We start from the raw sequence: 104306 nt of genomic DNA on the forward strand, positions 1-104306 counted from the left end.
GATATTATTTGTTTATGTTTAATTTTTAATTTTCGTGTACTCCCTATCCCGATGGAACCACATGTTTATAGCAAGAAATCCGTCTAGGCTAGGGTACGACCCCGACTGGGCCCGCCTGCCGGCAAAAGGCAGGGTCGAATGAGGTTAGGTGCGATGATATCAGCTATAAACATGTGACCTCTTCGAGGTCGGGTTTGTGTAATATTATTCGTTTATGTTTAATTTTTAATTTTCGTGTATTCCCGATCCCAACGGGATCATATGTTTATAGTAGGAAATACGTTTAGGGTAGGGTACGACCCCGGAGGGCCCGCCTGCCGGCAAAAGGCAGGGTCGAATTCCTCTATTTATACTAATTTTTTCTATAAACAAGTGACCTCTCCAAGGTCAACAAGTCCACTAATCATCAATCCATTCAAATAAATACTTTTCATCATATTCAATTTGAAATTTTTTTAAAAATCCGATGTACTCTTGTTTAAAGCTTTTTTTCTTATGATGCTCTTTCTGATTAAAAATAAAAAACCCTTGGCTTTACAACCAAGGGCTCAATTCAACTTAAGTACTTAATTCAGTATCAGATTAAAGCAATTCCCCTTTAATCCGTTCTTTTAAAGATTCTGTGGCTCGTACAAGGGGTAGTCTCACCTGATCACTACAAAGCCCCATAATGGACATCAGCGCTTTTACACCAACGGGATTTGCTTCCTCATACATCAAAGGGTTGATGTCTAGCATTTGAAAGGCTGCCTCATTGGCTTCTTCCAAGCTTCCATGAGCAATGGTTTTGAAGAGGGCAGGGTAGGCGTTGGCCAATACGGAGATGACTCCGGCTCCGCCCATCAATCGCATGGATGGTGTCAAAATATCGTCACCGGAGATTAACAAGAAATCCTTCGGCATCTTGGAAGCGATGCGCATGCATTGAGACAGGTCGCTGCTCGCTTCTTTCATGCCTATAATATTCGGATGAGAGGCCAATTTTACTGTGGTGCTCCAAGACAAGTTTGACATGGTTCTGCCAGGTACATTGTACAGAATAACTGGAACAGGGCTAGCATCTGCAATAGCCGTATAATGAGCAATAATCCCCACTTGCGTGGGCTTATTGTAGTAAGGGCTTACGGAAAGAATAGCAGCAATGCCTTCAAAATCAATGCTCTTGAGATCTTCCAATACGGCCTGGGTGTTATTGCCGCCACAACCATAGACAAGGGGAACTCTTCCTGCATTGCTCACTTTAACAGCCTTCAAAACCGCTTGTTTTTCTTCTTTGGTTAAGGTTGCGCTTTCACCGGTGGTGCCTAATACCACCAGATAGTCTACTCCACCTTCAATCACATGATTGACCACTTTGTCCAATCCCGTGAAATCTATGCTATAATCCTCGTTGAAAGGGGTGATAAGGGCTACTCCTGTGCCTCTTAGTGTTAACATGCTTGCTTTATTTTTAATAAATACTGAATGACTAAATTCAAATTCTCTGACAAACTTCTATTTGGATCGAAAGCTACCATCAAATCCAAATACGGTTTATTTACTTCGGAAAAGAAACCCACTTTGAATGAGGCTTGTTTTGACAACAGCAAATAACGCATATATGGATTGAGCTTTGAAGCAGAAACCAAGATAAAATCCAAGGGCTCATCCAAAAACTCATTGAAATATGCCGATGCTTGTCCAGACCAGGTGAAATGTGTATGGTTGATTCCTTCATTTACTTCTGCCTTTTTTGGTGTGTAGAAGTAAGCAATGATGCGGACTTTCAGCCCCCACTGTGACCGTATAGAAGCTTTTGCTGCTTCATATTCCTCCGCTGAAGTTGCCAAAATCCCAATAGTTTTAATGCTATCTGGTATATTCACTTCGTGCGATTCCTTGGAAACCTTTTTCAGTAGTTTCCGAAGTTGCCAATCTACCAATTGATCTTTGATCCATTTCATAGGCTTAGTCTTTACTAACAAATTGTAAAAACTCTTCCTCTGAAATCAGTTTGACCCCTAATTTTTCAGCTTTTTCCTTTTTACTAGGGCCCATATCTTCTCCTTCGATGATGAAATCCAATGCTTTGGATACCGACTTTACATAAGTTCCACCATTGGCTTCTACAAAATCTATAATTTCATCCCGCTTAAAATGATTCAGTTTTCCAGAAGCCAAGATTTTCATTCCTTCCAATACATTGCTAGTCAAAACCCGTTCTTCCTCCTGTAGCTCGAAATTTAATCCATGGGCTCGTAAGCGCTCGATGATGGTCAGGTTTTCCTGATCTTCAAAAAACTCCCGAATACTATGAACCAATGTTTCTCCTACACCATTCACGGCTAGTAACTGCTCTGTTGAGGCATTTTTTAACGCATCTATGGTTTTAAATTCTTTGGCAAGGATTTGCGCAGTATTTTCTCCGATGTTGCGTATGCCCAGTGCAAACAACACTTTGGGAAAGGCTTGCTGCTTGGATTTTTCAATCCCCTCCATCATATTGGAAATCACTCCTTCTTGGAAAGTGTTGGCCTTCAATTTTTTGATGCGGTCCTCTACTTCTGATGGAAGGTCTAGGTTTAACTCCAAGAGAATGGAGTGAACGGTAGGAGATAGTTTGCTGACTCTAATTAATTCTTCCAAACTTACCCGTGACCCCAGTAATACCTTCAGGACCGCACTTACCGGTACAAATTCTTCTAAACTTGGAAGTCCAGCATACTGAATCTGATCCTTAAGCAACAAAAGATTTCCAATGTTTTGAGCGACTTTTTTATTGCTTTTACGAATGAAAAGCTCAAATGCCTGTAAGGTCTCTTGCAGACTTTTTTCTGATGATTCGGCTAAAAACTTTTGAATAGCAGAAAGGGATAGCTGCTCTGTAAGGGCAAAAAATGCCTTGGTCAAGGAGATGTATAAGTGTCCTTCTTCTGTTTTCTGATACTGATCTTGAGACATTTCGAGTCCAAGGAGGCGGTCTTTTTGTCCTTCAAGTTCGTACAGATCTGCATAGTTTTGGATATATCCTTGTTCAATCAAGGTCTTGATTCGCTCGGTTCCCAAAGAATCTATATCCATGGCACGCTTGTGAAGGAAGTGTTCAATTCTACCCAAAATCTGTGGAGGGCACCCCATATGATTGGGGCAATAATGCTTGGCTTCTCCTTCTTTACGGGTGAGTTCAGTATGACATTCGGGGCAGTGTTGAATGTATGCAATAGGCTTACTACCTGATTTTCTTTTTTCAGGAATGACCGCAGTGATTTTGGGGATGATTTCTCCACCTTTTTCTATGGCTACCCAATCCCCCTCATGAAGACCTAAGCGCTCAATTTCATTGGCATTGTGCAAAGAGGCGCGCTTCACTGTAGTTCCCGCCAAATGTACCGGTGCTAAATTAGCTACAGGGGTAATGGCTCCAGTTCTTCCAACTTGGTAAGTGATCGAGAGTAATTGGCTGATGGCTGACTCAGCTTGATATTTGTAGGCAATGGCCCAACGTGGAATTTTGGCTGTGAAGCCTAATTCTTCCCGCTGATCGTAACTATTGACTTTCAATACTACCCCATCGGTATCCAATGGGAGCTCAAATCGCTTGTCCTGCCATTCATTGATATAAGTTAATACCTCCTGAACGGTCGTGCATTTGGCATAAGTAGGGGAGACATTGAATCCCCATTGTTCTAACAAGTGAATAGCTTTATCATGTTCTTCCACCCCAATTTCTTCACCCAACAGTTGATAAAAATAGCAGTTGAGTCTTCGCTTGGCGACGATGCTGCTGTCCTGCATTTTGACAGTTCCGGAAGCTGCATTTCTTGGATTTGCTAGAAGGGCATCCCCATTAGCTTCTCGCTCTGCATTGATTTTGTCAAATTCTTTCCGTGGTAAAAATATTTCGCCTCGTACTTCAAATTTATCTGGAACATTTGCTCCTTTGACATACAAAGGAATATTTCGGATGGTTTTGATATTTTCAGTGACCACATCACCTTTGGTTCCATCCCCTCTGGTGACCGCCCGCACCAATTTCCCATTTTCGTATACCAAACTGATAGCAACTCCATCAAATTTCAATTCACAGAAATACTCATAGTTTCTATGCCCCAAACCTTTGGCTATCCGCTCATCAAATGCTAGTAATTCTTCTGGAGAGTAGGTATTACCTAAGGAAAGCATGCGATACTCATGTTCCACAGTTTCAAATTCCTTGGTAATCGTACCACCTACCCGTTGGGAAGGACTGTCAGCATCCAAAAATTCAGGGAACTGCTTTTCCAAATCAATCAATTCCTGCAACAACTGATCAAATTCGAAATCAGAGATTTCAGTACGGTCCTCGTTGTAATAGAGCTGATTATGATAGTTGATCTGCTTGCTGAGTTCTGCGATCCTATGCTGCGCCTCTTGTGGGGTCATATATGGGGTGTGTTTGTATTAACGGTAAACTCCAAAATTAGCGGGTTGGATTACAATGGCAAAAGATTTCTTATGGATGATCAAATAATTTGATACCACAGAAATCAAGCTCATTTGCTATATTTGCCCACTTCCCAGATACCATGAGTAAAAAGACGGACATAGAATCCAAAATATTAGATGTTGCCTACAAGCTTTTTTTGAAGCAGGGGTATAAAAATACTACGATGGATGACATTGCTCAGGAACTTTCTATGAGCAAGAAAACTCTCTATAAGTATTTCCCTGGAAAGCTAGAGTTGCTGGCAGCCTCATTTGAAATTCTTAAAAACAGACTCTCTTTAAAGGTGGAAACCTTATTGGAAAATAAGTACATTCCCTTTACTGCGAAGCTGAAGTCTTTATTGACCATTGTGGCAGCAGATTTGGCACCTATCAATCCGGAGTTGTTGGATGATCTACGGGAACATGCTACAGAAATCTGGGCAGAATTGCAGACATATATCCGAGAATCCGCTTTTCTTCGCTTTCAAAAATTAATTGAAGAAGGGGTAAGGCATGGCTATATTTTGCCTAACATCAATATCAGTTTGGTGGTTTGTCTGTATGCAGCAGCTATTCAGAGTTTGATTGATACGCATTTCCTGGAACAATTTCCTGCAGAAATGCAGAAATCCATGAAAATGAGCACCGCAGATAAATACGATCAGGCTATACATATTATTTTCCAAGGGATTCTTACCGATGAGGCTCGTAAGGAGTTTCAATCGACTGAGTAAGATTTTCCAATCGAAATAACCATTCATTGAATCATGAAAACATTTAAACGATATACGATTACTTCTGCTTTACCGTATGCCAATGGACCTTTACACATTGGTCACTTAGCAGGTTGTTATATTCCATCCGATATTTATGCACGCTACTTGAGATTGAGAGAGCGGGATGTGGCTTATATCTGCGGCTCCGATGAACATGGAGTAGCCATTACCATCAAAGCAAAAAAAGAAGGTATTAGCCCTCAGGACGTAGTGGATCGCTACCATGAAATGATGAAAAAGAGCTTCCAAGAGTTTGGAATCAGCTTTGATCATTATTCAAGAACATCTGCCCCTATACATCATGAAACGGCCTCTGAATTTTTTAAGGATTTGTATGAAAAAGGAGAGTTTTTGGAGCAAATCACACAGCAGTACTACGATGAGGAGGCCGGACAATTTTTGGCTGACCGCTACATCGAAGGGACATGTCCTAAGTGTGGCTATGAGCATGCCTATGGAGATCAATGTGAGAAGTGTGGTTCCTCTTTGAGTCCTACTGAATTGCTGAATCCAAAATCCAAGCTTTCTGGAAGCAGTCCTGTATTGAAGGATACGAAACATTGGTTCTTGGACTTGGCACGCTACACGGAGTTTTTGAAACACTGGATATTAGAGGAACATCAATCAGACTGGAAAAATAATGTCTTGGGTCAGTGTAGATCTTGGTTGGAGGCTGGAGAGGGGTTGCAAGCCCGCTCCATGACACGTGACATGGAATGGGGAATTCCTGTTCCTGTAGAAGGTGCAGAGGGGAAAGTACTGTATGTATGGTTTGATGCCCCGATCGGATACATTTCTTCAACAAAAGAATGGGCAGCCGAACAAGGAAAAGACTGGGAGCCTTATTGGAAAGATCAGGATACCAAGTTGGTGCACTTTATTGGAAAAGATAACATCGTATTCCATTGCATTATTTTCCCGGCAATTTTAAAAACTCATGGTGGCTATGTGTTGCCTGATAATGTGCCTGCCAATGAATTTCTGAATTTGGAAGGGGATAAGATTTCCACCTCTCGAAACTGGGCGGTATGGTTGCATGAGTACTTGGAAGAATTTGCAGGAAAGCAGGATGTATTGCGGTATGTCTTGACTGCTAATGCCCCGGAAACCAAGGACAATGATTTTACTTGGAAGGATTTTCAGGGAAGGAATAATTCTGAATTGGTAGCCATTTTTGGGAACTTTGTCAACCGAGCAGTAGTGCTTACGCATAAGTTTTTTGATGGAAAAGTCCCTGCTTTGGGCAATTTGGAAGCGGTGGATCGGGAAGTGTTGGCTGATATGGCAGCATTTCCAGAGAAAATTGCTGATTCCATCGAGCGCTATCGCTTCCGTGAAGCCTTGTCTTTAGTGATGGATTTTGCTCGAATGGGAAATAAGTACTTGGCAGAAACTGAACCTTGGAAAGCCATCAAAACCGATCCGGAGAGAACAGCCACAGTATTGAATATTGCGTTGAATATTGCAGCGAATTTGGCTGTGGTAGCAGAACCTTTCTTGCCGTTTACTGCACAAAAGATTTATGGTATGTTTGAGTTGAACGGACTGACTTGGAAAGATGCAGGAAAGTCTGATTTGTTATTGGAAGGAAATGTGTTGAATCAAGCTGCTTTGTTGTTTGAGAAAATCGAAGATCAAACTGTAGAAAAACAGGTAAATAAATTATTAGATACGAAGAAGAAGAATGCGATGGAAACAGCACCTGCTGCACCGATGAAGGAATTGATTACCTATGATGATTTTGTGAAATTGGATATGCGAGTAGTGAAGGTGTTGACAGCTGAGCCTATGCCAAAATCGAAGAAGTTGTTAAAGTTGACAGTAGATACGGGTTTGGGTCAGCGCACGGTGTTGAGTGGTGTTGCCGAGCATTTCAAGCCGGAGGACTTGGTTGGTAAACAAGTGGTGATGTTGATCAATCTAGCTCCAAGGAAGATGATGGGGATAGATTCCGAGGGGATGATTTTGATGGCGGAGGATAAAGACGGAAGCTTGAAGTTGTTGCAGCCACATGAAGGTGTAGCGCCGGGGTCCACGATATCGTAAGAAGGATGAGGGAGGAAGGATGAAATCTGGCCTCCCTCTTTTTTTTGGTCCACGAATCGCACTAATTTCACGAAGGTTTTTTGGGAGTATAGTCATTAAAAGCCAGTTCTCAATTTTTAAAAAATTACCTATGCCTGTGATTTTTAGCTCGCTAGCTCGCAATTCCTCTAATTGTCTTCCAGCATTTTTCTGTGTTTTTTGTGCTTTCTGCGAGAGAAAATCTAAAAAAGTCCACAGATTTCTCAGATTTGCACAGATGAGGTGACTAGAGTTCTTTTTGGATAGTAATTGCTCTTTGAAAGGGTCTGATTTTTAATTTACTCGCAGAGCTCTGGGATTAAAGGAATCCAAATCTAAAATCTACCTTCTGAAATCTTATTTCTAAAATCGTGAGTGCTTGCATCAGATATGCTTGCGTTTTAAAAGTTCTCGCAATGGGCGCTACGATTTTTGCAGCGGACGCAACGTTAGACATTATAAAAGGAAGCTTTGTACTCTCTGCCTGAACCTTGGCTTTCTTTGCGGTTAGAGGTAAATTTCTTTTCCTTTCATCAAAAAAAAGTGTCTCTACTACTGTCTTTTCACTAGTTTTCGGATGTGCAACTAGTAAATCTCAATTTGGAAAACCAATACCCATGATACACCCAGTTAACTTTCGGCAAACTTTCTTATTTCTTTTATTCGGTTGTTTTTCACTGATCGTATTTGACAGTGTGGCCCAATTGTCGGATTTGCAGCGTTGGCAGCAACATGCTTCGCAGGTGGAGATTTTTAGAGATGGTTTTGGGGTGCCGCATATTTATGGAAAAACAGATGCCGATGCAGTTTTTGGGATGATTTATGCGCAGTGCGAGGATGATTTCAATCGGGTGGAGATGAATTACATCACCGCCATGGGCCGAATGGCAGAAGTAGAAGGGGTAAAAGAATTGTATGCAGACTTTCGGATGAAGTTGTACATCGATGAAGCAGTGGTCAAAAAAGAGTATCAGCAAGCACCCGAGTGGCTACGAAAACTCATGGATGCATGGGCAGATGGAATCAATTACTATTTACACGCACATCCAGAGGTCAAACCTAAACTGATTACCAAATTTGAACCATGGATGGCCTTGACTTTCTCCGAAGGAAGTATTGGGGGTGATATCGAAACCATTTCCGTGAATCAATTGAAGGCTTTCTATGACAAAGAATTCCAAGCCTCCTTGGTATATCAAGAGCGTGATTTTGACGAAGAACCTAAAGGTTCCAATGGTTTTGCGATTGCTCCAAGACTTACAGAATCAGGAAATGCTCTGTTGATGATCAATCCGCATACTTCTTTTTACTTCAGACCGGAAGTTCATATGGTGAGCGAAGAAGGTTTGAATGCCTACGGAGCTGTTACTTGGGGGCAGTTTTTTATCTATCAAGGTTTCAATGAGTATAATGGATGGATGCATACCTCTGCCAAAGCAGATGCCATCGATCATTTTGCCCTAACGGTGGAGCAAAGAAATGGCAGCTATCACTACAAATTCGGTGAGGAGTGGAGGCCTTTGGTAGAAAAGCCGATTGAATTGACCTACAAGGAAAATGGACAAATGTTGAAGCGAACCATTACAGCATACTACAGTCATCACGGACCGGTCATCCGTGAAGAGGATGGGAAATGGATTGCTATTGCCTTGATGGTGGAAAGAGAAAAAGCCTTGACTCAATCCTATCTCCGAACTAAAACCACCAATCACAAAGAGTTTCGGGCAATTATGGACTTGAAAACAAACAGCTCTAATAGTACCATGTATGCCGATCGCGATGGAAATATCGTGTATTACCATGGTAATTTTGTTCCCCGAAGAAATCCTTCTTTTGATTGGAGAGGAGTGGTGGATGGAAGTAACCCAGCAACTGACTGGCAGGGCTTACACGATGTAGAAGAATTGCTTTATCTGGAAAATCCTGTTACAGGCTGGATTCAGCATTGCAATTCTGATCCATTCAATGCACTTGGAACAGCCAGTCCCAAACGTTCAGATTTTCCTTCCTATGTAGCATGGGATGTGGAAAATGCCCGGGGAATCAATGCAGTTCGGATTTTGGAGCAACCTAGAAAATGGACCTTGGAGTCCATGATTTACGAACTCGCTTATGACCCGCACATATTAGCTTTTGAACCTTTGGTGCCTGTCTTAAAAAAGGCTTTTGATCAATTGCCAGCAACTGATCCAAGGAAAGCTACTTTAAAAACTACTGTAGATACCTTAGCAGCTTGGGATTTGAAAACACATCTACACTCCGTGGCTACCTCAGTAGCGGTGTTTTGGGGTAATCAACTGATGGGCATGGGTAGAGGTTTGGACAGACCTTGGGATGCCTATGTATTTGATTATTTGGCGGAGCATTTATCACAAGAGCAATTGATCGAAGCTTTGGAAAAAGCTATAACCAAGTTAGAGGATGATTTTGGGCAGTGGAATACTCCTTGGGGTGAAATTAACCGCTTCCAACGGGTGACGAATGCCATTCAAGGGAAATTTTACGATGAACTACCAAGTTTACCCGTGGGATTCAATTCATCTATGTGGGGTTCCTTGGCGGCTTATGGAAGTCGATCTTATCCCACGACAAAACGCTTCTATGGAAATGTGGGCAATAGCTTTGTGGCGGCAGTTGAATTTGGAGAGAAAGTGAAAGCTAAATCCATTTTGGCAGGAGGGCAGTCTGGAAATCCATTTTCTCCCCATTTTGTAGATCAGGCTGAGATGTATACTAAGGCTGAATTTAAAGATGTGCTATATTATCGAGAAGATGTGGAGCAACATGCACGAATGAACTATAGGCCAGGTCAAAAATTAAGGTGAATTTTAAACTTGGGGAAAGTGTAAGTAAGCTATTTTCCAGAATAGTGATTGTGGATGTGTCATTTTGCATTTGTTTAATATTTTGCTAACTTAAACGCTTTAAATCAGTCTTTTATGAACGTTGAAGTGTTGTCAGAAAGGGTAGATGTTCCAATAGAATCATCTACAATTGCCAGCTCCAAGGCTATTCCTACCTATGTCTATGCATCTGTTTTTGCTTCCTTTTGTATAGCAGTTGGTTTGATTTGGGATATTTCTTGGCATATGACGGTAGGCAGAGATGGCTTGTTTTCGCCTCCTCATTTAGCGATTTACTTGGGGGCACTAATTGCCGGGCTATTTTCTGGATTCAACGTGTTGAAAATCAGCTTTTGGGGTTCCCGTACTGAAAAAGCTGCTTCCATTAAGTTTTGGGGGATTTTTTATGCATCATTAGGTGCGTTATTCTGCATTTGGGGGGCTTTGGCTATGCTGACTTCCGCCCCTTTTGACGATTGGTGGCACAATACCTATGGGTTGGATGTGAAAATTTTATCCCCTCCTCATGCTCTATTGGGATTGGGAATGATCATTATTCAGTTTGGCGCGTTGATTTCGGTCAGTTCACTTCAAAACCGCAAGCATGCCACTTTACAAGTCAAAGAAAGAAAGCATTTGGAATGGATGTATGCCTTGAGTTCGGGGTTTTTATTAGTGATGTTGTTTGTGATAGGCTCGGAATATTTCTTCCCGTATCGGCTACGAATGATATTGCCCTATCAAATTGCTGCAACTTTGTTTCCATTCATTATCATAGCTGTGGCTTATGCTGCTCCCTATCGATGGGCAGCTACCAAAATGACAGCTGTGTACACAATTTTGATGGCAGCAATGGTTTGGATTTTGCCATTGTTTTCGGCAGAACCACTTCTTAGCCCTGTTCACAACCCTGTGACAAGAATGCAGCCCTATCTTTTTCCCTTACTCTTTATAGTACCAGCCATGGCTATGGATCTGTTGATTATGAAAAAAAGGGAAGGAAATAAATGGGTGTTGGCAGTCTTGCTCGGACTGGCCTTTATCAGTATTTTCACAGTAGTTCATTGGTATTTCTCAGCTTTTTTACTTTCTGAACCGGCACGAGGCTGGTTCTTCGGTAGATTCTCTTGGCCATATTATGTCAATCCAGAAAGCCCTTACAGGTTTGCTTTTTACGAGGATGCAAGTAGTCATCTGCCTTCTTTTGTGAAAGGAATGGGTATAGCGCTGCTACTGGCCATTCTTTCCAGTAGGTTAGGGATTTCCTTAGGAAGTTGGATGAAGGAAGTTAAACGTTAATTTTTACAGGAATTCCCCATGATGAAAAAGCTCCATATACAATTGCAAAGGATAGTTGGTTGTACAGTCATTCTTTTTTTGAGTCTTTTATTTTCTAGTCATGTTGGCAGTCCAGGGGTTATTTTTGAGGGGATGGTTGGTCCTTACAGGTTACTTGCAAGCATCAACCCTCCGGATGTAGTGCCAGGAACGGCGACTGTTGTGGTAATTATTCCAGAGAATCCAACAGGAATTAAGCTTCAGGCTAGACCTGTGTACTGGTCAGCGGGGCTGCAAGGAACACCTAAGGCCGATCCTCTAGTGCCAGTACTTGGTGAATTAGGAAAATATGAGGGAGAGTTGTGGTTTATGGAGTCCGGAACTTCCAGTGTCCAATTGTTACTAGAGGTGGGAGGGGAGAGTTTCGATGCAATTATTCCCGTCATGGCAGTACCAACTGCTCAAAAAGACATGCCTTTTGAACTGGGAGTTGTACTTGCAGTTTTGGGTGTACTGTTGGTTATATTGATGATTACCATTATCGCATCAGCCATTGGGGATAGTGTACGTATTCCAGGGGTTGAACGCTCGAAAAAACATCAGCGAAAGAAGTTGATTGGAACAGTCATCGGTTCATTGGTTGTGCTTTTATTTCTTTGGGGAGGAAAATCTTGGTGGGATAATGAGGCCAAAGCATATCAGAATTTTTTGTTCAAACAACTGACAGCACAATCCACTTGGACAGCTGAGGCAGATGGAGGATATCTCCATTTATCCATTGACCCAGAGCCTCTCCAACAGGCAAGAATTACAAGGAAAATCAGTTTTATTGTTCCTGACCACGGAAAATTGATGCACCTTTTTTTGATTAGAAAGGGTGATTTGGATGTTTTTGCACATGTACATCCCCATCGCTTAGACTCACTTAATTTCGGTGTACAGTTGCCCCCTCTTCCAGCAGGATCCTATCATGTATTTGCTGATATCACCCGATATACAGGTTTTTCCGAAACGATTGTTTCTGAGTTAGAGATACCCGAACCCAATGATTTTCAATTAGCTTCAAGCAATTCATTTATCTTAGGAAGAGATGATTCTTTCACTTTTTCAAACAGTATTTTCAAAAGCCCTACTACCTTGGATGCAGATATTATGGTTTGTGGGAAGCCGGGGATTAAAACAGATCTTCCAGGAGGGTATGCGGCTGTTTGGGAAGTTCAATCAGAAAAATTTGAATACGGTAAATTATACAGCCTCGATTTTGCCCTTTTTGATCCAACGGGGGAGCCTGCTGTATTGGAGCCGTATTTAGGCATGATGGGGCATGCAGTCGTATTGAAGCACGATGGTTCTGTCTTTATACACCTGCATCCTACAGGCAATTATTCCATGGGCTCTCAACAAATGCTGCTGGATAGATTTCAATCGGGGAAAGTAGGTTTTCAACAAATTCCAAAAGCATTGAGCTTCCAAGATAGCGTTGATCAAGTTATCAACTTTTTGGATATGTTACCGGATGAAGAACGCGACCTCTTACTGATGGGGGATATGCAACATTTGTCCGTCGATGACCCAGAACATGAAGGACATAGCATGGTCAGTTTTCCGTATGCTTTTCCTGAAAAAGGAGATTACAGGATCTGGATTCAAGTCAAAATCAATGGTGCGATTGTCAATGGAGCTTTTGATGTTTCGGTTCAGTGAAATCAATCAGGGAAGAATTGCCTCCACTGTATAACCTGCTGCTCGAAGCAATTGAATTACACCTTTCTCAGAGGGTAAGTGACCTGCACCTACGGCGATGAATGTACTTTCTTTTTTGATGAGTTTTTCAATCTTAGGGATCCAATCTAGATTCCTTTGATCAATCAAAATTTCACCATATTCTCCCGTCAAACCATCGGCAGTGATCATTTCTTGCAGTTTGCCAAGGTCTTCGGCTGTGTATGCATCGACCATGCCCTTAAATTCCTCAGCGCTTGCATCTGTAAGCACCATTTTTGACAAATCCGCAATCTGACGTTCGAGTGGTATTTGATCAAAAAGACTGATTTGATAGGTAGCCGTCTCTAAGCCTTCCATCGGTATTCCCAATTCCTGTGATTTGCTGGTAAAAAAGAGTTCATAGCTCTCCGGTGCTTCGCAAGGCAATTGCTTCATCAATACCATGGAAGAAAGGATAAAGGGCTTCATAATGCCCAATTGTGCGATGCCCATCCCATAATTACTCGTCAATAACTCATCGAGTGCCTCTTTGGCATCTTGTTCAAAATCATTTTGGATGTTGTAAAAGTCTTTGTTCATGGATTGGCTTTGCATCTCTTGGACGAGCATGGGGTCAGACATATTGAGCTCCAAAACAATTTTTTTACTGGATTTCAAGGCCGATAAAATCCGATCATCCATCTTAAAGTCTTCAGAGCAAATGACATGGATGGTGCCAAAAAGATAGGATGGCTGTTCCAATCCATTCTCGGAAATTTTCCACAACAAGGAATTTTCAAGCGCTTGCTGGGCAAAGGCAGGGGATAGTTGGATCAATAGTACGATCCAGATAAAAACAGATTTTCTCATAGTTTCTCGGTTCTCGCAGATAAAACGGATATAGCAGATTTAACGCAGATATAAATCTAAGAAAAAAAATTGAACGCGGATGATGCGGATGCTTCGCATCGCGGATTTTCGCCACTAAGGCACTAAGGCACAAAGTTATGGTCCACGAATGACACGAAATTGCACGAAGGGTAGGGATTAGTGACTATTTCTTATCGATAAATTTTGCAAAGTGAAAATATTTGGGAACTCTGCGGAAACCTTGGCTTGCTTTGCGGTTGAGCTGTCCACAGATTTCTCAGATTTGCACAGAATAAGTGGGCTGGGAAATAGTGAGGATAAAGTTAAATTAATTAAATGGGTAGTTTTATAATTTGCTCGCAAGGCTCGGGGATTAGCACAAATCCAATCCTGATAGTTACCCAAACTGAAATCTGAAATCTAAAATCTAAAATCTAAAATCTGCCCAATCTGCGATTGCTTGCATCCGTATCATCCGCGTTCTTATTACCCTTGTAATAATTGTCACAGAAAAACTCACTTTAAAAGTAGACTTTTGAATTATCACCTAATTTGGGGAAGTCTATGGTTGTCGTCGCAGCAGGGATTTTCTTGAAAAGGCATTAAATTCAATAAAAATCATTAACAACACCCACATATGAACCTAACCAAACGATCATTTCTCAAAAGACTTGGAGCATTGAGTGCCGGAACAGGATTAATTGGCGCAGGAGCGCTTCAATCGGCTTGTAGTTCCGAAACTGAGAAGCAATCCACTTTAGCTGGAGAAATGGATCCACCTTCGGAGTTTTCTGTCACTATTCTTCAAACAACGGATGTACATTGTCAGATTCATCCGCATGATGAATTGTATTGGGAAAATGGAGAAAAAGTGTTTAAAAAAGCCGGAGGGTATGCCAATATTCACACATTTATCCAACAAGAGCGTGCAAAAGCAGCACATTCCTTTTTAGTAGATACAGGGGACATGTTTCAAGGGTCCATGCTATCTGTAAAAACCCAAGGAGAAGCCATTGTTCCTATTTTGAACGCCATGTCTTACGACTTGTATTCTCCGGGTAACTGGGAGGTAGTGTACAACAAGAAGCCCATGCAAAAATTAATGGGAGCATTGACGGCAGGAAAAGTTTGTGCTAATATGTACCATGATTTAGGAAATGGTGAGCGTGGAGAATTGATTTTTCCTCCTTATCACATTTGGACAGTGAATGGAGTGAAGTTTGGTTTTATTGGATACAATGACCATCTGGTTCCTCGCAGACAATCACCTGGTTACAGTGAAGGGATTATTTTTACGAGACCGGAAGCAAATCTACCGCATTACGTAGATGTGTTGAGAAATCAGGAAGGATGCGCTTTTGTGGCGATTATGTCTCATATTGGGTTATCACAAGAAATTGCTCTTTCAAATAACCCTGCTTGTGAAGGAGTTGATTATATTTTGGGTGCAGATACGCATGAACGAGTGCGTAAACCTATTCAAGGGAAATACGCCAAAGTGGTGCAGCCGGGTGCATTTGGTTCCTTTTTGGGTAAGTTAGAATTGAAAGTTAAGGATGGTAAAGTGGTTGGAGAAGACTACCAATTGCTGGATATTCTTGCTGACAATATCGAAGCATCTCCAAGAATCAGTCGGATTATAGATGAAGTAGAAGCTCCTTTCAAAGACGATATTAATCGAGTAGTGGGTTATAGTACAATACCGTTATATCGATATTTTGTAATAGAAAACCCCATTGATACGATGGTAGTAGATGCCGTCAAATGGCAGCTGCCGGATATTGACATTGCACTTTCCAATGGTTTTCGTTTCTGCCCTCCGAATGTTACTCCCGATGAAACTGGCAACATCCCGATTACCAGAGGCAATATTTATGATATGCTTCCAGTAGATTCCATCGTGCGAACAGGTGAGGTCACTGGTCAGCAATTGATGGATTGGATGGAGGTAGAGCTCAACAATGTGTTTGCAGAAGATGCCAATAGAAGATTTGGAGGCTGGGTGACCAAGTTTAAAGGCATGCAGATTACCTTCAATGCATTTGGAGAGCAAGGAAAGCGGGTTCAGTCCATGATTATCAAAGGAGAACCTGTTGATTTGAAGAAAACGTACACGATTTCTGCCTGCGAGCGGGAGGGAGATCCTGCGGATGTGATTTGTAGAATGAGCAATGTGAAAAACGTGCAAAACACCGAATACACCCTGCACGGAGTCATGTTGGCTTACTTGGAAGAAAATTCTCCTGTAACACCAATTCCAAGAGGAGATGCTCGGGCATTGGATGCACCTGCTACCTTGCTTTCGCAAGTTTCTGGTGTGGATTATGAGTTTCATTGATGAATTGAACTTTTCCAAAGTTTTCTAATTGGGGCATCAAATTGCTCATGCTGGAGAACTTTGGAAAAGTTATCTGTTGCGTATGGAAGTATCTTTTTAAACTGAAAATCCACAATTTTCCAGTTTTGATTTTTTTCCAGTATCTTTTGTCTTTAAAATCAAGACGATATGATGCAACAATTGACCCAACGATTAGCCTTAACCTTTGCACTCTTACTCACCTTTTGGGCCTGTACCCAAAAGGTTGAAGTCATTCAGCCTTCTTCGGTGGATGGCTTTAGTTTGCTGGAAGCTTATGTCATGGCCGATGATCCTGCTTTTTCTTACGAATTAGTTCACTCATCAAACCATGATACTTATGATTATCATGTGGTACGTATGGTCTCCCAAACATGGTTAACTACTGATGAAGTAAATGAAACGGAGTGGTGGCATTATGTTTCCTTTGTTGTACCCAACAACACCAGTTTTGAAACAGGATTTTTATGGATTGGAGGAGGAGCAATTGAATCACCTTTACCAGAAGAGCCTAACCCAATCATTTTGGAAGCTGCTCTCAGGACCAATTCTGTTGCAGCGGAAATACACAATGTTCCTTTTCAGCCATTGACATTTTTGGACGATGACAAAGGCCCACGCTACGAAGATGATATCATTGCCTATGGCTGGAGGAAGTTTATGGAAGGTGGAGCCAAAGATGAGGATGCCAAATGGCTGTTGCGCCTCCCTATGACCAAAGCGGCAAAGCTGGCTATGGATTTGGTGGTGGAACAAGTGCAAGAAAAGTATGATTTGTCTTTGAAGCATTTTGTGGTTTCGGGTGCTTCCAAAAGAGGTTGGACTACGTGGACTACTGCTGCGGTGGATAAGCGAGTAGTGGCTATGGCACCCATAGTGATTGATTTATTGAATTTGGAGGAATCATTTCAGCATCATTGGAGGAATTATGGTTATTGGGCACCTGCTGTAACCTCTTACGTCAATGAGGATATCATGGATTGGCAAGGCTCTCAGGAGTTTGAACGCTTGCTTTCCATTACGGAGCCGTATTCATTCAAAGAAAAGTTTGCTGATATTCCCAAATTGATTGTCAATGCTGCAGGGGACGAATTCTTTCAGCCAGATAGCTGGAAGTTTTATTGGGAAGAGTTGCCCGGTGAAAAGCACTTGATGTATGTGCCTAATTATGGACATGATTTGCGTAAATCAGATGCTTTGACAAATGTGTTGTCTTTTTACGCTTCCATCCTAAATCAGGCCGCAAGACCAACGTATGAATGGAGCATCTCCGAAAATGCTATTTTACTGAATACGGATCCCAATCAAAAACCTGCCTCCATCAAATTATGGTCCGCAACCAATGAAACCGAACGTAATTTCATGATCGATCGCTTTGGTCCCAAATGGACAGCTTCAGAGGTGCTGATCAATGAAAGCGGTCGTTACGAAATTCAAATTCCAAGCCCTGAGAAAGGCTACACTGGCTATTTTGTAGAAGTCACCTATCCAGGTCAGATTCCCATAAAAATCACTTCTGGGGTGGAGGTTTTACCTAGGGAGTACTCCTTTGAGCCTTATGTTCCTGTTAAAGCTCTAGGAACGCCAAAGGAGTAGAGGATATTCTTGTGCTGATTCTTGACCAATTAACCCTTATTTTATCCGATTAGCAGGGCTGGTTTTGAAGCTGCCTGTATGCGTTGTACCTTCGGATATACCTAATTTGATACGCTATGAGAAAAATTTACCTTTTGGGTTTCCTACTTCTTTGCATGGGTGTGCAACTGGCAGTAGCCCAACAAATACCCACACCAAAAGAGCACTTTGGCTTTGAAATAGGAGAGGATTATAAATTAGTGACATTTACGGATATGGATGCCTATTTCCGTAAAGTATCTGCACTCTCCGATCGGGTAAAATATGTAGAAATCGGTGAAACAGAAATGGGTAAACAAATGCCCATGATGATCATTACTTCTCCTAAAAACCATCAAAATCTGGATCGATACAAGGAGATTTCACAAAAATTGGGAAGAGCAGAGGTTACTCCTGAGGAAGCCAAAGCCTTGGTTAGTGAAGGGAAACCGGTGATTTGGATAGATGGAGGATTGCATAGTACAGAAACTGTCGCTTCCCATCAGTTGATACCTACATTTTATGAACTAGTGAGCAGCAATGACTCGGAGGTGTTACGCTTTTTGGATGATTTGATTATCCTTATGTTGCAGGTGAATCCGGATGGTCAGGATATTGTCACTGATTGGTATATGGGTCCCTCAGATGTGACCAAGCGCAACATGAGCACTCCTTACATGTACCAAAAATATGTAGGTCATGATAATAATCGAGATTTTTTCATGAACAATATGAAGGAAACTACTAATGTTTCCCGACAAATGTATGTAGAGTGGATTCCTCAGATTGTATTCAATCATCATCAAACTTCCCCGGCAGGAACTGTTGTAGCGGGCCCTCCTTACAGGGACCCCTTCAACCATGTTTTTGATCCCTTGATTATGACATCTTTGGACGGAGTCGGTGCAGCAATGATCAATCGATTAAATGCTGAAAATAAGCCTGGCTATACCCGTTTAGGTGGATCCGTATTTTCTTCTTGGTGGAATGGTGGTCTGCGAACTACCCCATATTTTCACAACATTATCGGGATTTTGACAGAAACTACTGGAGGGCCAACGCCGTCCTCTATTCCATTGGTGCCGGAGCGATTGATTCCTACGCATGCGACTCCTTTTCCGATTGAGCCACAGCCTTGGAATTTCAAAAGATCCATTGATTACTCAGTATCCATGAACATGGCAGTCTTGGATTATGCTAGTAGAAATGCGGATGCCTTGTTGATGAATATTTATACAATGGGAAAAAATGCCATTGACCGAGGCAATATGGACCATTGGACCAAGTACCCTAAAAGAGCAGCGGCAGTTCAAGAAACGTTTAACAGAAGCCGTCAACAACGACAGGCTGATGATCCTGAAGCAGCTTTCTATGGTATGAGAAGTGGTCTACCAGTACAGTTTTTTGATTCGGTTTATAGAAATCCTGAATTAAGAGATCCTAGAGGTTTTATTTTACCTGCCAACCAAGCTGATTTCCCAACTGCTACCCGATTTGTCAATGCTTTGATCAAATCAGGTGTTCAGGTGCATAAAGCTACGGCTGCTTTCACCGTCAATGGGAAGCAATATCCAGCTGGTTCGTATGTAGTGAAATCAGCTCAAGCTTTCAGACCGCATGTGTTGGATATGTTTGAGCCGCAAGATCACCCCAATGATTTTGAATATCCAGGAGGTCCCCCGAAGCGTCCATATGATGCAGCGGGTTGGAGTTTAGCCTTGCAGATGGGAGTAGAATTTGACCGTATTTTGGAAGGTTTCGATGGGCCATTTGAAGCCATTGCATATGGAGATGTACAGCCTTTTACGCCTACAAGGTTACCTTCTGGGTCTGGGTTGTTAATAGATGTAAGAGGAAATAATGCTTTCCTTGCTGTCAATGATTTGATGAAAGCAGGCGTAAGTGTATCTCGTACTACTACCGCTCATGCAGGTCTGCCTGCTGGAAGCTTCTTTGTGAGTGGTAATAGAGCTGCGGTAGAGAAAGCAGCAACAGCCTATGGGATCAATGTGGTTTCAGCGTCTAGACCATCCGGCACTGTGTCCATCAAACCTGCAAGAGTCGCTTTGTTTGACCACTATGGTGGCTCCATGCCATCGGGATGGGTTCGTTGGATGTTGGAGCAATACAATTTTGCGTTCAATGTGGTGTATCCAAAAGAATTGGATGCAGGTAATTTGAAGGCAAAGTATGACGTGATTTTATTTATTGGTGCTGGTGCACCAGGAACTGTCAGAAACTGGGGTGGCGCAGTAAGGGAAGAAGATGTAGCTACCGAATATCATGCCTTAATCGGTAATGTAACCCGTGAGAAAACGGTGCCTGCTTTGAAAGCATTTATGGAAGCGGGTGGTTCTATCGTTGCCGTTGGAGCATCTACTGCATTTGCATATGATTTCCAACTTCCTGTAAGCAATGCTTTGGTAGAAAAATTACCTGATGGACGTGAGCGTCCACTGAGTGGAGATAAGTATTACATTCCAGGAAGTATTTTAAAAGCCCATTTGGATGGTACTCATTCCGCCAACTGGGGTATGGGTGAATCTGCCAATATGGTATTCAACAACAGTCCGGTATTCAATTTAGCTCCTAATGCTTTGATTCAAGGTGTGAAGCCATTGGCTTGGTTTGGTACAGAATCACCGTTGGTGTCTGGTTGGGCATGGGGTGAAGGATATCTGAGAAATGGAGTAGTTGCCTTTGAAGCACCTGTAGGGAAGGGTAAATTCTATGCCTTTGGTCCAGAAATTACCTTCCGTGCCCAAGCGCATAATACCTTTAAGATGTTGTTTAATCAGTTGTATGTGAGGTAATTAGTAGTCGACGGTTGGCAGTCTGCTGTCAACAGTTTAATAAATAGTGAAAATACGATTAGTCAATTGATTAACTGAATCCCTACTTGGTTCTTGGTACTTTGTACATGGTACAATTTTAGTGATTAGTTGAATAAGTGACTAGTGACTAGTGAGCAGTTAGACCCGGCAGGTTTTTGAAACCTGCTGGGTCTTTTTTATCGGGCCCGCCGCTGATTGATTCGACTTGGGAAAAGGGGTAGTGTTTCTTAATGAAACATTATCTCATTCCAGTCTGAATTCCTTGTAAGAGTAGGGCTATCGTCAGGCGCGGAATCCCAGAGGCTTTCTGCACTTTTTGTGAAAAGACCTTGATTGGTAGCTGCAAAAATTTTGCCTTGGAATTCCTGCAGTGTAAAAAGTTGAGAAAAGTTTATTCCTTCAGAATTCAATTGTCTAATATTAAATTCAGCAGGATCCAAGGTAGTGTAATTTTCAACTTCTGCCAACGATGAAGCACCTGTAACCCATATAACCAAGCGATCTTCATGCATAAATAGCTCAGGTGAGCTATTGAATGTGATGCGTAGCTCTAAGTCATTTAAGTTACCACTTTGGGATATGAATATATTTCGGAATGAACTGACAAGTAATTTTCCATCAGAAGTAAATACATGTCCAAAGTAGGGTGTAAAGTTTCCATTACCATCCTTTAGATCAAAGGGTGTGGCACTTCCATCTGGACCCACAAAGAAGTTTTGATTGAGGGTAGAAACGAGCCACCCGTCCTGAAAAGCATCTATCTGTTGAATCGTATTAAGACCTTCAATTGTTGGATTATCAACCATTGGCGGAGTAATCTTAATGGCTGTTGTGTCTGGTATTATGCCGACAAAATTGGTATTCTTTTCTAAGTCAAATAGATAAATACCTCTATCAAATGTTTCTCCAATCAAATCAACAGCAGCCAATAATTTCCCGTTATTGATATCGAAATTTTTTAATCGGTTGGGTGAAGAGGATACTTTAGGCCTGCCTCCAGGTAATTGAATCAAGCGATTTAAATCAAGAAGACCTACACCCCCATTACCCTGATTTCGGTAAATATAAAAACCAAAGAGGTTTCTATCCACCGCGGCTATGTATTGTTTGGTTAAACTTTGCCTGAATTCCATTTGGTTTGGTCTCACGCAGCAAAGTTGATTGACAGTTAGGTCCGTGGTAATGAATCCCGGATTGCTGGCATGGCTAAAAAATAATTGATCATCGATTACTTTGATATTATTCACAATGGAACCTCTGAAGTTAAAATGTGGATCATCAAATCGTGCAAATTTTTCAAGTTCTATTACTGGCTCTACAGGATTTTCTTGTTCTTGGCAAGATGAAACTATTCCTAGAATTAAAAGTAAAATTATGGAGTATTTTGATTTCATTTGGCTTAAATTTTTTCTGAATTTTAAATAACAAAAAAATAGTTGGATTAACAACTAGAACTATTGTTAATTTATTGTTAACTACGACGAGCTTACATCCTGAATTTTGTTTTTTGCGAAACTGGTTTGGTTAGCAGTCTAAAAAAAATAATTATTTATTCCACTTTTTGTCATCCAATGATGTGTGAAACACTGCATGTATGAAAACAATTTGTTTATCTGAATAAATTCTTTCCCAAAATCGGCTCGACCAATTCACCCTTCATTTTTCCTTGATTTTCCACCAAGATATCCCAAGGTTCCATCCTTGGTTCATCGGATAAATCAAACGTCCCATAATGCATGGGGATAAAGTAAGAACCTTCCAGCGTATTGAATGCATCGATAGCATCAAGAGGACTGATGTGGGCTTGATTCATAAACCATTCGGGTCGGAAAGCTCCCACGCCCATCAGGCAGTAATCAGGCTGCCCCATTACTTGGCGGATATCTTCGAAGTGTGGCCCATGACCGGAGTCTCCCATAAAATAGATGCTTTTATCCCCTGATTGAATCCAAAATCCACCCCATAAATTTTCATTCAGGTCCCATAACCATCTTCTTGACCAATGCCTGGATGGTACATACACAATTTGAAGTTCGGTATCATCCGTTTTATATTCCTGAAACCATCCAGCCTCTTGAATTTCGCCAAACGCACCCCACTTACCAATCACCTCACCAATCTTCAAACCCGTCAGAACCTGAGTTCCTGGCTGAAGCTTCAGAAGTTTCTGAATGGTAGCTTTATCAATATGGTCCCGATGATTATGTGAAAGTAGCAGGAAGTCTATGGGAGGAAGATCTTCAACGGCTAATACCTCTGGTGATTCCCGCTTTAAAAAGGTGTTTTTCTCCAAAAACGGATCAATCAACAAGACCTTCCCGTTTACTTGGATTAAATAGCTTGCATGACCTAACCAGAGTAAGTAGTCTTCTTGGGATTGAAGAATAGCAGGATCAAAGTCTATTTTTAATCTTCTTGTTTCATTTTTCTTGGCTTCTTTGTAAGGATTTTTTGAGAGCTGCCATTTGAAAAGATCCGAAAAACTATCTTCAAAAGGCTGATAAAGATTGACAAAATTACCCTTAGCATCCAATGGTGTGCCTTTCCAAGTTGTTGGGACGGTAGGCACGGTTCGTAATGCTGTGTTTTCGATGTACTCGATGCGTTCATCTATGGTTTGGTTCATCATTGCTAAAATAAGAATGGCAGGAATAAGCGTGAAAAAAGCAATGGTTCTCTTTTTTGGTTTCGTTTTCATGTGTATTACAACTGGTGGGGAACCCCCTTTATAGAAATTCCTTTGTTCTAGGTACGGATATCCTGTATAAGAGTTTATGATGAACCTTTAACTTATAGGATTGTTTGTTGCAAAAGATTTTTCACAATTAAGTGTGTATTGCAGAATATTCATTCTGGATTGGCAGTTGAAACATGCGCATGAAATAAATTTTCGAAAAAAGGTTTGACAACCAAAGAAAAAATCTTCTATTTTTCCGAAAATTATAGAGATGAGTAGTAGGAGGAAATTTATTCGAAATGTGGCTTTGGGTTCGACCGTTATGGCCCTGCCACATATAGGTTTTGCTGGTAAGGCGGAGAAACCAATGATTCATCAAGTGTTTTTCTGGTTAAATCCGGAGGTAGACCTACAGGATTTTATCCAAGAAGCTCAGAATCTTTCCCGAATAGATACAGTTAGGCAATTATATATAGGTACACCTGCGGCAACTGTGGAGCGAGATGTCATTGATAGTTCATACTCCATTGCTTGTACATTTTTTTTCGATAGTGTAGCGGATGAACAAAAATATCAAGTAGATCCGCAGCATCTTGCTTTTGTAGAAAAAAACAGGAACAAATGGAGCAAAGTACTAGTTTATGATTTTGTAATTTGATCTAAACCCAAAATAATTTCATAGATATTAATTAAAATTTATTGTTGTATGAAGCAGTTGAAAATTTGGACATTCTTGCTGGCTGTTCTAGCCATTGGAGCAGCTTGTAATCCTGATGATGAGGAAGCTCCTATCGTTAGTGAAGAAGATCGCATTAAATTAGCGGTTTTTGAAGTGATGAGAGATTGGTACTATTGGACTAATGAATTACCAACAAGTATTAATCCAAGTGATTTTGACACCAGACAAGATTTATTGGATGCACTTCGTTTCAGACCTTTAGATAGATTTACTTTTTTTACTACACCACAAGCTAGAGCCAATCAAATCGTGGGGAATGTATCGGGTGTTCATGGGATTAGAATTGCATTTAATCAAGAAGAACGTTTATTTCTAGCCTCCGTGACTCGTACGGGGCCTGCAGGTGCAGATGGTTGGCAAAGAGGCTGGGAAATCATTGAAGTCAATGGACGAACCATTCCTTCTTTGAGAAATCCTAATGGAAGTTTTACTATTGATCTAGGACCGAACGAAGTTGGAGTGACCAATACGTTTAAATTTAGATTGCCGGATGGTTCCGAAACGACAAGAACAATTCCTAAAGCCGCTTTTACAGCCAATTCAGTCGCTCATGAGCAAGTATTTGAGATGGGTGGAAAAAGAATTGGTTATTGGGTGTATGAAAACTTCCGTGCTACTGCAGGAACTACTCCTTCCAGAAGCTTAGAAGTAGAAGAGTCTTTCGGGAGGTTTCAAGCAGCAAATATCAACGAGTTGATCATTGATTTAAGATACAATGGTGGAGGTCTAGTATCCGTTGCAGAACAAATTCTAAATTATTTAGTACCAACTTCTGCAAATGGGCAGGTAATGTACACTTATCGTTGGAATCCAAATCAATTTCAAAGAAGCACTTCTACCAATTTTAATAAAAATGGTTCATTGAACTTAAATAGAATTGTATTTATCACTTCCCGTTCTTCCGCCTCTGCCTCTGAATTGGCCATCAATAGCTTAAGGCCTTTTGTTGATGTGGTCATCGTAGGTGATAATACATTTGGAAAACCGGTTGGGTCTATTGGGGTTTCTCCTTTCAACCGTGTATTATCAGCCAATGACATAGAATTGGAGTTAATTACCTTTTCAATTGCAAACGCAAGAGGCGAGGCTGATTACTTTGAAGGATTTGAGCCTGCCATTAGAGCAGGTGATGATTTGACTCGTAATTGGGGAGATCCTCAGGAGTTTAGACTGGCAGCAGCTTTGAGCTTAGTGACGGAGGGGAGTGTGAGTGCTCGATTGAGAGATACCTATTACAGACCAACTTGGCACATGCATGAGCAGTTTAAAGGATTGGAACAAGAATATTTTATGTACTAAAATTTAAGCGGGTTTCGACCCGCTTTTTTTATGATTTCTTATGGAGTTTGCTGTAGTCTTCTATGAGCGTGTTATGTCCTGATTCTAATTCCAAGCATTGAATTTGAGGGATTTTAGAACTGAATTTTTCAAGATTTTTCGAAGTAACCATTTTGTCATATTTCCCGGTCACCAAAGTAATAGATGTTTGGCTTAGCCTCAGTTGTCGAATGATTGTGCCTAGTTCAGGTTGCAATGTTTTAAAAACATTCCAAGTGAAGTATACCTGAGCGCGCATGGTTCGCGTCTGCATCTGAGATTTTACAAATTTGATAAAACTGGATTCCAGTATTCCTATGCTATATAGGATATCCATGGTCTTGAAAAACCGCTCAGGATGAAATACTACATGCTTGAATAGGCGGTTAAATACCCCTGGGAATGTGGCCATATTGTACCAAAATCCTGTTTTTATACCATCAGGGGCCATTAGTAACAAGGACTGCACGTAGTTGGGGAACAATTCGTAGCTCACTAGGCAAAACTTTCCTCCCATGCTGTATCCTACCAAATGGAATTTTTCAAAATTTTCCTGTTGCATCAATTGCAAAAGAATTGTTCTCCAGATTTCCTTGGTTAATTTTTGATGCACACTATTCCAACTGCTCTGCCCGTGGTAAAAAATATCAATGACCAAATAGGTCTCGTCTGATTTTCTCAAGTTTAGAAAACCTTGATATGCCTTGCTATTTTGACCAAAACCATGGAATAGTAGAGAGACTCTAGGTCCATTGCCATGCTTGTAGTAAGCTAAATTCCCAAAACTAGTAGTCAAATAGGATGTTTGCATGTTCCAAAATTAATGGAAATAATTCATTTTCATAATGGAATTTCTGTCATGAATTTTGTCTATATATGAAATAAAATTCCGAAAAAAGTCATGTGAGTTCATTTTCACATTATTTCTTGTGAGCTATTTTTGGTTTTTCAGATAAAATTATTGAAAAAAACTTAAGAAACTTTGAACTTACGTATAGTTTCCTGAGTTTAATTTCTCAAATTTGCACCCGAATGGAGACCAAAGAAAAAATTATAGAAACTGCCGAAGACTTATTCATGAAGTTTGGGGTACGGTCTGTTACCATGGATGATATCGCAAGACAAGCGGGTATTTCGAAAAAAACGATCTATCAGGAGTTTGCCGATAAGAACCAATTGGTATTTGAGACTTTTGCTCAAGCTTTAGATAAGGATAAATGTAAACTAGGGGAGCACCTTAGTTTAGACAAGGGGGTAGTTGCACATATGGCTGGGATGAGTGCTTATATCAGACAACGCTTTGCGGATTTCAATCCTCTAGTTATGAATGAAATACAACGTTATTTCCCTCAATGTTGGCAATTATTTGAGGATTTCAAGCAGGACTTTGTGTTCAAACAGCTTGTCCAAGTACTTGAAAAAGGAAAAGAAGAGGGTATGTTTAGAGCAGAGATTAATTCTGAAATTCTCGCCTTTCTCAGAATGGAGCAAATGGATAGTTTATTTGATCCTATCAAATTTCCACCCTCTAAATTCAACCTTATCGAGTTACATTTGGAAGTTTTCGAACATTTTCTTTTCGGCATCCTCACGAATGAAGGTAAAACAGCATATCTAAACCAAAAAAACACCACCACATGAAAACTGTGATAAAAGGATTTGCAGTGACCTTGTCATTGCTATTCCAACTTGTCAGTCCTCCACAACTATCGGCTCAAAATACCGTCGTTTTTACCCTTGAGGAGGCTATATCTTATGCCTTGCAAAATAATCCAGATGCTAAGAATGCAGCATTGGAGTTGTTGGCATCGAAGGCAATCATTCGTCAAAATTTGGCTTCGGGTTTACCGCAAATCAATGGAAATTATGATTTTACGTACAATGCCGCAATTCCGGTAATATTTTTACCCAATGTTGAGGGGGCACCCTTCTTTAATCCGGACAATCCAGCAGATGTAGTCGAATTGAGATTTGGTGTTGATTTTCAATCCAATTTAGGTGTCAGAATAGACCAAATGATTTTTGATGGTTCCTACTTTGTGGGGTTAAAGGCAGCTAAGACATTGAATATTCTAACTGCATTTGATAAAGAAAAGGCAGAAATTGATGTTCGGGAGACAGTCAAAAAAGCATATTTCACTGTTTTGGTCAATGATGAGCGCAGAAGGATTTTTGAGGTCAACCTTGAGAGAGTAGAAACATTACTACGTGAGACGGAAGCACTTTATGAAGCTGGTTTCGTTGAAAAAATTGATGTCAGCAGGACTAAAGTACAACGAAATAATTTAAAAACTGAATTAGATAAAATTGTTGCTGCCACTGCTATAAGTGTAGAGGTATTAAAACTTCAAATGGGTCTTCCTTCGGAATATACGATTGAATTGGCCGAGACCATTCGAGACTTTAATAATATAGCTGAGGTGACTGATCTCTTGGCTACTGAAATGAACCGCAGAGTAGAATTGGATCAGTTGAAGACGAATATGGACTTGACTCGATTAGATATGAAAAATAATCAAATCCAGTACATGCCCAATTTAAATGCATTTTTAACCTATACACGATCGGGGGCCTCCTTATCATTACCTGAATTAAATAGGAACGATTGGTTTACAGGTGCATTTGTCGGTTTTAATTTAAGCATTCCCATTTTTGATGGCTTTTCCAAAGCTGCTCGTATCCAACAAAATAGAGTTCAGTTAAGGCAATTGGAAAATCAACAGGATTTCCTTAAGCGTTCATTCGAAGTGGAAGTCTATCAAGCTAAAGTGAGTTTAAGTAATTCAGTTGCGTCCCTCCGATTACAAGCAGAAAATATGGATCTCGCTTTGGAAGTATTTGAAATGGCTAAAATCAAGTTTCAAGAAGGTGTGGGTTCTAACTTAGAAGTGGTGGATGCCGACTCTGCCCTGAAAGAAGCCGAAACCAATTATTTCGCAGCCCTGTATGATGCCTTGATCGCCAAAGTGGATTTGGAGAAGGCACTCGGACTATTATAATGAAATCTATCACAAGCATTTACACCAACAAATATATGAAAACCTATTCATCACTTATTTTGATACTACTGACAGTGGTAGCTTTCTCTTGTGGAAAAAAAGATGAGCTTACTGTGAAAAAAGATGAGTTAGCAACTTTGAAGAAAGACGCCAATGATCTACGCTTGAAAATTGAAGCTTTGGAAAAAGAAATTTCTTTGCTAGACCCTGAGTTTGGAATAGCCAATAGAAAGGCAGTGTTGATTTCTACGATTCAACCAATTGTAGGTAAGTTTGAAAACTATGTGGAAGTAGCCGGTTCGGTCCTTTCCAAGAAAAATGTGAACATCTCAGGAGAGGTGTCTGGAAGAGTAACCGAAGTGATTGCTATTGAGGGGATGCAGATTTCAAAAGGGCAGGTGATGGCCAGAATCGACTCCGAGTCTATCCAGAGAAATATAGAAGAAGTTCAGAAGCAATTGGAGCTTGCCGCTATTGTATTTGAAAAGCAAGAACGCTTATGGAATCAGCAGATTGGAACCGAGTTACAGTTTTTGGAAGCAAAAAACAGAAAAGAGACTTTGGAAAAAAGCCTGGCATCACTAAGAACCCAAGAATCGAGAACCTTGGTCAGAGCACCATTTAACGGGACAGTGGAATCCGTACAAGTTCGCTTAGGTGAATTGGTACAGCCAGGCTCTCCAATGTTCCAGTTTGTGGGTGTGAGTGAACTATATGTGGAAGCAGATGTTTCTGAGCGCTACATTGGTGTAATCAGTAAGGGGGATTCTGTAGAGATTTCCTTCCCATCCATCAATGAATCTTTCAGAACAAAAGTATCAGCCGTTGGATCCATTATCAATCCAAACAATCGCACCTTCAAGGTAGAGGTGTTTTTACCTAATCTTCCTAATGTAAAGCCAAATATGATTTCTGTTTTGAAAATCAAGGACTACGAAGTGGATGAAGCTGTCAAAGTTCCAAATTACTTGATTTTGCAGGATAATAGAGGGGAATATGTGTTTATTGTAGAAGATGGATTAAGCAAAAAGCGCTACATTAAGCGTGGAAGGACCTATAAGGATCGTTCTGAAATCGTGGAAGGTTTGACAGGAGCAGAAACCTTGGTGGATAAAGGGTTCAGAGAAGTAGGAGATAATTTTTCAGTAACCATTGCAGCTTAAGTCACCATGTCTCAAGAAAACCAACCCAAGAAAATCGTCAGGGAGTTCGGGCTGAGCTCGCTCTCAGTTGATAATCAAACATCAGTAGTAATCTTAGCTGTCATCATCACAGTACTAGGTATTTTGGCATATACTACGATGCCCAAAGAGTCATTTCCTGAGATCGTCATTCCTACGGTCTATGTAGGAACGGCTTATCCAGGTAACTCTCCAGTGGATATGGAGAATTTGATTACCCGTCCCATTGAAAAGGAACTGAAGTCTATCAATAACATCAAGAATATTAAATCTACCTCTGTTCAGGATTTTTCTTCTGTTGTAGTGGAGTTTAACCCTGGTGTTGAGATTTCCAAAGCGATTCAGGATGTCAAAGACGCGGTGGATAAGGCGAAAAGTGAATTACCAACTGATTTGGATCAGGATCCCGATGTGATAGAAGTCAATACTTCTGATTTCCCAATCATGAACGTGAATCTTTCGGGGAATTACACAGAAGAGGAGCTGAAGAAGTTTGGGGAATATTTGGAAGATGAGATCGAAAAACTTCCGGAAATTTCCAAAGCAGAGCTTCGTGGTACAGTAGAGCGCGAAATCAGAATTGATGCAGATATCTTTAAAATGGAAGCCTTGGGTGTATCATTTTCGGATATCTCAGAAGCTGTTTCACAAGAAAACGTCACTATTTCGGGTGGTAATATTTTGGATGGGGAGTTTAGAAGATCACTTCGTATCACAGGGGAATTTACTGATCCAAGTGAATTAAATGGGATTATTGTAAAAACCGAGAACCAAAAAATTGTGTATTTGGAGGATGTGGCCGAGGTTCGTGATACGTACAAAGAACGTGAATCCTATGCTCGTAGCAATAAGTTACCTGTGGTCACTGTGAATGTGGTTAAAAGAAGTGGGGAAAACCTGCTTGATGCTGCTGACAAGATTAAAGGAATCATTGAAAATGCAAAAGCTAATAGATTTCCCCCGGATTTAGAAGTAAGCATCACCAATGATCAATCCAAAAATACCCGTTCACAAGTCAATGACCTGGAAAACTCCATCATCTTCGGGGTAATTCTCGTGGTGTTGGTACTGATGTTCTTCTTGGGCTTTAGAAACGCCTTATTCGTAGGGATTGCTATCCCGCTTTCCATGTTTATTTCATTCTTGGTTTTAAACTCCTTCGGCATTACCCTCAATCTGATGGTATTGTTTGCCTTGATTTTGGCTTTGGGAATGTTGGTGGATAATGGAATTGTGGTGGTAGAAAATATCTACCGTTTGATGCAAGAGGGCTTAAGTCCCATTCGTGCGGCAAAAGAAGGGGTAGGAGAGGTTGCATGGCCAATCATTACATCTACAGCTACGACATTGGCAGCTTTTATGCCATTGGCCTTTTGGGATGACATTATTGGGGAGTTTATGAAATACTTACCGATTACTTTGATCATTGTATTATCATCCTCCTTGTTTGTTGCCTTGGTGGTCAATCCTGTGCTTACTTCCCTATTTATGAAAGTTCAGGATGTGGAATCAGTCAAGCCAAAAACCAAAAATCTGATTGTTGCATTGGTTTTTGGGGTAATGTCGATTATAAGTTTCTTGGCAGGTTCGATCACTTTTGGGAATTTGTTTGGCATTGTAGCGATTCTGACCGTATTCAATGTGTATGCTTTAAGACCTGCTATCCGCTGGTTCCAGAATGTGTTTTTGGTTAGATTGGAAAACTTGTATGAGGCAACATTGAAGTTTGCATTAAAAGGTTATAATCCTTATTTCTTCTTTGCGGGTGTTAATTTATTGTTGGTTTTATCTATTGTGTTATTAGGTGTTAGAGCACCAAAAGTGCTATTTTTCCCTGATAATCAGCCTGCATTAGTCAATGTATTTATTGAGAATCCAATTGGAACAGATACAGAGGCTACCAATGCATTTATGTTAGGGATGGAGGATGAGTTGTTGCAATTGATGGAACCATACAGTGATGTAGTGGAGTCTATCATTTCTCAGGTTGGACAAGGTACAGGTGATCAATCGGAGGGACCAAGCACGGCCAATACTCCGCATAAAGCAAAGGTAACGATAAGCTTTGTGGAATATCAGTACAGACAAGGTGTGAACACGAATAAAATCATGGAAGAAATCCGCACCATGGTTGAAAAATATCCAGGTGTATTGATTACTGTTGATAAACAGCGTAATGGCCCACCGGTAGGGAAACCAATCAATATTGAGGTGAGTGGAGAGGATTTCGAAAAATTGATTTTGTTTGAAAATCAGTTCAGAGAGGCCTTGGTTTCTGCCAATATCCCTGGTATTGAAGAGTTGAAATCTGATTTAGAGTTGGGAAGCCCAGAAGTGATTCTAAAGATTGATCGTGAAAAAGCTCGACGATTTGGTTTATCTACTTCTCAAATCGCCAGTGAATTGCGTACGGCCTTATTTGGTCAGGAAGTTTCCAAATACAAGGAAGGAGAGGACGATTATCCCATTCAGCTGCGTCTGAAAGATGAGTATCGCTACGATTTGGCTTCTTTGGTCAATAAAAAAATTAATTTTAGAGATAAGTTGGGTAACAAAAAAGAGGTGCCAATTTCAGCCGTTGCTGACTTAGAGTATGGATCCACTTTTGGGTCAGTCAAAAGGAAAGATCTTAATAAAGTGATCACGATTTTCTCTAATGTCTTGGACGGATACAATCCAACTGAAATCAACAATGAATTGAAGCAGCTTGTGGCTAATTATTCTATACCGGATGGTATTAATGTTAAGTTTACAGGAGAGCAGGAGGAGCAGGCTAAATCAACCGCTTTCTTATTAAGAGCTTTGTTTATCGCTGTTTCGGTCATTTTCTTGATTATTGTGGCCCAATTTAACTCAGTAACTACGCCATTTATTATCATGGCTTCCGTTGTTTTGAGTACCATTGGTGTATTCCTTGGTTTGGTAATTTTCAACATGGACTTTGTTGTGATTATGACCGGTATCGGGATTATTTCCTTAGCAGGAGTAGTGGTAAATAATGCCATTGTCTTGATTGACTATACCAATTTGGTAAGAGAGCGCCGAAGAGAAGAGTTAGGAGTCAAAGATGGAGAGTATCTTTCTTATGATGAGTTGCTTAGCAGTATTGTTCAAGGTGGTAAAACCCGATTGAGGCCTGTTTTACTAACGGCTATTACCACTGTTTTAGGATTGATTCCATTAGCCATTGGGATGAATATCAACTTTGCTACTTTATTGAGTCAATTTGATCCTCAATTCTACATTGGAGGGGATAACGCAGACTTTTGGGGGCCGATGGCATGGACTGTAATATTTGGTCTAACCTTTGCAACCTTCCTTACGTTAGTAATCGTACCTGTCATGTATTTGTTGGCGGATAAACTGAATATGCTTTTTCGCAAATTGAAATAACATGATTTGATAAAGGTTGGTGGTTTTTAATTGTTTAAACCCTTGGGTAAATAACCCAGGGGTTTTTTATTGAATGTTTGAGTATTTTTAACCCTAGTTATCGTGTTTGAAAAAGTGTTTTTTGACTACTTTTGAAAACAATTCGGACAACTATGATGAATGATTTGAAGTGGTATGTGCTGTACACGACTTCCCGTGCAGAGAAAAAAGTAGCAGAGCGACTGAGAGAGAAAGGCTTGGAGGTGTATTTACCGATCATTGAAGAACTGAGACAATGGTCTGATCGGAAAAAGAAAGTCCAAAAGGCATTGTTTAATGGATATCTATTCGTCAAAACATCCCGAGCAAATTTATGGGAATCCCTTCAGGTACCTGGTGCGGTGAAATTTGTTCATTTTGCGGGTGAACATGCGACCGTTCGTGAAGAAGAGATTGAGACCATACAGCGTATCTTGGAAACAGGTGTTGCTGTAGAGACAGAGTCAGGAGAAATTGAAAAAGGACAGCAGGTAAAAATTGTTGGCGGGGCCTTGGAAGGAATGGAAGGTGAGTGTATCAATAAAGGTAACAAAGACTATTTTATTATTCGTATCCCTGGAATTGCACAAAATATGTTGGTGAATATCCCTCGAAAATTTTTACAGGTGAGGGCCTAAGATTCCCAAATTCCTTTGGGTACGATTTCTAATACGTGCCCAAAAGGATCTTCAAAATAAAAGCTTTGTAAACTATCCTTCCATCCCTGTTCGTGGGTGATGTTGATTCCTTTTGCTAAAAGCCTTGATTTTGCTTCCAAGTAATCTTGTTTATTGACCTCAAAAGCAATGTGTTGCTTTCCTTTTGCAAAATGAGCGGGGAGTGTTTCTTCTTTGGCAGTGACCTCAGGAATAAAGCAAAGTAAAACTGAGCTTCCACAGCGAAAGAATATATGCCTTCCTTTGACTTTGGATATGACAGGCATTTCTAATGTGTCCCCATAAAAATCCTCTGCCAGATCAAGGTCAGATATGTATAGGCAGATTTCTTTGATTTGTATGAATTTCATTGAACCAACCTATTAAAAATCGAAGTATTGTTCAACCTTATTTGCGTGAGTAAGCATTCAAGTATTTAAGTGGTTAAAAAATTAGTTGCTTTGGTGAAACTTAGTTTTTAAATTTAAAACAAAAACTATGGTTCGAATCCTTTTCTTAACTTTTGTTGGATTACTTCTGTTGGCATGTGGTACTAAATCCACTCAGAATGATACCCTCGTTTTTGAATTAACTGGACAGCTCAAGCAGCTTCAGTTACCGGAAGGATGGGGACAGTTTAATTTAGGGTGGAGGATATCTTCTGCCGGAAAAATCTTAGTGATTAACAATCCTACCTCGGAAATTGCGATTTATAAGGGGCTTGATGATTCATCACCATTAGTTATCAGTTTAGAAGCTGATGGGCCAGATGGAATAGGTGGGCCGATAATGGATACTCAATGGGGATATGATGAATCATTTTGGGTATCGACCTTTGGAGATAAATTAATCCAATTTGATAGTGAAGGGTCCATCCTGAGGCGGGTTTCAATTCCTACAGAAAGTCTTTTTGCTCAGAATGTTTCCCTATTGAATTTTAGTTTTGTTGCTACAGAATCAAGTGTTTATTTTCCCGCAGCACCGCTTACATTTGCTTGGAACACCTTAAGTCCAGAAGAAATTCAAGGGATGCCCAATTTGCTTCGTTTGGACTTGGATACGAATGAAATCAGTGTTTTATCTACCTATGCAGCCGATTTTTTAGGAACTAACCTGAATAAAAATATTATGCCAACCTTATTTGAAGGGCTTAATAATGCTGTCATCATCAATCATAACTTCAAAGATATTTGGGTGTACCAAGACGGGGAATTAAAGCAACAGGAAGTTTCCTTTAGTCAGTTTTCATCTAGTCCCCCCACTTCTTCAAAGGATATCTTCGAAGATATGGAAGAAATTATGTGGTTAATGAATTATTCTGATGCGTATTGGGATGTGGTCAATTTGCCGCAACTTGATATGATGGCCAGAGTTGTAAAGTTTGACGAACGCCCAGAGATGGAAGGACCAGGTATGGACTTTGTTCCTTCTAAATGGGGTTTGGTGCTTACGGATGCTAATTTTAGCAAACTCGGAGAGTTTATATTTCCCATCAATGCCTATAACCCTCAATTATCTTACTCTAGTTCGGAAGGGATATGGGTTTGTACCACACATCCCAACCGATCAGATATGGAGGAGGGTGTTTTGGTATTTGAATTGTTGGCTATCAAGTAAACATCAAAGTGTATCTTCTAAGTAGAAACTGCTTAGAATATAGCTTAGTTGCTCGTATTCTATCAGAAATGCATCATGCCCCAAATGGGAGCTGATTTCCCGATAGGTGCCCTTAGGGACATGCTTGGCTATCAACTGTGATTCTTCTTTCAAAAAAAGCATATCTGTATCCACCCCAATTGTTAATACTTTGCTGGGAATTTGTTGTAAAGCTTTTTCTAGGCTACCACGTTTTCTTCCCAAGTCATGTGCATCCATGGCTTTGCTCAGCGTCCAGTAGGAAAAGGCGTTAAAGCGTTTGGCCAGTTTTTGTCCCTGGTACTGGAGGTAGGATGAAATTCGATAATTGTCCAGTTTTTCTTCCGTATCTTCTTGTTTGAGTTCGAAGTCTTTGGGGTGGCGGTAAGAAAGCATAGCAATGGCTCGGGCGGCTTTCAAACCGTCTTTTCCTGCATCAGGTTGCCGTTCGCCCCAGGTGCAATCAGCAGCTATAGCCATCCGTTGTGTTTCATTGAAACCTCGTATCCAGGGAGTAGCCTTGGCATTGGATGCAATGATGATGCTATGTTTTACCTGATCTTGAAGTAGGTAAGCCCATTCCAAGCCTACCTGCCCTCCCAGAGAACCGCCAATAATGGTGTCTATCCTTTCAATTTCCAAATGCTGCCTTAGCAAATCCAACGAATTGGCCATGTCTCGTGGTGTGACTTGCGGAAAGTCATAATAATAAAAATCTCCACTAATGGGGTTTACTGACAAGGGAGAGGTACTGCCATAGCTGGAGCCTAGTAAATTGGCACATACAATAAAATGCTTGGATGGATCATAGAATCGGTCTTCGCCAATAAGTCCATTCCACCAATCAGAGACCTTTGCATCACCTGTCAAGGCATGAATGACCCAAATTACATTGTCTTTGGCGGCATTGAGATTGCCTAGGGTGGTAAAGGACAACTCAAACTCAGGTAAAATTTCTCCGGATTCTAGTGTGAAGGGTTCATGATGGATGAAGGTATCTTGACTCATATCGATGGTATAATAACTGCTGATCAAATTCATGGGAAATGTAAACTAATGAGATGTAACACAAGGTGAAAGCAATTGGCAATAAGCCATGTGAAGAAGCGACCGCATGAGTCGTTCACAAGTTGATAAGATGTGTTAATGCTGATAAGCCGTACGTGTCATAACTGTTGAATTTATAGTTCCGAAGGGAGATATTCCAATCGGCAGGAATTGGCACCTTTCCACACGGATGGTTGCCAGAGGGTCTCAGAGCCTGTCTCTCGCCTCTTCTGTATAAATCCAAGCACTAAAAAGTGAAAGGATACTGCAAAGAAAATATGCTTGGTTGGATTTACCAACCATTTCTCGTGATTTTTTAAAACAGGTCAAAGAATTTGAGCTACTTGAGCTTTGGATATTGCTGTTTGTTAAAGATGTTAGTTCATGCTTTCCAGTACTCTTGATTCATCCGTACTATGTTGGCAACTGAAATTCCTTGGGGGCATACTGCCTCGCAGGCTTTGGTCATCGTACAGGATCCAAAACCCTCTGCATCCATTTGAGCTACCATTGATTTTACGCGCTTACCAGCTTCTATACTTCCTTGAGGAAGCATAGCTAAATGACTGATTTTTGCCCCTGTAAAGAGTGCGGCACTGGCATTTTTACACATAGCCACACAAGCACCGCAACCAATGCATGCCGCGGAGTCAAATGCTTCTTCTGCTAATTCATGAGAAATCCGTGTACTATTGGCCTCAGGAGCTTGGCCTGTATTGACGCTGATGTAGCCTCCCGCCATGATGATGCGGTCAAAGGCTCTACGGTCTATGCACAAGTCTTTTTTGATGGGGAAGGCCTTTGCACGAAAAGGCTCAATGACTAATGTTTCACCATCTTTGAAACTACGTAAATGAGTTTGACAGGTAGTCACACCCTTCTCAGGACTGTGAATATCACCGTTGATAACAAAGCCACATTGCCCACAAATACCTTCCCTACAGTCCGAATCAAAAGCAACAGGTTCTTTATCAGACAAAATCAATTGTTCGTTTAACACATCCAACATCTCCGGCACAGACATCTCTTGATGCAACCCATTCAATTCATAGGTCTCGAATCCTCCTTTGGATTGATTGGATGCCTGTCTCCATATTTTTAAGGTTAATTTCATAATCAGGCGTAGGTTCGTTCTTGTGGTTTAATAAATTCAAACTGTAAGTCTTCCTTATGAAGCTTGAAGTGGCCATCTGCATATTCCCAAGCAGAGACATATTGGAAATTCACATCATCCCGCTTGGCCTCTCCTCCAGGAGTCTGATGCTCTACACGGAAATGTGCACCGCAGGATTCCTCCCGTTGCAAGGCATCATGGAAAATCAATTGCGCTAGCTCCAAATAGTCCTCTACCCGTGCAGCTTTCTCCAATTCCATATTCAGTTGCTTGGCAGAACCTGGAATTTTTAAGCGTACATAAAATTCTTTTTGAAGGTTTTTGATGGCCTGAAGGCCTTCTTCCATCACAGATTTTTCTCGGGCAAGACCGCATTTTTTTGTCAAAACTCCTCCCAATTCACGGTGAAACTGTTCTGCTGTTTTATCACCTTGAATGCTCATCAAGCGGGCAATTCTTTCTTCCGTAAGTTCAAGTTCTTCTTTTCCAAAACTTTCAGGTATGTGTTGTTTCGGCTGTTCACCTGCTAAATAGTTCATGACGGTGTGTGGAGCTATAAAATACCCATCCACACATGCTTGAAGTAAAGAGTTTGCGCCTAAGCGATTGGCACCATGATCCGCAAAATTTGCCTCACCCAATACAAACAGTCCTGGAATACTGCTTTGCAATTCATAATCTACCCATAATCCTCCCATAGAAAAATGGGCAGAGGGAGAAATCAGCATGGGAGAGTTGTAGGCATTAACTCCTGTGATTTTTTCATACATATCGAAAAGATTACCATAGCGCTTTTGTATGGTTTCTTTTCCATCTCGTAGAATGGCAGTCTGAAAATCCAAATACACGGCATTTTTCATAGGTCCAACACCCTTATCGGCATCTATCTGCTCCTTTGCTGCTCTAGATGAAATATCCCTTGGCGCCAAGTTTCCATACGATGGATACTTGCGTTCCAAGTAATAATCACGTTCGTTTTCAGGGATATCTTTTGGAGCTCTTGTGTCATTTGCTTTTTGGGGTACCCAAATTCTACCATCATTTCTCAAAGACTCTGACATCAATGTCAACTTGGACTGATGATTGCCTAACTGGGGTAGGGAAGTAGGGTGAAACTGTGTCCAGCTTGGCGCAGCGAAATAGGCTCCTTTTCTATGGGCTCTCCAAATCGCAGATCCGTTACAGTTCATTGCTAAGGTAGAAAGGTAATAGATCTTCCCATAACCTCCTGTTGCCAAGATAACAGTGTCTGCATGATGGACGCTCAATTCTCCTGTTTCTAAGTTTCTGGCAATTATTCCCTTGGCTTTTCCATTTTCAAGAATTAAATCCATCATTTCGTGACAAGTATTGAGTTGGACTTGCTTCAGAGCAACTTGCCGCATCAATGCCTGATAGGCTCCTTGCAATAGTTGCTGCCCAGTCTGACCACGGGCATAAAAGGTTCTACTCACTTGCACACCTCCAAAAGAGCGATTGCTCAAATAGCCTCCATACTCTCGGGCAAAGGGGACTCCCTGGGCCACTGCTTGATCGATCAATGCCATGGAGCATTCGGCCATTCGGAATACATTGGCTTCTCTGGAGCGGAAATCTCCACCTTTCAATGTGTCATAAAACATTCGCCATACGCTATCTCCATCATTTTTATAACCTTTAGCAGCATTAATACCTCCTTGGGCAGCCACACTGTGAGCTCTTCGGGGGCTTTCATGGTAGGTAAACACCTCACATTGAAAGCCTAATTCTGCCAAACTAGCAGAGATGGCACTTCCGGCCAAACCGGTGCCCACTACAATCGCTTTGTACTTACGTCGATTAGCAGGATTGATCAAACGGGCTTTGGCGATATACCATTCCCACTTTTTGTCCAATGGTCCATCAGGAATCTTAGGATTTATCATAGCATGAAAAAAACGTTACTCCTCTAAACTAAGAAGAATTTCTCAAATTTCTATGCTCTGGTGTAGAATCACCTTCAAAAAAATAATGAGGTGGGCGGATATAGTTATTCGTGCCATGTTAAAAAAAATAAACCTGCTGAAATGAATCCTCAACAGGTTTAATCAAATCATCTTATAGTTTAGCCACTTTTACGGCCGTTCCTGATGCAGTGACCATGAGCATACCATCTCGAATGGTTTCATAATCTAGGTCGATGCCAACTACTGCATTAGCTCCAAAAGCACGGGCTTGCATCTGCATTTCTGACATGGCTGTGGATTTGGCCTCCCGAAGTACACGTTCATATGCGCCTGCCCGGCCACCGACGATATCTGTGATACTGGCAAAGAAATCCTTAAAAACATTTGCACCAATAATGGTTTCCCCGGAAACAATTCCAAGGTATTCTGTAATTGCGTATCCTTCTAGTGAAGGTGTTGTTGATACAATCATGTGTGAGAAATTTTTATTCACACCAATATAACAAGGCTTTCCAAAATATTTTTGATTTGACAATAGAATGTAGCAGATTCATTTCTGTGGTTAGCATACCTTTTACAAATTATTAGAGATTTTGGGTAAAGCTGGATTGTTATAAATTTCATTGGCCTACCATAAAAAAAGCCTGATTTGATCAGGCTTTTTTTATGTCTCTAGATTAGAGGACTTATCATTAGTTCTTCTCCAAACCTGGCGAACGTTCCAAAAACTCCTGATATAACTTGATATGTCTATTACTCATCGGTACTCTGTATCCGTCAATAAATACATGTCTGATTTGTGACCTTGTTTCAAATGGATCGCCTGTAGAGACTAATAAGGTGGCATCTTTTCCAACTTCCAATGAACCTAATCTGTCAGCAACTCCAAAGATCTCGGCAGGGTAGATCGTAACGGCTTTCAATGCCTCTTCTTTGCCCATGCCATAAGCAGCTGCAAATCCTGCATTGAAAGGTAGGTTTCTGGTGTTTTCGGCATCATTGGCACGGATAGCTACTTTTACACCTGCTTTGGCCATTTTGCCTGGATTGGTGTATGCTGCATCATAGCGATCAGACTGACGTGTTGGGATGGATAGCATAGGACCTGTTACCACCGGAAGTTTAGCAGCGGCAATTTGCTCTGCCACTCTCCAGCCTTCTGCTACACCTGTCAGGATTGCCTTTACTTCTTTGGAGGCAATCCACTCAATTGCTTTTAAAATATCAGCAGCAGCATTGACTTCCACTAATAAGGGTAACTCTCCTGCAACTACTTTGGATAATTGCTCCATTTCAGGGTAGTATTCCAAGGTCGCACCAGCAGTTTTTAAGCGATGATAAGTGCTTGCTTTTTCCCAGATTTCATTGAGGGTTTCCTGAGCTTTTTCAAACTCTTTCTTGATATCATCATCACTTCTTCTATCCCAGGTGCTTCTACGGGCAGAAGAAGGAAAATTCATAACGACACCTTTGAAACCTGCATACATTTGGTCAGGAGTATATCCATTTAGATTGATCAAAGCGGCTGTTCCGGGAAATAGGCCTCCCGATGGCATGGTTAGCGTAGTGGTTACTCCTGAAACTCTTGTCACCGGAATAGCCACAGAATTTGGATTTACGGCCACTAAGGCTTCCATGTTAGGAGTTACCTGTCCGATTTCAGCATAGTCTTGTGTTTCTGCTAAAGAACCCACTTCCACCAAACCTAGTCGGCTGCCTCCGTCAATCAAACCAGGATAAATGAATAAACCGGTACAATCAATAACTTCGGCATCACCTCCGTCTACTTGTTGACCTAGTGCTTGGATTTTACCATTGGCCAATAAAATGCTTCCATTCTGAATAGTACCATTGGTAACCGTTACAATCGTTGCGTTTTGGAGTAAGAATCGTCCGTTTTTAGGTTTGACAAACTCACCATCATATTGTGCGAATCCAAAGAAAGGTAGTACAACCAAACTCAGGATAAAGGATAAGATCTTTTTCATGTTTTCTATGTTTGGGAACTACATTAATGTGAATGATTGAATAAGCTTCTACCGAAATTAGTGAAGAAGAAATCTACACCATGCATACACCGGTGCTCATGCTCTTTCAAGAAGATAGGTTCTACAATTTCAGAAGCACTTACCCGCAAGCGCATATCATTATCATCTTCATGGATGTCAAAGTACTTGACACCATCCACAAATGTCATCTGAGGTATGGCGTAAACGGATAGCGGGTGTTCATTGAACAATACCAAATCTGCTTGCTTGCCTTCTTCAATGGATCCAACCTTGTCCGCAATTCCCAATTGCTTGGCAGGATTGATAGTAATCAAAGCCAATGTTTCTTGATCATTCAACTCACCATAGCGCTGTGCTTTTCCTGCTTCGTGGTAGAGGTGACGGATCAATTCCCCTGAATCAGAGTTGATGGAAGTGATGACATTGTTTCTGGTTAAGATAGCTGCATTGTAAGCCGTGGAATAATATACTTCAAACTTATATGCCCACCAATCTGCAAATACTGAAGCTCCCATGGTGTACTCTGCTAGTTCAGGAGCTACTTTGAAACCTTCATTCACGTGTGAAAATACGATATTTGTAATTCCAAACTCTCTACAAGTATTGATTAAGGCATAAATTTCGTCTGCACGGTAAGAGTGGCAATGAATGATGATTTTTCCATCCAAGATATCAGCCAATGTTTCGAGACGCTCATCGTATTTGGGAGGAACTGGAGTTGCACCTCTAACTTTCAAAGCATTATTGTAGTCTTCCCATGCCTTTTTGTATTGGATAGCTTCGTTAAATCCATTTCTGATCACAGCATCTACGCCCATACGGGTTCTTGGTTGGATGCCATTGCCTCTTCCATGTACACGTGTAGGGTTTTCACCGAGTGCAAATTTAATGGTGCGAGGAGCTTCTTTCATAAAGAGGTCTTCTGGGTTACCAGAACCGTATCTATGCTTCAATGTGATGTTTTGTCCTCCAATCGCATTCGCTGAACCATGCATGGCATGAGAGATAGTTACACCTCCAGCCAAAGCTCTGTATAATCCGATATCGTAAGGGTTGACAACATCCGCCATTTTTACTTCGGAAGTAATTGGAGCAGTGGCTTCATTGACGGCATCTAGAGCCACATGAGAGTGGGCATCAATAATTCCTGGCATCAAATACATTCCATCAGCATCGATCACTTCGACGGAAGCAGGTGCTGAAAGATTCTTTCCTATTCTTCTGATGATTCCGTTCTCTACCAAAACGTCTGTACCTTCCAAATCACCATTGGTCACCGTAAGTACATGTGCATTTTTTATTAAAACAGAACCTGTCGGGGTTTGGGCAACTGACCAGCTCATAGGCAATAGACTGATCAAGAATGCTTGTAATATCTTTTTCATAAGTTTTCTATTGATTGAGTTGATTTGGTTTTTTGGTAGCTTTCAATGGGAAGCTACCAAAATCAGCAATGGAAAGGTTGCCCGAGTAATTGGAACCATCCACCAAGCCACTTACATTGACATCCAGGTTCATTCCGCCCGCAGCAACAGAAAATGTGAATTTCAACTCATTGTTATTCCATGAAATATTTCTCATATCAGCAGTATCTTTACCAGCACCTGTTGGACTGTCATAAGTAATAGTTCCTGCATAAGAAGAGCCATCTCTTTTAATTTCCATCACTCCGCTTCCGCTGCCGGCAGGTGTTTCAGAAATGTACTCCCATGCTCCACTTAAATCTGTAGAGCCATTGGCGGGATTGCCATTACCTTCTTTTTTTGCAGCTTTTACTTCGTAATTGAAAACATACCCATCTGCAATAACATGTTTGATTTGAGTGTTTTCAGAAAATAAAGGGCCCGTAGTAAGCATGATATTGGCCAATTTGCCTTTTTCAACAGTTCCAACAAATCTTGAAATTCCTAAAATACTTGCCGCATTAGTGGTTAATGCGGCTAGTGCTGCTTTTTCAGACAGTCCGGCTTTTACCATCAAATCCAGGTTTTTGTTGAAATCTGTAGGTCTGATTCCTGTGCTTGTAAATGCAAAAGGAACACCTTCTTTTTCAAAAGCTGCTGCTTGACCGAGAGCTTTCTGATAAGATTCTTCTACACGTTTTAATTTTTCTCCCCCTTCATCCGTAAGCTCATCCTTTTTAGCTTTCGCAGCGCCATTTTCAGGTAGTTTTAGGCTTAGTATTGCTATGCTGCCTGTTTTTTTGATATCAGCGATCAGGTTTTCTGATTCTTGTAATCCAATAAGGCCCAAAGAAAAACCAAGTTCTTTTTGAAGCATCATCGCTCTTCTGCCATCTAAATCGTTATTTACCTCAAAAAGTACAGGTATTTGTTTATCGATAACAGGATAAAGAGCTTCATAAGTTTTGTTTCTTTCGGGTCTGCTGATTCCTGCAGCAGAAGCAAAGGTGCGGTCATGTTTGGCAGACAATTCAGTGTTTTTGTACACATCCCTGAATTTTGCCATCACTCCCAAGGTAGTTCCAGGATAAAGGCTTCTTCCTCCTCCTGAATTCCTCAATTTGGCGTAAAGTGCGTTTTGCTTACCTATTATATTGCTGGAATTAGGACCTCCATAGGTGACGATAGCTGTTTTTCCAGGAATCATCCCGCCTTCCGGTGCTATTTGAGCTATTGTAAAACCGAGTTTTCGCCAATCGCCGATGCTGTTGTTTTTAGCATCGTAATAATCCAATACTTGTCTCCAAGGTGTGACCCCCGCAATTTCGTCAGATGGCTTGGAAGGATTGAAATCAGATGGGCGCTCTGGATCCGCAGGCCTGGAAACACCTGCCGTAGTAAATGCGTCAATGAATGCATGGTAGGCATACAATGAATCACCTGCTATGAGCTGTGCTTCGGGAGGAATGCGTAGGTTTTTACCTACATCTTGGATGAGTCCATCCTTTATTATAATTGAAGTCTGAACAGCATTGCTACCGGGACTTGCTACGAGGTTGACATTTTGGATGACATACGTGCCACTGACTCTCTTTTGTGCGGTTGGGTCACTTTGACTATACAGACCAGAAACACTCAGAAATATCACCAAAAGCATCAACCCTAAGTTCTTGACGATTTGTGATTGAAATAGCATCAGAAAATGGTGGTTTAATTGATTTAATGTTTCAGAAATCTACTTCATAAAAAAAGAGTAAAAAATTTTTTTTATTTTTTTTGACGCATTATTTGAGGAACGGCAAATATTTCGAGACATAATACAAATTACAATATTTGTATTTTTGGCAAAAAAAATTTCAATTTTTTGCGTTTTCATTGCATTGTTTTTTGTTTTTTTCCTCTTTACCTTTAGATCATACTAGGAGAAATTAAAGGAAAAAAGCCATGAAAAACGTGCTAATAATTGAGGATGACAAGCTGATATCTAGCTTGGTTCGCTTCAGATTAAGTAAAGAAGGCTATAATGTTACTACGGTTGAGGATGGTCTTACAGGTTTGTCAGCTATCGAGAATGGTAACCATGATTTGATCATAACTGACGTTATGATTCCTTTCAAAAACGGGATTGAAATCCTGAATCATTCCAAGAAAATCAATCCAAAAATCCCTGTTATTGTTCTGAGTTCATTAGGAGAAGAAGAGAGTACAGTTATCAGAGCATTTGAATTGGGAGCTTCGGATTTTATTCCTAAACCATTCAATCCAAACGAACTGTCAGTTCGTGTCAAAAGATTGATGCGAAATTAATTCAAAAGTTTTGGGAGTTGATAGTCTTTATTTATACCTTGAATCAGTTTAAAGGCTTCCCCAGCAATAGCATATGTCATATTTGTCCGCTTATATTTTAGCGACATTCAGCTTTGTAGATGACTTCATCCGTTTTCGGGATGGTTCGTATTTGTCACACGCGCTGAATGTCGCTTTAGTTGTTTTAGTGCTTTCAGTACTTTATTTACTATTTCAACTATACATTGTCAGGTCAAGAAAATTCCGTTCAGAAAGTCGCAGGAGAATCCTACAGAACAAAATCAACAACTTTTTATCTGAGTTAATTTTTTCGGATGATCAATCTGAGAAAGCCTATGATAATCAAATCAACAAATTCAAGAAAAAAGTACCAATCGACCAAAATTGGTGTAAAGACTTATTGATCCAAAATATCATTGATTTGGATAGGAATTTTAAAGGCGAGGTAAAATCTAAATTGCTCTCTATTTACTTCAAATTGGGATTGCAGGATTACACTTTGGCATTGGTTAAATCTCCGTTTTGGTTCTATAAAACAAAGGGTTTGTATTATTGGAGAGAGTTAAAATACGGAGGAAAATTATCCTTGGTTAAAAAACTGATTACGTCTAAAAATCCTAATCTTAGATCTTCTGCTTTAATTACATATATTTCTTTGGCCGAAGTTGGACCTTTGAGTGTATTGGAAGAATATTCAGAGTCCATCAGTTTAGTAGAAGGGTTGAATATTTTAGAGATTATTCAGCGTACAAAAATCAAGAAACCAGCTAATTTGGGGGCATGGCTCAAATTTGAGGAGCCCAGTCAATTGATTTTCGCCATTAAACTTATCGTATACTATAATGATTTAAGTTCATCTGAAGGTATAGTTAAGTTATTATATAGTGAAAATCAAAAAGTTAGATTAGTAGCTATTGAAGCTTGCAGAAGAATGTTTTTGGTGGAGTCCGAGCCAGTACTTCGGGATATATTTGCCAGAGATGTAGAAGAAAACCAGTTGGCTATAATCAAAACACTTGCTGAAATTGGAAGTGAGGAAGCTGTTTCATTTTTGCAAACACTCATTCATTCTTCACAAAACTCAGAAATTGTCATTGCTTGCATGTATGCACTTGCGTCATTAGATAGTAATTTTGAAAATCATAGTTTTGAAACTGAAGATCTTCAAGCTGCCAAAGCGCACGTCCTAGACCCCTATTTGACCCAATGAGAGAGATTTTAGAAGTTTTACTTAAGTTTTTTGAGGTTTTCATCACTGGTTTTGCCAGTATTTACATTTTGGCTTATGTAGCGATGGCTGTTGGTTCCTTTTTGGCAATCAAGCGATACAACAATGCAAAGTATACCATCAAGGATGAAGTGTTGGTGAAATCCAATAATTTAGTAGGTGTTTCTATTGTCGCTCCGGCATTTAATGAGGGTTTGAATATCATTTACAATGTCCGTTCACTCCTTTCGCTTAACTATCCAAATTTTGAAGTAGTCATCATCAATGATGGAAGCACAGATGATACTTTAGAGAAGTTGATCAGGGAATTTGAGCTGGTAAAGGTTAATTTTTATTATGAGGAGAAAATTCCGACAAGACCTGTACGTGGACATTATAAATCTACCAATCCTGTGTATTCAAAATTATTGGTGGTAGACAAAGAAAATGGTAAAAGTAAGGCTGATGCCTCCAATGCCGGTATCAATTCAGCCAAGTATCCCTTGTTTTTGTGTACAGATGTGGATTGTATTTTGAGAAGCGATACCATTATGAAATTGGCTAAGCCATTCATGACTTCCAAAAAAAGGACAATTGCATCCGGTGCAGCAATCCGTGCATCCAATTCCTGCGAAGTGAAAGATGGTTTTATGATGAAAATTCGCTTTCCTCAAAACTGGTGGGCATCTTTCCAAGAGTTGGAATATATCCGTGCATTTTTGATGGGTAGAATGGCATGGAGTGAAATCAATGGTCTTTTGCTGGTTTCTGGAGGATTAGGTCTATTTGACAAAGAAATCGCAATTAAGGCAGGAGGATATTGGCACAAGTCTCTTGGAGAAGATATGGAGTTGATTACCCGTATGCGAAAGCATATGTACGACAATAAGCTTGCTTTTGAAATCACCTATATTCCCGAGTCCTTGTGTTGGACAGAAGTACCAGCTACCAAAGATGTATTGATTCGTCAGCGGGTTCGTTGGGCTAGAGGCTTGATTCAGACTTTATACTTGCACAGGGACATGTTATTTAGGCCAAAATATGGGAAGACCGCTTTTTTGATTCTTCCATATTTTTGGCTCTATGAGTTTATGGTGCCAATCTTAGAAGTATTGGGTTTGACTGCGTTAATATTAAGCTTCTTTTTAATAGATGTCAATACGGCCTATTTTATCAAAGCAACAGGGGTGGTATACCTGTTTTATTTGACAGTAACACTTCTTTCAGTTCTATGGGATGAGGTTTTTTATGGACATTACAGTAGTAAAAAAGAAGTCTTTCAATTGGTTTGGAAGGCAGTATTGGAACCCATTGCTTACCACCCTTTTAATGTGTATGCTTCCATGAAAGGGTATTACCATTTTCTAACCAATAAAGAACAGAAATGGGGCAATATGCAAAGACAAGGTTTTACAACAGCTAAAAAAAAGACATCAAATGAAACGCACATTTCTAACAATTAGTTTTTGCCTATCATTGGTTTTGGTACCTTTTATGGATACTTATGCCCAGAAAGTAGATACCGATAGTCTTTTGATAGCTGCAATCCAAGTAACCAATCAAGAAAAGGATTATCCTAAAGCAATTGCTATGGCGAGACAAGGTGCTTCCTTAGCCCCTGATTACTTGGATTTTCATTTATTATTGGGAAGACTTTATCGATTTACAGGTCAAGCCGATAGTGCCCGTTATTTTCTCAATTATGTCTTGGAAAAAAGTACAGCTTATGAAGATGCCTATACTTATTTGGTGGGCTTAGAGTTGGAAGAAGGTGAAATGGAGGCAGGCTTGAAGGTAGTGGATCAAGCTATTCAGCAATTTCCTGATAAGAGTCAATTTTATAGGTTAAAACTAGCATTGGTTCGTTTAGATGACGATATCAGAACAGAATTTGATTACTTAAAAACACTTGTACAGCGCTTTCCGGAAGATTCCGATTTGCGTCAACAGTTGAATAATTTGGAGTTGCGATTAGACAATCAACGAGTCGGGGTAAATTATTCCATTACGGCCTTTGATCGGGACGGAGTAGGTCCTTGGCATTTGGTGGGTGCGCAATATATTCGGGAAAGAAGATGGGGTTCCATCATTGGAAGAGTGAATTATGCCAATCGTCTGAGTGCAGGGCAATCCATAGATTCGGGTGTTCAGTATGAGTTAGAGTCCTATTTCTTTACAGGGAAACGCTCTTATTCCTATGCAGGTGTGGCATTTAGCTCTTCGTTGGTATTTCCGGAACAACGCTATTCCTATTCCTTTTTCCAAAATCTGGACAGAGGCTGGGAATGGGAAGCTGGCCTTCGCTACAACAGTGTTAATCCTCCCGAGGGTAGAAGAAATTTTCGCTCAGTAGTGTTGGGAGGAGGGAAATACATTGGTTCCAGTTGGTTAAATTTAAGGGCTTTTATTCAAAATGAAGAGGAGGATTTTTATCCAGCATTCACTTTAGTCTATAGGTACTTTATTGATAGCCGATTTGATTTTGCGACCATTATTTTAGGATATGGAACGTCCCCGGACGAAAGACCCACACTTGGTCAGTTTGAAAATCGGGTAGCATTGGATTCTTACCGTGCAGGAGTGGGCTATCATCGTTTATTAGCTAATACCATAGTTGCTGGTGTTCAGGCCACGTATAATTATCAAGAATTTTTTCCTGGCAGAACCCAGCAAGAGTTTGAATTTTCTGTGACAATTAATTACAAATTCTAACATCTTGCTAATTCCCTTATGATAAACGGCTACTGATTGGATTATTCTATTAAATTTGTAATTCTAGTTTAAATATGACGAGTCAATGATGTTGACTCCACCATACTATAGTCGTCTCCCTAAGAATAATGAAGAAAATATTAGTAATCGAGGATGATGAGCTCATCTTAAAGATGGTCGATTTCAAACTCAAAAAAGAGGGGTATCAAGTGTACATATCCAGAGATGGTGATCATGCGTTGAAAGCTTTCGAAGAAGTCAGGCCTGATTTGGTTCTGACAGATTTGATGGTCCCATTTAAGTCTGGTCTTGAAGTTACTTATTGGGTTAAAAAACATTACCCTGATATACCAGTTCTGGTTTTTTCCGCTTTAGGTGATGAAGAAAGTTCTGTACAGCAGGCTTTTAAGTTAGGAGCAAGCGACTTTATTACCAAGCCATTCAATCCGAATGAACTGGTGTTGCGCATCAAAAGGTTTGTTTAGGTGTATACTGCTTAAAAGTCTTCGGAGAAAAGACTAGTGATTAATCCTTCCCAAAACTAACTTCAGAAGTCAACCTAATATGAGTGATAAAACTGCATTATTAAAAGAGTTGTATTCAAATATTTCAACTACTGGAGCTCTAAGCTTTAGTTCCAAGAGATTGGTGAATAAAATGATTTCTTATGCAGATTTCAAAAATGCTAAATTGATTGTAGAAATGGGAGGTGGTGATGGTAGTATCACTCGAGGGATAATGTCCGAGATGGGTGCAGATGCAGAACTGTTGGTTTTTGAAGTTAATGAGTATTTTTGTCAGTTGCTGAAAAAGGAGTTTCAATCTGAACAAATCCAAATAATCTGTGATTCTGCCGCAAATATTGATACATACATTCAAGGAAGGAAAGTTGATTTGATTTTATCTTCGCTTCCTTTGAGTTTGATTGATAAAGATGTAAAAAATAGTCTTTATCAAAAGAGTGTAGAATGTTTGAGTGAAAATGGGAGATTTATTCAGATTTGTTATTCGTATTTTTTACGTTTCGAATTCAGAAGGTTTTTTAAGCAGATGCAAATTCATTTTACTTTAAAAAACTTTCCACCTGTCTTCATCATGGTCTGTAAGTGAAATGTTTATCCAAAAAAGAAATCAATATATTGAACCAAACCCACTTCGTCAAGCTATTCTTGAAATGATACGAATGCGTCCTAATACTTCTTTTTGCCCTTCTGAGGTAGTGAGATGGATGTATCCCCAAGCCTGGAGGGTATTTTTGGATGATGTAAGAGAGGAAATGATGCGTTTGTATAAAGAAGGACTTATTGAGGTAACTCAAAAAGGCATTTCTGTTAATCCTGCGGAAGATCCGAAAGGACCTGTACGGATTTCCCGTAAAAAATGAGGAAACATTCCTGAGTTTTTTGGTGTTTTGAGCACATGAAGTTTTCTATTTTATTTTCAGTAATGGTACTAGTTGCCTCAGTAGCCTGTGGACAGCAAAACCGAAGACAACAAACTATGCAAGATTTACCTAAAACTACCGTACAAGTGCCTGATAATTTAGAAGTAGCAACTCTTGGTTCAGGTTGCTTTTGGTGTATTGAAGCCATTTATCAAGATCTAAAAGGTGTGTACGATGTAAAGTCCGGGTATAGTGGTGGACACGTGAATCAGCCGACTTATAGACAGATTACCACCGGCACTACCGGGCATGCAGAAGTTATCCAATTCTTTTACGATCCAAAAGTGTTAAGCTTTGAGGATGTATTGGAGATTTTTTGGTCTACGCATGATCCGACTACTTTAAATCGTCAAGGGGCAGATGTAGGTCCTCAATACCGGTCAGCTGTTTTTTATCACAACGATGAGCAAAAAGAAATTGCGGAGTTTTACAAAAAACGTTTGAATGAATCAGGTGCTTTTAATAGACCGATAGTTACGGAAATCACTGCATTTAGCAATTTTTTCGTAGCTGAGGATTACCATCAAAACTATTTCAAGGATAATGGCATGCAGCCCTATTGTCAGTTTGTGATACGTCCCAAAGTGGAGAAGTTTAAACAGGCATTTGCTGAAAAGCTAAAATAGTCTGAGAGTTATCATTGTTTTATTTGATGACTCTCAGTAGTTTTGATACATTAAATCAAAGCACCATGAAAAAAATACTTGCAATTCTCTTAGGTTTGAGCTTAGTGGCTTGCCAATCTCAAGAAAAGTCTGTTGATGAAGAAGTAACTACTGAAAATCTGCCTACTGGTATGTTTGGAGATGAAATTTCTGCATCCAATCCACTCACCTTAGCTAGTTTGGTTACAGCATTAGAAGAGTCAGATGAGTTTGAAGGCAAGGTTTTTGGCGAAATCAAGGATGTCTGTTCCATGAAGGGATGCTGGATGACAATAGATCTTCCTAACGGAGAGACGATGAGAGTTACATTTAAAGATTACGGATTTTTTGTGCCAAAAAATGCACATGGATATCCTGTAATAATCGAAGGGGTGGCTTCTAAAAAATTTACCGATGTAGCTACTTTGAAGCATTATGCTGAAGATGCAGGTAAATCGCAAGAGGAAATCGATGCCATAACAAGTCCAAAAGTAGAATACGCTTTTGAGGCTGTTGGTGTAATTATTCAAGAGAATGCGTAATCTATTATTGATTAGTGTTTTTCTTGGGTTGTTTTCGGTTTCTTGTACGACCAAAGAAACGAAACAAGAGGAAACTACGCGCTACCCCAATGAGGATGCTCCCTTAGCTTTATTGATGCGGGCTATGTTTGAAGATATGCAAGAAATCAAAGATGCTGTCGAAAAGGGGGATGCTATCAAAAGTTACCTTTCCAAGCATCAGGAGTTACTAACAGCAAGAGCAACCAATCCTAATGTCAAAACAGCCACTTTTGAATTAATGGGTAATGCATATTTGGAAAACTTGAAACTAATGGAAAAAAGTACTGAGGAAGAATTGATTTCGAATTATAAAATGCTTGTGGAAACATGTCTTGCCTGTCATCAGCAGTACTGTCCCGGGCCAATAAAACGTATTAACTTATTAAACTTGCCTTTGTAATATGGCTATGTCGTTGGATAGTTTGAGGGTTGGAAGAGTCTATACCTTTGTCAATAATGGTGAAAAAAGAACCTTGGAAGTGTTAGCAAAACTTTCTGGATCTGATTTTAAAGTGAAGGATTTGGATACGACCGAAGTATATACATTCGAAGAATTGCTTCGATGGGGAAAAGGTAAAGATTATGACTTGGATGAGGTGATTGACCAATTTGGAAAAGGAATTGTACCCAAACAGTTTTAATAAAAAAATCTCAGGCTAAACACCTGAGATTTTTTGTTAGTGGAATGTTTTGAAATGAGGCTCGTAGATTATACGCATAAATGAACTTAATCCCGTGTTGTCCCGGTTACCCACAGGTATTCCTGTAACAATACCAATCATGAGATTTTCTGCCAGGCCCACACGCATTTGAGGTCTTAAGACTGTTTCTAATTTGCCATTATGGATTTCTTTATTGATCTCTACTCCTATGAAATTTCTTGTACCAGTGATCATGTAATGAAAATTCGTATGGATTTCATAGGTGATGTCACGTCTTTGGTTAAAGAGTTTTTCTATACGTGGACCTGTGTAAATCAAGGTATGGTAGTTAGAACTCCAACGCTTGGCAGCAATAAAAAAGGGATTATAAATATTTCCTTTGAATAATTCACCACCTCTACCCAGTCTATTCAAATCCACAAATTCAAATTCGTGAATGTACCCTAATGCAAGGGTGGATTTGTATTTTTCAGATACTAAAAAAGACCATTGAGTAGCTAGTTTTAAAGATTCAACTCGATTATTTGGACGCTCTAAATCGTTGTTAGGAAGACTGTTTCTCCAAGAATAAAGTGTCACCGGCACCTCGATTTCAAATCCCAATCTGTCAATAGGAGCCCACTCGTACTCTATGAGGCCTTCATATTCATCATATCCTCTTCTGTCCGTCATGCCTACTCCCAAATTCCACTCGCGTTCGCCCTTTCTTGCTCCCAAGTCTCGTATTAGGTCAATATATAAAGGTTCAGCATGTAGAACTTTTGGTTTAAGATTGCTCTGAGGTTTTTCCACTTCAGCAATAAACATACTATCCAAAAGCATCCGTTCTATTTTGGTGCTGTCAATTAGGATTTGATCATCTTGTGCCATTCCCGGTGCCACACTGATGCACAGGAGCGCCAGAATAGCGATAATTAGTTTAATTTTCATACGATTTTTTTTAATGATTGAAGAAAAATTGGTTTCAAACATTAAGCTTTGGGGGGAGGTGAGTTAGTCTCAATTTTGATGCTTTCAAACAAATTGAGGTAATAGGCATTGCAGTGCTGTTGCTGTACAAAAATCTTTTGGCTAATTATTTTGCTGATATCTTGGTGATACAGTTTTAAATCTTTGAATTTGCGTTGCTCTTGGGGTACTTCTGTGTCAGGTATGGTTTTTTCGTCCATATCAAAGAAATACTCCAAGACAAGTTCTGCTAAGGTATCAATAGGATCAACCAGCTGATGCTTGTTGACAAGTGTCTGAGGGGTGTAAAAATCAGCAGAAAGGTTGATAAAGTTGACAAGCGTCAACAATACCAAAACTTTGCACAAGATGCTATTACTGATTTTTTTAATCATACCGCAAAATTAATGAAAATATGGAAAATTTGTCCATTGCCATGATACGTGACTCAAATCACGAAGTTGCTAAAGTTTTTAAGTATTTTTGTAGGTATTCAAGTATTATGGAAAGAAGAAGTTTAAGTAGTGCCATAGTTAATGGCAAATGTCCTCGATGTAGAGAAGGGAATGTTTTCCCTACCCCCATTATGAGCTATACCAAATTGACCCAGGTCAATCATAAATGCGCGACCTGTAAAGCAGTTCTAACACCAGAGCCTGATTTTTTTTATGGAGCAATGTATATCAGTTATGCATTTTCAGTGGCCTTAATGGTCACGATTTTTGTGGCCATCAACGTACTCTTTGATAGAGCTCCAGTTACTTATTATGTGGTTACCATTATCGTATTAAATATTGCTTTAGTACCTTTAATGCTTCGGTATTCCAAAGTGCTTTATTTGTATGGAGTTAGTAAATTATCCTACGACCCACAATGGAAAAATAAAAAGGCATAACTTCTTTTCGCTATGCCTCTTAACTCTTTAAACCATAAACTCCCGTGGCATTCCAGCTGCTTCTAACAAAAAGTTGTGGAGTTCAAAGTTTCGCACAAATCCCTTTAAGTTTTCACTTCCAGGCCCAAACATGGCCAATTCCACATGATCTGCCGAGTGGTTGGTGCCCGCCCATTGTACAGATGTATGTGAGGATTGTAAATTGGCATAGACGGCTACCGGTAGTCTATTAGTATTGTATAAGCCATCTTCTCCCAAAGTAAAGCCTTTTAAGATTGCGGAGGCATCTTCCTCGGACATTACATAATTTTGATGCGCTTCGACAAACTCTATCAATCGGTTTGCTGTAAAATCAGGGGTGATCTGATTTAATATCCACTCATTGGAAGCTTTGGTGTTATAGAGTTTTTCGAAGTTTCTGTTCGCTTGGTTTCCATAAAATAAACCCGGATTGCTATTTCCGTGGTCAGTTGTAATGATCACTAGTGTTTCACCATCTGCTTGTGCAAAGTCCATGGCTACTTTAACAGCTTCATCAAAATCAACTTGGTCATACAATAAAGCTGCTGTATCATTGGCATGAGCAGCCCAATCTACTTTACCACCTTCGACTTGCATTACAAAACCTTGAGGATTTTTGCTCAAATGCCTGATAGCTGTTTGAGTCATTTCTGCTAGGCTAGGGGTAATTGCCTTCAAATCATCATCGTTTTCCCTGTCAATTGCGTAGGGAAGACCTTCATCTGCAAAAACTCCTAAGATAGGTTTAGAACCACTTAAAGAATTCAACTCATCTTTGGTTTGTACAAAGTCAATTCCAGCTTGTCTAGATGCGGCTATCAGATCTTTTCTGTCCGTTCGTTTATCGGAACTGAAATAGTTTAATCCACCACCCAACATGCAGTCAAACTTAAGTTCTATATAATCTTCTGCGATAATAGGTTGAGCGTTTCTGCTTGAATTATTGACACAAAAAGAGGCAGGTGTTGCATGGGTAATCTGAACACTTGTTACACAGCCAACAGCCTTTCCTGCGGCCTTGAATTTTTGAAGAATTGGTATAGGTTTTTCTCCGTTAGGGCCAATATTCAGTGCGCCATTTCTTACACGCATGCCGCCTCCCCATGCAGATCCCGCTGCTGCTGAATCGGTCACAAAAGAATTGGCGGAAGCTGTTTCCATCAATGCTCGACGGACAGTATTCTCTTCGTAGAGCTTTATCCATTCGCTTGATCTTCCTTCTTTACGCTTGAGCAAGATGTCTGCCATAGCTAAGGTGCCGGTGCTCATTCCATCACTTACCAAAAAAATAATGTTTTTAGCAATGCCATTTTTATTGAAATCTACAGATCCAAAAGCTTGAAAGCTGCTTCCTAGAGCTCCTAATCCAATTGTGCTGAGTACACCTTTCCTAAAAAACTCTCTTCTTTTCATCGTTTTTCTTGGCAAAATACTAGATAAATTACGAAGAGGTAGGTATTCCTTGTTACATTTTTATTAACAAACAAAAAACAAAACTTATTGGCGAGCATTCCTGTTAATCGGTTTATGAAACTAATCTTAAAGCTAGCAGCAGTTTATAATATCTTATGGGGTGCTTGGGTTGTCTTGTTTCCTCAGCACTTTTTTGAGATGGTAGGAATGGAACCTATTAATCATCCCATGGTGTGGCAAGGAATGGGAATGGTCATTGGTGTATATGGGTTGGGCTATTGGTGGGCTAGTTTCGATCCTATCAAGCATTGGCCCATTGTTGCGGTTGGATTTTTAGGCAAAATATTCGGACCGTTAGGCTTTGTATTTAACTATCTAAATGGAGACGCACCGGGTGCATTTGGCTACATGTTGATCAGCAACGATTTGATTTGGTGGATTCCGTTTTTTATAATTTTGAAGAAAGCTTATCAAATGCATAAATTTTCGGCATAATATGAAAACACTAGCAGCATATGCATTAGCAGGATTCTTTCTGGTAGGAGGTTTGAATCATTTTATCAATCCGCACTTTTACCTGCCTTTGATACCGGATTATTTACCTTATCCAGAGTTCTTAAATCTTGTTTCCGGTTTTTTGGAGATTATAGCAGGTCTAGCTCTAGTGATTCCTAAGTTTAGAAAGATGGGAGCATGGTTGGTTATTATACTGATGGTATTATTTATACCTTCGCATGTATATTTTATTCAAATTGGCTCTTGTGTAGAGAACGGATTATGTGTTCCTGAGTGGGTGGCTTGGGTACGACTTCTAGTCATTCATCCGCTGTTAATTTATTGGGCTTGGATCGTTAAAAATGTATAGTATGGCTTTGAATGTATTTGGAGAACCCCTGATCGTTTGTAGTACAGCTCCTTTGACCGGGTATTACAGAAATGGCTGTTGTGAAACAGGGGAAGAAGACTTAGGAACGCACACGGTATGTGCAATCATGACAGATGATTTTTTGCAGTTTAGTTTGAGTAGAGGAAATGATTTGATCACTCCCAGACCAGAGTGGGCATTTCCTGGATTGAAAGCTGGTGACCGATGGTGCCTTTGTGCCTCCCGATGGATGGAGGCTTACAGCGTGGGATTGGCTCCCGAGATTATTTTGGAGGCGACTCATGAAAAAACACTTAATTACATCTCCTTGGAAGAATTGGTGAAGTATTCTTATCGTTCGTAAGTTACTCTACTAAAAAAGGACTTACAAACGGTTCAGATAATATAGTGCCGTCCCTTAAGGTAACCAATAGGTTTGCTTTTAATTGCTGAAACTCTCCAATGTTTTGGTTGAAGCGGAAACTAAAAAACTGTCGGCTATCTCTAAAATCGCGCAATCTGTTCAGTTGTATATCATTGGTATTACTCAAAAGAAATGCGATATCAGTACCCACGGAAAACCCATTAAAAGGTTCATTTAAAATAACCATAATATTACTGATATTTTCTACGAAGAATCGGGGTTCACAATCAATCTGCGCTAAAGCTAGTCCTGGAATCCAAGAACCTAAATTTGCCTGTTGAAAAGACTGATAAGCCAGTTCAAAGTTTAATCGGAAATCCCTAAAGGAGACTGTATCAGTGCTGCTAACTGCTACCTGATTTATGAATGGGGAAAAAAATATTTGTTCTATTCCTACAACATTCACTCTACGTATACTGGGGCAACCTTCTGCATCAAATTCCAAACTTACTGTGCATGCCCAAAAAGCAAGCATGAATAACATGCAAACACAGGATCTGGAAAAACTTAGATAAGACCAAAACTTTTTATACATACCTCAGATAAATTACCTTCAATTGTTTAATTTACAGTTATTTATCCGTTTGTTCAATAAAAATGTTTCAAAACTATCGAATTTGTCCAGTCCCTCGGATGATCCATTTATAACTTGTTAACTCGGTGAGCGCCATAGGACCTCTTGCATGCAGCTTTTGTGTACTAATACCAATTTCAGCTCCCATTCCAAATTGATTACCATCCGTGAATGCGGTAGAGGCATTTGCATATACTGCAGCAGCATCCACTGCTTGTAGAAACTGTTGAATAGCCTGTTCATCTTCTGCAATAATGGCTTCAGAATGTTTGGAACTATACTTTTGGATATGATCTAGGGCATTGTCCATAGAATCCACTGTTTTGATAGCCATTTTTAGCGATAAAAATTCAGTTCCAAAATGTGATTCATCCGCTTGTTTAATCAGCGAACTTCCTAAAACTTCCAATATCTGAAAGGACTGATCGTCAGCGTAAACCTCTACTGATGCATCCAAAATAGGCCTTATAAGTCTTGGTAGATCCTGCAATCTAGCTTGATGGATGATCAGACAATCCAAACTATTGCAGACTGATGGTCTCCGGGTTTTGGCATTGAAGATAATTGCAGCACCTTTTTCATTGTCTCCACTTTTATCAAAGTATGTGTGAACGATTCCTGCTCCAGTTTCAATTACAGGTACTTTTGAGTTGGCTCGGACGTATTCAATTAAATTTTGGCTTCCTCTTGGAATGATTACATCCACGAAGCCTACTGCTTGCAAAAGTGCATGGGTAGCTGTTCTATCGGCAGGAAGTAAGCAAATGGCTTCTTGGGGTAATCCGTTATTCCTTAAAGCTTGTTGAATTAACTCTACCAAAATAGCATTGGATGCATGTGCATCAGAACCTCCTTTAAGAATCAAAGCGTTTCCAGATTTGATGGCAAGAGAAAACACATCAATGGTAACATTGGGTCGAGATTCATAGATGATGCCGAGTACTCCAAGTGGAACAGTTTGTTTTTGTAGGTAGAGTCCATTGGCGAGTGAACGTTCTTCCAATATTTTCCCCAAGGGATTAGGCAGTGCTTTTACTTGCTCGATTTCTTCTATAATTCCATCAATTCGGGGTTCCGAGAGTTGAAGACGGTCATAGCGTGGATCTGAGGGGCTCATTTTAGCTAAATCTTCTGCATTGGCTGAAAGAATTGCAGGAATATTTTCCTGAAGCTGTAAAATCAATTCATTCAATACATTTTGAACCTTAACTCTCGATAAAGACGCTAATGTTCGGGTTGTTTTTTGTGTGTCCTGAAATAAAAAATCCAAATTAGTCATGATGGGATATGTATAAATAATCGTAGTGGATAAATGGTTTTTGGTTTTTCTGACCAATGATTTGGCTTAATTGTTCACTGCTGTATTCTGCCTTACCAACACCGATTTGTTGGCTGAACTCATTTTTGATAGCAATGATATCACCCTTTTCAAAGGTTCCTTTGAAGGAAGTTATTCCTATGGGCAGTAGTGAGTTGATTTTTTCTGAAAGTAAAATTTCCTCAGCACCTTTGTTAATATTTACTGCTGCTTTAGAGTACTGCTCCCCAAATGCTAACCATTTTTTCGGGCTTTGTTTTCTATCTTTTGCTACGAAAATTGTGCAGGGTACTGTTGGATCTTTGGTTAAGTCTTCCAAAATATTCGCCTTTTTTCCATTGGCAATGATAACCTGAATTCCCAAATCTGCTGATTTAAAAGCCATCCGCAGTTTGGTAAGCATTCCGCCTCTACCAAATGAAGATTTTTCGTTACTAACCACATGTGAGATTTCAGGAATTGACCCTGAGATTTTGGCAATCAAGTTGGATTCAGGGTGGGAGGGAGGGCCATCAAATACTCCATCTACACTCGTCAATAAAACTAATGTATCTGCATTAACCATGGCTGCTGTAAGTGAAGCCAATTCATCATTATCTGTAAACATCAATTCCGTAATTGCCACGGTATCGTTTTCATTGATAATTGGGATAATTCTATGAGATAATAAGCCTTCAATGCAACTTCTCATATTGAGGAAATGCTTTCTGTCTCGAAAATCCTCTTTGGTTACTAAAATTTGAGCCACCTGCAGTCCCTGTTCCTCAAATAATACCTGATAGTTATGGATTAAACGAATCTGTCCTGTTGAGGCATAAATTTGCTTTTTTAGGATAGGGTCAGTCTTTGCAGGTATATTGATGGCTTGCCTACCATAGGCCACTGCTCCAGAACTTATAAGGACGATCCTCTTTCCAAGTTTTTGGAGCCATGAAATTTGCTTCACTAGAGCTGTTAGGGTGTTCGCATCAGGAGACCCGTCCGTATTGGTCAGGACATTGGAGCCTACTTTTAAAACTATCGTTTGATGGTTAGGTGCAATCACGGAAATAATGTTAGCAAGTGAAAATTTATCTGAATTGTAAATTTACTAACTAACTGATGGGAAAAATAAAAAAATCGAAATAGATTATAAGATGGATTGAAATTTTTCTGGTGTAAGTGGCTTTTCAATAAATCCTTTTACACAAGCATAGGAATTTGCTTTCACACGGTCTTGAAAGTCAATGGAACTCGATAGCATGACAATTTTATCTGGTCTATGCTGGAAGTTTTCTACGTAAAAATTCAAAAAATCCCAACCATTCATCACGGGCATATTAATATCCAATAGAATTAGTGCATTTTCATCTTCTGCCAAACTTTTTAACTTTTCTAAAGCTTTCTCAGCTTCTAAAAATTCCTCTACTCTTTCAGAAACTTTGGTTTTTGAAATGAGACGCTTATTTATCAAATTGTTGATAGGGTCATCATCGACCAAAATTATGGTAGAATATTTAGGCATGAATAATAATTACTAATGTACTAAGTTCAGGGATTGTCAAATATAAGTACTCTTACGGATTAATCGATACTAAGGGGTTTAAAATCCAATTTTATTTTTTTTACTTATTTTAGGTTTCCAAGCTCAATAACGTGAAAAAATCCTATTGTAGGCTTATTTTAGGTTATAAAAATAATATAAGTTTGATTTGTACAAATTAAAAGAGGTTGTGAAAACTCACAACCTCTAATGTTTGTATGTTCAGGGTCAATGGATTACATCATTCCACCCATTCCTCCTCCGCCCATTGGAGGCATCGCAGGAGTGTCTTCTTTTACATCTGCTACCACACACTCAGTTGTCAATAGCAAGGCTGCGATAGAAGCTGCATTTTCCAATGCAAGTCGTGTAACTTTCGTTGGGTCAATTACACCTGCTTCAAATAGATCTTCGTAAACATCAGTTCTTGCATTGTAACCGAAGTGGCCAGTGTTTTCTTTGATTTTGTTGACTACAACAGAACCTTCACCACCTGCGTTTTCCACGATTGTTCTCAAAGGAGCTTCGATGGCGATTCTTACGATGTTCACACCGGTATCCTGATCGTCATTATCACCTTTGACTGCATCCAAAGCAGAAGAAGCTCTTACAAGGGCAACGCCACCACCTACTACAACACCTTCTTGTACAGCTGCTCTAGTAGCATGCAATGCATCATCCACTCTGTCTTTCTTCTCTTTCATTTCAACTTCAGTAGCCGCACCAATATACAAGATAGCTACACCACCAGAAAGTTTAGCAAGTCTTTCTTGCAATTTCTCCTTATCGTAATCAGAAGTAGTTTTTTCGATTTGAGCTTTAATCTCATTGATTCTAGCTTGGATAGCGCTGCTATCACCAGAACCATTAACGATTGTAGTATTGTCTTTATCGATGTTAACCTTTTCAGCAGTTCCAAGGTACTCGATAGTAGCATTTTCTAATTTGTATCCTCTTTCCTCAGAGATAACAGTACCGCCCGTCAAAATTGCGATATCTTCCAACATTGCTTTTCTTCTATCACCAAATCCAGGAGCTTTAACAGCAGCTACTTTCAAAGCACCTCTGATTTTGTTCACTACCAAGGTAGCTAAAGCTTCACCGTCAACATCTTCAGCGATGATTACCAAAGGTCTTCCAGACTGAGCGACTGGCTCCAATACTGGAAGCAATTCTTTCATGGAAGAGATTTTCTTATCATAGATTAAAATGTAAGGTCTATCCAATTCAGCTTCCATTTTCTCCGTGTTGGTAACGAAGTAAGGAGAAAGGTAACCTCTGTCAAACTGCATACCTTCTACAGTTCTAACTTCAGTTTCAGTACCTTTTGCTTCTTCTACGGTGATGACACCATCTTTGCCCACCTTGTCCATTGCATCAGCAATCATTTTACCGATTTCCTCATCATTATTTGCGGACACGGTAGCAACTTGCTGAATTTCTTTAGAAGTAGAGATAGCTTTGGAGTTTTCTTTTAACTGAGCTACGACGGCAGCAACTGCCTTGTCTATACCTCTTTTCAAATCCATTGGATTAGCACCTGCTGCTACGTTTTTGATACCAGCATTAAAGATAGCTTGGGTCAAAACAGTAGCAGTAGTCGTACCATCACCTGCGTTGTCAGCAGTCTTGGAAGCAACTTCTTTTACCAACTGAGCACCCATATTTTCGATTGGCTCAGCCAATTCGATTTCTTTTGCTACAGACACACCATCTTTAGTAATGGTAGGAGCACCAAATTTTTTGTCGATGATAACATTTCTACCCTTAGGTCCCAATGTTACTTTTACTGCATCGGCAAGAGCGTCTACGCCTTTTTTCAGTCTGTCTCTTGCGTCGGTATCGAAAAATAGTTCTTTAGCCATTTTCTTTTTTGTTTAATGTTTTAGTGTTTACAATAGATGATTAAAGGATTGCAAAGATGTCAGATTCTCTCATGATCAGGTAATCTTGACCATCTACTGAAAGCTCTGTACCGGCATACTTGCCATACAACACTGTGTCACCTACTTTAACAGTCAATGGTTCATCTTTTTTACCACTTCCTACGGCTACCACAGTTCCTTTCTGAGGTTTTTCTTTAGCAGTGTCCGGAATAAAAAGACCGGAAGCAGTTTTCTCTTCAGCTGCAGCAGGCTCCACTAGAACTCTGTCTGCAAGAGGTTGGATGTTAACTTTTGACATAACTATTAAATTGTTTAAGGTTAGTTCTAAAATTGTTTATACCCACCCCAATCCATTCTTGTGCCAATGTATAATTTCTGTTAAAATCTGCCAATACGTCGGTCTTGAAACTCAGCAAAGGACAACAAACTGGGAAAAATTTAAAAATTCCTGTCAATTTTTCTCCGAGCCTTTTTTTAGTTGACATATTTTAGTAAATTTTTCTGACAAAAATGTACCTATGAATAGATTATCTGATAATTGGATTACTGAAGGATGGATAGATTTTGAGTACAAAAAATATATCCTCCTAGCCTACATGAAGTATGTGTCAGGACAGTTTAAAGAAGTAAAGTTGTACCCCCCTTTGGCAGAATTGATCCATCATTATTCTCGTCTTAAAGGCTTTGCTGATAGTAAGGAAATACTCAAAGATGCTTTTCCGAAGCAATTGCAAGGGCCAGATTGGACGAATTTGACGATGAACTATAAGCCTCTGTTGATGGATGATGAATTAATGAAGCAATTGAATGAAATCGTAGATTACTCCTTGCCAAGATTCAAAAAAGCAATCGAAGAAGGGAAGGATATCTATGACTTTTTAGAGTCGGAAATGAAGATTGAAACTATTGGAATCTCCCCACTTTATCAGAGAGAAGGCTATGCCATGTTGACATTGGATGCTTCCAAAGATATTTACATCTATCGATACAAAGTAAGCTTATTTCAACAGGCTACCGACACATTGAAAGGTATAATGATGCAATTAGTGAAAAAAGTCAGAAGGACTTTTGCGCATACATTTGAACAGCTCAAATTAGAATTGGCTCGTTCGTACAAAGACCTGCCAAATCCTGCCACGTACAGAATACATAGCAAGTATCAGATTCCTTTGGACGAGAGTTTCCTTCCAATTACCAAGAGAATCCTCTTGAAGGCCATACAGGAATAAAAAAAGCGGACATTTCTGACCGCTTTTTCAAATAGGTTTATCGAGGTATTAGTCGTTTTCTGTTTCAGTTCCGTTTTCTACTTCTTCAGCTTCAATAGCAGGAGCCGATGGTAAAAGACTGTTGTCACCATCAGTAGAAGGGGAGATAATTTGTCTTCTTGCGTTTTCGATATTTGGTGAACTAAACTGATCACCGGAAGAAGTTGTGTAGAATGCAGAAGATGTTAATGACAACACCAGAATAGCGATTGCCAATACCCAGGTTGATTTTTCAAGGATATTTCCCGTCTTAGTGACCCCCATGATTTGAGAAGCACCACCACCGAAGGCTGCTCCAACACCACCTTTGGAATCCTGTCCAAGGATTACTAGAATCAATAAAACAGCCAAGACAATGATAATGCTGATTAATAAAGTAAACATATGCTAGTTAATTATCTTCCAAGTTTTTTATTTGGTCTGCAAAATAAGTGCTTTTATCTGGAAATTTCACTATGAGTTTTTGATAAATTTCAATTGCCTTTGTTTTTTTATTTTGTTTCGCCAGCAATTTGGCATAGGATTCCGTAATCAAGCGCTCATTTATTTCAGTACTTTTTGCTGATAGGTCGCTTTGTGTATGATTGGCCTCTATTTCTTGGATAGTGGCTAATTTGATTGATTTTTTACTGAAGGCCTTGATGATGTCAATTTGCTCCTTCTTCTTCTCATCCTTGATTTCTTTCTTCTCACGCTTGCGAATGTTCTCTATCAGATCATCATCAGAAGATTTACGTTTTTTTCTAATAGGTTTTTCTGCTTCCTTAGGTTCATCTACAGATATTGTCTCCTCAATGGTAGCTTTCTCTGATGAAACTTCCGTAATTTCTAAAGCTACTGCAGGTTCATCAGCAATTTGTAAATCTTCTTTTTTTTCTAGAAATGGTTTATCATCATCTTCTGGACTAGCAGCTTCTGTAACTGTGGGCTTTTCGGATGGTTTTTTCTCATGGAGCTCTTCGCCCAAGCGTTTTAGGACGCTGATTTTTTGTGCTAGATCAACATCTTTTTTGGGTCTTGGCGTCAACTCGCCTTCGAGATCATCAATAAAGTTCTCATTATTGTTACTTGGCCCCTGCTCTTTTTGTAGTTGTTCAAGAAATAGCTGGTTGAAGCCTGCCCAAGGTTCCTTGCCCTCAATTAAGGTTTTTAACCAAGCTCTATTAGGGCTGGAAATTGCTGCACTAGCAAGAAAATCTTTTTCTTTCCCCCTTGTAATGCTGAGCTCATATTTGGCCAATAAAACCTTTGGGAGCTGAAAATATGGGAAAGCCTGACTGTATTTGACAAGCTCACTGACGTCTTCTTTTTGAAGATCGTTAGCTCTTGACGCGATATCTAACAGTTGTTGTAGGTTCAAAGCTTTGATTTTTGAATTTCCAAGTTAAGAAATTTTACCAATTCGCAACCGAAGCAGTGAATATGTCTTGCAATATACTTTCAAATATTTCTTCAATCAACACACTTTCCACTTGAAGTATGGATGTAGTACGAGGGTCATAGTCTTTGAAGAAAGAGAAAGAGCGTTTAAAACTCTCTTCTTCATCTACTGTATTTTCATACTCTACCTCTACAGCGATAGTAAGACGCATTTGCCCGGCTCTATCTGGTAGATTAGGATCTGTTGTTGTGACTGTTGCTTGTGGCGTAATATTGTAACGGGTAATAGCTCCTGAAAATTGTAAATCTCCATTGTTGCGAACCAGCTCCAAGCGAGTGTTTCGCTGATAGAAATCTTTGAGGGATTCTGTAAATAATTGCTCCATATTCGCTGGCCCACCTCCAGAGTCATTAAAAAAGTTTTCTACAGAAAAGGTCTTTACTTTTTCATAATCAATGTTGACTCCTGAAAAACTATAGTTGATTGCGCAGGAAAATAGGGATAATAATGTTAAACTCGCCATGATGGCAGTAGTCCAAAAGCGCTTATTCAATGTCATATTGCTTGATTTTTCTGTATAGGGTACGTTCTGAGATGCCCAAGTCCTGCGCTGCATATTTGCGTTTATTGTTATGCTTTTGTAGGGCTTTGATGATCATCTCTTTTTCTTTCTTTTCTAGGGAAAGTGAATGATCGTCTTCCTCATGGATGATATCTTCTATAGTATCATCCTCATATGCTTCCAAACTATCATTGGTGTGCTGACTATCCAATACCAACGGAACACTCACAGGGTTATTACTGCTAGAACTTGGAGATTTTTCGAAACTGATAGGAGATTCCAAATCTTCAAAAAGCTCCTGATGCTTGTTGATAATGGTTGGATTTAAACTACCAGATTGAAAGCTTTCCAAAACCAATTTCTTTAGCTCATTCATGTCTCTTTTCATATCAAAAAGCACCTTGTAGAGCAGATCCCGTTCGTTGAAATCACTAGACTCACCCTTATTTCCATTGGCAAAAATTGCTGGAAGCCTATTTTGATTATTTGGAAGGTATCGTTCCAAAGTTTCAGCAGTCACCTCACGGTCTTGTTCGAGTAAGGAAATTTGTTCGGCAATATTTTTCAATTGACGGATATTTCCAGGAAATGAGAAACGCATCAATAGTTTCTTTGCATTCTCATCCAGCGAAATCGGACGTACGTTGTATTTTTCGGAAAAATCAGAAGTGAATTTCCTGAACAAGAGCACCATGTCTTCACCTCGTTCGCGCAGGGGTGGTACGAATATCGGTACGGTATTCAGTCGATAATATAAATCCTCTCGGAACTCTCCTTTTTCTACTGCTTTGATCAGATTGACATTAGTGGCAGCGATTACCCGAACATTGGTTTTCAATACTTTGGAGCTACCAACTTTGATGAATTCTCCATTTTCCAATACCCGGAGCAATCGAGCCTGTGTGCCTAAAGGCATTTCCCCAATTTCATCCAAAAAGATACTGCCTCCATCCGTAACTTCAAAGTATCCTTTTCTAGCTTCATGGGCTCCTGTAAATGAGCCTTTTTCATGTCCAAATAATTCGGAGTCTATCGTCCCTTCTGGGATAGCACCACAGTTTATTGCGATAAACTTTCCATGCTTGCGCAAACTCAGGGAATGAATGATTTTAGAAAAGGATTCTTTCCCCGAACCACTTTCCCCAGTAATCAATACCGTCATATCCGTAGGTGCTGCCTGCATGGCTACTGATATGGCATGGTTAAGCAATGGGCTATTGCCTATGATTCCAAATCGTTGTTTGACACTATGTATTTCAGTGGATGTAAACATAAGTGGTAGGATTAAGCGACTATTTCACCAAAAAGGGTGGCTGCTGAACAATCCTGTATCAATACCTTTGCATAGTCCCCCTTTTTCAGCCTGCCATCATTTGGAATAATGACTACTTTATTGGCAGAATTCCTTCCTTTCAATTGTTCTTCCGATCGCTTGGAAGTACCTTCGATTAAAATTTCCTGGACCTTTCCCAAATCCAGCTTATTTCTTTCTAAGGATAGAGCTGCTTGCTTTTCGATGATTTCAGCAAGTCTACGCTTTTTAACATCCAATGGGATATCGTCTGCATATTTTTTTGCAGCCAATGTCCCTGGTCTTTCGGAATAGAAAAACATGTAGGAGAAATCATACTTTACAATATCCATCAACGTCAGGGTATCTTGATGTTCTTCTTCTGTCTCGGTGCAGAAGCCTGCAATCATATCGGATGAAATGCCACATTCTTCCCCCAAAATCTCACGAATAGCACGCACTCTGTCCAAATACCATTCACGGTCATAGGTTCGGTTCATCATCTCCAATACCCGGGAATTTCCACTCTGAACCGGTAGATGGATGTATTTGCAGATGTTATTGTATTTTTTCATGGTGTACAAAACTTCATCTGTAATATCCTTCGGATGAGAGGTAGAGAAACGAATTCTCAGTAAAGGACTGACCTGAGCCACCATTTCCAATAAATTGGCAAAGTTGATTACAGTAGAAACTTCCTCCTCTTTCTTATTCAATCGTGCTTTGTTGTTCTCTTCTGGAGACCATTTGTAAGAGTCTACATTTTGGCCTAGTAAAGTCACCTCACGATAACCGTTTTCAAATAGTTCTTTGGCTTCCTGTACAATAGAATGAGGGTCTCTGCTTCGCTCTCTACCGCGGGTAAATGGAACGACGCAGAAGGAGCACATATTGTCACAACCTCTCATGATGGAGATAAATGCCGTTACGCCGTTAGAGTTCAACCTTACGGGAGCGATATCGGCATAGGTTTCTTCTCTGGAAAGGAAGGTGTTGACGCCTTTGTTACCTTCTTCGGCGGATGCAACCAAGTTGGGTAAGTCACGGTAAGCATCAGGCCCTACCACCACGTCTACGATTTTCTCCTCTTCCAAGAGCTTGTCCTTCAAGCGCTCAGCCATACAGCCTAAAACCCCGATTGTTAGCTCAGGCTTTTGTTTTTTGACAGCATTGAAATTACTTAATCGCTTACGTACAGTTTGTTCGGCTTTCTCCCGGATGGAACAGGTATTCAAAAAAATGACATCTGCTTGTTCATAGTCCGAAGTGGTGTCAAAGCCATTATCTTTCATGATGGATGCCACGATTTCGGAATCCGAAAAATTCATCTGACAGCCATAGGATTCTATGTAAAGCTTTTTGGATTTACCGGTGTTTTCTTCAGTAGTAGTCTTAAAATCACAGGCCTGCGCCTCATCAGGACTGATGATATCTATATCTTTGATAATGTTTTCCATGAATACTGTATTTGAGCTTGCAAAATTAATAAAAATCGGACAAAATGACAGTTAATGGAGTGAAATAAAATCAGTACGAAGTATTGATAGAAATATCGTCTTTTTTACTGTCCAGTAATTTGCCTTTTTCGCACTTCAATACTCTGTAGGGATATTTTCTCAGGAGGTCGTGATTGTGCGTCGCCATAAGAATGGCAGTTCCTTGTTGATTGATTTCAGTAAAAAGTTGAAAGATTCCCTCTGCTACATCAGGGTCTAAATTACCTGTTGGTTCATCTGCCAATAAAATAGAAGGCTTATTGATTAAGGCTCGTGCAATCACCACTCGCTGCTGCTCTCCACCAGAAAGTTGATGAGGCATTTTAGTGGCAGCATCCGCAAGTCCGACTCGCATCAAGACTTCGATCATGCGGTCTTTCATGGCCGTCTTATCTTTCCAACCTGTAGCTTTCATGACGAAGAATAGGTTGTCAGCTACCGTTCGATCAGGGAATAATTGAAAATCCTGAAATACGATTCCAAGCTTTCTTCTAAGATAAGGAACATCCTTTTTTTTGATGTTGGCAAGTTGAAAACCCACAATTTCTGCCTTGCCCATCTTTAGTTCTAGATCTGCGTATAGCGTTTTCAATAAAGAGCTTTTTCCACTACCAGTTCTTCCAATGAGGAAAACAAATTCATCTTTCTCAATGGTGAATGAAACATTTTGAAGAACTGCATCCAGTCCTTGAAAAATATGTGCTTCCCTTACTTGAATGATGGGCTCAGAATTAAAAATCATGTTACAAGCTAAGTTTTTGGAGTTTTCCGAATGGCATCTCTTTAATTAGCGCTTCCAAGGCTTCCTCTTTGCCTTCAAGGCCAAATTTTTCCATATTTTTCATGGGTCTATCCGCCCTAAAGTAGGCTACCAAGACGAAGTTTTCATCTCTGATTTGTATGTAGTCCGGAATTTTGGCTTTTCCTTTTACCTTGATTATGTACATATCTACTGTCTTCGGGGAATAACAACCGGGAACATGAAAAACGTTCATGTTCCCGATTTTGTTTTATTTACCGGCTGCTTTCGCATGGTCGGCCAAGAACGTGGCTAGACCTGAATCTGTTAAAGGATGTTTTAATAATCCGGTGATGACTTTCAATGGGCATGTGGCTACATCAGCACCGATTTCTGCACATTTGATCAAGTGCATGGTGTGACGGATGGAAGCTGCCAATACTTGAGTGGCATAGCCATAGTTTTGGTAAATTTGGACAATCTGATCGATTAGCTCCAAACCATCATAGGAAATATCATCCAATCTTCCTACAAATGGAGAAACGTAGGTAGCTCCTGCTTTTGCGGCAACTAATGCCTGCCCTGGGCCGAAAATCAATGTACAATTGGTGCGGATACCTTCTGAATGAAATTGTTTGATAGCTTTCACTCCGTCTTTGATCATAGGGATTTTGACCACGATTTTGTCATCGATTTTAGCCAATTCCTTGCCTTCTCTGATCATGCCTTCAAAATCGGTAGCAATAACCTCAGCACTAACATTGTCATCTACAATGTCACAGATAGCTTTGTAATGGGCTTTTACACGCTCATCTCCTGAGATGCCCTCTTTGGCCATCAATGAAGGGTTGGTTGTAACGCCATCCAATACCCCAAGGTCATATGCTTCCCTGATTTCGTCAAGGTTAGCCGTATCAATAAAGAATTTCATGAAAATTGATGTTAGATTAGTGAAGAGACAAAGGTAATTGATTATTCTCAGTCAACCGTGGCTTTTTTAAAAATCACGCTTTTGGTTTGTAATATTTGTCACTAGTTAAATGCAACGGACAGTCGTATTTTTCACCTATGAAAACACTAGGACTTATTGGGGGAACATCTTGGCATTCCACCATTGAATATTACAGGTTGATTCATGAATATGCATCCCAATTTTTGGACCCTTCCCAAAATCCCAATCTGCTGATTTACAGTCAAAATATTCAGTTGATGCGGGAACAGGATATTCCCAAAATCAATAAAACCTATCTGGAGATAGCTCATAAGTTGGAATGTGCCGGAGCTGAGGCTATTCTTATCTGTGCGAATACCCCGCATATGGTCTATAAGTATGTGCAACCAAAAATCACGATTCCGATTTTACATATCGCAGAAGCCATAGGTAGAGAAGCCGCTTCACATGGACTTAAGCGCTTGGGCTTATTAGCCAATAAACCGACCTCCAAGGGTAGTTTTATTCCAGATTACTTACATGAAAAATTCGGAATGGAGACCATAGTTCCTGCCGAGGAAGTGATTACCCAATCCCATCATTATATTTCCACTGAGTTGACCCAAGGAATATTTTCGGTGGAGTCTAAGGCTTTTTACTTGGAGCAGATTCAGTCTTTAGCAGTAGCTGGGGCTGATGGAGTGATTTTGGGATGTACCGAGTTGCCACTATTAATTACCCAAGAAGAAAGCCCTATTCGCTTGATATCTACCACACAGTTGCACGCACAAATGGCAGTAGATTTTATTTTTGGGAAGCTTGAATTGTAGGTCTTTTGATGATTAATGGACAAAAAATGCCGTAGCTTCCGTGGATATCTTCTATTTTTGTCAAAAAAAAGGTTGTGGATATAAAAGAAGTAGTTGCTGTCCTAAAACAAAACGGTAGAGTTTCTATACAGGAAGGAAATGGAAAAGTATTGGAACTCATCAGCATGTCCTCTTGGGATGCTGCCAAGGATGATAATTCGGGTATCTTTTTGTTATTCGAGACATTTCAGATCAGAAGTATTGCCGAGCAGTTTTCTGAGGTATCACTTGACATCGTGGAGTATGCAACCAAACCTACGATTTATCATACCACCGTGAGTCGACTTTTGAAAACTGGGCCACAGCAAGATGGATATGTTAAATTTGCCCTGATCAAAAGTGATGTTTGGAACCGTTTGTTATTTGCATTTGGGCAGCCACTGATAGTACAGTTTGTAAAAGCAGAGAAAGGCGATTTTCAACAAAAGGAGTTTTTCCCTTTACTGAGTCCGAATACGAAAGAAATGTTTTTGGGGCCTGATGGTGATATAAAAATAATCCGTGGATGAATTATCAAGAAGCACTTCAATCCCATGAAATATTTGCGAGGGTAGGAGAGATAGCCGACAAAATGGGCTTGGAGACCTATGTGGTAGGGGGCTATGTGCGTGATTTTATCATGGGCAGACCATGTAAGGATATTGATTTTGTATGCGTTGGTTCTGGTATAGCACTGGCGGAGCAAGTTGCTGGCAGTTATTCCCAACATGTGCCTCTATCTGTTTTTAAGAATTTTGGTACGGCCAATATCCGTTTGGATGATTATGAGATTGAATTTGTAGGCGCTCGAAGGGAGAGTTATCGGGCTGATTCCCGTAAACCATTGGTAGAGGATGGTACGCTTGCTGAGGATCAGGAGCGGAGAGACTTTACCATCAATGCCATGGCCATATCGGTCAACAAAAGTACTTTTGGAGCTTTAATTGACCCTTTTGATGGATTGAAAGATATCCGAAGAAAAATTATTCGTACCCCAACGGATCCCATGATTACTTTTTCGGATGATCCTTTGCGAATGATGCGCGCTATACGTTTTGCTACACAATTGAATTTTGATATCCACCCGGATACTTTTGATGCATTGATGCAGAGTGCTTCCCGCTTACAAATTATATCAGGTGAGCGTATCATTGATGAATTGAATAAGATCATCATGACACCTAAGCCCTCATATGGGTTCAAGTTGCTCTTTGCTGGTAAATTGCTCCATGAGTTTTTTCCTGAAATGGTGGAATTACAGGGGGTGGATTCTGTTGGAGATAAGTCTCACAAAGATAATTTCTACCATACGCTTCAAGTATTGGATAATATTTGCCAGACAACTGATAATCTATGGCTCCGTTGGGCAGCAATCATGCACGATATTGGCAAGCCCGCCACCAAGCGATTCAATGAAAAGGTAGGCTGGACCTTTCATGGTCATGAGGATAAAGGTGCCCGAATGACTCCGGGTATCTTCAGACGAATGAAATTACCTATGGATGAGCGGATGAAATACGTGCAAAAGTTAGTTAAACTACATCTACGTCCTATAGCGTTGGTTTCTGATAAAGTAACCGATTCGGCTGTTCGAAGACTGTTGTTTGATGCAGGTGATGCCATTGATGATTTGATGAAATTGTGTCGGGCTGACGTCACCTCCAAAAACAACAACAAGGTTCAACGCATACTTGCCAACTTCGACAAGGTAGAACAAAAGATCATTGAGGTGGAAGAGAAAGATCAAGTCCGCAATTTTCAGCCACCTGTTTCGGGAGAAGAAATCATGGAGATTTTCAAGATTCCTCCAGGAAGATTGGTAGGTGAATTGAAGGAAGAAATCAAAGAGGCCATCCTAGAAGGACAAATTAACAATAATAAAGTTGCGGCATTGGAACTATTGCATAAATTAGCTGCCCAAAAAGGAATCATTTAATACCAATTAAAACATATGAAGAAGTTACTTGTATCAGCTTTAATGCTGTTACTCAGCAGTACGGTGTTGGTTGCCCAGGAGCAACAAGCAGATACCGAATCCAATAGGAAGAGAAATGAAGCGGATCAGCGTGTGTATCAAATGGCTTTGCGCTACAATGATTTGCCTGTGGCTAGAATGAAGCTATATGAGTTGATCGAGAGAAATCCCACCAATCTACGTTTCCAAGAACTGTTGGCGACCTTATATTTTGATGCCAATCAGTTTACATCTGCCGCAGTTGCAGCCATGGATTTGTTAGAGAAAAATGACAAAAATGTAACAGCCTTGGAAATTGCTGGTTATTCCTTGGAGCAAATTGGTGCATTGGATCGTGCTATGCCATACTTTGAATCTCATTATCTATTGACAGGTACTTTATTTTCCTTGTATAAGACGGCATATATGCAGTATTCTTTGGATAGATATGAAGAAGCCCTGAATTCAGCTAATATGCTTATTCGAGATGCAAAATCCTCAACAGAAATGTTGAACTTTACAAAAGCGGATGAAAGTGTACAGGAAGTAAGCATTAAAGCGGCTGCATTAAACCTCAAGGGATTGGTTTATATGGCTGAAAAAAATGTAGAAGAAGCTCAAGCAGCATTCATGCAGTCTTTGGAGCTGGCTCCTGGTTTTGAAATGGCTCAAATCAACATGAGAGAGTTGAGAAATGCTAATAGATAATTCGTAATAGATTATCTTTTTTTTGCGGCTTCAACCTCAAAAAAAGTAAGTTTATCTAGTAAAAGTCAGTTGAACATAGCGTTCAACTGACTTTTTTGTTTTAAATTCCGCCAAATTAGTATCCCAAACATGCAGATGATCTCACCAACTAACCGAAGGGCGTTCCTGAAGTCCATTGGGCTATTGGGGCTAAGCGCCAGTGTAAGCCCATTATTGTTACAAGCTTGTCAACAATCTACTTCTTCGGAAGTAATGGAAGAACTTTCCAAAGATCCATTCTTCAAAATTTCCCTAGCACAGTGGTCTTTGCACAAAATGCTGTTTGCTGGAGAATTGGACAATTTGAATTTTGCAGCTTTTACCAAAAAAGAATTTGGAATCGATGCAGTGGAGTATGTGAATGCATTTTTTAAAGATAAGGCCAAGGATCTTTCTTATCTCAGCGAGATGAAAAAGAGGGCACAGGATGAAGGTGTGAAAAGCTTACTTATCATGGTCGATGGGGAAGGGTATTTAGGCGATCTAGATGCTAATTCCCGCAATGAAGCCGTCCAAAATCATAAAAAATGGGTGGAAGCTGCACAGTTTTTAGGATGTCATTCCATCCGTGTTAATGCATTTGGAAGAGGTACGGAAGCAGAAGTGGCATCTGCTGCCATAGATGGACTAGGTTCTTTGGCAACCTTTGCCAAGCCATTCGATATCCATGTGATTGTTGAAAATCATGGGAGTTATTCCTCCAATGGTCAATGGTTGGCACATGTAATTCAAGGCGTAGGTATGGATAATTGTGGCACCTTGCCTGATTTTGGTAATTTTTGCATCCGGAGATCCAATGGATCAGAATTGGGAGGTGAATGTATAGAAGAATATGATCGCTACTTGGGTGTTGAGGAAATGATGCCATTCGCCAAAGGAGTAAGTGCTAAAAGCTATGATTTTGATGAAAACGGCAATTGTATAGAAACTGATTTTGAGCGTATGCTTCGGATCGTTAAGGATGCAGGGTATACTGGATACATAGGAATAGAATATGAAGGAAATCAGCTATCAGAGGTAGATGGGATACTAGCCACTCAATCCTTGATCAATCGAGTAGGGGCTTCATTTTTATAAATCGAAGACAAATGCGATTATTGATCAATTTATTAATCATCTCTTTGCTCGTAGTAGCTGGGATCAGCTATGGCACCATTTGGTGGGGAAGGTCCTTGTTACATGATTCGGAAATACCTGTTCAGAAAACCTTATTTGGGAATTCAAGTCCTCAGAAAGTTCTTTTGTTTTTTGCTCATCCAGATGATGAAATTGCAGTGGGAGGCACCTTAAACCTATTAAAAGAAGAAGGCCATGAGTTATACATGGTGTATTTAACCAAAGGTGAAAATGGACCAACTGGTAATTTGGTAACCCAGGAACAGTTGGGCGATACACGAGCTAAGGAAATGGAAAAGGTGGCTACATTTCTCAATGCCAAGTCATTGGAAATTTTCGATTACCCGGATAGTGGTCTGAAGCATTTGCCGGTAGAATTATTTGAACGAGTAGCTCAGGAAATGGTCGAAAAATACAAGCCAGATTATGTCATCACCTATGACTCTTCTGTTGGACTTTACGGTCACCCTGATCATCGAATGGTATCCAAGGGAATGGAAAATTATTATCGATCCAATATCGGAAAGGTAGATTTTTCAGTAAAACAGCTTTTTCAAGTGACGCTTTCACCCAAACAAATCTATGTTGCTTTGCAGTTAGCTCCTGGTTTTCAGCGGAATTATCCCAAAGAAGGAAATGGACTTCCTATACCGGATTTTTCCATCAGGACTACACCATATTTTGGAGCATTGGAAAAAATGATGGAAATGCACGCCACACAGCAAGAGGTATTTAGAGACTTATTGCCTTATAAGGATCAGGTGCCGCGTTATGTGTATTCACGCATTTTTGACCGAGAGTATTTTTATAAGGTACGGGTTTAATTTTTTTCAATCTTCTGGTAGGAAGCCAAAACACCACGGACCATAGCAGCTGAGAACCCTTGGTGCTCCATTTCATTGAGTCCTACGATTGTGCAACCCTTCGGAGTGGTGACTTTGTCAATAGCCTCTTCTGGATGCATATTTTTTTGAATCATCAGCTCAGCTGCTCCTTTGACTGTTTGATTGACAATTTTGGAGGCAGTTTTCGCATCAAACCCTATTTGAATTCCACCCTGAATCATAGCCCTCATAAAGCGTAAAACATAGGCAATACCGCAAGCACCCAAAACAGTGGCTGCTTCCATTAAAGTCTCATCTATGGATATACTGAACCCGATGCTATTGAATAAACCTTTGATGGTCTCCTCAGAAGTAGGGTTGGCATTTCTTCCACAGATACAGGTAACTGATTCTTGAATATCAGCGGCAATATTTGGCATGGCTCGGAATGCAGTGCTAGCAGGGTGTAAAACTGCAAACATTTCGTCTAAAGTGATACCGGTTGCCAAGGAAACAATCAATTGTTTAGAAGGCTCCAACACTGGACGAATGTCTTTCAATATACTGTTGACATTATAGGGCTTTACACCTAAAATAACAATATCAGCTTCTTTGGCTGCCAATACATTGTCGCTATGCACACGGACACCTAGATCTTGTAAGTAGAGAATATTACTTGGATTTCTTTTGGTCACATGTAGCTGTTGCGGCAAAAAGTCGTTTTGAGCTAATAATCCATTGACGATGGAAAGGCCTAGATTACCGCAGCCGATGATGGCAATCGTTTTATCTTGAAGCATAGCATTGGTTGGTTTGAGAAATACATAGGAAAGTTAGGCTTTTTTCTTGGTTTAAAGTTGATAAAATTTTAGTTTTACTGATATGTCAAATAAATATTGGTTATTATCTCGGCTCTTACTCAGCGTATGTTTTCTTCATTTTGGGTGTAAGCAGTCAGTTTCGGATAAGGGGATTACTGTAGATTTGGATACTGCCGTTGAAGTCCCTTTATCAACCTACTTTGAAGAGATATCCTATTTATTTTTGGACTATCCCGAAGGTGAACCCATCGTAAATGCTTATAAATCAGTTTTGACGGATGAATATTTCTTTGTTGAAAGTAGGGAACGGGCAGCAGTTTTTCAATATGATCGCAAAGGTAACTTACTTCGGGTACTCCGGAATTATGGAGAAGGTCCAGAACAGTGGATGTTAATTGATCAGCTTTATGTGAAAAATGATCAGTTGGTCATTCATTGTAATTATTTAAAAAAATATCTTCGATTTTCAATGGAAGGGGAATTGGTAGATCAAGGAAAACTTGCACATCGCTCGAATGATTATTTTGAAGGGGACGGATACGAATTGTATTATTTTCAAAATGGTTTTGAAGATACAGGTTATAAATTTTTAAGAGTGGGGCAGGATGGAACTGAAGATTTTTTCATCAAAGTAAAGAAAGGCTTTGAGAATGCGGTTCCTAGTTCTTCAGTAAGAGGTTTCCAAGATTTTCCTTCAAATAAAAGTATTGTATTGATACCATCCCATTCCAATGAGATGTATAGATTTGATGAGCAGGGGTTTTTGAAAGATTCCTTGTCATTTCATTTTGGAAGGCATCATATCGATGATCAAACGAGGCTTATTTATACTTATCCAGCAGAAGCTGTTTACAAATTCAATGATTACATCAAAGAAACAGGGAATGTAAGGGGTTTATTTGGTACTGTTTGGAATAGATCGGGTGGTTTGGTTTCATTTACAGCTGGTTTTTCTACTAAGTTTGCTTATCTCACTAATCAAGATGAGTTAGTGTCAGTAGTCAACAGTTTTATAAATGACTTAGATGGTTTGAACATTCGATTTCGATTTTGGATTACTTCTTCGGAAGAAATAGGTTTTTTCATGGACTCGAGAGAATTTTTAAAAGCATATTCAGATTCGTTCCTAGGCAAAAAAGTAGAAATCCGCTCTGGTAATGTGCACGATTTTTATCGAAAAAATAAAGAAAAATTGCAGGATGAAGTGTATGTGGCCGTTATTTTAAAGCTGAGAAAGGATTGAGGAAAAGTTGGTTTTATTTTTGCGAGGTAGGGATTTAAACTACATAAAATCCTATCTTTGGGTTTTTGAATTTAAATACGTGGAATGCCTAAGCTGATACGCCTTACGACAGTACCCTTATCATTGAAACTCCTCCTTTCCGGTCAGATGCGTTACATGAAAGATCATGGGTGGGATGTACTCATGGTTAGTGCTGAGGGCAAGGAACTTTCTCAGGTTCTTAAAAAAGAAGAATGCAGACATGAGGTTATCCCTTTTACAAGGAAGATTACGCCTTTTCATGACCTCTACTGTCTGTGGTTATTGTATAAATTATTTAAAAGAGAGAAGCCAGACATTATCCATTCGCATACCCCCAAGGCAGGTTTATTAGCCATGGTAGCAGGTGCTTTAGCAGGAGTGAAAGTACGTATACATACATTGGCGGGTTTGCCACACATGGCCGCCAGTAAAAACAAGAAGGCATTGTTGGAAAGAGCAGAAAAGTGGACATACAAGTACGCCACTGAAATTTGGCCTAATGCACACTCCTTACAAAAAATGATTGTAGATAATGGTTGGGTTCCAGCCAGCAAAGTTAAGGTAATAGGAAATGGTTCTTCCAATGGAATAGATCTGGAAAAGTTTAGCAGAAATGCCTTAGCAGAAAATCACTTGATCGCTGCTACCATGCGTATGACACCTGGAGAAAATGAGTTTATCATTCTTTCCGTCGGAAGACTGGTCAAAGACAAAGGGATTGAGGAATTGGTAGAGGCATTTTTACAGTCACAGATTATCAAGTATTCCAAGTTAGTTTTGCTGGGGGCCTTTGAGCAGGAATTAAACCCGATTTCGGATGAAATCATGCGTAAGATCAATGACCATCCTAAGATTATTCAGATTGATTGGACAGATCATGTACCCCATTACATGGCACTTGCAGATGTATTGGTGCATGCCTCTCACCGGGAAGGCTTTCCCAATGTATTATTGGAGGCGGCTGCCATGCAATTACCAATTTTGTGTTCAGACATCCCGGGAAATATTGATATTATAGAAAATCGTAAAACAGGGCTTGTTTTTCCTGCTAAAGATGTGGACACTTTGAAACAGGGATTGGAGTTTGCCTATGTGAAGCGGGACTACATGCAAGGCTTGGCTGACGAACTGTATAAAGAGGTTATAGAAAAGTATGAGCGAAGAACGATTCAGCAATTGTATTTGAAAGAATATGAGCGATTAGTTCCTTACAATCAACTTGCTGAATAATCTGTTTTTTAAAAGGAAATTACGGGCATTTTCTTTTTATTTGTGAATAGGAATAATTTTATAAGAAAAACTATATGAAATATTTAGTGACCGGTACAGCCGGATTTATTGGTTTTCATGTTGCCAATAAACTTTTAGCGAGAGGTGAAACAGTTGTTGGATTAGATGTGATTAACGACTATTATGACGTCAACCTTAAATTTGCACGATTGGCTTATGCCGGAATTGACAAAGAGGAGGTTTTGGCCAATAAAAGGGCTGTTTCATCGACAAATCCGAACTATACATTTGTGAGGTTGGATTTGGCTGATAAGGAAGGGATGATGAAACTTTTTGAAGAAGAGAAGTTTGATATAGTCATCAATCTTGCAGCACAGGCTGGTGTTCGCTACTCGCTAATCAATCCTGGTGCATACGCAGAGTCAAATATTGTGGGCTTTATCAATATTTTGGAAGGTTGCAGACACCATGATGTGAAGCATTTGGTTTACGCTTCTTCTAGTTCGGTATACGGTGCCAATGAAACCATGCCTTTCTCCACTTCCGACAATGTAGATCACCCGCTGAGTCTCTACGCTGCGTCCAAAAAGTCTAATGAACTAATGGCGCATACATATAGTAACTTATTTAATCTACCAACGACAGGATTAAGATTTTTTACCGTATATGGACCTTGGGGAAGACCGGATATGGCTTTATTTTTATTTATTGAAGCCATCACCAAGGGGCAGCCGATAGATGTGTTTAATCATGGAAAAATGAAGAGGGATTTTACCTTCGTAGATGATATCGTGGAGGGCATTATTCGAGTAGCAGATAGACCTGCGAGAAAAAATGAATCTTGGACCGGTGCAGATCCTGATCCGGGAAGCTCTTATGCACCTTACAAAATCTATAACATCGGAAACTCTCAGCCAGTGGAGTTAATGGATTATATCGGTGCCTTAGAAAAAGCACTGGGTAAAGTAGCGGTAAAGAATATGCTTCCTCTCCAAGCTGGGGATGTACCAGCAACTTTTGCCGATGTCACCGACTTGATGCGTGATACTGGCTACAAGCCAGATACTTCCGTGGAAGAGGGGGTAGCGAAATTTGTTGAGTGGTACAAAGAGTTTTATAAAGTAGAGCTTTAACCCGATGAAGAAAAGTATTCTAATCACTGGAGGCGCTGGATTTATAGGCTGTCATGTGGTACAGTTATTTGTCAGCAAGTATCCTGAATATAAAATTGTCAATCTTGACTGCTTGACCTACGCTGGTAATCTCGAAAATCTCAAATCCATAGAGGACAGTCCAAATTATATATTTGAAAAAGTAGATATCTTGGATGAAGCCGAGCTTAAGCGGGTATTTGAAACGCACGAGATTACAGATGTGATTCATTTAGCTGCGGAATCTCATGTGGATAGATCAATCACAGATCCATTGGCTTTCGTTAAAACCAATATTATCGGAACGGTGAATCTATTGAATGCTGCAAAGGCTTATTGGAAAGATTATGCTACGCATCTGTTCTATCATGTTTCTACGGATGAAGTATACGGTTCCTTAGATCATGGAGGCTTCTTTTTGGAGACTACTCCCTATGATCCTCAGTCTCCTTATTCTGCTTCAAAAGCATCTTCAGACCACTTTGTAAGGGCTTATGCCAATACATACAAATTAAGGACTGTTATCACTAATTGTTCGAATAATTATGGTCCCAATCAGTTTCCTGAGAAATTGATTCCTTTATGCATTCATAATATTCGAAATAACAAACCGCTTCCTGTTTACGGGAAAGGTGAAAACGTCAGAGATTGGTTGTATGTAGTAGATCATGCTCGCGCTATTGATGTAGTTTTCCATCAAGGGAAATCAGGAGAAACTTACAATATTGGTGGGTTTAACGAATGGAAAAATATCGACATCGTACGCTTATTGTGTCAAAAAATGGATGAAAAATTAGGTAGAGCAGCAGGAACATCCGAACAACTCATCACCTTCGTGAAGGACCGTGCAGGCCATGATTTGCGATATGCAATCGATGCTAGCAAGATTCAGTCCGAGTTGGGCTGGGAGCCAAGTTTGCAATTTGAAGAAGGTATCGAAAAAACAATTGATTGGTATCTTAACAACGAGTCCTGGTTAGAGAATGTGACCTCAGGCAATTATCAGAAATATTATGAAGATCATTACGGTGATCGTTCATAAAAAAAGAGACCAATTTGGTCTCTTTTTTTATGGTCTTGGCTGCCAAATGGTTGGGTCTTTTCTCCATTCTACCAAGGAGGCTAAAGTCTCATCATTGATATAATCATTGGCTAGTGCTTGTGGCAACATGGAGGAATAATCGCTTAGACAGATCAAGGGAACCTCTGCTGCTGCGAAGCTTTCCTTGGCTACTTCAAATCCATAAGTAAAGATAGCTACCATCCCCAATACCTCAAATCCAGCATTTCTCAGGTCTTGAACAGCTTTCAGTGAAGAACCTCCTGTAGAGACCAAATCTTCTACAACTACGACTTTTTGACCTGGAGTAACTTTTCCTTCGATCATATTTTCCATCCCATGACCCTTGGGCTTAGATCTTACATACAAAAAGGGTAAATCCAAAGCATCAGCAATCAGTGCACCTTGAGGAATACCCGCTGTGGCCACACCTGCGATGCATTCTGCTGCTGTAAATCGTTCTTTAAGAATTGAGCAAAGGTGATTTTTGATGACTGAGCGAATGGCAGGGTAGGATAGGGATAACCTGTTGTCGCAGTAGATGGGAGATTTCCATCCGGATGCCCAAGTGAATGGTTTTTCTGGCTGAAGTCTAATGGCTTCTATTTCTAGGAGTTTGGAAGCTACTTCGGCAGCAATACTTTTATTGAAAATTTCCATGAACCAAAATTAAGCGATAAATTTTTCTTAGGTATTGTGAGCAGATGATTTTTTTATGCAATTTTGGTTTTATCAAATTTGAACCCAAGCGAACTTACTCTATGAAGATTTTTGTCAATGATAAGCCACTTGATCTGATCAGCCCAGTGGAGTTTCCCACGGATCGCACCTTTGAGTGTATTTTTGAGGCACCGACAGAATTACCACATGCTACGGATTTATCTGATGATGTATTGATTACCAATCCTTCGAAAGATTTTATCATTCGACTCTTATACATCCTTCGAACACGAAAGTTGAAAAATCTCGATTCAGTAACGATAGTTTCCAACAATGTAGAGGAGTTGAAAGCATTTGTAAAAAGCAGGTTTACGGTCATCAAGGCAGCTGGAGGAGTAGTGACAAAAAAGGATAAAGTATTGTTTATTTTTCGCTTAGGGAAATGGGATTTACCGAAAGGGAAATTCGATAAGGGGGAAAGTCCTGAAGCGTGTGCTTTACGGGAGGTAGAGGAGGAATGCGGTGTAAAAGTACGGATAACGAGGAAAATTTGTAAGACCTGGCATACGTATACGCATAACAGAAAGAGTATTTTAAAGAAAACGTATTGGTATGAGATGGACCTGATTTCAGACCTAGGGCTTAAAGCACAGAAAGAGGAGGGTATAGAAGAAGTTCGTTGGCTGAATCATCAGGACGCCAAGACAGCCTTAGTCAATTCATACCCGTCTATGAGGTATCTCTACAAGAAATTTTTGAAAGTTAAAGCTTGATCAGACTTCTAGAGGATAAGGAAGGTATTCATTTACATTAATACCAAACTTGTGTACCTCTCGAATGATCGTAGAAGTAATTGCCGAATATTGTGGAGAGGTAATGAGAAAAACAGTCTCTAAGCCATCTTTCAGTTTGCGATTCATTTGAGAAATGGTGTTTTCATACTCAAAGTCTGTGGTGTTTCTCAATCCACGAAGTAAAAAATCAGCCCCTGTCTTCTTGGCTAAGCTTGAGGTAAGCTCATCATAGACCATCACTTTTACTCGAGGTTCATCAGTATAAACTGACTCAATCTTTTGAACCATAAGGTCGATATCGAAATAACGATTCTTTTTGGATGAATTGTAGCCAATGCCAATGATGATTTCATCAAACATTTTGAGTCCTCTTACGACAATGTCATGATGTCCATTGGTGTATGGGTCAAATGAACCTGGGAAGATGGCTATTTTTTTCATGAGATGAATTAATTGAACAACCATGAAGCCTCGAATAAGCCAGTTTGCTTAAAATCTTCGGCACCAAGGTGATAAATTTGGTTACTTATGGGTTGTGTCAGCTTAATGTTTTTAAAGTAGGCTTCTCCCCATGCATGCGGGAGCTTGTTAAATTCACTTTCAAAAATGGTCAATCGAAAAAGCTTAGGATCAAAATCTAATTTATTGGTTATTCCATACACGTATCTCAGAATCATTTCCTCGTTGCTTGCTTCAAATCGATTAAAGAGGACGAGTTCCTGATCTTTGAAGGCAGCTAGATACATGAAATTGGTTTGTAAACTGACCCATATTTCCTGACTTAGCATATTGAACTTTTCCTTCAGGGCTAAACTTAGGAAGGAGGCACCAGCATGATGAAAGTTTACATCTTGTTTTCCAGCTGATAATTGGTTAACAATATCCTCGGGCAAATTTCCCAGTAACTGTAAGTTATTACTTTCAAGGCTAGTATTGTAATGAACTTGGTTTTTTTCCGGTACATTTCCAACGTACAAAAATGCCTCATTATAAGATGGTTCATGGATAACACCTGGAATTAAAGCTAGATTTTCGCCATGATAAAAAACAGCAAGCGGAAGGTCTTTGGAGAAAATTGGTAGTGAAGTAACAGCTTTCACAGCCGCTTGTAAGTTTTTTTTGATTTCCCACTGCACTCCTAAAATTTGCTTGTTTTTGTCTTTTAAAAACAAGAGATACAGATGATTAAACAAAACAAGCGATAAACTTGATACATCTTGTGTATCAAATTTATCGCTCAATGATTTACCCGAGGTATTTTTTATAGTCGTATGCAAGCTTACTCCCAGTTACCTGAAGTAGAAGAATCTGTTCTAGAACCCACTCTCAATGCTTTTTCCTTATTATTTGCTCTTCTTTTAGGATTGATAGGGTCTGGGTCTCTGATTTCAAATACACCGATTTCACGCTGAGAACGCTCCACCTTGTCAGCAAAGAACTCAAATTCTTTACCTCCTGAACCTGGTACAATATGGACATTGTCAATATTGAAGTTAGGATATCTTCTTTCGTTGAAAAGGGAGTCCATTACATTTACTGAACCCAAGGTATCGAAGAATACAGTAGTTTCTTCTTTACCATAAGCCAATAATTTGGTTTCTTCTCTTCTTTGAACCAACCAAATTTTCCCTTCTTCAATAAACTTTCTCAAATCTTCCCAATTCCCTGCATATTCGCCTTTGGTTGCTATGTATGCTATTTGAGCATCTCGAAGCATTTGAAGTTTTTCGATGATACGAGATTCGGTAGCTGCAATTCTTTTTTCTTCTTGCATTACGTTATCTACACTTTTGTATAGCATGAACCCTAGGCCAAGTGCACCTAAGAGAAATACGATCGATAAAATTTTAGTTAGCGTCATTTGTTGGATTAATTTAATCTATTGAATAAGGTTGATGGTTTGATTTCGAGTTGCTATTTTATGGAATTATTTTCAAAATTAAAATATCCTTTCCACTTTAACACCTCATTCAGGTCATTTATTTCCCAAAATAAGCGGTGTTTTTCTGTTTTTTTTATGAAACGTAAATTTTCGATGTCAAGATAAGCAATTTCCATGATTAGCTGCTTATCATTTTCCAATTCTGGATCTTTTCCAAGTTTTAAAGTCCCCCCAACTTCTTTCACCTCATAATAAAGCTCTACTGCATGCAGAGGTTGATCTAAATACTCGTATACACACAAAAAATTACCTACTTCAATTTCAAGCCCTGTTTCTTCTAGAAACTCCCTTTTTAGGTTTTCTATGGCATTTGTCCCATATTTCATTCCACCACCCGGCACATTCCATAAATACCTTCCTTTAGCCATTCGGTGCTTGATAAGTAAAATCCGATTATCTTTAATCAATACGCCATTGACTCGGGTACGTAGCCTATTCCCAAATTTCTCCACAATTTCCGTTTCCAATTCTATCATATATGCGTAGCTTCGTATCAATGAATTCACAAGATAGGGTATCTGCACCGCTTCCATCCATCCTTCTGAGGAAAAATTTTCCTTTTGAACCCACAGTGGGACAGGTGAGTTTTTTCTCCAAGATGGATGAATTCCTCGCAACAAGGGAGATTCCTGTTCAAGTGTTTGTATTGCGAGGATTTGCAGGTACCGGAAAGACCTCTGTGATTTCAAGTTTGGTCAAGGTATTACCACGCTTCAAAAAAAAATCAATCTTACTTGCCCCTACAGGTAGGGCAGCAAAAGTCATGGCCAATTATTCTGGCCGTTCGGCATTCACTATCCATAAAATCATCTACAAGCCCAAAGGGGAAGCTGGAGATATGGGGCAGGGGTTTGAGTTACAAAAAAACTATAGTCAGGATACGGTTTTTATAGTAGATGAGTCGTCTATGTTGGCAGACGAGGTAAGTTTTGGTCGGAGTTTACTGGCGGATTTGATCAAGTTTGTCTTTCAGGTTCCAAGCAATTTATTGATGTTTGTTGGGGATACTGCCCAGTTACCCCCAGTTGGGTCATTACTCAGTCCTGCATTAGACCCATCCTATTTGCAGCGGTATTTTCGCTTAAAAGTAGAGTCTTTGGAGATGACAGAGGTTATGCGACAGCAATTAGATTCTGGGATTTTATTTAATGCTACCGCACTTAGAAATCAATTGAAACAAGAACATGTACAAATTCAGTTTGTTACCAAAGGCTTCAAAGATTTTTTCAAAATGACCGGAGAGCGATTGGAGGATGGACTTCGCTATGCTTATGATAAGTATGGTGTAGAAAACACAACCATCATCACACGGTCGAACAAAATAGCAGTACAATATAATCAGTATATCAGAAGAGTGATTCATTTTTATGAAGATGAAATTGCTGCTGGAGATTTACTGATGGTGGTCAAAAATAACTATACATATATGGCCAATTCCGAGCGGGTAAATTTTATTGCCAATGGAGATTTTGTGGAAATTGTAAAAATCCGTTCTTTTGAAGAGTTGTATGGCTTGAGATTTGCTACATTAGAATTGAGATTGATAGATTATCCAGATGAACCTTTCTTTGAAGCAAAGGTGATTTTGGATACACTTTACAGTCCTTTGGCATCTATGAGCATAGAGCAGTACAGAAGCTTGTATCAACAGGTCGCAGAGGACTACGCTGATGTGGCTAATAAGGCGGAGCGGATGGAATTGATCAAAAAGGACCCTTATCTTTCGGCTTTACAGGTTAAATTTGCATATGCATTGACATGTCATAAATCACAGGGAGGTCAGTGGGATGCAGTTTTCGTCGATCAGGGATATTTGACGGAAGAAAATATTAATGAAGAATTTATTCGTTGGTTGTATACAGCACTGACGAGAGCAAAAAAAGAAGCGTTTCTGGTGAATTTTCACCCGAAATTTTATGAAATTAGCGTTTAATAATTCAAAACAACTATAGTTAGTATGAAAAAGTATGTTCTATTAATGGTCATGTTTATCGCCGTGTTTGCAGTGCAAGCACAAAGCGATTCTAAGGGTGCAGTTATGACATTCAAAGAAAAATCAATTGACTTTGGAGATATTACGCAAGGCGATAAGGTGGAACATGTGTTTGTATTCGAAAACACCGGAGATACACCATTGGTCATCTCTAACGTGGCTGTATCTTGTGGCTGTACTGCCCCAAGTTGGCCAAGACAACCGGTTGCTCCAGGTGCAACAGCAGAATTAAAAGTAGTATTTAATTCTGCGGGGAAAATGGGTAAGCAAAACTCTGTGGTAAGGATTTATTCCAATGCTTCCGAACCAATCGAAAAAGTTTCCTTGATCTCTAATGTCAAGCCAAAAGCGTAAGATTACGAATAAAATTAATCAAGAAGCCCTAAAACAGTGAATGTTTTAGGGCTTCTTTTTTAAAATTCCATTTGGTTTAGCATTAATTGGCTAAGCTTTTCCGCCCAGCTTTTGTAGACAAGTCCACTCGGATGCAGCTTGTCTGCGACTACCATTTCCTCTAGGCCTCCAATTGATCTATATTCTTCTGTAATATCGATGTAAAAAACACCCAATTCTGCGGCTATGGCTTTTTTGGCAGCGTTGAATTGGTCAATTGCATGCGCATTTTCTTCTAAATCTCTTCCTGAATCTCGCCCAAAAGGAGTGACTCCCCAATCAGGGATGGACAAAATGACCACTCGTTTGGGATTACCTTGAGCGAAGGTTATCGCTTGTTTGATCATCGATGTTAACTCTTCCCTATAATTGTCAACACTTCTTCGGCGGTACTGATTGTTGACACCAATGAGTAAGGTTACCACATCATAAGTGTTGCCTGAGATACCTGCATCTGCAATTCCCTTGGCTAATTCATCTGTGGTCCAGCCTGTTTTAGCGATGATTTGAGATAACTCCACCTCAAGTCCTTGAGCTTGTAATAGAGCGATTGCTTGATTAGGATATCGCTCTTCCTCGGCAACTCCCTCGCCAATGGTGTAACTATCTCCCAGAGCTAGATATTTTATGGGTTCTTTGGGTAAAAGCTCTAAATGATTTGGTTGATTCATGGTATTTTCAAGAAAAGCAAAAGCAATGAAACTTAGTATAATGGATTTAATCATAGATTTTGGAAAATAGAATGTTTCAATTGAAAGGTGCCCGTGTCTGCATTCATCTCTACGGTAGCACCGTGGGGAACAATGAATTGTTTGGGAATATGTCCAATCATGGCACCTTTGTATGCAGGGATTTTTAAAGGAACAATGTAATCTTCCCAAATATCATCCAATGTAAGCGAACCAAATCCACCGCTGGGATTGCAGTCTGTACATTGACCAAAAATGAATCCTTTGATTTTGTTGAGAGTGCCATTGAGCTTCAAAGTACTCATCATCCGGTCAATTTTATAAGGATCTTCACCGATATCTTCAATAAATAAAATTGCATTGGTGAAATCAGGGTAAAAAGGTGTACCGGATAAAGCGGTTAATACAGTTAAATTCCCACCAAGGATGGTCCCTGTGACTATACCTGGGAAAATGGTGCTAACCCTATTGTTTTTAATGATTAAGTCATCACCTTTAACCTGTTCATTTTCAAATGTATGGAGCGATTGATTGATAAAAATGCTTTCAAACTGTTTGACATTGAAATTATTCCAAGAACCTGTGCCGTTTGGGCCATGGAAAGAAATCAAGCCAGCTTGGGTGTAAAGTGCAGCATGCAAGGCAGTAATGTCCGAATAACCCAATAGTGGTTTTGGATTTTTTTGGATCATTGGAAAATCCAATAAGGGTAAAATACGTGCTGCACCAGAACCACCACGAATACAAATGATGGCATCAACAGATGGATTAGCAAACATTCCATTGAGGTCATCTGCCCGCTCTTGATCAGTGCCCGCCAAGTGTCCTCTTCTGTTCATGAGGTGTTGACCCAAGACTACTTGATAACCCAATGCTTCGAATGTTTCTTTGGCAAATTGAAATTGCATACGATCAGCTGTGGCAGCTGAGGGGCTTACGATTCCAATGGTTCCACCTTTGGGAAGGGGTTTTGGCAAACGAATAGATGCATTCTTGGAATTCGGGAATGAAGCGGATAACAATGGAAGACTGAGGACGCTCAATCCAAGAGATTTGATAAAACTTCTTTTGTGCATAAGTAGCTTACTATATATGTCTTCCAAAAGTAAAAAATCCCAGCCAATCAGGCCGGGATTTCAATTTTATATTTTCACGAAAAGCTGATCTTTGGACCTTCTTACCTTTTTTGCATCTACTAAGTGGTCGGTTTTCTCATCTCTGAAACCTAAGGCTAGGAGGGAAGAAGCTCCCATTCCTTTTTCAGCCAATCCCAAGATTTTGTCAACTTCAGCAGGATTGAAGCCTTCCATTGGTGTGCTATCTACTTTTTCTTCCGCAGCAGCTACCAAAGCAGTGCCCAATGCAATATATGCTTGCTTAGATGCCCATTGGAAGATTTCAGCTTCTGTTTGTTGGGAGAAGTGCTCCTTCAAAAAGTTTGCATACTGATCTAAAGCACCCTTTTCCATTCCTCTTTCTTCATAAACCAAGTCAAAGTAAGTGTCTATTTGTTCAGCAGTGATATTCTTCCAAGCGGCAAAGACCAATAGATGTGAACCTTCGACTACCTGTGGCTGCTTTACAGCTGTAGCATGTAATTTCTCACGCATTTCTTTGTCTTCAATGACCAATACGGTAAATGGCTGCAATCCATTAGATGTCGCCGTTAGACGGATAGCTTCTAGGATGTTTTCCAATTTTTCGGCAGGAACTTGCTGTCCATTCATTCTTTTGGCTGCATAGCGCCAATTTAAACTATTAATTGTTGTGTTCATTTCGTTGGTTTGTTAACTTATGTATATACACGTAAATTTGGTTAATAGTTCAATCTTAATGGGATATTTGTTGATATTGGGGGATATTGGGATAACTTATCCCGTATCGGGATTGTGGTAGGGAGGGAATAAATAGAATTATGGTGGAAATAAAGTTGAAAATAATAGAGAATATTGGTCGATAAGTGAAATAGATACTTTTAAATGAAGAGGTTTTGGGGCTTTAAGGGTTTAAAATATTGGAAATAGAGCGACTGAGGGATTGTATTTATACCTATCATATTACGTTAAACTTCCACGGAACTTGCCGATGTGGTCTTATTTGATATCAAGTATTGACTTTCCACTCGGCTTGCTCATTATCCAGGATTTCTTTGCCCCAAATGGGGAGTTCTTTTTTGATGCGCTCGACGAGTTCTTCGCAGGCATCTATGGCAGCTTTGCGGTGCTTGGAGGAGGTGAAGACAAATAAGCAGATTTCTCCTGTTTTTACTTCTCCCAAACTGTGATAGATGTGCATGCAGGTCAATGGATACTTGGAGAAAATGGCCTCTCGGATTTCAAATGCCTGCTGCAAGGCCATTTCTTCGTAAGCTGTGTATTCAATTGCCTGAACAGTCCCACCTTCTTTTTCATCCGCCCTTACTTGGCCTAGAAAGATGCTGTGCCCGCCAATAGCTGTGTTACTGCTGTGATTGGCAATAGATTTGGCTATTTTCTCGGGAGCAATAGGGCCTTGTACGAATATGTTTTTTGGTGTTCTGGTTTTTTCCATGGTTAAAATATAAGTTTTTCGAAGTTATGGTGTAGTATCTTAAATGAAATAAATTGAAATAAGGTGGAAATAATGAGGGATATTGATAGATATTAGCCGATGGCGATATTTTTTGATATTGGTTTGCAGTATCCTGATTGGCTTGTAGACGAGAACAATTCCTAACTAATATCATAAGTTAACTGTCTACGAGTATCTCTCAACATCTTTCTTAACTTTTTTAAACTTATTTCACTAATCTTTCTACTAATAAGTGTATAAATTACCTGATTCCATAATGGTGTTTGGGCATTATTTCACATAGCATATTTCCACATTATTTAACGAAGTGTATTTCTACTTTATTTCAATTAGATAGTTTCCATCCTAACTGTTTAGGAACGCTACAATTCCTCCTTTAATTGATTGCAGGTTTTTTTCAGGAAATTGGGTTTGAAGGATTTTGACAGCCTTCAAACTTCGGATGCCTGACTGACAGAAGAGGAATATGTTCTGATAATTTCTTAATTGATTGCTTGCGGATTCCAATTCATCAAGGGGTATAGAAAGGTAAGAGAAATTTTCCAGTTTGGGTAGCTCATGCGGCTCCCTTACATCCACCAATACGGATTGGATTTGAGAGTTGTTGTTCAAAAAACTGGTCAACTCTAGCCATTTGATTTCTTGTTGAAAGCCACAAAAGTCATGATAATCAATTTGCTGGAGTTCTGATAGGGTTTGGGGACGGTTATTTTCTGAGGCAGGATTTTTGGATAGTGAAATTTGATAGGTTTGATGATTCAAGAACTTGTAGAACAGCATGTGATCTTCCAAGGTTTCTCCAAATCCAGAGAGGTATTTGATGCATTCTGCCGCCATGAACGTTCCAATTATTCCTGGCAGAACTCCCAGCACTCCCGTTTCATTACAGTTGGGCACTTCAAAGGCTGATGGAGGAGTAGGGTAAAGGTCTCGGTAATTGACGGATACAAGTCCTTGAGCATTGAAAAGGGCGACCTGCCCTTCATTTTGATAAATGGCACCAAAAATCAGTGGCTTTTGCGCTAGCAGACAGGCATCATTGACCAAGTAGCGGGTAGGGAAGTTGTCAGTTCCATCCACAATCACATCATAGCGATTGATTAGGTCAAAAATATTCTCTTTAGTCAAGAAAAAAGGATAAGCTTCTACTTCAATATCATCGTATTTTTCCAAAATTATTGAAGCAGCCGTTGTTGCTTTGTTTTGACCAATATGCTGCTGACCAAAGAGAACTTGCCGGTTGAGATTGGAAATGGAAACCACATCCCCATCTACAATTCCAATTTTCCCAATACCTGCTGCGCTTAGATAGAGTAGGGCAGGGCAGCCCAATCCACCAGCACCAATTAAAAGTACGGATGATCCTTTTAATTTTGATTGGGATACTTGTCCAAATCCAGGCAAGATGTATTGTCGCTCAAATCTATCCATCAATTATCCTCCTGAAAATGGGGGTAGCAAAGCGATCTCAGCACCCTTATCAATTAATACATTTCCATTGATTAGTTTTTTGTTGATGGCAATGCTGAATTTTTGATTTTTCAGGGCAGGGTACTGCTGATGTAAAAAGCCGAGTAAGATTTCGGTCGTTGGGAATTCATCCACTTCTAGTTGTGGCTTTCCAATGATTTCAGCTATTTTTCCGAAGGCTATTATTTCCATGAAGGTTTAATTTTTTGTAAGGCTTAGATCAAAAAGCAGTTTCATATAGCAATTTGAGTGGTTCGATTTTCACGGTCAGCCGCAAATTTTAAAGCTGCATAAATGTCTTGTTCCGTAAGTTCATCATAATCGTTGAGAATTTCTTCTATCGACATCCCAGAGGATAACCAAGTCAATATATCCCCAACAGTTATTCTCATTCCTCTTATACAAGGTTTGCCTCCTCTTTTTCCAGGTTCTATTGTAATAATTGATTGATAGTTGTTCATGGTTTTGACCATTATTACCCCTAAAGTAATGATTTTCTATCCCCAAATCAATTTAATAGCAGCGATGAATAATACGAATGTTAATGTGTATTTGACTGCCTGATAGTTGAATTTTTTTGCGCCAGCATAGGCGCCTAGTGCTCCTCCCAAAATAGTCAGCGGCATCAAAATCCACAACTGAGGGTCGAAATTGATGGCAGAAAGATTTATTCCCAATAAACCTGAGATAGAATTAAAGAAAATAAATAAGGCACTTACAGCCGCGGTTTCCTTCATGTCCGTCCAACCCAATAGCAGCAGGATGGGAGATAAAATAATTCCCCCACCTATGCCTATCAATCCAGAAACAAATCCGATTCCCAGCCCTAGCAAAGCTGCAATTAGCCAGTTTTCAGCTATTCGAGGTTCGGAGGATTTTGGAAAGATATTGAGAAAGCGAAGAATTGGGAAAAAGAGCAAAATCCCCAGTATTTGTCGATATAGAGAGGCGTCGATGGACATTTTGCCACCCAAGTAAGCGGCGGGAACTGAGAAGAGTATGATGGATAGGAAAAGTTTGACTGGGAACTTCACCGTACCGCGAAATGCCCAAAACGCCATGAAAGAAACTACAATATTCAACATCAAGGCTGTCGGACGAATCTGCTCGGGAGCGTAATTAAACAATGCCAAAAACATCAAGTAAATACTTGCTCCTCCATGCCCAACGGCTGCGTACAAGAACGCCACTGTTGGCAATAAAATGTAAAGTATCCAGCTGTATGCTTCCATGCTTACCAGAGATAAAGGGCTACCGGTTCACCTGCCTCCAAAAAGTCTATACCTTCCGGTATTTCCGCAAAACCATCTGCTTGAGCAAAGGCAATCAAGTTGAAGGATTCCTGACCCTGCAATACTTGAACCACTCCCTGTTCAATTTTGACTTTTAGGAAAAATGTGAGGGATGGATTTTTTTTGACAGGGGAAGCTAAAGGTAGGTAGGTTTTGCTTAGCCAACTATTGGTCTTTCCCATCCATTGTTGTATGGCGGGTTTGACGTATTGATTGAAGCATGTAATGACAGAGGATGGATTGCCGGGAAGGGCAAAGATGAGTTGTGCTCCTTTGATACCTGCAAAGAGGGGTTTCCCTGGTTTTTGTTTGATTTTGTAAAACAACTCCTGCACTCCTTCATTTTCTAATCCTTGTTTGACATAATCATAATCCCCGACAGAAATACCTCCAGACAAAAGAATCAAATCGGCTTTTGATAAGGCTTGATGAATAGCCTCTTGTACGGATTGGGGATTGTCAAGAGCCTTTATGATTTGGTAGCTTTTAACTCCCAGCTGTTCAAGATAAGCTGATAGTACTGGGCCATTGGCATTAAAAATTTCACCATGTTCCAGTGATTCACCCACTTCTTTAATTTCATTGCCTGTGATGATGATGGCAACTGTTGGGGGTAAAAAAACGGGTACTTTTTGTACGCCGACAGATGCCAACAGGCCGATTCCGCCAGGTGTAATCAATGTTCCTTTCTTAAGAATGATGTTCCCCTTTCGAGTTTGTGCCCCCTTTTTACGTACATGCATGCCCTGTTCTACCTCAAAGTCAAGAAGCCTGATGGTATCATCCGTTTTGGCTATCCATTCCTGTTGGATAATGGTGTCGGCTCCTTCGGGTAATGGAGCACCGGTAAAAATTCGAATCGCTTTTCCAGCAGGCAAATGGTTCGTTTGTTTAGTTCCCGCAGCGATCTCTCCTTCCAATTCCCATGATTTCACACCTTCTTTCCAAGCGATGGCATAACCATCCATGGCGGAATTATCAAAGGAAGGGACATCCATGGGAGATCTAATATCCTCCGCACAAACCAAGCCTGCAGCCTCCCTCAGCGAGACAAAGCCAATTTTGGGAGCAGGTATATGTTGTTGAAGAATTTCTTTTGCCTGCAGTACTGAAATCATATATTTTTATTTATAGTTCTCGCAACGTCCGCAACGTTTTCCGCAACGAACCCCAAGACATCCAATAGCCTATATTTCAACTATATTTCCACTATATTTCCATTTATTTCCTCTCTCCACCACCAAGAATCTCTCCCCCAGATAATATCCCAATATCTAATATCAATCAATATCCAAAATCCCCAAAAACTATTTCAACTTTATTTCCATCTTATTTCAATTTATTTCTTCTATCCATTCCCCAATATCTCAATATCCAATATCAACCAATATCCCCTCACCCCCCAATCTTAATCATACTTCTATTCTCAATTTTTTCAGCTTCTGCTTTTGTATAGTCCTGAGTAAACTGTCCGCCAAGGGCTGCATGCTTGTTCCAAACAGATAAGCGAATCAAGGGTTCGATGTCTTTTCCTGCTCTCAGTGCCCCAAGAATATCCATTTCCTCTTTTCCAAACAGGCAGTTTTTCATCTTGCCATCTGCGGTGATGCGCATGCGGTTGCAAGTGCTACAAAAATGTTCACTCATGGTTGTGATAAAAGCAAAAGTTCCTTGAAAACCAGGAACCTGATAGGCTTTGGCTGTGTCGTTTGGTGCGTCTTTGAGTTTGGTTACTTCAAACTGTTCTTTGACCATATCCAGCATTTTGGCAGCTGTTAGGACTTTTTCTTTATTCCAGTAATTGCCAGTGAAAGGCATAAATTCAATAAAACGAACGTGAAGAGGGTACTCTTGAGTCAATTGTACAAAATTGAGCAGTTCTTTTTCAATAATGCCATTTAAGGCAACCACGTTTACTTTGACCCGAAAGTTGTGGTTCAAAAGGAGAAGAATATTGTCCCAGACTTTTTGAAATTGGTCACGCTTGGTCAACTGGAAAAATGTATCTGCTCGTAGTGTGTCCAAGCTGATGTTTACTTTTTTTACTCCCGAAGCTTTGAGTTGCTCAAAGTACCTATCAATCAGCACGCCGTTACTCGTTAAGGTGAGTTCTACAGGCAAGGCGGAAAGCTTCTCAAGAATAATGGGGAATTCCTTACGAACTAATGGTTCTCCACCTGTAAGGCGTATTTTTTTGACACCTAGGTTTACAAATGTCCGTGCAATAGTTTCAATCTCATCCACCTGCATCAAGTGTGCATTGGGCATGCTTTGGATATCCTCATCGGGCATGCAGTAGCTACAACGGAAATTACAGCTATCCGTCAGAGAGATTCTGAGGTAATCATGTTTTCTGTTGAATTTATCTAGTAGCATGAAGACGGCTTTTGGAGCTATAAGCAAAAGCGAAGATGTAGAGGAAATGTTCCGAGCGATAAGTAAATTACATGAGCGGAATCCTTCACTTATGAGTTTAGAATAAGCCTTTTTCAATGAACCCCAACTTTCTCATACCAAAATAGGCTACTTCTTTACCTTTTTCCGGAACGTCAAAATAGAGGTGATAGTGATTGCTACATCCTGGATTAAAGTTGGCCTCACACTTGGGACAAGTGTTGTTGGACTCCATGTATTCTTGGATGGTCAACTCATGCGCACAAACCCCACAGAGAATAGCTTTTTGGTCAAATTCATCCTTAGGCCATACCTCATGTGTATGATCAGCTTCTTCCTCATGGCATGAAAAACATGGGTAATATTTATCGCAGCATTTGAATTTGATGGCTATCACATCCAAAGCCGAATGCCAGTGAATGCAACGGGTTTGATTGTCAATGGATTTACCAAAGACGGTAATGCCGTCTATTTCAATGATGTTAAAGACTGGTTTTACACGATCTTGACCATAAGTAGTCAGAGAAATAAGCAGAAAGATTAATAGAACAAAGAGTTGACTCACAGATCGACACATGTCAAAGGAATTTATTGGATGAAACAAAAATAAGTGTTTTTTACACGAATCAAGGCGTTGTTGGCTTCCCGAACTTGTAAAAAGCCGGAGTTTTTAGTGAGGTGTTTGAATAATTTCATGAAAAAAGGTGTTTGACGATCAGTAATTGATTTGTCAAACACCTGCATGTAAGAATGTATTTCTTGAAGGAATATTTATATCTCTAGAATATAATCTAAAATGCCCGCATTTTTACCTTTAGGACGTGTTACTAAAAGCGGGAATTGGTCATTTAATTGGATCAGGCGTTCTGCCATACTTCCGATGAAAAGGGCTGTGGCGGCTGTTCTTCCTTTAGCTCCGATGATGATGGAGTCGGCGTTGATTTCTTTGGCCTTTGCTAAGATATCTTCCACAGGATCATCATCCTCATCCTGAGTATACACAGGAGTGATTTCAATCCCTTTGGTGTCTATTTTACGAATAAACTTCTTGAAGTTGATTTCAGCATGCATGAGCATGATAGAGGTAAATTCATCGTAGCTTTTACCTGTAAAATGATATCCTGAAGGTACCGTAAATACATTCTGACAAACGATTTCTGCACTACCACCGTACTTTTCAACGATTAACACTGCCTCTTCCATGGCATCCTTAGAATAATCGGAGAAATCACTCGGTACGAGTAAGCGATCCATTTTTGGAACCGTTCCTTCTGGTACAATCAATAAGGAACAAGAAGCCCTACGCGCTAGTCTTTGGGAAATGACTCCTGTACCGGGAAGGTTGACCTTCCTTCCTACAATAATCATATCTGCGGATTTCTCATGCGCCAGTTTGAGGATTTTTTTGGATAACTGACCCTCTTTGACTACAAAAGAAAACTCAATGCCTTCTTTATCTCCAAAGTATTTATCCACTACTTCCTGCATATGGGTTTTCTTTTCCTCCACCATGTTGTCAATCAGGTTGGGAAACTCTTCTAATACCTCTTTGGGGATATGTAGGTTGCGGATTACGTTGGTGAAGTAAATCTTCTTAGTCTGATTGGCGCTAGCAATGAAAGAGGCAAAGCGAACCAAGGTTTCATCCAAGGTGCTTTGGTCCAGGCAAACAATTAGCTTTTTGATTGGGTACATGGCAAACAAAGAATATGACAATGCAAAAATATTGAATTAATCGAAGACTTAAGAAATAAGGGCAAATATTATTTTGTTTTCGGTATTGAACTGGGGAAGATTTAAACGAAATATTTTGTTGTTAGAACTAAGTATAAAAAAAGTCACCTAAATAGTTGTTTCTTTCTTTCTTTCTTTCTTTCTTTCTTATGGGTATAAAATTAATGGCCGTTAGTTTTTTAAATAAATTTATAACCAAAACAAAATTTTATCATGAGTAAGAAAGCTCTATTTATGACATGCTTTGCATTTATTGCGGCAACATGTACTTATGCGAATCAAGAAATTGATAACGGGGGAGGTTGTGTCCCCGTGAATTTATCTTGCGGTCATTCTATTATATGTGGGGACTCATTTGAAGAAGTAGTCTATAATGCATGGGAAGCAGAACAAGTATTCTGTGGTGATTAAAAGAATATTAATATTCAAAACCAGATGGGATTAGTTACTAGTTTCCATCTGGTTTTTTACAAAAATTCGTGAATTATGAAGAAGATATGTTTTTTATTAGTGTTTGCTTTTATAGTTAAATTATCTTTTGGGCAAGTTCCTGATAGATCCAATTTTGCAATTTACTATGAAGTCACATTTAAATCAGATAGTACTGACTTAAATTTTGTTTCAACAGATTTGATGGTGTTGTTTGTTGGGGATCAAAAATCAAAATTCCGAAATTTCTATCAAATGCAAGGGGACTCCCTTCTACAAGTTGCGATAGAGAAACAGTTAAGTCCTAATGAGGCCATAGCATTTGTGAATCAAGTCCAAAAACCAAAGATGAGTTTTGCATTAGTTAAGGACTGGAAAAATAAATCTTATCAATATTCAGATTTGATTTTTCCAGATTACTATGTATTTGAAGCTCCGTTAGGAATAGAGAGATGGAGTATTTTGGATGAGTTTGATGAATTTCAAGGATTTAGAACTCAAAAAGCGATTACCGAATATGGAGGCAGAAGTTACATTGCGTGGTTTACCGAAGAAATACCCATCAACGATGGACCTTACATTTTTGGAAATTTGCCAGGTTTGATATTGAAATTGAGCGATTCAAAAAACCATTACAGTTTTGAAATGGTCAAGGTTGAGAAAAAAAATGAAGATTTATCTCATAAAATTCGACGAAAACCAATATCAACTACCAAGGCAAAATTCTTTCAAATGCAACATGAGTTTAACACGAACATCGCTGGTAAGATGGCGTTGGGGGGTGTCACATTAACTGACCCGAGTCAAGCAAAAGAGGTTCAAAAAAGATTTGAGAGGAAAAATAATCCATTGGAGTTAAAAGTACGGCAATAATAGGGTATTTATGACTACTAATTTTTTTCATTTCCTTTCATTGAGGCTAGTTTACAGTAGTAAGCGTTTCAATCAGTATATTTTTTTCTTCACTTCTTTATACTTCATGCTTTTGTTGCCACAGGTATATGCACAAACGAAATTATCTGGAACAGTCAAAAAAGTCAATGAGTCCCAAGATGCTTTTGGCGTAAATGTTTTGGTAAAAAATCCTTATAATCAGGCTACTATTTCATTTGGTGTCACGAATGAGTCAGGTTTTTTTGAACTGCAGGTAAAGGCTGAATCTGATAGTTTGTTGGTGTTGTTTCGATCACTCACTACGCGAGATTACCAAATGATCATTCCTAATAAAAGTCAACAGCTAGCGGTAGTGTTGGAAGAAGGAATTCAAGAGATTCCTGAATTCACCATTAAGTCTATAAAGAATCCCATATCATTTAAAAATGATACTTTGAGTTATTCGGTAGAAGGATTTATCAATCAACAAGATCGGGTCATAGCTGATATCCTCAGAAAGCTTCCAGGTATAGAAGTATTGGCCAATGGACGAATTTTGTACGAGGGCAAAGGGATTCAAAAATTTTATATAGATGGCATGGATTTGCTGGAAGGAAAGTACAACCTAGCGAGTAACAACCTTCCCGTTGACGCGGTGGAATCCATTCAAATTTTGGAAAATCATCAACCGATGAGAGTGTTGGATAGTCTTGTTTTCTCGGACCGAGCCTCGCTCAACCTAAAACTCAAACGCAAAAACGTTTGGGTGGGAACAGGTACTTTAGGAGTAGGGGCCTCTCCATTGATGTATGAGGGTAAACTAAGTCCCATGACTTTTCGGGATGATTTGCAGATGCTATTCAATGCTCAGTCGAATAACTCAGGAAAAGATATTGGAAAAGAGCTAACGGTCCTAACTTTGGAGGATCTTCAAGAAAATGTAACCAAGCAATCAAATTTTAAACCTTGGTTTGGTTTGATTCCCTTATGGGTTCCGTCCATTAATGAGGAGCGCTTTTTGTTTAACCAAAGCCAGTTGTTTTCCGCGAATGTTTTGAAGAGAAACAAAGTAGGAGCTGATTTTCGGGCTAATATTTCCTATTTTCATGATAATCATAGACAAGAAGGAGGAATCAATACCACCTTTTTTCTCCCCAATGATCCCCTTCAACTCACTGAATTGCATCAAAATAGGTTTTTGACCAGGGCCTTGGATGGGGACTTTTCATGGATAAAAAATGACAAAAAGTCCTACCTTAAAAATAATCTTAATGTTAATATTTTAAATAACAGTGAGTTAGGTGTGAGTTTATTTAACAATACGAACTGGAATCAAGCTGTTGATTTACCATTAGCAACCATCAGTAATAGCTTTCATACCATAAGGCCAATCGGCAAACAGTTGGTCAACATTAAATCTGACATCAGTTTTAGGCAGACAAACCAGAATTTTGATCTTAGCCCAGGTAGTTTTACAGAGGCCTTAAATAATAATTTGCCTTATGAACGATTGAATCAAGGATTGGAGTACCAATCATTATTTGCCCTTCATTCTTTAGGAATTACCAAAGGCCTAGGGAAAAACTGGTCTTATACCGGAGATGTGGGATTTTTGTTTGAAAGAAATCAGATGACAAGTGATTTGAATACACTAGTTGACACCCAAGAGCAAATGCAATCCGAACTCTTCACAAATGATCTTGTCTACAGGCAATTGAAGCCCTATTTGAATTCTCAATTGAACTTAAAACAGGACAATTTTAACTTGCAATTTAAACTACCCATCAGTTATTTGGATATTCAAGTGAATGATGATTTGTTGGTCCAGCAAAGCAATGTTTCAAGAATACTTTTAGAGCCTCAACTGTTTATGAAGTATTTTTTATCAGGCAAGTGGAATACAACTGCCAGGATTTCGAGAACAAATGATTTCAAGGGAATACATGATATTCATTATGGGTTTATTCTCAGGAACTTTCGGACCTTTCAGCAACGGGCAACCTTAGTGCCGGAAGTTTTAAGTCATAAACTGACTTATGCGATAAATTACCGCGATCCCATCAATTCCATTTTTTCAAACGTTAGCTACACGTATTCGCACCAAGTAATGAATACCATCATGGATAGTGAAGTTGCTTCTTCTGGGGAAGTGTTTTATCAAAGTTTGGATAGGGAAAATGTCGGTACAAGTCATCTTTTCAATGTAAGAGTTAGCAAATACTTACCACTTTTTAAATCCAATGTGACTTGGAATGGGAATTTTCAACGTCGTGAAAATGAACAAATCATCAATAGCGAATTATCAGATATTCGTTACGAATTAGTAGGGACAGGGCTTGAACTGCAAATCAGACCTATTCAACTAGCTAACTTTTCAAATAAGACCAATGTAAACCTGATCAACTCTGAAATAGGAGAACGAAGGACAGGAAGTATTCAGCAGCTGACTAATTCATCTTCTTTGGATGTATTCCTTTCCGATAAGCATACCTTTTCCATTAAATGGGAGTATTATGATAATCGTTTATCTGGTTCAAGGGATGTAACTGGATTCCTTGACATGGATTATCGATTCAAATTGGAAAATAAAAAATGGGATATCTCCATCCGAGGTCAGAATTTACTCAATAGTACAAATTTTGAGACATTCACTGCTGATTCGTTTTTTATCCGTCAGCAAAATTTTCTATTGAGACCGAGGCAGGTTTTGTTGTTTGTGAATGTTAGTTTCTAGGAATTCAAACATGGATGATTTTAACTGAGCAGTTGGTGTTCGAATATTACTTTTTAAAGACAACTGATCATCGATATTATCCGTATATTTGCACAAAGGATTCAGGTCGCTGACATGTTCCGACTTCACAATTTAATTACAATTCCGAGTGAAGCCCTTTCCAAAATCAGGCCTCATCTCTCCCGATAGCTATCGGGAGGACCTCGTATCTACGGATGCAGGATAACAGTGGAAGGTTGCGGATCTAAGGCAGCTCAAAGCTTGTCTATATGGAGGTTTGGTAACACTCTAAGGCTTGGATCCTTTTATTTTTTTCCATACTTGCTGCTGCATAGCCGGTGCTATTTTTAATGCAAATGCACCTAAGCCATACATGATCGTAATCGTCCCCGATCGGATAATTAAATCCTGCAATCCCGCTGTTGCCTCAAGAAATAGGAAATGTTGGACGGTGAAAACGAGACCTCCCAAAAAAAGTATTTTAAGTAAATCCCAACTCCATGGATGCATGTGTAGTTTGTAAGCCACAAAGCCATATTTGATCAAATTGAACAAGAATAAGGCTAAAAAGGAAGCAATCGCAGCACCCTCAATGCCAAAGATGGGAATCAGCCACCAATTGAAAAGTATCACGGCGATCGCCATCACAACGGTTGCCACGATGTTAAAGACATAAAACTTCGAGAATAAAATAATCTCGGAATTGATGGAAAAAATCACATCCAGGATTTTGGCTCCACCGATAATCAATACGATCCATTTGCCTGCTTCATACACTTCCCGATTGGGGACAAATGCATAAATATTTTCAATATTGGCCCAAATGCCGATGAAAATCAATAGACAAATAAAAACCTGCGATACGCCCAAATCTTTGTATAACTGGGAAATTTTCGGGTATTCCTGTCGGCTAAAGTAATCCGAAACCAAGGGCATAGCGACTTGGGAAACGGCTCTTCTTGGCATTTCGATGACGATGGCAATGGAAAAACCGATGGTATAAATGGCATTGGCTTCCAGCCCGATCATAGAACTGACCATCAAGCTATCCACTTTCATAATCAGTAAGGCCCCTGTAGTAGCTAACAAACTGATGAAGCTATATTTCAAGTATTCACTTTTAAGTTCAGCAGGAATTTCCCCGAACTCAAACTCCAATCCAAAGATTTTTCTGGAGTACATGTAGGCAAGCGTGCCTACAAAAGTGATGGCATACGAAATTCCCATGGCCCACATGACCTGTTCGAAGCTGATCCACTTCAGTAAATACAGCAGGAAGGATGCTCCTAGCAAAAAGCGTATCAACACTTCTCTGAAAAAAGTAGGCATGGCTATTTTGTAATAGGACCTGCAAAAGGCATCTGCGATCGAATTGAGTACAGCAAATAGCGTGATGACCAATACGATCGGCAGGAAACCCAGAATTTCCGCTGAATTACTGGTAAAAGCACGCACAATAGGACCATTCAGTAAATAGAAAAGAGCCGCCACAACGGCAAAACCCATCAATGTCAAAAAAAACGAGTAGGTCAAAAAAGAGAAATGTCTGCTATGCAATTGCGGGAAAAACTTGGTAATCCCATTTCCCAAACCGACTTGAGCAAAGGGTACGAGGAGTAAAGCCATGTCCTGAACCGTCCGAAAGGTACCAATTTGCTCCGGAGACATGGCATACGGCATCAACCACAGCAGGTTGAAGTAACCAATACCTACACCTACGTACGAAAAGACCGTCGTCCAGACACTTTGAGAGACCTTACTGCTATTCATTGAGGCAAAAATAGGGATTAGGTCCGGTTATTGGTTATTCAAGGTTACCGAATCAACTTTTTCTTGTGCTGATTTAATAAATCAATCCTGAGAAAGTGCAAGAAATTATCATTCTTATACGGACGGTTTATAAGCGTCGACGAAATCTGATGCTGTTGTTGGGAAATGGATTTGGATCAACTGAGTTATTGGAAAATCATCACATAACTACTATCTTCATTATCTACTTTTCCAAAATTCAGAGCAGACCGTCGATGTTTTGGTTTATTTTCAGAAAGGCACCTTTTGGTTGACGCAGAAGGCGATGGCAGAACTTTTTGGCGTGAAAGTTCCTGCGGTCAATAATCATTTGAAAAATATTTTCGAAACGGGGAAGTTGGATGAAAATTCAGTTATTTCCATTTTGGAAACAACTGCCTCAGATGAAAAAAAATATTCTGTGAAATTCTACCGCATTGAAGATGTTCCCTTAGTTGGCTATCTCGTCAATTTTGTACAGGCAGCGGACTTCTGAGAGTGGTCTACCCAAACGCTCAATGAGTTTATCATCAAAGGCTTTGTGATGAGTGCGGAGTGTTTTAGAAAAGGATTTATTTTTAAGAGAAGGTGTAAAAAATTATTTTTATTTCCGATTTTTAGTAATTAACACAATTATTTATTTTATCCTCATGAAAATGAAGAATAAGACTAGTTCTTCCTTGGAGAATAGTCAGCAGATGCATATTTGTTTTCAGTACTTTAAAAATATTAAAATATCTTTGATTAAGCGAGATTTAATGCCTAATAGCAGTGGGAAGTATGCCGATATCAATAATTCTGGTATAGGTTTACATCTTTTGGGTTGGTTGATGTTTGTTACTGTGGTTAAGGACATAAAATAATGGAAAAGGGTTGTAAGGAGGCTTCGGATCGTAAGAATAAATCAAAATAAGAACATTTTTTTTGAAAAAAATTTTTCTTATTTTGATTAACATTTTTGGGCCTACATGTTTTTCAACTAAGCATCATCTCATTTCTTTATCCAAGAATAAATTAAATCTATATACTCTTTATCAATTCTTGTAGCTGTTTTTGAATATGTATGAATTCCTACTAAATACCTGATAGAATCTTTTTCTACCCAAATTGGTGAACCGCTATTTCCAGTATTCGTATTGAAGTTATGAATAATTCTTTTTGTAGTAAATTTTTCACAAATCTCATCTTCAAATGTCATTACAGTTCCATCATAACCATTATTTGCGGGGAAACCAGCAATGTTTAGTTTTTCACCAATTTGAAGCTCAAAATTTCTTTCAATTTTGAAAACAGAATTTTTTGGTTTTTTCTTCGTACTGGATTTGGGAATAATTATTACTCCAAAATCATAATTTACTTTACGCCAATTAAAGTTTGGATGTATAATGATGGAGTTTTTGCAAAACTCTTCACCATTTAATTCAATATGATTATCCGCAATCATGCCAGTATGGATAAATAGAAGCAATGATGAGCCTGTCAAATAGTTTTTGACCGAAATATCTTCTGTTGAGCTTATAACAGAATTCATCAAGATAGTTCTGCATCATCCTTTCTGATATCA

101 protein-coding genes, 2 pseudogenes and 1 riboswitch are annotated in these 104306 nt (G+C 39.7%); of the genes and pseudogenes, 49 read left to right on the forward strand and 54 right to left on the reverse strand.

Going from position 1 to position 104306, the window contains the following annotated elements; all coding sequences use genetic code 11:
• Positions 1-399 precede the first annotated feature (399 nt).
• The 4 genes and pseudogenes from ACXIUD_RS12860 to ligA all read right to left on the reverse strand — a co-directional run.
• Positions 400-522: pseudogene (locus ACXIUD_RS12860) on the reverse strand (IS200/IS605 family transposase); the annotation flags it as partial.
• 60 nt (positions 523-582) lie between these two features.
• Positions 583-1437 (reverse strand): 4-hydroxy-tetrahydrodipicolinate synthase, encoded by an 855-nt coding sequence (gene dapA, locus ACXIUD_RS12865; RefSeq protein ID WP_458053050.1) that lies wholly within the window; start codon positions 1435-1437, stop codon positions 583-585.
• Positions 1431-1943, reverse strand: coding sequence for a DUF6913 domain-containing protein (locus ACXIUD_RS12870; RefSeq protein ID WP_458053051.1), 513 nt, complete (start codon positions 1941-1943; stop codon positions 1431-1433). The genes dapA and ACXIUD_RS12870 overlap by 7 nt, the downstream gene beginning before the upstream one ends.
• A 4-nt stretch (positions 1944-1947) precedes the next feature.
• Positions 1948-4401, reverse strand: a complete 2454-nt coding sequence (gene ligA, locus ACXIUD_RS12875) for an NAD-dependent DNA ligase LigA (protein ID WP_458053052.1) — start codon at positions 4399-4401, stop codon at positions 1948-1950.
• Positions 4402-4544: 143 nt separating this feature from the next.
• Between ligA and ACXIUD_RS12880 the strand changes: the two genes are divergently transcribed.
• From ACXIUD_RS12880 to ACXIUD_RS12900, 5 genes are all read left to right on the forward strand, one after another.
• Positions 4545-5180: a TetR/AcrR family transcriptional regulator gene (locus ACXIUD_RS12880; RefSeq protein ID WP_458053053.1), complete on the forward strand. Its 636-nt coding sequence runs from the start codon at positions 4545-4547 to the stop codon at positions 5178-5180.
• A 33-nt stretch (positions 5181-5213) separates the two neighbouring features.
• Positions 5214-7268, forward strand: a complete 2055-nt coding sequence (gene metG, locus ACXIUD_RS12885; protein ID WP_458053054.1) for a methionine--tRNA ligase — start codon at positions 5214-5216, stop codon at positions 7266-7268.
• A 635-nt stretch (positions 7269-7903) separates the two neighbouring features.
• Positions 7904-10111, forward strand: a complete 2208-nt coding sequence (locus tag ACXIUD_RS12890; protein ID WP_458053055.1) for a penicillin acylase family protein — start codon at positions 7904-7906, stop codon at positions 10109-10111.
• Between the two features lie 114 nt (positions 10112-10225).
• Positions 10226-11428, forward strand: a complete 1203-nt coding sequence (locus tag ACXIUD_RS12895; RefSeq protein ID WP_458053056.1) for a hypothetical protein — start codon at positions 10226-10228, stop codon at positions 11426-11428.
• 18 nt (positions 11429-11446) lie between these two features.
• Positions 11447-13111 carry a hypothetical protein gene (locus tag ACXIUD_RS12900; RefSeq protein ID WP_458053057.1) on the forward strand — a complete coding sequence of 555 codons (1665 nt, stop codon included), beginning with the start codon at positions 11447-11449 and terminating at the stop codon, positions 13109-13111.
• 6 nt (positions 13112-13117) lie between these two features.
• Here the strand turns inward: ACXIUD_RS12900 and ACXIUD_RS12905 are convergent, their stop codons facing one another.
• The gene (locus ACXIUD_RS12905) at positions 13118-13981 is read right to left on the reverse strand and encodes a TraB/GumN family protein (protein WP_458053058.1); all 864 of its coding nucleotides are present in this window, start codon (positions 13979-13981) and stop codon (positions 13118-13120) included.
• A 637-nt stretch (positions 13982-14618) separates the two neighbouring features.
• Between ACXIUD_RS12905 and ACXIUD_RS12910 the strand changes: the two genes are divergently transcribed.
• From ACXIUD_RS12910 to ACXIUD_RS12920, 3 genes are all read left to right on the forward strand, one after another.
• Positions 14619-16319 (forward strand): bifunctional metallophosphatase/5'-nucleotidase, encoded by a 1701-nt coding sequence (locus ACXIUD_RS12910; RefSeq protein WP_458053059.1) that lies wholly within the window; start codon positions 14619-14621, stop codon positions 16317-16319.
• 168 nt (positions 16320-16487) lie between these two features.
• On the forward strand, positions 16488-17933 hold the full coding sequence (locus ACXIUD_RS12915; RefSeq protein ID WP_458053060.1) for a PhoPQ-activated pathogenicity-related family protein: 1446 nt from the start codon (positions 16488-16490) through the stop codon (positions 17931-17933).
• Between the two features lie 116 nt (positions 17934-18049).
• The gene (locus tag ACXIUD_RS12920) at positions 18050-20764 is read left to right on the forward strand and encodes a M14 family metallopeptidase (RefSeq protein WP_458053061.1); all 2715 of its coding nucleotides are present in this window, start codon (positions 18050-18052) and stop codon (positions 20762-20764) included.
• Positions 20765-21012: 248 nt separating this feature from the next.
• Here the strand turns inward: ACXIUD_RS12920 and ACXIUD_RS12925 are convergent, their stop codons facing one another.
• Together ACXIUD_RS12925 and ACXIUD_RS12930 are read right to left on the reverse strand one after the other, a co-directional pair.
• Entirely contained in the window at positions 21013-22179 is a 1167-nt protein-coding gene (locus ACXIUD_RS12925) for a hypothetical protein (protein WP_458053062.1), read from the reverse strand.
• 215 nt (positions 22180-22394) lie between these two features.
• Positions 22395-23483: an MBL fold metallo-hydrolase gene (locus ACXIUD_RS12930; protein WP_458053063.1), complete on the reverse strand. Its 1089-nt coding sequence runs from the start codon at positions 23481-23483 to the stop codon at positions 22395-22397.
• Between the two features lie 250 nt (positions 23484-23733).
• Here ACXIUD_RS12930 and ACXIUD_RS12935 point away from each other — a divergent pair, with 250 nt between their 5' ends.
• A complete protein-coding gene (locus tag ACXIUD_RS12935; protein WP_458053064.1) occupies positions 23734-24120 on the forward strand; it encodes a Dabb family protein in 387 nt (128 codons plus the stop codon).
• A gap of 48 nt (positions 24121-24168) precedes the next feature.
• The gene (locus tag ACXIUD_RS12940; RefSeq protein WP_458053065.1) at positions 24169-25500 is read left to right on the forward strand and encodes a S41 family peptidase; all 1332 of its coding nucleotides are present in this window, start codon (positions 24169-24171) and stop codon (positions 25498-25500) included.
• A 28-nt stretch (positions 25501-25528) separates the two neighbouring features.
• Here ACXIUD_RS12940 and ACXIUD_RS12945 read toward each other — a convergent pair whose 3' ends face one another.
• A complete protein-coding gene (locus tag ACXIUD_RS12945; protein WP_458053066.1) occupies positions 25529-26329 on the reverse strand; it encodes an alpha/beta fold hydrolase in 801 nt (266 codons plus the stop codon).
• 221 nt (positions 26330-26550) lie between these two features.
• Here ACXIUD_RS12945 and ACXIUD_RS12950 point away from each other — a divergent pair, with 221 nt between their 5' ends.
• From ACXIUD_RS12950 to ACXIUD_RS12970, 5 genes are all read left to right on the forward strand, one after another.
• Positions 26551-27159, forward strand: coding sequence for a TetR/AcrR family transcriptional regulator (locus ACXIUD_RS12950; protein WP_458053067.1), 609 nt, complete (start codon positions 26551-26553; stop codon positions 27157-27159).
• Positions 27156-28517 (forward strand): TolC family protein, encoded by a 1362-nt coding sequence (locus ACXIUD_RS12955; RefSeq protein WP_458053068.1) that lies wholly within the window; start codon positions 27156-27158, stop codon positions 28515-28517. Before ACXIUD_RS12950 ends, ACXIUD_RS12955 begins: the two co-directional genes overlap by 4 nt.
• A gap of 35 nt (positions 28518-28552) precedes the next feature.
• Positions 28553-29680, forward strand: a complete 1128-nt coding sequence (locus ACXIUD_RS12960; RefSeq protein ID WP_458053069.1) for an efflux RND transporter periplasmic adaptor subunit — start codon at positions 28553-28555, stop codon at positions 29678-29680.
• A gap of 6 nt (positions 29681-29686) precedes the next feature.
• The gene (locus tag ACXIUD_RS12965) at positions 29687-33091 is read left to right on the forward strand and encodes an efflux RND transporter permease subunit (RefSeq protein ID WP_458053070.1); all 3405 of its coding nucleotides are present in this window, start codon (positions 29687-29689) and stop codon (positions 33089-33091) included.
• Positions 33092-33246: 155 nt separating this feature from the next.
• Positions 33247-33747: a UpxY family transcription antiterminator gene (locus tag ACXIUD_RS12970; protein ID WP_458053145.1), complete on the forward strand. Its 501-nt coding sequence runs from the start codon at positions 33247-33249 to the stop codon at positions 33745-33747.
• Here ACXIUD_RS12970 and ACXIUD_RS12975 read toward each other — a convergent pair.
• Positions 33744-34136: a VOC family protein gene (locus ACXIUD_RS12975; protein WP_458053071.1), complete on the reverse strand. Its 393-nt coding sequence runs from the start codon at positions 34134-34136 to the stop codon at positions 33744-33746. The two genes, ACXIUD_RS12970 and ACXIUD_RS12975, sit on opposite strands and share 4 nt — an antisense overlap.
• A gap of 127 nt (positions 34137-34263) precedes the next feature.
• Between ACXIUD_RS12975 and ACXIUD_RS12980 the strand changes: the two genes are divergently transcribed.
• Positions 34264-35382, forward strand: coding sequence for a DUF4221 family protein (locus ACXIUD_RS12980; protein ID WP_458053072.1), 1119 nt, complete (start codon positions 34264-34266; stop codon positions 35380-35382).
• A 3-nt stretch (positions 35383-35385) separates the two neighbouring features.
• Here the strand turns inward: ACXIUD_RS12980 and ACXIUD_RS12985 are convergent, their stop codons facing one another.
• The 7 genes from ACXIUD_RS12985 to ACXIUD_RS13015 all read right to left on the reverse strand — a co-directional run bounded on the left by ACXIUD_RS12985 (position 35386) and on the right by ACXIUD_RS13015 (position 44594).
• A complete protein-coding gene (locus ACXIUD_RS12985) occupies positions 35386-36441 on the reverse strand; it encodes a homoserine O-acetyltransferase family protein (RefSeq protein ID WP_458053073.1) in 1056 nt (351 codons plus the stop codon).
• 137 nt (positions 36442-36578) lie between these two features.
• Positions 36579-36688, reverse strand: a riboswitch (SAM riboswitch).
• 141 nt (positions 36689-36829) lie between these two features.
• Complete coding sequence (locus ACXIUD_RS12990) at positions 36830-37561, reverse strand: succinate dehydrogenase/fumarate reductase iron-sulfur subunit (RefSeq protein WP_458053074.1); 732 nt, start codon at positions 37559-37561, stop codon at positions 36830-36832.
• Between the two features lie 2 nt (positions 37562-37563).
• Entirely contained in the window at positions 37564-39465 is a 1902-nt protein-coding gene (locus tag ACXIUD_RS12995; RefSeq protein ID WP_458053075.1) for a fumarate reductase/succinate dehydrogenase flavoprotein subunit, read from the reverse strand.
• 172 nt (positions 39466-39637) lie between these two features.
• Positions 39638-39958 (reverse strand): YbjQ family protein, encoded by a 321-nt coding sequence (locus ACXIUD_RS13000; protein ID WP_458053076.1) that lies wholly within the window; start codon positions 39956-39958, stop codon positions 39638-39640.
• Positions 39959-40178: 220 nt separating this feature from the next.
• Positions 40179-41474: an amidohydrolase family protein gene (locus ACXIUD_RS13005; protein ID WP_458053077.1), complete on the reverse strand. Its 1296-nt coding sequence runs from the start codon at positions 41472-41474 to the stop codon at positions 40179-40181.
• Positions 41475-41497: 23 nt separating this feature from the next.
• A complete protein-coding gene (locus tag ACXIUD_RS13010; RefSeq protein WP_458053078.1) occupies positions 41498-42880 on the reverse strand; it encodes an amidohydrolase family protein in 1383 nt (460 codons plus the stop codon).
• 7 nt (positions 42881-42887) lie between these two features.
• Positions 42888-44594, reverse strand: a complete 1707-nt coding sequence (locus ACXIUD_RS13015; protein WP_458053079.1) for an amidohydrolase family protein — start codon at positions 44592-44594, stop codon at positions 42888-42890.
• Between the two features lie 248 nt (positions 44595-44842).
• Between ACXIUD_RS13015 and ACXIUD_RS13020 the strand changes: the two genes are divergently transcribed.
• From ACXIUD_RS13020 to ACXIUD_RS13070, 11 genes are all read left to right on the forward strand, one after another.
• Complete coding sequence (locus ACXIUD_RS13020; RefSeq protein ID WP_458053080.1) at positions 44843-45205, forward strand: response regulator transcription factor; 363 nt, start codon at positions 44843-44845, stop codon at positions 45203-45205.
• A gap of 73 nt (positions 45206-45278) precedes the next feature.
• Positions 45279-46415 carry a HEAT repeat domain-containing protein gene (locus ACXIUD_RS13025; protein WP_458053081.1) on the forward strand — a complete coding sequence of 379 codons (1137 nt, stop codon included), beginning with the start codon at positions 45279-45281 and terminating at the stop codon, positions 46413-46415.
• Positions 46412-47875, forward strand: a complete 1464-nt coding sequence (locus tag ACXIUD_RS13030; protein WP_458053082.1) for a glycosyltransferase family 2 protein — start codon at positions 46412-46414, stop codon at positions 47873-47875. The genes ACXIUD_RS13025 and ACXIUD_RS13030 overlap by 4 nt, the downstream gene beginning before the upstream one ends.
• The gene (locus tag ACXIUD_RS13035; protein WP_458053083.1) at positions 47850-49124 is read left to right on the forward strand and encodes a YaiO family outer membrane beta-barrel protein; all 1275 of its coding nucleotides are present in this window, start codon (positions 47850-47852) and stop codon (positions 49122-49124) included. Before ACXIUD_RS13030 ends, ACXIUD_RS13035 begins: the two co-directional genes overlap by 26 nt.
• 128 nt (positions 49125-49252) lie before the next feature.
• Positions 49253-49609, forward strand: coding sequence for a response regulator transcription factor (locus tag ACXIUD_RS13040; RefSeq protein ID WP_458053084.1), 357 nt, complete (start codon positions 49253-49255; stop codon positions 49607-49609).
• 79 nt (positions 49610-49688) lie between these two features.
• Complete coding sequence (locus ACXIUD_RS13045; RefSeq protein ID WP_458053085.1) at positions 49689-50234, forward strand: class I SAM-dependent methyltransferase; 546 nt, start codon at positions 49689-49691, stop codon at positions 50232-50234.
• 1 nt (position 50235) lies between these two features.
• Positions 50236-50508 carry a DUF3253 domain-containing protein gene (locus tag ACXIUD_RS13050; RefSeq protein WP_458053086.1) on the forward strand — a complete coding sequence of 91 codons (273 nt, stop codon included), beginning with the start codon at positions 50236-50238 and terminating at the stop codon, positions 50506-50508.
• 62 nt (positions 50509-50570) lie between these two features.
• Positions 50571-51194 (forward strand): peptide-methionine (S)-S-oxide reductase MsrA, encoded by a 624-nt coding sequence (gene msrA / locus ACXIUD_RS13055; protein WP_458053087.1) that lies wholly within the window; start codon positions 50571-50573, stop codon positions 51192-51194.
• A gap of 65 nt (positions 51195-51259) precedes the next feature.
• Positions 51260-51754 carry a DUF4920 domain-containing protein gene (locus tag ACXIUD_RS13060; protein WP_458053088.1) on the forward strand — a complete coding sequence of 165 codons (495 nt, stop codon included), beginning with the start codon at positions 51260-51262 and terminating at the stop codon, positions 51752-51754.
• A complete protein-coding gene (locus ACXIUD_RS13065; RefSeq protein ID WP_458053089.1) occupies positions 51747-52175 on the forward strand; it encodes a hypothetical protein in 429 nt (142 codons plus the stop codon). The genes ACXIUD_RS13060 and ACXIUD_RS13065 overlap by 8 nt, the downstream gene beginning before the upstream one ends.
• A gap of 1 nt (position 52176) precedes the next feature.
• Positions 52177-52416, forward strand: coding sequence for a hypothetical protein (locus tag ACXIUD_RS13070; protein ID WP_189585641.1), 240 nt, complete (start codon positions 52177-52179; stop codon positions 52414-52416).
• 36 nt (positions 52417-52452) lie between these two features.
• Here ACXIUD_RS13070 and ACXIUD_RS13075 read toward each other — a convergent pair whose 3' ends face one another.
• Together ACXIUD_RS13075 and ACXIUD_RS13080 are read right to left on the reverse strand one after the other, a co-directional pair.
• On the reverse strand, positions 52453-53361 hold the full coding sequence (locus ACXIUD_RS13075) for an HAEPLYID family protein (protein ID WP_458053146.1): 909 nt from the start codon (positions 53359-53361) through the stop codon (positions 52453-52455).
• A 47-nt stretch (positions 53362-53408) separates the two neighbouring features.
• On the reverse strand, positions 53409-53780 hold the full coding sequence (locus ACXIUD_RS13080) for a hypothetical protein (RefSeq protein WP_458053090.1): 372 nt from the start codon (positions 53778-53780) through the stop codon (positions 53409-53411).
• A gap of 107 nt (positions 53781-53887) precedes the next feature.
• On the opposite strand from ACXIUD_RS13080, the gene ACXIUD_RS13085 reads away from it, so the two are divergent.
• Positions 53888-54280 (forward strand): DUF983 domain-containing protein, encoded by a 393-nt coding sequence (locus ACXIUD_RS13085; RefSeq protein ID WP_458053091.1) that lies wholly within the window; start codon positions 53888-53890, stop codon positions 54278-54280.
• 27 nt (positions 54281-54307) lie between these two features.
• Here the strand turns inward: ACXIUD_RS13085 and ACXIUD_RS13090 are convergent, their stop codons facing one another.
• Positions 54308-55714 (reverse strand): alkaline phosphatase, encoded by a 1407-nt coding sequence (locus ACXIUD_RS13090; RefSeq protein ID WP_458053092.1) that lies wholly within the window; start codon positions 55712-55714, stop codon positions 54308-54310.
• Between the two features lie 114 nt (positions 55715-55828).
• Here ACXIUD_RS13090 and ACXIUD_RS13095 point away from each other — a divergent pair, with 114 nt between their 5' ends.
• Genes ACXIUD_RS13095 through ACXIUD_RS13105 form a run of 3 tightly spaced genes read left to right on the forward strand, consistent with a single transcriptional unit; the run spans position 55829 to position 56943 of the window.
• The gene (locus ACXIUD_RS13095; RefSeq protein ID WP_458053093.1) at positions 55829-56209 is read left to right on the forward strand and encodes an alkyl hydroperoxide reductase; all 381 of its coding nucleotides are present in this window, start codon (positions 55829-55831) and stop codon (positions 56207-56209) included.
• Position 56210: 1 nt separating this feature from the next.
• Complete coding sequence (locus tag ACXIUD_RS13100) at positions 56211-56579, forward strand: DoxX family protein (RefSeq protein ID WP_458053094.1); 369 nt, start codon at positions 56211-56213, stop codon at positions 56577-56579.
• A 1-nt stretch (position 56580) separates the two neighbouring features.
• A complete protein-coding gene (locus ACXIUD_RS13105; protein WP_458053095.1) occupies positions 56581-56943 on the forward strand; it encodes a DUF2237 family protein in 363 nt (120 codons plus the stop codon).
• 1 nt (position 56944) lies between these two features.
• Here the strand turns inward: ACXIUD_RS13105 and ACXIUD_RS13110 are convergent, their stop codons facing one another.
• The 6 genes from ACXIUD_RS13110 to ACXIUD_RS13135 all read right to left on the reverse strand — a co-directional run bounded on the left by ACXIUD_RS13110 (position 56945) and on the right by ACXIUD_RS13135 (position 62601).
• Positions 56945-57487, reverse strand: a complete 543-nt coding sequence (locus tag ACXIUD_RS13110; RefSeq protein WP_458053096.1) for a hypothetical protein — start codon at positions 57485-57487, stop codon at positions 56945-56947.
• A gap of 124 nt (positions 57488-57611) precedes the next feature.
• Positions 57612-58856, reverse strand: a complete 1245-nt coding sequence (locus ACXIUD_RS13115) for a glutamate-5-semialdehyde dehydrogenase (protein WP_458053097.1) — start codon at positions 58854-58856, stop codon at positions 57612-57614.
• The gene (gene proB, locus ACXIUD_RS13120; protein ID WP_458053098.1) at positions 58849-59940 is read right to left on the reverse strand and encodes a glutamate 5-kinase; all 1092 of its coding nucleotides are present in this window, start codon (positions 59938-59940) and stop codon (positions 58849-58851) included. The genes ACXIUD_RS13115 and proB overlap by 8 nt, the downstream gene beginning before the upstream one ends.
• An 84-nt stretch (positions 59941-60024) precedes the next feature.
• Positions 60025-60399 carry a response regulator gene (locus ACXIUD_RS13125; protein WP_458053099.1) on the reverse strand — a complete coding sequence of 125 codons (375 nt, stop codon included), beginning with the start codon at positions 60397-60399 and terminating at the stop codon, positions 60025-60027.
• 254 nt (positions 60400-60653) lie between these two features.
• Entirely contained in the window at positions 60654-62282 is a 1629-nt protein-coding gene (gene groL, locus ACXIUD_RS13130; protein ID WP_458053100.1) for a chaperonin GroEL, read from the reverse strand.
• A 40-nt stretch (positions 62283-62322) separates the two neighbouring features.
• Positions 62323-62601, reverse strand: coding sequence for a co-chaperone GroES (locus ACXIUD_RS13135; RefSeq protein ID WP_189585608.1), 279 nt, complete (start codon positions 62599-62601; stop codon positions 62323-62325).
• Between the two features lie 220 nt (positions 62602-62821).
• Between ACXIUD_RS13135 and ACXIUD_RS13140 the strand changes: the two genes are divergently transcribed.
• The gene (locus ACXIUD_RS13140; protein WP_458053101.1) at positions 62822-63532 is read left to right on the forward strand and encodes a hypothetical protein; all 711 of its coding nucleotides are present in this window, start codon (positions 62822-62824) and stop codon (positions 63530-63532) included.
• Between the two features lie 48 nt (positions 63533-63580).
• Here ACXIUD_RS13140 and secG read toward each other — a convergent pair whose 3' ends face one another.
• The 8 genes from secG to fsa all read right to left on the reverse strand — a co-directional run bounded on the left by secG (position 63581) and on the right by fsa (position 69971).
• Entirely contained in the window at positions 63581-63955 is a 375-nt protein-coding gene (gene secG / locus ACXIUD_RS13145; RefSeq protein ID WP_458053102.1) for a preprotein translocase subunit SecG, read from the reverse strand.
• 7 nt (positions 63956-63962) lie between these two features.
• Entirely contained in the window at positions 63963-64931 is a 969-nt protein-coding gene (locus tag ACXIUD_RS13150; RefSeq protein ID WP_458053103.1) for a hypothetical protein, read from the reverse strand.
• Between the two features lie 34 nt (positions 64932-64965).
• Complete coding sequence (gene lptE / locus ACXIUD_RS13155) at positions 64966-65511, reverse strand: LPS assembly lipoprotein LptE (protein WP_458053104.1); 546 nt, start codon at positions 65509-65511, stop codon at positions 64966-64968.
• Positions 65498-66787, reverse strand: coding sequence for a sigma-54 interaction domain-containing protein (locus tag ACXIUD_RS13160; protein ID WP_458053105.1), 1290 nt, complete (start codon positions 66785-66787; stop codon positions 65498-65500). Before ACXIUD_RS13160 ends, lptE begins: the two co-directional genes overlap by 14 nt.
• A gap of 11 nt (positions 66788-66798) precedes the next feature.
• Complete coding sequence (miaB, locus tag ACXIUD_RS13165) at positions 66799-68262, reverse strand: tRNA (N6-isopentenyl adenosine(37)-C2)-methylthiotransferase MiaB (RefSeq protein WP_458053106.1); 1464 nt, start codon at positions 68260-68262, stop codon at positions 66799-66801.
• Positions 68263-68332: 70 nt separating this feature from the next.
• Positions 68333-69043, reverse strand: a complete 711-nt coding sequence (locus ACXIUD_RS13170; RefSeq protein WP_458053107.1) for a cell division ATP-binding protein FtsE — start codon at positions 69041-69043, stop codon at positions 68333-68335.
• Between the two features lies 1 nt (position 69044).
• Positions 69045-69248, reverse strand: coding sequence for a fructose-6-phosphate aldolase (locus ACXIUD_RS13175; RefSeq protein WP_458053147.1), 204 nt, complete (start codon positions 69246-69248; stop codon positions 69045-69047).
• 63 nt (positions 69249-69311) lie between these two features.
• Entirely contained in the window at positions 69312-69971 is a 660-nt protein-coding gene (gene fsa / locus ACXIUD_RS13180; RefSeq protein ID WP_458053108.1) for a fructose-6-phosphate aldolase, read from the reverse strand.
• Positions 69972-70108: 137 nt separating this feature from the next.
• On the opposite strand from fsa, the gene ACXIUD_RS13185 reads away from it, so the two are divergent.
• The 6 genes from ACXIUD_RS13185 to ACXIUD_RS13210 all read left to right on the forward strand — a co-directional run bounded on the left by ACXIUD_RS13185 (position 70109) and on the right by ACXIUD_RS13210 (position 75460).
• Complete coding sequence (locus ACXIUD_RS13185; protein WP_458053109.1) at positions 70109-70801, forward strand: aspartate/glutamate racemase family protein; 693 nt, start codon at positions 70109-70111, stop codon at positions 70799-70801.
• 74 nt (positions 70802-70875) lie between these two features.
• Complete coding sequence (locus tag ACXIUD_RS13190; protein WP_458053110.1) at positions 70876-71349, forward strand: hypothetical protein; 474 nt, start codon at positions 70876-70878, stop codon at positions 71347-71349.
• Entirely contained in the window at positions 71346-72755 is a 1410-nt protein-coding gene (locus tag ACXIUD_RS13195) for a CCA tRNA nucleotidyltransferase (RefSeq protein WP_458053111.1), read from the forward strand. Before ACXIUD_RS13190 ends, ACXIUD_RS13195 begins: the two co-directional genes overlap by 4 nt.
• A 15-nt stretch (positions 72756-72770) precedes the next feature.
• Positions 72771-73481, forward strand: coding sequence for a tetratricopeptide repeat protein (locus tag ACXIUD_RS13200; RefSeq protein WP_458053112.1), 711 nt, complete (start codon positions 72771-72773; stop codon positions 73479-73481).
• A 129-nt stretch (positions 73482-73610) separates the two neighbouring features.
• Complete coding sequence (locus tag ACXIUD_RS13205; RefSeq protein ID WP_458053113.1) at positions 73611-74597, forward strand: sugar phosphate isomerase/epimerase family protein; 987 nt, start codon at positions 73611-73613, stop codon at positions 74595-74597.
• Between the two features lie 11 nt (positions 74598-74608).
• Positions 74609-75460, forward strand: coding sequence for a PIG-L deacetylase family protein (locus tag ACXIUD_RS13210; RefSeq protein ID WP_458053114.1), 852 nt, complete (start codon positions 74609-74611; stop codon positions 75458-75460).
• On the opposite strand, the gene proC is transcribed toward ACXIUD_RS13210, so the two are convergent.
• The gene (proC, locus tag ACXIUD_RS13215; protein WP_458053115.1) at positions 75457-76260 is read right to left on the reverse strand and encodes a pyrroline-5-carboxylate reductase; all 804 of its coding nucleotides are present in this window, start codon (positions 76258-76260) and stop codon (positions 75457-75459) included. The two genes, ACXIUD_RS13210 and proC, sit on opposite strands and share 4 nt — an antisense overlap.
• An 82-nt stretch (positions 76261-76342) precedes the next feature.
• Between proC and ACXIUD_RS13220 the strand changes: the two genes are divergently transcribed.
• The 4 genes from ACXIUD_RS13220 to rfbB all read left to right on the forward strand — a co-directional run bounded on the left by ACXIUD_RS13220 (position 76343) and on the right by rfbB (position 80968).
• Positions 76343-77524, forward strand: coding sequence for a 6-bladed beta-propeller (locus tag ACXIUD_RS13220; RefSeq protein WP_458053116.1), 1182 nt, complete (start codon positions 76343-76345; stop codon positions 77522-77524).
• Positions 77525-77608: 84 nt separating this feature from the next.
• The gene (locus tag ACXIUD_RS13225) at positions 77609-78775 is read left to right on the forward strand and encodes a glycosyltransferase family 4 protein (protein WP_458053117.1); all 1167 of its coding nucleotides are present in this window, start codon (positions 77609-77611) and stop codon (positions 78773-78775) included.
• Between the two features lie 74 nt (positions 78776-78849).
• Positions 78850-79908 carry an NAD-dependent epimerase gene (locus ACXIUD_RS13230; protein ID WP_458053118.1) on the forward strand — a complete coding sequence of 353 codons (1059 nt, stop codon included), beginning with the start codon at positions 78850-78852 and terminating at the stop codon, positions 79906-79908.
• Between the two features lie 4 nt (positions 79909-79912).
• The gene (rfbB, locus tag ACXIUD_RS13235; protein WP_458053119.1) at positions 79913-80968 is read left to right on the forward strand and encodes a dTDP-glucose 4,6-dehydratase; all 1056 of its coding nucleotides are present in this window, start codon (positions 79913-79915) and stop codon (positions 80966-80968) included.
• A gap of 27 nt (positions 80969-80995) precedes the next feature.
• Here rfbB and pyrE read toward each other — a convergent pair whose 3' ends face one another.
• A complete protein-coding gene (gene pyrE, locus ACXIUD_RS13240; protein WP_458053120.1) occupies positions 80996-81646 on the reverse strand; it encodes an orotate phosphoribosyltransferase in 651 nt (216 codons plus the stop codon).
• A gap of 101 nt (positions 81647-81747) precedes the next feature.
• Here pyrE and ACXIUD_RS13245 point away from each other — a divergent pair, with 101 nt between their 5' ends.
• A complete protein-coding gene (locus ACXIUD_RS13245; RefSeq protein ID WP_458053121.1) occupies positions 81748-82419 on the forward strand; it encodes an NUDIX hydrolase in 672 nt (223 codons plus the stop codon).
• Here the strand turns inward: ACXIUD_RS13245 and coaD are convergent, their stop codons facing one another.
• The 4 genes from coaD to ACXIUD_RS13265 are packed head-to-tail and all read right to left on the reverse strand — an operon-like array spanning position 82420 to position 84858.
• Entirely contained in the window at positions 82420-82881 is a 462-nt protein-coding gene (gene coaD, locus ACXIUD_RS13250; protein WP_458053122.1) for a pantetheine-phosphate adenylyltransferase, read from the reverse strand.
• An 8-nt stretch (positions 82882-82889) separates the two neighbouring features.
• Positions 82890-83717, reverse strand: coding sequence for a DUF3822 family protein (locus ACXIUD_RS13255; protein ID WP_458053123.1), 828 nt, complete (start codon positions 83715-83717; stop codon positions 82890-82892).
• Positions 83718-83719: 2 nt separating this feature from the next.
• The gene (locus tag ACXIUD_RS13260; RefSeq protein WP_458053124.1) at positions 83720-84301 is read right to left on the reverse strand and encodes a hypothetical protein; all 582 of its coding nucleotides are present in this window, start codon (positions 84299-84301) and stop codon (positions 83720-83722) included.
• A 53-nt stretch (positions 84302-84354) separates the two neighbouring features.
• A complete protein-coding gene (locus ACXIUD_RS13265; RefSeq protein WP_458053125.1) occupies positions 84355-84858 on the reverse strand; it encodes an NUDIX domain-containing protein in 504 nt (167 codons plus the stop codon).
• Between the two features lie 20 nt (positions 84859-84878).
• Here ACXIUD_RS13265 and ACXIUD_RS13270 point away from each other — a divergent pair, with 20 nt between their 5' ends.
• Positions 84879-86315 (forward strand): ATP-dependent DNA helicase, encoded by a 1437-nt coding sequence (locus tag ACXIUD_RS13270; RefSeq protein ID WP_458053126.1) that lies wholly within the window; start codon positions 84879-84881, stop codon positions 86313-86315.
• Positions 86316-86339: 24 nt separating this feature from the next.
• Positions 86340-86729, forward strand: coding sequence for a DUF1573 domain-containing protein (locus tag ACXIUD_RS13275; RefSeq protein ID WP_458053127.1), 390 nt, complete (start codon positions 86340-86342; stop codon positions 86727-86729).
• Between the two features lie 59 nt (positions 86730-86788).
• Here the strand turns inward: ACXIUD_RS13275 and ACXIUD_RS13280 are convergent, their stop codons facing one another.
• The 12 genes from ACXIUD_RS13280 to ACXIUD_RS13335 all read right to left on the reverse strand — a co-directional run bounded on the left by ACXIUD_RS13280 (position 86789) and on the right by ACXIUD_RS13335 (position 96879).
• Positions 86789-87493, reverse strand: coding sequence for an SGNH/GDSL hydrolase family protein (locus tag ACXIUD_RS13280; RefSeq protein WP_458053128.1), 705 nt, complete (start codon positions 87491-87493; stop codon positions 86789-86791).
• A complete protein-coding gene (locus tag ACXIUD_RS13285; protein WP_458053129.1) occupies positions 87490-88533 on the reverse strand; it encodes a S66 peptidase family protein in 1044 nt (347 codons plus the stop codon). Before ACXIUD_RS13285 ends, ACXIUD_RS13280 begins: the two co-directional genes overlap by 4 nt.
• 66 nt (positions 88534-88599) lie before the next feature.
• A complete protein-coding gene (locus ACXIUD_RS13290; protein WP_458053130.1) occupies positions 88600-89232 on the reverse strand; it encodes an NAD(P)H-dependent oxidoreductase in 633 nt (210 codons plus the stop codon).
• 328 nt (positions 89233-89560) lie between these two features.
• Positions 89561-90007: a molybdenum cofactor biosynthesis protein MoaE gene (locus ACXIUD_RS13295; RefSeq protein WP_458053131.1), complete on the reverse strand. Its 447-nt coding sequence runs from the start codon at positions 90005-90007 to the stop codon at positions 89561-89563.
• Positions 90008-90373: 366 nt separating this feature from the next.
• On the reverse strand, positions 90374-91459 hold the full coding sequence (locus ACXIUD_RS13300) for a ThiF family adenylyltransferase (RefSeq protein ID WP_458053132.1): 1086 nt from the start codon (positions 91457-91459) through the stop codon (positions 90374-90376).
• A gap of 3 nt (positions 91460-91462) precedes the next feature.
• Entirely contained in the window at positions 91463-91690 is a 228-nt protein-coding gene (locus ACXIUD_RS13305) for a MoaD/ThiS family protein (RefSeq protein WP_458053133.1), read from the reverse strand.
• Between the two features lie 41 nt (positions 91691-91731).
• Complete coding sequence (locus ACXIUD_RS13310; protein ID WP_236136321.1) at positions 91732-91959, reverse strand: DUF433 domain-containing protein; 228 nt, start codon at positions 91957-91959, stop codon at positions 91732-91734.
• A 36-nt stretch (positions 91960-91995) separates the two neighbouring features.
• Positions 91996-92730 (reverse strand): sulfite exporter TauE/SafE family protein, encoded by a 735-nt coding sequence (locus ACXIUD_RS13315; protein ID WP_458053134.1) that lies wholly within the window; start codon positions 92728-92730, stop codon positions 91996-91998.
• 2 nt (positions 92731-92732) lie between these two features.
• Positions 92733-93908 (reverse strand): molybdopterin molybdotransferase MoeA, encoded by a 1176-nt coding sequence (locus tag ACXIUD_RS13320; protein WP_458053135.1) that lies wholly within the window; start codon positions 93906-93908, stop codon positions 92733-92735.
• Between the two features lie 277 nt (positions 93909-94185).
• Complete coding sequence (gene moaA / locus ACXIUD_RS13325; RefSeq protein WP_458053136.1) at positions 94186-95166, reverse strand: GTP 3',8-cyclase MoaA; 981 nt, start codon at positions 95164-95166, stop codon at positions 94186-94188.
• A gap of 97 nt (positions 95167-95263) precedes the next feature.
• The gene (locus tag ACXIUD_RS13330) at positions 95264-95761 is read right to left on the reverse strand and encodes a CHY zinc finger protein (RefSeq protein WP_458053137.1); all 498 of its coding nucleotides are present in this window, start codon (positions 95759-95761) and stop codon (positions 95264-95266) included.
• A gap of 194 nt (positions 95762-95955) precedes the next feature.
• Complete coding sequence (locus ACXIUD_RS13335) at positions 95956-96879, reverse strand: universal stress protein (RefSeq protein ID WP_458053138.1); 924 nt, start codon at positions 96877-96879, stop codon at positions 95956-95958.
• Between the two features lie 525 nt (positions 96880-97404).
• Here ACXIUD_RS13335 and ACXIUD_RS13340 point away from each other — a divergent pair.
• Entirely contained in the window at positions 97405-98220 is an 816-nt protein-coding gene (locus ACXIUD_RS13340; protein ID WP_458053139.1) for a GLPGLI family protein, read from the forward strand.
• A gap of 10 nt (positions 98221-98230) precedes the next feature.
• The gene (locus ACXIUD_RS13345; RefSeq protein WP_458053140.1) at positions 98231-100954 is read left to right on the forward strand and encodes a hypothetical protein; all 2724 of its coding nucleotides are present in this window, start codon (positions 98231-98233) and stop codon (positions 100952-100954) included.
• Positions 100955-101242: 288 nt separating this feature from the next.
• Here ACXIUD_RS13345 and ACXIUD_RS13350 read toward each other — a convergent pair whose 3' ends face one another.
• Entirely contained in the window at positions 101243-102724 is a 1482-nt protein-coding gene (locus ACXIUD_RS13350) for an oligosaccharide flippase family protein (RefSeq protein ID WP_458053141.1), read from the reverse strand.
• Positions 102725-102983: 259 nt separating this feature from the next.
• On the opposite strand from ACXIUD_RS13350, the gene ACXIUD_RS13355 reads away from it, so the two are divergent.
• Both ACXIUD_RS13355 and ACXIUD_RS13360 read left to right on the forward strand, forming a co-directional pair.
• The gene (locus tag ACXIUD_RS13355; RefSeq protein ID WP_458053142.1) at positions 102984-103238 is read left to right on the forward strand and encodes a hypothetical protein; all 255 of its coding nucleotides are present in this window, start codon (positions 102984-102986) and stop codon (positions 103236-103238) included.
• Between the two features lie 160 nt (positions 103239-103398).
• Positions 103399-103605 carry a hypothetical protein gene (locus ACXIUD_RS13360; protein ID WP_458053143.1) on the forward strand — a complete coding sequence of 69 codons (207 nt, stop codon included), beginning with the start codon at positions 103399-103401 and terminating at the stop codon, positions 103603-103605.
• Positions 103606-103733: 128 nt separating this feature from the next.
• Here ACXIUD_RS13360 and ACXIUD_RS13365 read toward each other — a convergent pair whose 3' ends face one another.
• The gene (locus ACXIUD_RS13365; RefSeq protein WP_458053144.1) at positions 103734-104186 is read right to left on the reverse strand and encodes a trypsin-like serine peptidase; all 453 of its coding nucleotides are present in this window, start codon (positions 104184-104186) and stop codon (positions 103734-103736) included.
• Positions 104173-104306 (reverse strand): annotated as a pseudogene (locus tag ACXIUD_RS13370) (IS1595 family transposase); the annotation flags it as partial. The pseudogene ACXIUD_RS13370 and the gene ACXIUD_RS13365, both read right to left, overlap by 14 nt.

This window comes from Mongoliitalea sp., assembly GCF_054166905.1.

What these genes read in the sequence shown, in the direction of transcription:
- ACXIUD_RS13300 (WP_458053132.1), bottom strand. Translation starts at nt 91,459, where the DNA reads ATGGATAGATTTGAGCGACAATACATCTTGCCTGGATTTGGACAAGTA.
- groL (WP_458053100.1), bottom strand. Translation starts at nt 62,282, where the DNA reads ATGGCTAAAGAACTATTTTTCGATACCGACGCAAGAGACAGACTGAAA.
- lptE (WP_458053104.1), bottom strand. Translation starts at nt 65,511, where the DNA reads ATGACATTGAATAAGCGCTTTTGGACTACTGCCATCATGGCGAGTTTA.
- ACXIUD_RS13265 (WP_458053125.1), bottom strand. Translation starts at nt 84,858, where the DNA reads ATGATAGAATTGGAAACGGAAATTGTGGAGAAATTTGGGAATAGGCTA.
- ACXIUD_RS13270 (WP_458053126.1), top strand. Translation starts at nt 84,879, where the DNA reads ATGAATTCACAAGATAGGGTATCTGCACCGCTTCCATCCATCCTTCTG.
- ACXIUD_RS13185 (WP_458053109.1), top strand. Translation starts at nt 70,109, where the DNA reads ATGAAAACACTAGGACTTATTGGGGGAACATCTTGGCATTCCACCATT.
- moaA (WP_458053136.1), bottom strand. Translation starts at nt 95,166, where the DNA reads ATGCTACTAGATAAATTCAACAGAAAACATGATTACCTCAGAATCTCT.
- ACXIUD_RS13140 (WP_458053101.1), top strand. Translation starts at nt 62,822, where the DNA reads ATGAATAGATTATCTGATAATTGGATTACTGAAGGATGGATAGATTTT.
- ACXIUD_RS13115 (WP_458053097.1), bottom strand. Translation starts at nt 58,856, where the DNA reads ATGACTAATTTGGATTTTTTATTTCAGGACACACAAAAAACAACCCGA.
- ACXIUD_RS13065 (WP_458053089.1), top strand. Translation starts at nt 51,747, where the DNA reads ATGCGTAATCTATTATTGATTAGTGTTTTTCTTGGGTTGTTTTCGGTT.
- ACXIUD_RS13305 (WP_458053133.1), bottom strand. Translation starts at nt 91,690, where the DNA reads ATGGAAATAATAGCCTTCGGAAAAATAGCTGAAATCATTGGAAAGCCA.
- ACXIUD_RS12980 (WP_458053072.1), top strand. Translation starts at nt 34,264, where the DNA reads ATGGTTCGAATCCTTTTCTTAACTTTTGTTGGATTACTTCTGTTGGCA.
- ligA (WP_458053052.1), bottom strand. Translation starts at nt 4,401, where the DNA reads ATGACCCCACAAGAGGCGCAGCATAGGATCGCAGAACTCAGCAAGCAG.
- ACXIUD_RS12910 (WP_458053059.1), top strand. Translation starts at nt 14,619, where the DNA reads ATGAACCTAACCAAACGATCATTTCTCAAAAGACTTGGAGCATTGAGT.
- ACXIUD_RS13280 (WP_458053128.1), bottom strand. Translation starts at nt 87,493, where the DNA reads ATGATTAAATCCATTATACTAAGTTTCATTGCTTTTGCTTTTCTTGAA.
- ACXIUD_RS13350 (WP_458053141.1), bottom strand. Translation starts at nt 102,724, where the DNA reads ATGAATAGCAGTAAGGTCTCTCAAAGTGTCTGGACGACGGTCTTTTCG.
- ACXIUD_RS13050 (WP_458053086.1), top strand. Translation starts at nt 50,236, where the DNA reads ATGTTTATCCAAAAAAGAAATCAATATATTGAACCAAACCCACTTCGT.
- ACXIUD_RS12880 (WP_458053053.1), top strand. Translation starts at nt 4,545, where the DNA reads ATGAGTAAAAAGACGGACATAGAATCCAAAATATTAGATGTTGCCTAC.
- ACXIUD_RS12940 (WP_458053065.1), top strand. Translation starts at nt 24,169, where the DNA reads ATGAAGCAGTTGAAAATTTGGACATTCTTGCTGGCTGTTCTAGCCATT.
- ACXIUD_RS12905 (WP_458053058.1), bottom strand. Translation starts at nt 13,981, where the DNA reads ATGAGAAAATCTGTTTTTATCTGGATCGTACTATTGATCCAACTATCC.
- ACXIUD_RS12870 (WP_458053051.1), bottom strand. Translation starts at nt 1,943, where the DNA reads ATGAAATGGATCAAAGATCAATTGGTAGATTGGCAACTTCGGAAACTA.
- ACXIUD_RS12950 (WP_458053067.1), top strand. Translation starts at nt 26,551, where the DNA reads ATGGAGACCAAAGAAAAAATTATAGAAACTGCCGAAGACTTATTCATG.
- ACXIUD_RS13315 (WP_458053134.1), bottom strand. Translation starts at nt 92,730, where the DNA reads ATGGAAGCATACAGCTGGATACTTTACATTTTATTGCCAACAGTGGCG.
- ACXIUD_RS13070 (WP_189585641.1), top strand. Translation starts at nt 52,177, where the DNA reads ATGGCTATGTCGTTGGATAGTTTGAGGGTTGGAAGAGTCTATACCTTT.
- ACXIUD_RS12895 (WP_458053056.1), top strand. Translation starts at nt 10,226, where the DNA reads ATGAACGTTGAAGTGTTGTCAGAAAGGGTAGATGTTCCAATAGAATCA.
- miaB (WP_458053106.1), bottom strand. Translation starts at nt 68,262, where the DNA reads ATGGAAAACATTATCAAAGATATAGATATCATCAGTCCTGATGAGGCG.
- ACXIUD_RS13045 (WP_458053085.1), top strand. Translation starts at nt 49,689, where the DNA reads ATGAGTGATAAAACTGCATTATTAAAAGAGTTGTATTCAAATATTTCA.
- ACXIUD_RS13000 (WP_458053076.1), bottom strand. Translation starts at nt 39,958, where the DNA reads ATGATTGTATCAACAACACCTTCACTAGAAGGATACGCAATTACAGAA.
- ACXIUD_RS13365 (WP_458053144.1), bottom strand. Translation starts at nt 104,186, where the DNA reads ATGATTGCGGATAATCATATTGAATTAAATGGTGAAGAGTTTTGCAAA.
- dapA (WP_458053050.1), bottom strand. Translation starts at nt 1,437, where the DNA reads ATGTTAACACTAAGAGGCACAGGAGTAGCCCTTATCACCCCTTTCAAC.
- ACXIUD_RS13135 (WP_189585608.1), bottom strand. Translation starts at nt 62,601, where the DNA reads ATGTCAAAAGTTAACATCCAACCTCTTGCAGACAGAGTTCTAGTGGAG.
- ACXIUD_RS13020 (WP_458053080.1), top strand. Translation starts at nt 44,843, where the DNA reads ATGAAAAACGTGCTAATAATTGAGGATGACAAGCTGATATCTAGCTTG.
- pyrE (WP_458053120.1), bottom strand. Translation starts at nt 81,646, where the DNA reads ATGGAAATTTTCAATAAAAGTATTGCTGCCGAAGTAGCTTCCAAACTC.
- ACXIUD_RS12945 (WP_458053066.1), bottom strand. Translation starts at nt 26,329, where the DNA reads ATGCAAACATCCTATTTGACTACTAGTTTTGGGAATTTAGCTTACTAC.
- ACXIUD_RS13295 (WP_458053131.1), bottom strand. Translation starts at nt 90,007, where the DNA reads ATGGAAAAAACCAGAACACCAAAAAACATATTCGTACAAGGCCCTATT.
- ACXIUD_RS12920 (WP_458053061.1), top strand. Translation starts at nt 18,050, where the DNA reads ATGAGAAAAATTTACCTTTTGGGTTTCCTACTTCTTTGCATGGGTGTG.
- ACXIUD_RS13225 (WP_458053117.1), top strand. Translation starts at nt 77,609, where the DNA reads ATGCCTAAGCTGATACGCCTTACGACAGTACCCTTATCATTGAAACTC.
- ACXIUD_RS12985 (WP_458053073.1), bottom strand. Translation starts at nt 36,441, where the DNA reads ATGAATTTGATCAGCAGTTATTATACCATCGATATGAGTCAAGATACC.
- fsa (WP_458053108.1), bottom strand. Translation starts at nt 69,971, where the DNA reads ATGAAATTCTTTATTGATACGGCTAACCTTGACGAAATCAGGGAAGCA.
- ACXIUD_RS12955 (WP_458053068.1), top strand. Translation starts at nt 27,156, where the DNA reads ATGAAAACTGTGATAAAAGGATTTGCAGTGACCTTGTCATTGCTATTC.
- metG (WP_458053054.1), top strand. Translation starts at nt 5,214, where the DNA reads ATGAAAACATTTAAACGATATACGATTACTTCTGCTTTACCGTATGCC.
- ACXIUD_RS13035 (WP_458053083.1), top strand. Translation starts at nt 47,850, where the DNA reads ATGAAACGCACATTTCTAACAATTAGTTTTTGCCTATCATTGGTTTTG.
- ACXIUD_RS13160 (WP_458053105.1), bottom strand. Translation starts at nt 66,787, where the DNA reads ATGTTTACATCCACTGAAATACATAGTGTCAAACAACGATTTGGAATC.
- secG (WP_458053102.1), bottom strand. Translation starts at nt 63,955, where the DNA reads ATGTTTACTTTATTAATCAGCATTATCATTGTCTTGGCTGTTTTATTG.
- ACXIUD_RS13320 (WP_458053135.1), bottom strand. Translation starts at nt 93,908, where the DNA reads ATGATTTCAGTACTGCAGGCAAAAGAAATTCTTCAACAACATATACCT.
- ACXIUD_RS13360 (WP_458053143.1), top strand. Translation starts at nt 103,399, where the DNA reads ATGAAGAATAAGACTAGTTCTTCCTTGGAGAATAGTCAGCAGATGCAT.
- msrA (WP_458053087.1), top strand. Translation starts at nt 50,571, where the DNA reads ATGGTACTAGTTGCCTCAGTAGCCTGTGGACAGCAAAACCGAAGACAA.
- ACXIUD_RS13095 (WP_458053093.1), top strand. Translation starts at nt 55,829, where the DNA reads ATGAAACTAATCTTAAAGCTAGCAGCAGTTTATAATATCTTATGGGGT.
- ACXIUD_RS12890 (WP_458053055.1), top strand. Translation starts at nt 7,904, where the DNA reads ATGATACACCCAGTTAACTTTCGGCAAACTTTCTTATTTCTTTTATTC.
- ACXIUD_RS13245 (WP_458053121.1), top strand. Translation starts at nt 81,748, where the DNA reads ATGAAGATTTTTGTCAATGATAAGCCACTTGATCTGATCAGCCCAGTG.
- ACXIUD_RS13010 (WP_458053078.1), bottom strand. Translation starts at nt 42,880, where the DNA reads ATGAAAAAGATATTACAAGCATTCTTGATCAGTCTATTGCCTATGAGC.
- ACXIUD_RS13030 (WP_458053082.1), top strand. Translation starts at nt 46,412, where the DNA reads ATGAGAGAGATTTTAGAAGTTTTACTTAAGTTTTTTGAGGTTTTCATC.
- ACXIUD_RS13060 (WP_458053088.1), top strand. Translation starts at nt 51,260, where the DNA reads ATGAAAAAAATACTTGCAATTCTCTTAGGTTTGAGCTTAGTGGCTTGC.
- ACXIUD_RS13310 (WP_236136321.1), bottom strand. Translation starts at nt 91,959, where the DNA reads ATGAACAACTATCAATCAATTATTACAATAGAACCTGGAAAAAGAGGA.
- ACXIUD_RS13290 (WP_458053130.1), bottom strand. Translation starts at nt 89,232, where the DNA reads ATGAACACAACAATTAATAGTTTAAATTGGCGCTATGCAGCCAAAAGA.
- ACXIUD_RS12965 (WP_458053070.1), top strand. Translation starts at nt 29,687, where the DNA reads ATGTCTCAAGAAAACCAACCCAAGAAAATCGTCAGGGAGTTCGGGCTG.
- ACXIUD_RS12915 (WP_458053060.1), top strand. Translation starts at nt 16,488, where the DNA reads ATGATGCAACAATTGACCCAACGATTAGCCTTAACCTTTGCACTCTTA.
- ACXIUD_RS13195 (WP_458053111.1), top strand. Translation starts at nt 71,346, where the DNA reads ATGAATTATCAAGAAGCACTTCAATCCCATGAAATATTTGCGAGGGTA.
- ACXIUD_RS12900 (WP_458053057.1), top strand. Translation starts at nt 11,447, where the DNA reads ATGATGAAAAAGCTCCATATACAATTGCAAAGGATAGTTGGTTGTACA.
- ACXIUD_RS13175 (WP_458053147.1), bottom strand. Translation starts at nt 69,248, where the DNA reads ATGTACATAATCAAGGTAAAAGGAAAAGCCAAAATTCCGGACTACATA.
- ACXIUD_RS12930 (WP_458053063.1), bottom strand. Translation starts at nt 23,483, where the DNA reads ATGAAAACGAAACCAAAAAAGAGAACCATTGCTTTTTTCACGCTTATT.
- ACXIUD_RS13040 (WP_458053084.1), top strand. Translation starts at nt 49,253, where the DNA reads ATGAAGAAAATATTAGTAATCGAGGATGATGAGCTCATCTTAAAGATG.
- ACXIUD_RS13110 (WP_458053096.1), bottom strand. Translation starts at nt 57,487, where the DNA reads ATGTTATTCATGCTTGCTTTTTGGGCATGCACAGTAAGTTTGGAATTT.
- ACXIUD_RS13100 (WP_458053094.1), top strand. Translation starts at nt 56,211, where the DNA reads ATGAAAACACTAGCAGCATATGCATTAGCAGGATTCTTTCTGGTAGGA.
- ACXIUD_RS13200 (WP_458053112.1), top strand. Translation starts at nt 72,771, where the DNA reads ATGAAGAAGTTACTTGTATCAGCTTTAATGCTGTTACTCAGCAGTACG.
- ACXIUD_RS13275 (WP_458053127.1), top strand. Translation starts at nt 86,340, where the DNA reads ATGAAAAAGTATGTTCTATTAATGGTCATGTTTATCGCCGTGTTTGCA.
- ACXIUD_RS12975 (WP_458053071.1), bottom strand. Translation starts at nt 34,136, where the DNA reads ATGAAATTCATACAAATCAAAGAAATCTGCCTATACATATCTGACCTT.
- ACXIUD_RS13025 (WP_458053081.1), top strand. Translation starts at nt 45,279, where the DNA reads ATGTCATATTTGTCCGCTTATATTTTAGCGACATTCAGCTTTGTAGAT.
- ACXIUD_RS13340 (WP_458053139.1), top strand. Translation starts at nt 97,405, where the DNA reads ATGAAGAAGATATGTTTTTTATTAGTGTTTGCTTTTATAGTTAAATTA.
- ACXIUD_RS13205 (WP_458053113.1), top strand. Translation starts at nt 73,611, where the DNA reads ATGCAGATGATCTCACCAACTAACCGAAGGGCGTTCCTGAAGTCCATT.
- coaD (WP_458053122.1), bottom strand. Translation starts at nt 82,881, where the DNA reads ATGAAAAAAATAGCCATCTTCCCAGGTTCATTTGACCCATACACCAAT.
- ACXIUD_RS13220 (WP_458053116.1), top strand. Translation starts at nt 76,343, where the DNA reads ATGTCAAATAAATATTGGTTATTATCTCGGCTCTTACTCAGCGTATGT.
- ACXIUD_RS13230 (WP_458053118.1), top strand. Translation starts at nt 78,850, where the DNA reads ATGAAATATTTAGTGACCGGTACAGCCGGATTTATTGGTTTTCATGTT.
- rfbB (WP_458053119.1), top strand. Translation starts at nt 79,913, where the DNA reads ATGAAGAAAAGTATTCTAATCACTGGAGGCGCTGGATTTATAGGCTGT.
- ACXIUD_RS13080 (WP_458053090.1), bottom strand. Translation starts at nt 53,780, where the DNA reads ATGATTAAAAAAATCAGTAATAGCATCTTGTGCAAAGTTTTGGTATTG.
- ACXIUD_RS12925 (WP_458053062.1), bottom strand. Translation starts at nt 22,179, where the DNA reads ATGAAATCAAAATACTCCATAATTTTACTTTTAATTCTAGGAATAGTT.
- ACXIUD_RS13105 (WP_458053095.1), top strand. Translation starts at nt 56,581, where the DNA reads ATGGCTTTGAATGTATTTGGAGAACCCCTGATCGTTTGTAGTACAGCT.
- ACXIUD_RS12935 (WP_458053064.1), top strand. Translation starts at nt 23,734, where the DNA reads ATGAGTAGTAGGAGGAAATTTATTCGAAATGTGGCTTTGGGTTCGACC.
- ACXIUD_RS13285 (WP_458053129.1), bottom strand. Translation starts at nt 88,533, where the DNA reads ATGCACAAAAGAAGTTTTATCAAATCTCTTGGATTGAGCGTCCTCAGT.
- ACXIUD_RS13335 (WP_458053138.1), bottom strand. Translation starts at nt 96,879, where the DNA reads ATGTACCCAATCAAAAAGCTAATTGTTTGCCTGGACCAAAGCACCTTG.
- ACXIUD_RS13015 (WP_458053079.1), bottom strand. Translation starts at nt 44,594, where the DNA reads ATGCTATTTCAATCACAAATCGTCAAGAACTTAGGGTTGATGCTTTTG.
- ACXIUD_RS12995 (WP_458053075.1), bottom strand. Translation starts at nt 39,465, where the DNA reads ATGATAAATCCTAAGATTCCTGATGGACCATTGGACAAAAAGTGGGAA.
- ACXIUD_RS13125 (WP_458053099.1), bottom strand. Translation starts at nt 60,399, where the DNA reads ATGCCTAAATATTCTACCATAATTTTGGTCGATGATGACCCTATCAAC.
- ACXIUD_RS13005 (WP_458053077.1), bottom strand. Translation starts at nt 41,474, where the DNA reads ATGAAAAAGATCTTATCCTTTATCCTGAGTTTGGTTGTACTACCTTTC.
- ACXIUD_RS12990 (WP_458053074.1), bottom strand. Translation starts at nt 37,561, where the DNA reads ATGAAATTAACCTTAAAAATATGGAGACAGGCATCCAATCAATCCAAA.
- ACXIUD_RS12970 (WP_458053145.1), top strand. Translation starts at nt 33,247, where the DNA reads ATGAATGATTTGAAGTGGTATGTGCTGTACACGACTTCCCGTGCAGAG.
- ACXIUD_RS13085 (WP_458053091.1), top strand. Translation starts at nt 53,888, where the DNA reads ATGGAAAGAAGAAGTTTAAGTAGTGCCATAGTTAATGGCAAATGTCCT.
- proC (WP_458053115.1), bottom strand. Translation starts at nt 76,260, where the DNA reads ATGCTTCAAGATAAAACGATTGCCATCATCGGCTGCGGTAATCTAGGC.
- ACXIUD_RS13345 (WP_458053140.1), top strand. Translation starts at nt 98,231, where the DNA reads ATGACTACTAATTTTTTTCATTTCCTTTCATTGAGGCTAGTTTACAGT.
- ACXIUD_RS13090 (WP_458053092.1), bottom strand. Translation starts at nt 55,714, where the DNA reads ATGAAAAGAAGAGAGTTTTTTAGGAAAGGTGTACTCAGCACAATTGGA.
- ACXIUD_RS12960 (WP_458053069.1), top strand. Translation starts at nt 28,553, where the DNA reads ATGAAAACCTATTCATCACTTATTTTGATACTACTGACAGTGGTAGCT.
- ACXIUD_RS13330 (WP_458053137.1), bottom strand. Translation starts at nt 95,761, where the DNA reads ATGTGTCGATCTGTGAGTCAACTCTTTGTTCTATTAATCTTTCTGCTT.
- ACXIUD_RS13210 (WP_458053114.1), top strand. Translation starts at nt 74,609, where the DNA reads ATGCGATTATTGATCAATTTATTAATCATCTCTTTGCTCGTAGTAGCT.
- ACXIUD_RS13170 (WP_458053107.1), bottom strand. Translation starts at nt 69,043, where the DNA reads ATGATTTTTAATTCTGAGCCCATCATTCAAGTAAGGGAAGCACATATT.
- ACXIUD_RS13260 (WP_458053124.1), bottom strand. Translation starts at nt 84,301, where the DNA reads ATGACGCTAACTAAAATTTTATCGATCGTATTTCTCTTAGGTGCACTT.